Raw genomic sequence first — 82,382 nt, forward strand, 5'->3', positions numbered from 1 at the left:
GATCCGGCCGAGAACCGCCGGATCGCCGCAGAAAAGCTTGCCCCTGCCGGAACTTCGCTCGCAGCCGCGGGTTAGCCACGACCGCCCATCGTGGCAGGCCGCGCGGAAGAGCTTCATGAGTTACTACGACAATCCCCGGTCGACGGCGAGCCTCGTCGGCCATCCCATCCATCCCATGCTGGTGCCCTTCCCGATCGTCTGCTTCATCGGCGCGCTCGCGACCGATATCGCATACTGGCAGACGGCCGACATGATGTGGACCAACTTCTCCGCCTGGCTCCTGACCGTCGGCATCGGCTTCGGCGTCCTCGCCGCCATCGTCGGCCTGATCGACTTCATCGGCAGCCGCCGCGTGCGCGACCTCGGCGCGGCCTGGATGCATGCCGGCGGCAATGTCGTCGTCCTCGTGCTCGCGATCTTCAACGATTTCGTCCACAGCCGCGACGCCTGGACGTCGGTGGTCCCGACCGGGCTGATCCTGTCGGCCGTGACCGTCCTCGTCCTCCTGTTCACAGGCTGGATGGGCTGGGCGATGGTCTATCGCCACCGGGTGGGAGTGTCGAACAATGCGCTCTGATCCGACTGAAAAGGCAGCGAACTCCGTCAGGCGCCGCGTCGCGGCTCTCGCCGTCGCCGGCGTCGCCGCGGTCGTGCTCACCGGCGCCAGCGACGGCCAGTTCGACGTCTCCTCGCAGATCGGGCCGAACCCGAAGCTGCCCGAGCCGCACCAATACCTGCTCCCGCCGATGCATCTCGCGCCGGTGGTCGGCTGGAAGAAGGGCGAGACGCCGAGCGTGCCCGCCGGGCTGAAGATCTCGGCGCTCGCCACGGGGCTGCAGCATCCGCGCACGGTCTACGTGCTGCCGAACGGCGACGTGCTGATCGTCCAGTCGAAGGGTCCGAACGTCGAGCCGATCGAGCGGCCGAAGGACCTGATCATGGGCTGGGTGGAATCCTTCGTGACCTCCAGCGGCGGCAGCGGCGGATCGCAGGGCAAGAGCAACCGCATCACGCTGGTGCGCGAGGGCGCCGACGGGCAGCCGGCGCAGCAGAGCCTCTTCCTCGACAATCTCAACTCGCCCTTCGGCGTCGCGCTCGTCGGCAACGACCTCTACGTCGCCGATACCGACGCGATCATGCACTACACCTACCACACGGGCGACACCAAGATCACCGGACCGGGCACTGTGCTGACGCCGCTGCCGGGCGGGCCGATCGACCATCACTGGACGAAGAGCCTCGTCGCGAGCCCCGACGGCTCGAAGCTCTATGTCGGCGTCGGCTCGAACTCCAACATCACCGAGAACGGCATCGAGGCGGAAAAGAACCGCGCGGCGATCTGGGAGGTCGACCGGCAGACCGGCGCCCACCGGATCTTCGCCAGCGGCCTGCGCAATCCGAACGGCCTCTCGATCCAGCCGCAGACCAAGGCCCTCTGGGCCGTCGTCAACGAGCGCGACGAGCTCGGCCCCGACCTCGTCCCGGATTACCTGACCTCGGTGAAGGACGGCGCCTTCTACGGCTGGCCCTACAGCTATTACGGCCAGCACGTCGATCCGCGCGTGATGCCGCAGCGCCCGGACCTCGTCGCCAAAGCGATCCCGCCGGACTACGCGCTGTCCTCGCATGTCGCACCGCTCGGCCTCGCCTTCTCGACCGGCACGAGCCTGCCGCAGAAGTATCAGGGCGGCGCCTTCGTCGGCGAGCACGGCAGCTGGGACCGCGACCGGTTCAACGGCTATAAGGTGGTCTATGTGCCCTTCACCAACGGCCAGCCGAGCGGCAAGGCCGAGGATGTCGTGACCGGCTTCCTCGACGGCAAGGGCAATGCGCGTGGCCGTCCCGTCGGCGTCGCCATCGACAAGTCCGGCGCCCTCCTCATCGCCGACGACGTCGGCAATACGGTGTGGCGGGTCACGAGCGACGGCGGCCAGAGCGCGCCGAGCCAGTAGGGCCCGGCGCACGCTCCGGCCGCCGCATTCGCGTCAGTTGGCGGGTCGGGAACAGACCCCGGAGAATCAGAACTCCTCCCAGCTCTCCTCGGCCTGCGCCGGCCTCGGCGCAGCGCCGCCGCGTCCGGTCGCGCGCATCTGCGGAACCGCCTTCCTGGCCGCGGCTGCGGGACGGGCAGCCGGCACGGCAGCGGTCCTGGCGCCGCCGGCGGCCCGGGTGGTGAACCGCCCGACGGCTGCCGCCAGATCCTCGGTCTCGCTGTTGAGGTTCTGGGCGGCCGCCGTGGTCTCTTCCACCATGGCCGCGTTCTGCTGCGTCACCTGATCCATCTGATCGGCGGCAGCGGACACTTCCTTCAGGCTGAGCGCCTGTTCGCGCGCACTCTCCGCGATCTGCGAGACGATCTGGCTCATGCCGCCGACCTGCGCGACGATCTCGTCCAGCGACTTGCCGGAGGCGGTGACGAGTTCGACGCCGCGCTGCACCTGGGACGAAGAGGCCGAGATCAGGTCCTTGATCTCCTTGGCGGCCTCGGCCGAACGCTGGGCGAGCGCGCGCACCTCCTGCGCCACCACGGCGAAGCCCTTGCCGGCCTCGCCCGCGCGGGCGGCTTCCACGCCCGCGTTGAGGGCGAGGAGATTGGTCTGGAAGGCGATCTCGTCGATCACCGAGATGATCTGGGTGATCTGCTGCGAGGAAGCCTCGATCTGGCTCATCGCCGCGACCGCCCGGCTGACGATCTCGCCGCCCTTGGCCGCGTTCTTTCGGGCCATTTCGGCGGACTGGCGGGCGCTGCCGGCGCTTTCGGCCGTCCGGTTGACGCCGTTCGACACTTCGGTGAGAGCCGCCACGGTCTCCTCGATGCTCGCCGCCTGCTGCTGCGTGCGCTGGGCGAGATCGTGCGAGGCGATGCTGATCTCCTTCAGGCCGCCGCGGATCGACGAGGTGGAGGTCACCACCGAGCCGAGGGTCGCCTCCAGCGATTCGACCGAGGTGTTGAACTGGTCGCGGATCTCGGCATAGGCGGGATCGAGTTGGTCGACGCGAACCGTCAGATCGCCCTGCGACAGACGCTGCAGGGCCTTCGACAGCTGACGGAAGGCAGCCTCCAGCTTGCGCGCTTCCGCCGCCTTCTCGGCTTCCCGCGAGGTGCGATCCGCTTCCGCCGCGCGGCGCGAACGCTCGGCCTCGGCTTCCGCCGCGAGCTTGGCGCGGCCGTTCTCCTGGAAGATCCGGAGCGAACGGGCCATCGCGCCGAGTTCGTGCTTGTGCTCGACGCCTTCGACCGCCACGTCGTTGTTGCCGCTGGCGATCTGCTGCGTCACCTCGGCGAGCTGCTGGACGGCGCGCGAGATGAGGCGGCCGAGCGCATAGGCAAGGACAAGGCCGGCGAGGACGACGAGGCCGCAGATGACGAGCGTGCTGGTCGCGGTCGAGCTCGCCATAGCCTCCGCCTGCGGACCCAGCGCGCGCTGGCGCTCGACGATGCCGCTCTGGAGCTTGGCGAAGGTCGACTGCAGTTGTGGGCCGAGAACATCCAGCACGCTCTCGCGCAGATTGTTGCTCTTGGCGACGACGTCCTTCATGTCGGCGAGGCGGGCGCTGTAGTTCTTCATCAGCTGCAATGCCGACTTCGAGCGGCCGAGCTGGATGTCGGTCTTCAGCATCTTCGCCAGCGCTTCCTGGCCGGCGATCGCCTTGGCGAGTTCGGCCTGGGCCTGGGCATAGGCGTCGATATCGCCAGCCTGAACGAAGCGCTCCGAATAGTAGAGGCTCTTGCTGATCGCGGCATAAGTCTGCGCGCCCTGGTAAAGGGCGGCGATGTCGAAGCCGCGCCAGGACGAACGCATGATGTCGGCCAGCGCGATCTCGGTCCAGGGACCGAAATCGGTGACCTTGGAGATCAGGCTCTGGCGTTCCTTGTCGAGGTCGACGATCTGGTGGAAGGCGTCGGAGAAGGTCGAGACATCCTGACGGACGGTCTTGAGCTGATCCAGCACGGCCGTCTCACCGGCGAAAAGATCATCCACCCGCCCCTTGTCGGCCAGAATCTTGCTGACGCCCGCGTCGAACGCCGTCACGTCGGCCCCGCCCGGCGCGCTGCCGATGTGGTCGGCTGCCGCGCGGATGGTGTTCAGCGCTTCGCTGTAGTCCCCGATCGCAAGGCTCTGGTCCGCCGCGTGGCGATAGGACGCGAACAGGTTCGAGACGCCTTCCACGCCGCGCACGGCATTGACCGAAAGAAACACCATGAGCAGCAGCAGCGGCACGAAGCCGAGGCTGATCCTGCTGCGAATACCAAGCTTGTTCCACATGTCCTGCGTTCTCCGACCGAGGCCTCAAAGCCGCCTTTCCCGCGGCGAGGCCTGGTGATCCGTTGTCGAATGGGGGGCGTTTGCGGCTCAGTTCTTGCCGGCGTATTGCGCGACGTTCGCCGGGGTGACGAGCTCGAAGGGCACGTAGATCTTCGACGGGACGTCTTCGCCGCCGGCGAACTTCATGGCCGCGTCGACCGCCGCCGACGCCTGTCCCGCCGCATTCTGGAAGACGGTGACAGCCATGTCGCCGCGCTTCATCGCGGCCAGCGCGTCCTTGGTGGCGTCGACGCCCGCGACCTTGACGCGGCTCATGTCGATGCCGGCCTCCTTGAGGCTGCGGATCGCGCCGAGGGCCATCTCGTCATTGTTGGAGATGATCGCGTCCGGCCGCTCGCCGGCAGCAAGCCACTCCCGCATCAGCTCGGCGCCCTCGTCGCGCGACCAGTTCGCCGATTGCTGCTCGATGACCTGAATGCCCTTGCAGCCGTCGCTCTGCAGGGTTTTCAGCGTGTATTCCGTCCGGCGCCGCGCGGCGGGGTGCAAGAGCTCGCCCATCATCACCGCGACCTTGCCCTTGCCGCCGAGATCCTGGCAGACCTGCTTGGCCTCCAGCGTGCCGGCCTCGGCCTCCTTCGACGCGACGAACGCCTGCTTGGGCGGAAGCCGGTCGACATTGATCGGCTCGCTGTTGACGTAGATCAGCGGGATGCCGGCATCGGTGGCGATCTTGGAGATTTCCACGCCACGATCGCCATTGACCGGATTGACGATGATCGCGTCAACGCCCGACTTGACGAAGTCCTTCAGCGCCGCGATCTGGCGGTCGGAATCCTTGTCGGCGTTCTCGACGCGCACCGTCAGGCCGAGGGACTCGCCCCGGCTCTTGATGCCGTTCGCCAGCAAGGTCTTGTAGGCGTCGAGGCTCGCCATCGCGACGCCGATGGTCTTCGCGCTGGCCAGTGACGGCACAGCGACCGCCGCAATTGCCGCAATCCCAAGGATTCCGAGCTTGTTCATGACTTCCCCGCATGATCGTCCACAGCTCGGATCGATACCGGGCCTTTCATAAGGAATAGTTTAGGCGACAGGCACGGGGGGCGCCTTATGTTACGGAGATCAAATACAAATCCGGGCCACGCGACCAAACCATCAGTAAATTTGACTTACTTTCAGCCAGGTTTAATTTAACGCCGGTCGGAACACGCGTGCGCCAGCGCATGCGGGACCCGGGCGTCACTCTGCCGCCGCGACGGCAACGCCCGCAGCGGACGCTTTGCGAACCGCTGACGTCGCGCCAGTAGAGGCGACGTCGCCTGGCCCGCCTGTCGTCACCCGACCTGCCGGCGTTTCGGCCAAAGGCGAAGGCTTCACGGCCACCCCCACGCGGTGCGAGGGCCGCTGCCCTTCCCGTCCGGGCTCAGGCCGAGAGCTGGTTCTGCCCCGGATCGTTGTCGGCCGTCATGGCCGAGGCGGCGGACTGGGCAGCGTCGACCGGCTGCGGGCGCCCGAGGTGATAGCCCTGGAAGAAGTCGCATCCCGCGGCCTTGGCGAGCACCAACTGCTCCTCCGTTTCGATTCCCTCTGCGAGAACCGAGACTCCCATGGCGCGGGCGACGCTCGACAGGGCGGTCAGCATCACGTCGTCCGCCTCGGTCGTGCCGAGCTTGGCGACGAAGGCCCTGTCGATCTTGATCGAGTCGATGGGGAAGGACCGGAGATAGGCAAAGCCGCAGAAGCCGGCGCCGAAATCGTCCAGCGAGATCCGCACACCCATCGCCCGCAGGGCCTGCAGCCGACGGATGATGTCCTCGTGAAGGTTGAGCGCGACGCTCTCGGTCACCTCGATCACCAGGCGGGATGCGGGCATGCCGGTCTCGCCGAGCACCCGCTGGACCATGGCGACCACGTCGTCGCGCTTGAACTGGCTGGCGGAGAAGTTGACCCCCACCAGCCGCTCGGGAATGTCGCGGAAATCGAGGCAGGCCCGGCGCAGGACCCATTCGCCCAGCATGTCGATCAGCAGCGACTGCTCGGCGATCGGGATGAAGTCGTTCGGCGGGATGCGGCCGCGCACCGGGTGGCGCCAGCGCACCAGCGCTTCCCAGCCGCGGATCGCCGCGTCCCGCTCGAAGATCGGCTGGTAGTCAAGCTCCAGCTCGTTGAGCAGGATCGCGGCCCGCAGCTCGCGTTCCATGAACCGCAGATGCTTGTAGTCGACCATCATCTCGCGTCGGAACACTGTCGCCTGGGCGCGGCCGTTGCGCTTGCTCTCGTAGAGCGCGAGGTCCGCGCGCTTCATCGCCTCGTCGACATCGCCGTCGCCGGCCGCGACCTTAACCACGCCGATCGAGGCGGAAAGCTTCAGCTGGCGCCCCTTGTGCCAGACCGGCTGAGCGAGATCGCCGAACAGCTGCGCGGTGACCACGGCGCTGTCGGGAAGCGGATCGGCCTCCAGAAGGAGCGCGAACTCGTCGCCGCCGAGGCGGCCGAACAACGCGCCGGGGCAGCATCGCCGCACGACGAGGCCGAGCTGGCGCAGCGCCGCGTCGCCGGCATCGTGCCCCTGCCCGTCATTGATCTGCTTGAGGTAGTCGAGATCGATGTGGAGAAGCAGCGCATGGCGGAAGTCGGCCCGGCGCAGCCGCATCGCGCAGTCGGCGATGAAGGCGCTCCGGTTGAGCGCTCCGGTCAACTCGTCCCGGCGCAGGAGGAGCGCCTCGCGCTTGCGCAGCAATTCCCATTCGTCGAGCTTCGCCCGAACCCGCTCGCGCAGCCTGAGCAACAGCACGAGCGCCAGGAAGATCGCGACCGCGACCAGAATAGATGTCATTTCGATGACACTTCCGGCCCCCTGGGACAGCTGAACGTCCAGGAGCGACAGAATCGCGGCCGATGTCAGGAGGATGAGCCCAATCCGATAACTGAGCCGTTCTGCTTCCGGCTTTGCGCTATGCATGATTGTACTCGCGACGATCGGTGCGGGAAGGCCTGCGCGCGGCCTAGCCCGGAAAGTCATAAGATTTCGCGAACGCGAATGCGGCCTGACGGTCTTCGCGCCGGAAAATGTCGCCACGCGCCCGTCAAAGCCGCCGTCCGGACGGATTTATCGCTCCGGCGCGCCCCGCCGCCGGGGTCAGCGGTCTCCGGCGGGGACGGACTCCGCCCTCCCCGGCGGAGTGTCTCGCACTAACCCTTGTAGACGACCAGCAGGTCCTTGGCGTCGATCTGCGCGCCGGCGGCGACGTGCACCGATTCGATCGTCCCGTCGCGCTCGGCGTGGAGCGCGGTCTCCATCTTCATCGCCTCGATCGACAGCAGCACGTCCCCCGCCTTGACCTCCTGGCCGGCCGAAACCGCCAGCGTCGAGACGACGCCCGGCATCGGCGCGCCGACGTGGTTCGGATTGGTCGGGTCGGCCTTCGGCTTGACGCCGCCGCCCGCCGCACCGTGGGCGCGGTCCGGCACCTTGATGCGCCGCGGCTGGCCGTTCAGCTCGAAGAACACGGTGCGCATGCCCTTCTCGTCGGTCTCGCCGAAGCCGAGGCAGCGGATCACCAGCGTCTTGCCGCGCTCGATGTCCACCAGCACCTCGTCCTCCTGCTCAATGCCGTAGAAACAGGACGGCGTCGGCAGCATCGAGACCGGGCCGTAGGTCTCGGCGAGGATGGCGAAGTCGGTGAAGACCTTGGGGTACATGAGATAGGAGGCGAACTCCTGGTCGCTGACCTTGCGCTCAAGCTTTGCCTCGATCGTCTCGCGCTCCTTGGCGAGGTCGGCGTCGGCGATCAGCGAGCCCGGCCGCACCGTGATCGGCTGGCGGTCCTTCAGCACCTTCTTCTGCAGCTGGGCCGGCCACCCGCCCGGCGGCTGACCGAGGTCGCCGTGCAGCATCGAGACCACCGAATCCGGGAAGGAGACGTCCTTCTTCGGGTCCATGACGTCGGCGACGGTGAGGTCCTGGCTCACCATCATCAGCGCCATGTCGCCGACGACCTTGGAGGACGGCGTCACCTTGACGATGTCGCCGAACATCTTGTTGACGTCGGCATAGGTCTGCGCGACCTGGTGCCAGCGGGTCTCGAGGCCCAGCGAGCGGGCCTGTTCCTTCAGGTTGGTGAACTGGCCGCCCGGCATCTCGTGGAGATAGACCTCGGACGCCGGCCCCTTGAGGTCGCTCTCGAAGGCGGCGTACTGGTTGCGCACCGCCTCCCAGTAGAAGGAGATGCGCCGGATCGCATCGGCCGAGAGGCCGGGATCACGCTCGGTGCCCTTCAGCGCCTCGACGATCGAGCCGAGGCAGGGCTGCGAGGTGTTGCCGGAGAAGGCGTCCATCGCCGCGTCCACCGCGTCGACGCCGGCATCGATCGCCGCCAGCACCGTCGAGGCGGAGATGCCGGAGGTGTCGTGGGTGTGGAAGTGGATCGGCAGGCCCACCTCCTCGCGCAGCGTCTTGAACAGGACGCGGGCCGCGGCGGGCTTCAGGAGCCCCGCCATGTCCTTGACGCCGAGGATGTGGACGCCGGCCGCCTCCATCTCCTTGGCGAGCGTGACGTAGTATTTCAGGTCGTACTTGGCGCGGTCGGGATCGAAGAGGTCGCCGGTGTAGCAGATCGCGCCCTCGCAGAGCTTGCCCGACTCCAGCACCGCGTCCATCGACACGCGCATGTTCTCGACCCAGTTCAGGCAGTCGAAGACGCGGAAGAGGTCGACGCCGCCCTTGGCGGCTTCCCGCACGAAATACTTCACGACATTGTCGGGATAGTTGGTGTAGCCGACGCCGTTCGAGCCGCGCAGCAGCATCTGGAGAAGGATGTTCGGCGCCTTCTCGCGGATCAGCGCGAGGCGCTCCCAGGGATCCTCCATCAGGAAGCGCATGGCGACGTCGAAGGTCGCCCCGCCCCAGCATTCGAGCGAGAGGAGCTGCGGCAGCGCCCGGGCATAGGCATCGGCAACGGCGGCGATGTCGTGGGTGCGCATGCGCGTCGCGAGCAGCGACTGGTGTCCGTCGCGCATGGTCGTGTCGGTGAGGAGCACCGACTTCTGCTCGCGCATCCAGGCGGCAAAGCCGGCAGCGCCGAGCTGGTCGAGCTTCTGGCGCGTGCCGTCGGCCAGCGGCGCCTGGAACTGCGGCGGCACCGGCGGCGCATGGTCCGCGGACGGGCGCGGCCGGTTCTTGGTCTCCGGATGGCCGTTGATCGACACGTCGGCGAGATAGGTCAGGATCTTGGTCGCGCGGTCGCGGCGCTTGACCTGCTGGAAGAGCTCCGGCGTCTCGTCGATGAACTTGGTGGTGTAGGAATTGTCGCGGAATTTCGGGTGGCCGATGATGGCTTCGAGGAAGGTCAGATTGGTCGCGACGCCGCGGATGCGGAATTCGCGCAGGGCGCGGTCCATCCGCGCGATCGCCTCTTCGGGCGTCGGCGCCCAGGCGGTGACCTTTTCGAGCAGCGGATCGTAGTAGCGGGTGATGACCGCGCCGGAATAGGCCGTGCCGCCGTCGAGCCTGATGCCGAAGCCGGTGGCGCCGCGATAGGCGGTGATGCGGCCGTAGTCCGGGATGAAGTTGTGCTCGGGATCCTCGGTCGTGATCCGGCACTGCAGGGCGTGGCCGTTGAGCTTGATGTCCTCCTGCTTCGGCACGCCGGAGGCCGGCGTACCGATCGCCGCGCCGTCGAGGATGTGGATCTGCGCCTTGACGATGTCGATGCCGGTCACCTCCTCGGTGACGGTATGCTCGACCTGGATGCGCGGATTGACCTCGATGAAGTAGAAGGCGCCGGTATCGGCATCCATCAGGAATTCGACCGTGCCGGCGCCGACATAGTTCGTCGCGTCGGCGAGCTTGCGGGCGTAGCCGGCGAGTTCCCGGCGCTGCTCGTGGGAGAGATACGGCGCCGGCGCGCGCTCCACCACTTTCTGATTACGCCGCTGGATGGAGCAGTCGCGCTCGAACAGGTCGACGACGTTGCCATGGGTGTCGCCGAGGATCTGCACCTCGACGTGCCGGGCCCGCTCGACCAGCTTTTCGAGATAGACCTCGTCCTTGCCGAAGGCGGCCTTCGCCTCGCGCTTGGCCTCGGTCACCTCGCGCTCGAGGTCCTTTTCGGCGCGGATGACGCGCATGCCGCGCCCGCCGCCGCCCCAGGACGCCTTCAGCATCACCGGGAAGCCGACCTTCGCCGCCATCGCGCGGATGCGTCCCATGTCCTCGGGAAGCGGCTCGGTGGCCGGCACCACCGGCACCCCGACCTCGACCGCGAGGTTGCGGGCGGCGACCTTGTTGCCGAGCCGGCGCATGGTGTCGCCCGCGGGGCCGATGAAGGTGATGCCGGCGGCGTCGCAGGCGTCGACGAATTCCGGGCTCTCCGACAACAGGCCGTAGCCCGGATGGATGGCGTCGGCGCCGGAGAGCTTGGCGACGCGCAGGATCTCCTCGATCGACAGATAGCTCTCGATCGGCCCGAGATCGCGCTCCAGATGCGAGCCGCGGCCGACCTGATAGCTCTCGTCCGCCTTGAAGCGGTGCAGCGCCAGCTTGTCCTCTTCCGCCCAGATCGCGACCGTCTTCAGCCCGAGTTCGTTGGCCGCACGGAAGACGCGGATGGCGATCTCCGATCGGTTGGCGACGAGAATCTTGCGGATGGCCAAGGAACGCTCCCCCTTCGAACTAGGCGCACGACCGATGCCCTGTCGGCACGAAAATCGACTTTGCTGCGAGGGCGGCGATTGTGCAAGTGCGAAGGGCCGATCCGGCGGCCGGATACTTTCCGGCTGCCCCGTATTGCGGGACGTCAGCGCGGCGGCTCGGCCAGCGCCGCCGCCAGGCCCTGCGGATCGAAGGGCTTCTGCCAGCGCGGCGTGTCGCGGAAACGCTCCGGCAGCACCGCGGTGTCGTATCCCGTCGCGAAGACGAAGCGAATCCCCCGGTCGGAGAGATCGTCGGCGAAGGGATAGATCGCCTCGCCCTGCAGGTTGATGTCGAGCACGGCGAGGTCGATGCGATCGGCCCGCGCCAGCCTTTCGCGCGCTTCGGCAACCGTCGGCACCGGTCCGATCACGGTTGCGCCCAGCCGATTCAGCGCGACTGCGACGTCGTCCGCGAGGTAGTATTCGTCCTCGACCACGAGGACGACGTGTCCGATCAAGCTCATTGCGCGCCCACCCCCGGGGTCTCGTGCGTTCCGGCAGACACCCTGAAGATGTGCCGCCGATCGGTTCCGTCAAAAAAGATAGGATGAAACGTTTCCGCTTGGTCGGGCTTTACCAGAGATCCCCGCACGGAAGGCGCTCTTCATGGCCACCCGCCTCATTCGCAAGTTGGGCTATTTCACGTGCCTTTCGACCGGCGATGTCCAGGCCATCAGCCGACTGAGCGGCTCGCAGCTGCGGCTGTACCGTCCGCGCGAGTTGATCATGCGCGAGGGCGACCGGCCGGAATTCATCAACCTGTTTCTCGACGGCTGGGCCTGCCGCTTCAAGGATCTGGAGAACGGCAAGCGCCAGATCATGTCGCTGTTCGTCCCCGGCGACCTGTGCGACGTCAACGTCTTCATCCTCAAGGAGATGGACCACTCGATCGCCGCGCTGACCTCGGTCACGGTCGCGGAAGTCAGCCGTTCGGTGTTCGAAGAGCTGATCATCAACCATCCCCGCGTGACCCAGGCGCTGTGGTGGGAGACGCTCGTCAGCGCGTCGATCCAGCGCGAGTGGACGACCAGCCTCGGCCAGCGCGACGCGGCCGAGCGCATCAGCCACCTCTTCTGCGAGATCTTCACGCGGCTCGACTGCGTCGGTCTGACGGTCGGCAACACCTGCCCGCTGCCGATGTCGCAGGCGGAGATCGGCGAAGCGAGCGGCCTGACCACGGTCAGCGTCAACCGCGTTCTCCAGGACCTGCGCAAGGCGAACCTGATCGCGCTTCGCCAGCGCACCTTGACGATACTGGACTTCGACGGCCTGAAGCGGCGCGCGATGTTCAATCCGAACTACCTGCACCTCGATCGCGACGGCGATCATCTTGCGGCGAATTCTTAGCCGGTACGCGAAATTCCGGGCTGAGGCTTCGAAGGTTGGCGGCTCCCCGCTATTTCGGCCGGGATGACCATTCCGGGAGACAGGCAATTGAGCGACGCCGGCGCAAATCACCCGCAGCGGCGAGCGGGTGCCCTCGGCGAGATGAGCGAACGGGTCCGCGCCTTCGACTGGGGTCGCACGTCGCTCGGGCCGCGCGACCGCTGGCCGCAGAGCCTCAAGGCGGTCGTGGACCTCATTCTGGCCTCGCCGATGGCGATGATCGTGCGCTGGGGTCCGGACTTCGTGCAGATCTACAACGACGGCTACAGCGCGCTCGTCGGAAACGAGCATGCGGCGGATCTCGGGCGACCCACCCGCGAATGCTGGCCACGGGTTTGGGAGGCCCTCGAACCGACGTTCGCGGCCGCACTGCGCGGCGAGAGTCTGTCGCTGAGGGACCAGGAACTGGCCCGGGGCGACGGGCGGGGCACCGTCAGGCTCGACTACAATCTCAGCCCGCTGACCGATGACGCCGGCAAGCCTGCCGGCATCCTCGCGACGGTCGTCGATGCGACGGACCGGTTCGAGACGGGCGTGCGGCTGAGCGAGAGCGAACAGCGCTTCCGCCTGATCGTCGAGCAGGCCCGCGACTACGCCATCTTCACCACCGACACCGAGGGCACGGTCACCGACTGGCTGCCCGGCGCCGAGGCCGTCTTCGGCTATGATGCGGGCAGCATCGTCGGCCGCCACTCCGAAATTCTCTACACGCCGCAGGACCGGGCGGGCGGCGAGGTCGCGAAGGAACTGGCGATGGCGGCGGAGACCGGCCATGCGCCGAACATACGCTGGCACCAGCGCCGGGACGGCACGCTGGTCTTCATCGAGGGCAGCGTGACCGCCCTGCGGACGCCCGGAGGCGAGCTTCGCGGCTTCCTGAAGATCGGCCGGGACGTGACGGCGCGGCGGGCAGCGGAGTTGGAACTGCGGCAGAGTCGCCAGCAGCTGCGCAGCCTGATCGCCGGCATTCCGCAGCTCGTCTGGCGGGCCGACAGGAACGGGCACTGCATCTGGGCGAGCCAGCGGTGGGAGGCATTCACGGGACTTTCCCTCGAGGCGAGCCGCGGCACCGGCTGGCTGGATGCCGTCCACCCGGATGATCGGCCCGGCATCGAGGCCGCCTGGACGACGGCGGAGGATCGCGGCGAATTCTCCGCGGACTGCCGCTTCCGCGAAGCCGCCAGCGGCCGCTATCGCTGGTTCGAGATCCGGGCGCTGCCGTCCCCGGACGAGGCGGGCGACGCCCTGGAATGGTTCGGCACGTCGACGGACATCGACGACCGGCGGCGGCTGGAGGAGCATCAGCGCGTCCTCCTGGCGGAACTGCAGCACCGCGTGCGCAACTCGCTCGCGGTGGTCCGGTCGATCGTCCGGCGCACCGCCGAAACGGCGGACACCGTCGAGGACTACGCCATGCATCTGGAGGGGCGCATCGACGCCTTCGCCCGCGTCCAGTCCGCCGTCACCCGCGACCCCGGCGGACGGGTCTCGCTGCTCGACCTCGTCGCGGACGAGATGATCGCGGCGACGGCCCGCGAAGGCGAAACCGTCTTCATCGCCGGGCCGGACCTGCGGCTGCCGTCGCGGATCGCCGAGACCTTCGGGCTCGCCGTCCACGAACTCGCGACGAACGCGATCAAGTTCGGCGCTCTCGCCTCGGATGCCGGCCGGATCGACATCGCCTGGCATGTCGAGGAGACCGAGGAGCCCGGCAGGCTGGTCTTCGACTGGAAGGAGACGGGCGTCACTCTGGGCGAGGAACCGCAGCGCCTTGGCTTCGGACGCGAACTCCTCGAGCGGACCCTGCGCTACCAGATCCAGGCGGAGGCGAGCCTCGCCTACGAGCCGGACGGCTTGCGCTGCCGCATCGTGCTGCCACTGCCGGGATAGGCGCGAAAGCTGTTCCGCGCGTCCCGCGGCGGTTCGCCGCACCATTCCGGTCGGGGCTAAGCATCGGATCGGGAACAATAAATCCAGGGCCCAGCTTGATCTCCGCATCGCCGACGGACGCTGTCGACCGGCGGAAACCCACGGAGCCAACTTCATGACACCACGTCTTCTTCCGCTCGCAGCGGCCCTTTCCCTCTGCCTCACCGCGCCGGCGCTCGCCCAGTCGACGAGCAACGGCACCAACGGCACCGCGAAGGGCACCTCCGCCATGGCGGCGTCCAAGGCGCCGATGCCGGCCCCGCAGAACGTCAAGACCGCGCAGAACTTCGTCCCGATGGCGGCGGTCTCCAACACGTTCGAGATCGAAACCAGCAACCTCGCGCTCCGCAAATCGAAGGACAAGGCCGTCCACGACTTCGCGCAGAAGATGGTCCACGACCACTCGCAGGCCGCCACCAAGCTCGAAGCTGCGGTCAAGCAGTCGAAGATGAACGTCAGCGTGCCGACCGGCCTCGACCCGGAGCACAAGCAGATGCTGGACGATCTCGAGGCGGCGCCGAGCGAGGGCTTCGACGCCAAGTACATCCAGATGCAGTCGCAGGCCCACGACAACGCGATCGCGCTGTTCAAGTCCTACTCCAACAACGGCGAGAAGGGCCCGATCCGGCAGTTCGCTGCCAAGACCCTGCCGACGCTGAAGCATCACAAGCAGCTCGTCCAGAAGCTCCAGAAGAAGTCCTGACGGCGGCGCGCGGACGCGTCGGCGTCCGCTTCCGTCCCGACTGGGCCGGGGTGCTTGGCATCCCGGCCCATCGCAATCCAAGAGGCGCGTTCGACCGTGGCCGCGCGGCCTCAGGATCCTTCCGGCATGCCCGACGCCGGCGGCGCGCCGTGGAGATGGAGATAGAGCGGGTCGAACTGGCCGATCCGCTGCAGCTTGTCCCAGTCGTGGATCGCCAGGACCCGCTTCGACAGCGAGATCACCTTGTGGCCCCGCAAGTCCTGCAGGATCCGGTTGACGGAGACGATGCTGAGGCCGAGCGCGTCGCCGATCTCGTGCTGCGTCAGCGGCATGCGGAAGCGGCGCTCCTCGGCCAGCCCGACGACGTCGAGACGGGTCGCGAGCTCGCACAGGAGATGCGCCACGCGCGCCCGCGCGGAGGTCCGCCCGATGGTGGTGATCCAGGCCCGCGTCACCGCCGCGTCGATCAGCGTCTCGCGCCACAGCGCCTCGCCGATCAGCGGGTGCGCCCGGCACAGCGCGACGAGCGGCTCGTGCGGCAGGAAGACGAGGCGCGCCTCGGTGACGGTGACGACGTCGTGATCCAGTGTCTTCAGATGGATCGTCTGCAGGTCGGGGATGTCGCCGGGGACGTAGAAGGAGAGGATCTGGCGCTTGCCGTCGCTGGTCGTCTGGTCGCGGCGGATGAAGCCGTCGGCCAGCAGGCAGCACTGGCCGGGCCGCTCCCCGGACCGCCCGATCATGTAGCCCGACCCGACATCGCGCACGATGGCCGGCAGCGACAGCAGCGCCTCGGCCTCGGTCTCGTCCAGCCGGCTCGCCCGTTTCAATCGCCGGATCAGCACGTCCAGCGGTCCGCGCTCGTCTGCTGTCAATCGAGAAGTCTTTCCTGCTGCAGGGGATGCTGGGGGGCTGGCCGCCAGGGGACCCGTGCGGCGGATGCGAGTCGCTCCATAGGACAAAGCGTGGAAAGTCCGGAGCTAATTTTTCGGTCTCAGGAACCGACCAGCCGGCCTTATGGTTAGCCGGCTATGTTCGCTCCTGGCCCGGCAAAGCCCGACGCCCGCGGGCGCGTCCCCGCAGCGCAGACGCGTGCGAGCTCGCGAACGTCGAGCTCGTGGCGCTCGGCGCCGGGGCCGGCAGGCGCGTCGGATGCGGACGGCCCGCCGGGCGGTTCAGGGGTGCTTGTGGATCGGGTCCACCCAGTACACCTCTTCCGGCTTCTCGACCGGCTCGACGTCGGTGATGTTGACCACCACCGCCTCGTTGTCGGAGCGCATCAGGACGCATTCCAGCGTCTCGCCGGGATCGGCGTTGATCTCCTGATGCGGCACGAAAGGCGGCACGAAGATGAAGTCGCCCGGCCCCGCCTCGGCGACATATTCGAGCCGCTCGCCCCAGCGCATGCGGGCCCGGCCGCGCAGCACGTAGATGACGCTTTCGAGTTCGCCGTGGTGGTGGACGCCGGTCTTGGCGTCGGGCGCGATGCTCACGGTCCCGGCCCAGATCTTCTGCGCCCCGACCCGGGCATGGTTGATCGCCGCCTGGCGGTACATGCCCGGCGTCTGCGCCGTGCGGTCGTCGAGCTGGTCGCCCTTGATGACCCGGACGCCGTCGTGCTTCCAGCGCGGCTCGCCATGCTCGTGACCGTTGCTCATCGACTGTTCCTCCCCGCGCCGACCGACGACGCGCATCATCCTGCAGCGGCGGCAGGATGCCGGATCGTCGGCCCGAGGCCAAGTGCGGCCGTCCCGGCGGACGATCCTCCTTTCGGCCGACGCGGTGGCCGGAAAGAGGAAATCGGATCACCGGCCGAACCCGCTACGTCCAATCCGGCGGCGCAGTCTCCACAGGGGCGGGTCCGGGCGTGTCGAAACAGCGCCGATGGCAGCCGGAACGCGGAAGGCGACGGGGCCGCTCCTCTGGTATGGTCCGGGCCAGACTCGGATGCTAGAAGCCGCAGAAGATGAGGGAGCTTGGGCAATCATGGCGGTGACTGCCGGTCGGCGCGACGGCGTCGTCGAGAGAAAGACCAAGGAGACCGAGATCCGGGTGCGCGTCGACCTCGACGGCACCGGGCGGTCGACGATCGAGACCGGCGTCGGCTTCTTCGACCACATGCTCGAACAGCTCTCGCGCCATTCCTTGATCGATATGGAGATCAAGACGAACGGCGATCTCCACATCGACGACCACCACACGGTCGAGGACACCGGCATCGCGCTCGGCCAGGCGATCCGCCAGGCGCTGGGCGAGCGGCGCGGCATCCGCCGCTACGCTTCCCTCGACCTCGCCATGGACGAGTGCCTGACCCGCGCGGCGATCGACGTCTCGGGCCGGCCGTTCCTGGTCTTCCAGGTCGAGTTCGCCCGGCACAAGATCGGCAGCTTCGACACCGAACTGGTGCAGGAATTCTTCCAGGCGCTCGCCCAGAACGCGGGGCTGACGCTGCATGTGACGAATCTCTACGGCTCCAACTCGCACCATATCGCCGAGACCTGCTTCAAGGCGGTGGCGCGGGTTCTCGGGGACGCCGTGGCGATCGATCCGCGCCAGGCCGACCTCGTTCCCTCGACCAAGGGGATGCTGGCCTGATGAGCCTCGTCCGCCACGTCGTCCTGGAGCCTCCGGAAGAGCCGGGCCGGAGTTCGCGGGCGCTGTTCGTGCGCGACCGCTTCTCGATCTGGGCGTTTTTCTTCACCTTCCTCTGGCTGTTCCGCTACGGTCTGTGGAATGCCGGGCTGATCGTGCTGGCGCTGGCGCTCTGCATCGGCATCTTCGCCGAGATCGACGGCCTCGGCGTCACCGCCGCGATCCTGTCGCTGCTCCTCGGCATCTATGTTGCGCTGGAAGGGCCGATGCTGCGGGCCCGGCACCTGAGGCGGCGCGGCTGGCGCGTCGCCGCGGCGTTCCAGGCCTCGGGGCGCACCGAGGCCGAACTGCTCTACTACAACCGCCCGGCCGAGCCGCCGCGTCTGCCGCCGCAGCAGAAGCCGGCGCCGTGGTACTCGCCGAGCCGAACCGAACCGCGCGCGGGGAACGACCAGTTCCTCGGCATCAGCCCGGCCGAGTGACGATGCAGACCATTGCCATCATCGACTACGGGTCCGGCAATCTCCACTCGGCGCTGAAGGCGGTCGAGCGCGCGATCCGCGAGAGCGGCGCCGACGCTTCGGTGAGGCTGACCGGCGATCCGGAGACCGTGCGCCGCGCCGACCGGGTGATCCTCCCCGGCGTCGGCGCCTATGCCGACTGCCGCGCCGGCCTCGGCGCCGTGCCCGGTCTGGAAGAGGCATTGCGCGAGGCGGTGGAGACCGCCGGCCGGCCCTTCCTCGGCATCTGCGTCGGCATGCAGCTGATGTCCTCGCGCGGGCTGGAAAAGACGGTGACGCCGGGCTTCGGCTGGATCCCCGGCGACGTGACGAAGATCGTTCCCTCGGACCCGGCACTGAAGGTGCCGCAGATCGGCTGGAACACGATCGAGGTGCGGCGCGAGCACCCGCTGCTCGCCGGGATCCCGACCGGCGAGACCGGCCTGCACGCCTATTTCGTCCACTCCTACCACCTCGTCGCGACGAATCCGGAGGATGTCGTCGCGACCGTCGACTATGGTGGCAGCGTCACGGCGATCGTCGCGAACGGCAACAAGGCCGGCACGCAGTTCCACCCGGAAAAGAGCCAGACGCTGGGGCTCAAGCTGCTGGCGAACTTCCTGGGGTGGACCCCGTAGCCAAGCCTTGTCGGATGCCGCCGCCTCTGCGGTCATTCCACGCGCGGCGGCATCCGGTCCCGAGCCGGCCTTCCGATCGACCGGAGCCACGCCCGGTTTTGGCTGCCGGCTGCTCTCCCTATATGAACGGTTGTGGGCTGCGCGCCCCACGAGCCTGCAGGAGGAGCGGAACGAGCGATGAGCGTCGCATTCGTCAAGGAGCCGAACGAGGACCAGGTCGAGGCCCTGCCGGAACGCGATCTGGGAACCGATCCGAACTTCGTCACCCCAAGCGGCCTGGCCCGGCTCGACGCGGAGATTGCGGCCAACGAGGCGGCGCTCGAGACGGCGCGTTCCGCAAACGACAAGATCGCCGTCGCGATGATCAACCGCGACCTGCGCTACTGGCGGGCGCGCCGCTCGACGGCTCAGCTGACGGTGCCACAGGCCGGCACCGACGTCGTCCAGTTCGGCCATCGCGTGGCGGTCAGGCGACCCGACGGACAGGTGCAGAGCTATCGGATCGTCGGGATCGACGAAGCCGACCCGACCCGCGGCCTGATCTCCTACCTCTCGCCCCTGGCGCGGCAGCTCGTCGGCAAGGAAGAAGGCGATATCGTGCGCGCGGGTCCGAACGAGGCGGAGATCGTCTCGATCACAGCCGAGGAGGCAGGCTGAGACGCGACCGGGCTATCGTGCCCCTTCCGAGACGGGCACGCCAAGCGGAAAGCCCGAAGTGACGAGGCCCGAGCGGGCTCGGGTGCCGCTCGATCCATGTCCTCGCAGGGGGCATGTGGGAAAGCTGCAGGAGCCGCTGGCAGGGCTCGCCGGTTCAGGTCCGCCCGAAGCAGGACGCGCCGCCATTCGATCCGCTACGGCACCAGCGCACCATAGGCGCAGACGACGCGGGCGGCGAGCGCATGGCCCTTCGCCGCCGCCGCCTTCGGACTCTCGCCCGCCAGACGGGCGGCGAGATAGGCCGCGTTGAAGCTGTCGCCCGCGCCAGTGGAATCGACGACCGTTTCGACCGGGCTCGCGGCGACGGTGACCTCGCCGTCGACGTCCGAGACATGCGCCGGGCCCGCGGCGTCCTTGACCACCACCTCGCGCACGCCGAGCCCGTGGTAGCGCGCCGCCGTGCGATCGGCGGACGCATCGCCGAAAGCCGCCGCCTCGTCGGCAAAGCTCGGCAGGCAGATCGTCGCGACCGCCGCCGCCGCCTCGACCGCGGCGCACATGGCCGCGGTATCCGGCCACAGGCGCGGTCGCAGGTTCGGATCGAAGGCGACCGGCCGGCCGGCCGCCTTGGCGGCAGCCAGATGCCGCAGGAGCCGTGCCCGGTCGGCCTCGGGCAGGATGGCGAGCGTGATGCCGGAGAAGTAGAAGGCGTTGCCGGCGGCGAAGACGGCCGAGAGATGGTCCTCGTCCGCGGCGAGGCGCTTTGCCGCCGACGTGTCGCGCCAGTAGGAGAAGCTGCGCTCGCCATTGTCGAGATGGATCATGTAGAGGCCGGGCATCGCGCCGGGCAGGCGCCGCACCGGCTCCGTCCCGATGTTCGACCGCTCGAAGAAGGCCAGCATCTCGTCGGAGATCGGATCGGTGCCGAGCGCGGAGAGGTAGGCGACGCGCCAGTCGGCCGGCAGGGCCTTGGCGAGATACCAGGCGGTGTTGAACGTGTCGCCGGCGAAGCCGCGCCGGTAGAGCCCGTCGCCGACCGAGGACAATTCGACCATGCACTCGCCGATCGAGACGATCGCGCTTCTCTGGGCTTCGTTCATGCGGTCGGATCCTCGGCTGACGCAAACGGACGATTCGCCCGACCGTTAGCAGAGGCCGCCGCTTCTTAGCCAGTGATCAGCCGCGCCCGTGATCAGCGGCGGGCGCGGCAGCGCCGATAGGCGGCATCGCCCTGCGTCCGCGCGCGCTGCTCGGTGAAGACCTGGGCGCCGAAGCTGTCGCCGGGGTCGGACTGGCCGTCATAGTAGTTGGCGGCCGTCTGGCGGGCATATTGCTGGCAGAACGCTTCCGACCCCCGGGGATAGGGATTGGCGGAAATGGTCGCATCGTAGAAGGGCGAGCCGTTGGCATAGGGCGCGTCGCTCTGGCAGCCGGCAAGGCCGGCCAGAAGCAGCCCACAGGCGGCGAGAACCATGGAACGCATCGGGAAAGTCTCCATCGATCGGATGAACCGGGCTGACGCTGAGATAGACGGATGGACCAGGCGGCCATCGGCGATCACCGAGGCTTGTTCGAACCGCGTCCTTTCCGGTGGCGAAAGCGCAATCGTTCGAGGCCTATAACCATCCGCCTGGCACGGCCGTTCCCGCTGCGCGGGCGGCGATCGCATAGCCGGCGAAGGCGACTTCGACGGGTTTGACGGCGGGAGCGGTTTCTGCCCATCTGCCATCCATGCTCAGCGACGAGATTCCCTTCCTGGCGCCGGAGGTCGCGGCGGCGCGGCTGCGGCCGCTCGGCGGCCTCGCCCTCCTCGACAGCGCCATGCGCCACGAGACGCTCGGCCGCTACGCCTTCGTCGCGGCCGACCCGTTTGCCACCTTCACGGTGAACGCGGACGGCGCCCTGCTGGACGGCAACCGCCTGCCGGGCCCGCCGCTGACGGCGCTCGGCTCCGTCCTCGATCGCTTCCGCTGCGACACCCTCCCCGGCCTGCCGCCGTTCCAGGGCGGTGCGATCGGCGTCATCGGCTACGATTTCGCCCACCATCTGGAGCGGCTGGCATCGCCTGGGGATCTCGATCCGGCCGAGCCGAGCCTGCGGCTGAACCTCTACGACACGGTGCTGGCGCTCGACCTTCAGGAGCGTCGCGCCTTCCTGATCGCCTCCGGCCATCCGGCGGAGGGGCCGGATCGGCTCGCCCGGGCCCGCGAGCGGCTCGGCGCCTTCCGGCAGGCCTTGTCGCGACCGTCCCGTCACGAGGCGGATGCGGGTCTTCCCTCGCCCGGACTCGACTGGCGCTCCAACTTCCTCGCCGCCGACTATCGCGCCGCGATCGAGCGGGTGCGCGAATACATCCTCGACGGCGACATCTTCCAGGCGAACATCGCCCAGACCTTCTCGGCCGCGCTGCCGGAAGGCTTCGACCCGTTCGCGCTCTACCTGAAACTCCGGCGGACCAACGCCGCACCCTTCGGCGCCTATCTCGACTATCCCGGCCTGCAGATCGCCTCCTCCTCGCCGGAGCGCTTCCTGAAGCTCGCGGGCCGCGCCGTCGAGGCACGCCCGATCAAGGGCACCGCCAAACGTTCGGCCGACTCGGCGCAGGACCGGGCGCTCGCCGCGGCCCTCCTCGCCTCGGACAAGGACCGCGCCGAGAACGTGATGATCGTCGATCTCCTGCGGAACGACCTCTCGCGCGTCTGCGAGCCGGATTCCGTCGAGGTGCCGGTGCTCTGCGGCCTCGAAAGCTATGCCGCGGTCCACCACCTCACCTCCGTCGTCACCGGCCGGCTGCGCGGTGGCATGACGGCGACGGATCTCGTCGCGGCGAGCTTTCCCGGCGGCTCGATCACCGGCGCACCGAAAATCCGGGCGATGGACATCATCACCGAGATCGAGAGGACCGCGCGCGGAGCCTATTGCGGGTCGATCGGCTATTTCGGCTTCGACGGGTCGATGGACCTCAACATCGCCATCCGCACCGTCAGCTTTTCCAGGGGCCGGGCGCGGCTGTCCGCCGGCGGCGGCATCACCGTCCTCTCCGATCCGGCGGCGGAATACGAGGAGACCTTCACCAAGGCGATGCGGGTCTTCGCCGCCTTCGAGGGCGACCGGCCGTGACGATCCTCGTCCTCGACAACTACGACAGCTTCGTCTTCAACGTCGCGCGCTATCTCGAGCGGCTGGGAGCGGAGACGAAGGTCGCGCGCAACGACCGGATCACCCTGGCGGAGGTCGAGGCGCTGTCGCCGGAGGCGATCGTCGTCTCGCCGGGCCCCTGCGCGCCCAAGGATGCCGGCATCTCGCTGGACCTCGTGCAAACGCTGTCCGGCCGGGTGCCGATCCTCGGCGTCTGCCTCGGCCACCAGGTGATCGGCGCGGTCTTCGGCGGCACCGTCATGCGGGCGCTGAAGCCGATGCACGGGCGCGCCTCCCGGGTACGACACACCGGCACCGGCCTGTTCGAAGGACTGCGGGAAGAAACGGCCGTCGGGCGCTACCACTCGCTGATCGTCGAGGAGACGCCGCAGATGCTGCAGGCGCTGGCGGTCGATGCGCGCTCGGCCGAAGGCGAGATCATGGCGCTGTCGCACCGGGCGCACCCGACATTCGGCGTGCAGTTCCATCCCGAATCCGTGCTGACCGAGAACGGCGCCAGGATCTTCGAGAACTTCCTCACGCTCGCGCGGCGCTGGCATGACCGACGTCTGGCATAACGGCCGCTTCGTCGACGCGGCGGGCGCGATCGCGGCGAACGACCGCGGCCTGCTGCTCGCCGACGGCGTCTTCGACACGGCCCTGGTGCTCGGGGGCCGGGTCTTCCGCCTAGAGGCGCATGTCGACCGCCTCGTAGCGGCCTGCCGGACGCTCGAGATCCCGGTCGCGCGCGCGGACCTCGACGCTGCGGTGGCCGCGCTCGCCGGGCGCCATGGCAGCGGCTCGATCCGCCTCACCGTCACCCGCGGTCCGGGTCCGCGCGGCCTTTCCTGCCCGCCGCAGCCGCAGCCGACGATCCTCGGCTCGTCCGCGCCCCTTGCCCCGGCCGCGATGTTCGCCCCGCTGACGCTTTTCGAGACCGCGATCCGCCGCAACGAGACCTCGCCGCTGTCGCGGCTGAAATCACTTGCCTACCTCGACGCTGTTCTCGCCAATCGGGACGCGCGAAAGGCGGGAGCCGACGAAGCGCTCTTCGCCAATGGCGCCGGGCGGCCCGTCTGCACGGCGCTCGGCAACCTGTTCCTGCTCGACGGCGACGCCTTGATCACGCCGCCGCTCGAAGAGGGCGTGCTCGACGGGATCATCCGCGGCTGGATCCTCGGCCATGCCGGCCTGTTCGGATTGTCCGCGCGCGAGGAACCCGTCTCGCGCGAAAGGCTGGCGGCGGGACCGCTGTTCGTCACCAACAGCCTCAGGCTGATCGCGCCGGCATGCCTGGTCGGCCGACCCCGCCCCGCGGATGATCGCCGCGTCGCCGCGCTGATGCAGGGCCTCTGCGCCGCCCTCGCTGCGGAGTGCGGAACCGATCCACGCGAGCACGGCGCACGGCTTCCAGCGTAGCGGAGGGCGGACGCCGCCCTCCGCGCACCTCAGCCGCGGCGGAACGTTCCGCCGGCGAGAAGCCAGGCCGGATCGAACCACGTGTCCGCCTCGCCGTCATAGGGCAAGGTGTTGATGTCCCAGTGCCGGACATATTTGGCATAGACGTCCCACACGGCCGGGCCGCCGCCGATATAGACGACGCGATCGGGAAAGCGGCCGAGCACCTCCTCCGGATCGTCCGAGGAATGGATCTCGACGAGCGTGCGGTCGCTGCGGACGAAGTCGGGAAAGGAGGCGATCGTCTTCGGCCCGGCGATGAGGACGTGGCCGCGGGTGATCTCGAAGAAGCGCTCGACATCCTCGGTGAAGACCCGCTCCGGCCGTCCCTCCCAGGGCATGCCGCCATCGAGTCCGAGCTGTCCGCTCCGTCCGATCGCGCAGATCACCCGCACATCCGCCATGCCGATACTCCTTCATCCGATGTCGACCCGCCGCCGCGGCCGGCCCTGACGCTGGGGGCGTACATGCGCCGTACGGGGGCGGGTCGGCAAGGGACCGGCGGAGCGGACCGGCCGCTCAGGCCCCACGAAACCCCGCTTTCGCCGCGTCCTCGGCCGTCCCCTGCGGGTGCAGGAACCCGCCCGGGGCCGTTGCATTGATAAACTGCTTAAAAGATTCGTTCGCGGGAACAGTTCATAAGTCAGCCATGGATACGAACTCGATCGAACCCCTCAGCAGAACAAGCATCGTCGTGGAGTCGCCGCTGATCGTTCCGTCCCTGCTGTCGATCTCGAAATCCACCCGGGCTTTTCTGTCGCTGCTTCTTGCAGAGGCCGGCCTCCATCCAGGCCAGGACCAGCTGCTCGACCGGCTGGACATCCACAACCCCGTCAACGTCTCCACCCTCGCCGACCAGCTCGCGGTCCGGCCCTCCACCGTCTCCAAGATGCTCGACCGGCTGATCGACAAGGGACTGGTCAGGCGCACGGCGAGCAACAGCGATGCGCGCCGCACCATGGTCCAGCTGACCGCCGCCGGCGAGCAGGCGCAGGCGGAAGTCCGGTCGATCTGGCGCCGGCTCGAGACCGACCTGACCAGCACGCTGTCCGACGAAGAGGTCGAGGTGCTCGACCGCTCGCTCGTGCGGGCCGGTGACCTCCTGACCCAGCGGCTGCGCCGCCTTCGCTGACGCACGGCGCGCGGACGCCGAACGGGAGCATGACCGGGCACGTCCGGCCGGGACTTGCGGCGGAATCGATCGCCGGTCACCGCGAAGGAACGGCGATCCGGCGGGGCGGAAACGCGGCGGATATCGCGGATTAACCACGCCGATGCCGATCGACGCTTGCGGCAATTGACTCCGGTTTGCCGGCTTCATAGAGGTCCGTCGACTGACGTCCTTGCAGAGTCTTCGCGAAAGTCCCGCTTGAACAGAGGGATAGGGCGGGATGGCCGGGAAGGTCGCTCGCCCTCCGCGAGTTCCGCAGCCGCAGGCCGCCCCCGCCGCCACGAACTCCCTCGCCTCCTTGGAGTTTTCCGGCCATGACCGAGACCATCCTGATCGAAAGCGGCGGCATGTCGGCCGAGATCCTTCCGATGGGCGCGTCGATCCGCGCGCTGCGTCCGGTGGGAGTCGAGCATTCGGTCGTCCTCGGCCTCGAGGACCTCGGGCTCTACGGGCCGGGCAACAGCGACTACTTCGGCGCGACGGTCGGCCGCTTCGCCAACCGGATCGGCAAGGGCCATCTCGTGGTCGACGGCCAGACCTACGATCTCGCCGTCAACGACCCGCCCAACCATCTCCACGGCGGCCCCGGCGGCTTCTCGACCCGGCTCTGGAGCGTCGATGAGCGCCGGCCGGACGGCGTGACCCTGTCCTATACCTCCGCCGACGGCGAGGAGCACTATCCCGGCACCCTGCGCGTCACCGCCGATTTCCAGCTGTCGGGCGACGCCAACGAGCTGGCGATCAGCTATCAGGCGGAGAGCGACCGGGAGACGGTGGTGAACCTCTCCTCGCATCTCTACTTCAACCTCGCCGGCGCCGGCCCGGTGACGTCGCACCAGCTCGGTCTCGCCGCGAACCATTACCTGCCGATCGACGATGGCACGCTGCCGGACGGGCGCATCCTGTCGGTCGACGACACGCTGTTCGACTACCGCGCCGGACGCTCGCTCGACGAGCGCCCGCAGCCGCTCGACCACAATTTCTGCCTGGCGGATACCAAGGCGGGAGAGCCGCGGCTGGCCGCCCGGCTCGCCAGCGGGCAAAGCCGCATCGCCATGGAACTGCTGACGACGGAGCCGGGGTTGCAGGTCTATGACGGCGCCAAGCTCGACGGGACGTTCCGCGACCTCGCCGGCCGGCCGATCGAGGCCTTCTGGGGTCTCGCGCTGGAGCCCCAGGGCTGGCCGGACGCGCCCAACCGGGCGAACTTCCCCTCAGCGGTGCTGAGGCCCGGGGAGACCTACCGGCATCGCAGCCTCTATCGCTTCTCGCGCCTCTGAACCGGATTATTGCACTGCAACAGCCGCTCGCCCGGGCGGCATGATGCAGTCACGGCGGAGCGCGGGCCGGCATGAGCTAAATTTCACCTAAAAGCCCACGGGCCGCTATTTAAATGTCGGAATCCTGCATAAAATAAGGGCCGGCTCTTTCTCGAACCCGACTGTATCTCCCCGTGACCGACAAGCGTTCCGCGTCTCGCCGCACTGCACTGAAGCTTGGACTGGCGACCGCTCTCGCCACAGTCCTGTCCGACAGGGGATTCGGCGTTTCGCCGGCCGCCGCGCAGGATTCCAAGCCGCCGCAACAGACACCGACGGTCGGCTCGCCCGACAAGAAGTTCGACTTCGAGGCGCTGTCGGCCCTGATGAAGGATCGGGCCGGCAAGCCCTACCAGGCGCCGGGCACCACGCTGCCCGACGCGGTCCTCAACCTCTCCTACGACGAGCACCGGGCCATCCGCTTCCGCCCGGAGCATGCGCTGTGGCGTGCCGAGCCCGTCGAGTTCCATCTGCAGGCGTTCTATCCCGGCTGGATCTTCAAGGACACGACGACGATCTACATCGGGCAGAACGGCGTCTACAGCCGGCACGATTTCGACCCGTCCGACTTCGAGTACCGCCCGCCGCTCGATCCGAGCAAGTTCCAGAGCCTGAAGCTGCCGGGCGTGGCGGGATTCCGCATCCACGCGCCGATGAACCGGCCGGACTATTTCGACGAGCTGGTGACCTTCCTCGGCGCGAGCTACTTCCGCGCGCTCGGCGCCGGCACGCGCTATGGTCTGTCGGCGCGCGGCCTGGCGATCAACACGGCCACCTCCGACACGGAAGAATTCCCGCGTTTCAGCGCGTTCTACATCCAGCAGCCGGATCCGGGCGACGAGACGATCAGGATCATGGCCGAGCTCGACAGCCAGAGCCTGACCGGCGCCTATCTCTTCACCATCACGCCCGGCCACGAGACCGTGATGGAGGTGAAGACCCGGCTGTTCTTCCGCAGCGAGGTCACCCGGCTCGGCATCGCGCCTCTGACGAGCATGTATTTCTTCGGCGAGAACGACCGCCCCGCCCATGACGACTTCCGCCCGGAAGTCCATGACAGCGACGGCCTGTGCGTCTATCGCGACAACGGCGAGCGGCTCTGGCGCCCCTTGCGCAATCCGAAGACGCTGGCGCTGTCCTACTTCGAGGAGGTCAATCCCCGCGCCTTCGGCCTCTTGCAGCGCGACCGGATGTTCTCGCACTACGAGGACACCGAGGCGCGCTACGACCTGCGCCCGTCGCTGCTGATCGAGCCGATCGGCGACTGGGGCAAGGGCGTCGTGGAGCTGGTCGAGATCCCGTCGGATTCCGAGGCGAACGACAACATCGTCGCCTTCTGGGTGCCCGACGCGAAGCCGGCCGCCGGCAGTTCGCTGGAGCACAGCTACCGCATGCGCTGGGGCCTGGACGCGAGCCTGCCCGACCTTCTCGCGGAGGTCTCCGGCACTTATATCGGGGTCGGCGGGAACGCCGCGGACGCGACGGCCGCCACCAAGACCCGGCGCTTCGCGATCGATTTCGAAGGCGGCACGATCAGTAATTTGCCGGACGATGCAACCATCGAGCCCCTGATCGACGTTCCCAAGAATGCAAGGCTCGTCAACAGCGCGGTCTCGCGCCTGCCGAACAAAGGCTGGCGGCTGTCGCTGGAACTTGAGCGTGAGGATTCCCAGGCCGTTGAACTGCGCGTGAAACTTTCCATGCTGCAGCGCATTGTCAGCGAGACTTGGCTTTATCAGTGGACAGGCACGAAGTGATGAACACGGCTAACACGATGTCGCATGACGGCGACCAGATCAACGCCGGTGCCCTGATCGGGCGACCGGATCTTTCCGACGACGTGCTGCTCGACGCGCTGCGTCAGCGGCTGCGGGCGCGCCAGCGTCCCGAGACGGAGGCCGAAGGCATTCTCGCCGCGGCGACCATGCGGGACGAGGCGGCTTTGGCGCTGATGCAGACCCTGTCGGTTCCGGCACCGGTCGCGCATCTTTCCATGCCGACCCAGCGCCTGACCGGCCGCTCGCAGCGCCGCTGGCTGACGCTGCCCGCGATCAACGTGTCGTGGAGCCGCGGCTGATCCCGCAGAGCACTTGCTGTGCGGAGCGATGAACGTGAGGTGTGACAAAGAGTGATCGCGGTCAAACGACTGGTCTTCGCTTTGGCGTCAATCGTACTGGCGGTGATCGCGGCGGCGCTGTTCTTCGTCGTCGTGACGGTCAACGGCGTCACCTATCTTCACATCCTGCAGATCTCGCTGCTGCTGTTGTGCTGCTTCTGGCTTGCGTGGGGCTTTAACACCGCGCTGGCCGGGATCGTGCTGCGGAGCCGGGCGCCCCGCAGCATGCCGACCTCCTGGCGGGGCGACAGCCGTACCGCCGTCCTCGTCCCGGTCTATAACGAGGACGCGCACGCCGTCATCGCGCGGGTCGGGGCCATGATCGAGGGGCTGCGCAAGACCGGCCGCCTCGCCCCGTTCGATTTCCACGTCCTCAGCGACTCGACCAATCCGGCCAATGTCGAGCAGGAACGGCGGGCCTTCGACATCCTGTTGTCGGAACTCGGCGTCGCCGGCCATCTCTACTATCGCCACCGCGAAAAGAACGTCGGCCGCAAGGCCGGCAACATCGCCGACTTCGTCACCACGAGCGGCGGCGCCTACGACTACATGCTGATCCTCGACGCCGACAGCCTGATGCGGCCGGAGACGATGTCCGAGATGGTCGCCCGGATGGACGCCGACCCGGAACTCGCCCTGCTCCAGACGCAGCCGCTGATCATCGGGCGCCGCACGCTGTTCGGCCGTGCGCTGCAGTTTTCGGCCGCTTTGTTCTCGCCGATCTTCTCGCGCGGCATCGCCGCGCTGCAGGGCCGCGAGGGACCGTTCTGGGGCCATAACGCGATCATCCGCGTGCGCGCCTTCGCCGCCTGCTGCGGACTGCCGAACCTCAAGGGAAAGCCGCCCTTCGGCGGCCACATTCTCAGCCACGACTCCGTCGAGGCGGCGCTTCTGTCGCGGGCCGGCTACAAGGTGCGCGTCGACCCGGATCTCGGCGGCTCCTACGAGGAAGCGCCCTCCAATCTCATCGAATATGCCAAGCGCGATCGGCGCTGGTGCCAGGGGAACCTGCAGCACAGCCGCCTGGTGGTCGCGCCCGGCCTGAAGCTGTGGAGCCGGATCTCGCTGCTCGCCGGCATCATGGCCTATGTCGCCTCGCCGATCTGGCTGATGTTCCTGATCGTCAGCCTGCTCGACCCGGTACTCGCGCCGGAACCGAACTACTTCCCCGCCGGGTCGCTATTCCCGGTGTTTCCGCGGCCGGAGACCAACAAGGCGCTGCTGCTCCTGTTCGGCATCTTCGTGCTGCTTCTCCTGCCGAAGACGCTGATCACGCTCGGCAGCGCACTGACGCGGCGCAGCGGCAAGTTCGGCGGCTCCGGCCGCGTGATCGCCGGAGCGCTGGCCGAACTCGTGATGACGAGCATCCTCGCCCCGGTGATGATGATGTTCCAGTCGAAGGCGGTGGGCGAGATCCTGATCGGCGCCGATGCCGGCTGGCCGGCGACCGACCGCGAGGACGGCAGCCTGCCGCTCGGGACGGCCTGGCGCGCCAGCTGGTGGATGGTGCTCGCCGGCGCGATCGTCCTGTTCGCCACGGAAGAATACGCCCCGGACCTCATCGCCTGGACGCTGCCGATCGCGATCCCGCTGGTGGCGGCGCCGCTGCTGATCACCATGAGCGGCAGTCCTGCGCTCGGCGACTGGTTCCGCCGGATCGGCCTGTTCGCGACGCCGTTCGAGACTGACCCGGAGCTTGTAATCCGGGACGCCGCGGTCTGGCGCCAGCGTCTTGCAGCCCTGGATCGCACGCCCGGTCCTCAGAATGCCACGATTTCGGATGCAAGCGTCGTGCCGGATCCTGCTTAAGGCCGCGAGTCGCTCATGTCCTCCGTCGCACATTCTCCCGTGGCCACAGGCCGCGATCACCGCGTCGATTTCTGGCGCGGCGTCGCCCTGTCGATGATCTTCATCAACCACATCCCCGGGAATCTCTGGGAGAACTTCACCTCGCGCAATTTCGGGTTCTCCGACGCGGCGGAGCTGTTCGTCTTTCTCGCCGGATTCGCCTCGGCCTATGCCTACGGCCGGCAGTTCGTCGCCGGGCAGCGGCTCGTTGCCAGCCTGAAGGCCTGGCGGCGCGCCGGCTCGCTCTATCTCGTCCAGATGATGCTGACGCTGGTGGCGCTCGGGATCTTCTGCTGGGGCGTGCTCGCCTTCGGCCGCGGCGACCTCCTGCACACCATCGGCCTCGACGCCTTCGTCGACACGCCCGTCCAGATGATGGTCGGCCTCGCGACGCTCGGGCACCAGCTCGGCTATGTGAACATCCTGCCGATGTACACGATGATGCTGCTGATGCTGCCGGCGCTCCTGTTCCTCGCGCGCATCGACCTCAGGCTGATGCTCGGCGCTTCGGTGACGCTGTGGCTTCTCGCCGCAGGCTTCGACATCGACATGCCGGCCTATCCGCTGCCGGGTGGCTGGTTCTTCAATCCCTTCTCTTGGCAGCTGGTGTTCGCGATCGGCCTCACCTGCGGCTTCCGCCGCATCAAACTCGGCCGGGCGGTGCCCTATCGTCCCTGGCTGATGGCGCTCGCGATCGGCTATGCCTTCCTCGCGTTCCTGACGATCCGCTGCAATCTGTGGTCCTGGTGGGGTAGCCTCGACCTGCCCGTCATGATCGCCGGCTTCGACAAGACCTATGTCAGCCTGCCGCGCCTCCTGCATCTCTTGGCGGTCGTCTACATCTTCGCCAATGCCGCGCCGACCTCGGTCTTCTCCAACATCTCGAAGGACAATCTCTTCGCCATGCTCGGCCGCCATTCGCTGCCGGTCTTCGCGATGGGCACGATCCTGGCGCTGTTCGGCCAGGTGCTGAAGTTCGGCAAGCCGCAGAACTTCCTCGAGGACACGCTGCTGATCGGCTCGGGCCTCGTGCTGCAGTTCGCCCTCGCGCGCTATCTCGAATGGTGGAACAAGGCCAAGCAGGCGAAGATCCAGCCGACAGCCGGACGCACGAGCCCGGTTCCCGCGACCTATGGCGCGCACGCGCCGGCATTCGCCGGGCGGACGATCCGGCGCCTTTGACGAGAGACGGGACGCGAGGCGCGGCGATTTGCAGCACTTCGCAGTCTCGGGAAGTGTAGCCGAAGACCTCAGGCGCTGCGGCGGCAGAAGACAGTGTTCTATTGCGCCGCAGCACGAACACAGGCGGCGCTGCCACGCTCCTGACGCATTTCCCTCTTGCGCAGACCTCCGATTCACCTTCTAAATTTGGTGAGTCACTCGCCAAGGCGAGTCGAATGGGGGGGAAGCCATGACGACTGCGACATTATCAGGCTCTGGCTCGGGGGGCGGCTGGCTGTCGCGCAGCCAGACCGTGGCCAAGCCGAGCTTCAACCGCTGGATGGTGCCACCGGCGGCGCTGTGCATCCATCTGTGCATCGGTATGGCCTACGGCTTCTCGGTTTTCTGGCTGCCGATGAGCCACATGGTGGCCAATGCGGACCCGGCAGCGTGCCAGAACATCGGCTTTCTCGCCGAGCTGACGACGACGAGCTGCAACTGGAGCGTCCCGGCCGAGACGCATGTCTTCGAGACCTTCATCGCGGTGCTGGGCATCGCGGCGGCGATCTGGGGCGGCTGGCTGGAACATGCCGGCCCGCGCAAGGCCGGCTTCATCGCCGCGCTCTGCTGGGGCGGCGGCCTCGTCATCGGCGGCATCGGCGTGTCGATCCACCAGCTCTGGCTGTTCTATCTCGGCTGCGGCCTCATCGGCGGCGTCGGCCAGGGCCTCGGCTACATCACGCCGGTCTCGACGCTGATCAAGTGGTTCCCGGACCGGCGCGGCCTCGCCACCGGCTTCGCCATCATGGGCTATGGCGGCGGTGCGATGATCGGCGCGCCGCTCGCCGTTTGGCTGATGAGCCGTTTCGGCAGCGCCGGACAGCCGAATGCCGCCGCCGCGCTCATCATCCTCGGCATCATCTACTTCGTCGTCATGTCGATCGGCGCCTTCAGCTTCCGCGTTCCGCCGGTGGGCTGGTATCCGGAGGGCTACACGCCGCCCCGGCAAACCGGCAAGGCGATGATCACCCACCGCCACGTCCATCTGAACGAAGCGACGAAGACGCCGCAGTTCTGGCTGATCTGGCTGGTCCTCTGCCTCAACGTGACCGCCGGCATCGGCGTCATCTCGATGGCCAGCCCGATGCTGCAGGACGTGTTCGGCACGCATCTGATCCGGGGTGACGGCGCCGGGCTCTCACCCGAGGCGCAGAAGGCGGCGATCGTCGCGGCCGCCGCGGGCCTGGTCGGCCTGATCAGCCTGTTCAACAGCCTCGGCCGTATCTTCTGGGCCTCGCTGTCGGACAAGATCGGGCGCAAGAACACCTATTTCTGCTTCTTCATCCTCGGCATCATCCTCTACGTGCTGCTGCCGACCTGGGGCCACCTCCTGATCCCGGCGCTGTTCGTCCTGTCGATCTGCATCATCCTGTCGATGTATGGCGGCGGCTTCTCGACGGTGCCGGCCTATCTCGCCGACATCTTCGGCACCCAGATGGTCGGCGCGATCCACGGCCGCCTGCTCACCGCCTGGTCGGTCGCCGGCGTCCTCGGCCCGGTGATCATCGCCAGCATCCGGCAGTACCAGCTGGACAGCGGCGTTCCGCACGCGCTGGTCTACGACCGCACGCTCTACATCATGGCCGGCCTTCTCTTCCTCGGCCTGATCTGCAACGCGCTGGTGCGGCCGGTCGCCGAGAAGCACTACATGACCGACGAGGAGCTGGCGCGCGAACGGGCTCTGCAGAAGGAAGACACGCCGGAGGCCGGGGCCCAGGCCGCGGCCCGGGGCAAGTTCGGCATCGTCGGGATCATCTTCTGGATCGCGATCGGCGTGCCCTTCCTGATCGGCGTCTGGATCGCCCTTGCCAAGGGTGCGGCCCTGCTGTGACGCTGGGCCTGAGCAATCGCCAGCGGAGAGGGACGCCGAGCGGCGCCCCTTTCCTTCTTCGGCCGCATCCGGCAGCGGCGGGAGGATCGGCTTCCCGCTCCGGTTGACGCTGGGGATGAAGCCTCTTGCCGGAATTCAGGCGCGATCCATGTGACGTGCCGTTGGGGGATGTGCGGCGCCGAAATGGGCCGCGAGGAACCTCAGAGACCGACTGCCGCTTCGCCGGCAGCCAGCCGCCGAGGCTCGACTGACTGGGAGACATCCCCCCAACATCGTTAGGGAGGAATGCTCAATGAACCGGTACATGACCAGCCCGATCAGCCGTCGGTCGGTTTTGAAGACAGGCGCGGCCGTCGGCTTGTCGACCATCATCATGCCCGAGATCAGCTGGGGCGCGGACGAGACGCCGGTGAAGATCGGCGCGATCGACCCGCAGACCGGCACCTATGCCGCGCTCGGCGGCAACCAGCTGCGCGGCGCCAGCATGGCCGTCGACGAGATCAACAAGAAGGGTGGCATCCTCGGCCGTCCCGTCCAGCTGATCGCGGAGGACAGCCAGGGCCTGCCCGGCCCCGCCGTCAGCAAGGCGCAGAAGCTCGTCGACCAGCAGAAGGTCGACTTCCTGATCGGCTCGGTCAGTTCGGCGGTGTCGGAATCGCTCAGCCAGTTCGCCGAGCAGAACAACAAGCTGTTCATCGATTCCGGCGGACATGCCGACGACGTCACCGGTTCCAAGTGCCGCTGGCCGACCTTCCGCACCTGTTCGACGACCTGGATGCTGACCGCCGGCGACTTCCAGACGCTGTTCGACAAGTTCGGCAAGAAGTGGTTCTTCATCACGCCGGACTACTCCTTCGGCCACGCGCTGCAGACCGACTACGAGGCGCAGCTGAAGAAGGCGGGCGGGCAGTCCGTGGGCAACGCGCTGGCGCCGCTCGGCACGACCGACTTCTCGTCCTACCTGATCCGCGCCCAGGCCGCCAATCCGGACGTGCTGATCTGCCTGCAGGCGGGCAACGACCTGGTGAACCTCCTCAAGCAGGCGGTCCAGTTCGGTCTCGACAAGAAGATGACGGTCGGCGGCGCGATGCAGGAGCTGGAGGTGCTCGAGGCGCTGCCGCCGTCGGCGCTGATGGGCTGGTGGACCTTCGAGTGGTACTGGGACCAGCCGAACGTCCCGCACGTGAAGGAGTTCGTCGAGGCCTACAAGCAGCGCGCCGGCGGCAAGGTGCCGACCGCCCGCTCCTGGTTCGGCTATGCCTCGGCCCATGCCATCGCCCTCGCGGCGAACGAGGCGAAGTCCCTCGACGCGATGAAGGTGTCGAAGGCGCTCGCCGGACTCGAACTGCCGCCCGAGGTGGCGCTGCAGCCGGGCAAGGCGACCTACCGGGCCGACGATCATCAGATGATCGCCAACATGTTCCCCGGCTACGTCAAGAAGGACGCCAAATACCCCGACATGTTCCAGGTCGCCGACGTGGTGCCGGGCGAGAAGATCGCCCTGTCGCCTGCCGAAGCCGGCTGCAAGATGAGCTATCCCAGCTGAGCAGACGCTGGAACGGCGCGTGCAAGGAACCGGCCGACCCGCCGGTTCCCTGTCGCGCGCCGTTCCCCTCCCCCTGGCGCTTCGGCGAACGACGTGACGTGACACCGTGGAACTCCTGCTTTTCTACAGCCTCTTCAACGGGGTAATCATCGGCATCTTCTACGCGATGATGGCGCTCGGCCTCTCGCTCATCCTGGGCCTCAACGGGGTGATCAACTTCGCCCACGGCACTTTCATGGCGCTGGGCGGCTATCTCGCCTTCACCATCGAGCCCTATGTCGGCTTCTGGGGCAGCCTGTTTCTCGCGCCGCTCCTCGCCGTCGTCTTCGGCATCGCGACCGAGCGCCTGCTCATCCGGCCTCTCTACGGGCGCGATCCCCTGTTCTCGCTGCTCCTGACCTTCGGTTTGGCGATGATCATGGAGGATCTGATCCGCACGATCTGGGGCGCGGTGGGCGTGCCCTTCGCGATCCCCGGCTATCTGAACGCGCCGCTCAGCAACTCGATGTTCTTCCTCACCGGCTACCGCATCGCGCTGATCCTGATCACCGTGCTGGTCGCCGGCGCGCTGTTCGCGGCGCTGCGCTACAGCCGGATCGGCATCCGCATCCGCGCCGGCAACGCCGATCTCGAGACGATCTCCTCGCTCGGCGTCAACATCCTGTTCCTGCGCGCGGCGAACTTCGGCATCGGCATCTACCTCGCCGGCATCGCCGGGATCCTCGCCGCCGGCCAGCTCGGTCTCTCGCCCTCGATCGGCGCCTCGCTGATCATGCCGGCCTTCGTCGCGATCATCGTCGGCGGGGTCGGGAGCCTGGCAGGATCGGTGCTGGGTGGCCTCATCATCGGCATCGCCTCCGGCGTCACCGCCGCCTTCTTCCCCGCCGCGCAGGAGGTGGTGATCTACGTCATCATGGCCATCGTGCTGATCGTCCGGCCGCGCGGGCTGCTCGGCCAGGAGGGGCTCTTCGAATGAACACCGCAACCGACACGACCGCCGTCTCGATGCCCGCACGCCGCACGATCGGCGGGCGCGAGATCGCCGCGGTGCTGATCTGGCTGGGGCTGCTGCTCGCGCCGCTCTGGCTGCCGGCGCTCGGCGGCTACATGAACCTCGCCTCGCGGGTGCTGATCTATGCCATGGTCGCGACCGGGCTGAACCTCCTCCTCGGCTATACCGGCGGATTGTCCTTCGGGCACGCGGCCTATTTCGGCCTCGGCGCCTACGGCACCGGCCTGTTCCTGATCCATGTCAGCAACTCGCTGCCGCTGGCGATCCTCGCCGGCACGCTCCTCGGCGGCCTCGCCGGAATCCTCGTCGGACCGATGGTGATGCGCCGCAAGGGCATCTACTTCTCGATGATCACCATCGCCTTCGGCCAGATGTTCTACTTCATCGCGGTGCGCTGGAATTCGCTGACCGGCGGCGAGGACGGGCTGACCGGCTTTTCGCGCGTGCCGCTGCATTTCGGCTCGACCACGGTCGACCTCGGCGCGACCAACTTCTACTACCTCGTCCTCGGCCTCTTCGCGCTGGTGATGCTCATCGTATGGCAGATCCTGCGCTCGCCGATGGGCCATACCTTCGTCGCGACGCGCGAGAACCCCATGCGGCTGCGCTTCCTGGGCGTCGCGGTGGACCGGCAGATCTGGGCCGCCTTCGCGATCTCCACCTTCATCGCGGCGCTGGCGGGCAGCCTCAACGCGCTGCTGACCAGCTTCGCCTCGCCGGACAATCTCGGCTGGCAGCTCTCCGGCTCCTTCGTGGTGATCTGCGTGCTCGGGGGCATGCGCAGCTTCTGGGGGCCGTTCCTCGGCGCCATCATCTATGTCGCCGCGCAGGACTACCTGTCCTCGGCCACGCAGAACTGGATGACCTTCATCGGCCTCATCTTCGTGCTCGCCGTCCTGTTCTTCCCCGACGGCCTGCTCGGCTTCCTGAAGGGGAGGACGCGGTCATGAGCCTCTTGGAACTGACCAAGGTCGGACGCAGATTCGGCGCGATCCAGGCGCTCGACGACATCTCGCTGACGGTCGAGGAAGGCGAGCTGCGCGCCATCATCGGCCCGAACGGTGCGGGCAAGACGACGCTCTTCAACCTGATCAGCGGCTCCTTCCCTCCGAGCGAGGGCCAGATCCGCTTCGACGGCCAGCCGATCACCGCGGTCAATCCCGACACGCTGGTGCGGCGAGGCATCATCCGCACCTTCCAGATCACCCAGGTGTTCCTCTCCCTCAGCGTCTATCAGAACCTGCGCGTGGCGGTGGAAACCGCTATGGGGCTGCAGCTGCGCCCCTGGATCTCGCGCCGCACGCGCGCCGAGGTGGAGGCGAAGGTCGAGGAGCTCGTCGCGGTGACGCGGCTCGGCAACAAGCTCGACCGGATCGTCGGCGAGATGTCCCATGGCGACCAGCGCGTCGTCGAGATCGGCATCGCGCTGTCGCGCCATCCGCGGCTCCTGCTCCTCGACGAGCCGACCGCCGGCATGGGCGAGGAGGAGACCCACCACATGACGGACCTGATCCGCCGGCTGAACGGGGACCAGGGCATCACCATCGTGTTCGTCGAACACGACATGGCGATCGTCTTCGGCATCGCCGACCGGATCACGGTGCTCGACAACGGCACGATGCTGGCCGAGGGCACTGCGGACGAGATCGCCGCCAATCCTCGGGTCCAGGCGGCCTATCTCGGCTCCGAGCTGGAGGAGACCGCGGCATGAGCCTCGTCCTCGAAGCCGAGAACCTGCAGACCTATTACGGCAAGAGCCACATCCTGCACGGGGTGTCGCTGAAGGTGGGCGAGGGAGAACTCGTCGCGCTGCTCGGCCGCAACGGCGCCGGCAAGACGACGACCATGCGCTCGATCATGGGGCTGACCCGTCCGCGCGAGGGCTCGATCCGGCTCTTCGGCAAGGAGATGGTCCGTGCGCCCTCCTTCCGCATCGCCGGAGCGGGGGTGGGCTACGTGCCGGAGGGGCGCAAGATCTTCGGGCATATGAGCGTCCACGAGAACCTGCTCGTCCCGAGCGAGACGAGCGGGCCCTGGACGGTCCAGAGCATCTACGGCCTGTTCCCCCGCCTGGCGGAACGGCGCAACAGCAAGGGCGGCCGGCTGTCCGGCGGCGAGCAGGAGATGCTGGCGATCGCCCGCGCCCTGCTCCTCAACCCCAAGCTCCTGATCCTCGACGAGCCGTCGCAGGGCCTCGCGCCGGTGATCGTGCAGGAGGTGATGCGCACGATCGGCCGGATGAAGGCCGAGGGCATGTCGATCCTGCTCGTGGAGCAGAACGCCAAGCTGGCGCTGCGGCTGGCCGACAGGGCCTATGCCCTGTCGGATGGCGAAGTGGTCTATGACGGCTCCGCCGCGGCGCTCGCCGCCGATACCTCACGCATGGAGCAGCTGGCCGGGGCGGGGCACGTCGCCTGAGCCGGCCTACTTCATCGTCGGGATCGAGAACTCCGCCCCGTCCTTGATGCCCGAGGGCCAGCGGCTGGTGACGGTCTTCGTGCGCGTATAGAAGCGGAAGCCGTCGGCGCCGTGCTGGTTGAGGTCGCCGAAGCCCGACGCCTTCCAGCCGCCGAAGGTGTAGTAGCTGAGCGGCACCGGGATCGGCACGTTGACGCCGACCATGCCGATGTTGATGCGGGACGCGAAGTCGCGCGCGGCGTCGCCGTCTCTCGTGAAGATCGCGACGCCGTTGCCGTATTCGTGGCTCATCGGCAGGTCGAGCGCCGTCTCGTAATCCTTCGCCCGCGCGACCGAGAGGACCGGTCCGAAGATCTCGGTCTTGTAGATGTCCATCTCCTTGGTCACGTGGTCGAACAGGCAGGCGCCGACAAAGAAGCCGTCCTCATAGCCCTGCATCTTGAAGCCGCGCCCGTCGACGACGAGCTTCGCACCCTCCTCGATGCCGCGGTCGACGAGGCTGAGGACGCGCTTCTGCGCCTCGCGGGTGACCAGCGGGCCGAAGTCGACATCGTCGCCGGCCGTATAGGGGCCGATCTTCAGCGCCTCGACCTTGGGGATCAGCTTCTCGACCAGCCGGTCCGCCGTCTCCTCGCCGACGGGAACCGCCACCGAGACCGCCATGCAGCGCTCGCCCGCCGCGCCGTAGCCGGCGCCGATCAGCGCGTCGACCGCCTTGTCCATATCGGCGTCCGGCATGATGATCATGTGGTTCTTGGCGCCGCCGAAGCACTGGACGCGCTTGCCGTTGGAACAGCCGCGGCCGTAGATGTACTTCGCGATCGCCGTCGAGCCGACGAAGCCGATGGCCTGGATGTCCGGATCGTCGAGGATCGCGTCCACTGCGCCCTTGTCGCCGTTGACGACGTTGAGGATGCCGGCCGGCGCGCCCGCCTCCAGCATCAGCTCGGCGAGCATCAGCGGCACGGTCGGGTCGCGCTCGGACGGCTTGAGGATGAAGGCGTTGCCGGCGGCGATTGCCGGGCAGAACTTCCACATCGGGATCATCGCCGGGAAGTTGAACGGCGTGATGCCCGCGACGACGCCGAGGGGCTGGCGGATCGAATAGATGTCGATGCCGGGGCCGGCCCCTTCCGAGAATTCGCCCTTCATCATCTGCGGCGCGCCGATGCAGAACTCGGCGACCTCGAGGCCGCGCTGCACGTCGCCCTTGGCGTCGGGGAAGGTCTTGCCGTGCTCCTTCGACAGGGCTTCGGCGAGCTTGTCCATGTCGCGGTTGAGAAGCTCGACGAACTTCATCATCACGCGGGCGCGGCGCTGCGGATTGGTCGCGGCCCAGGCCGGCTGCGCGTCCCTGGCGTTCTCGACCGCCGCGCGCAGCTCCTCGCCCGAGGCCAGCGCGACGCGCGCCTGCACCTCGCCGGTCGCCGGATTGAAGACGTCGGCGAAGCGCCCGCTGGTGCCGGCAACGCGCTTGCCGCCGATAAAATGACCGATGTCCTGCATGATCGCTCCTCCGCGAATGATCCGACGGTCCGTTGTGCTACGCAGAAATAAAGATGCCAATGGCTTGCGACGCGCATCCGTTGTGCGAAAATCGACGTTCCTACGCTCGATTGGCCGTATCTGATGAACTGGGACGACATCCGGATTTTTCTCGCCGTCGCCCGGGCCGGCCAGATTCTTGCGGCGGCACGGCGGCTGGAACTGAACCATGCGACGGTCGGGCGGCGGCTGACGGCGCTCGAGACGGCGCTCGGCGCGCATCTCCTGCACCGCCGGCCGAACGGCTGCGAGCTGACCGAGACCGGCCGCAGCTTCCTGGAACATGCCGAGCGGATGGAGGCGGCGCAGCTTGCCGCGCGCGCCGCGATCGGCGGCGCGGACGTCGCGCTCTCGGGGACGGTGCGGATCGGCGCGCCGGACGGATTCGGCACCGCCTTCCTCGCACCGCGGCTCTGGCGCCTGCAGGAGCGCCATCCGCAGCTGACGGTGCAGCTGGTGCCGGTGCCGCGCGCATTCTCGATCTCGCGGCGCGAGGCCGATATCGCGATCACCGTGGAGCGGCCGGAGGCCGGCCGGCTCGTCGCCGCCAAGCTCGTCGACTACGCCCTCGGCCTCTACGCCTCACGCGGCTATGTGGCCGAGCGCGGCGCCCCGGAAAGCCTCGGAGACCTCGCGCGCCATCGCCTCGTCGGCGCGGTGGACGACCTTCTCTACAGCCCGCGCCTCGCCTATTACGTCGACCTCGTCCCCGACTGGCCCTCGGGGACCGAGATCTCCAGCGCCACCGGCCAGACCGAGGCTGTCGCCGCCGGCGCCGGCATCGGCATCCTGCATTCCTTCATGGCGAGCCGCCGCCCGGACCTCGTCCGCCTGCTGCCCGAGGCGACGATCCGCCGGACCTACTGGCTGGTCTACCACGAGAGCGCCCGCGACGTGCGCCGCATCGCGGTCGCCGCGGACTTTATCCGGGAACTGGTGGAGGCGGAGCGGGGGTTGTTCGGGTGACGCCGAGGGACGGCGCGGCTGGTGGCGGCGCCGGGTCGGCGGGACGGTGCGCCCGCGTCAGCCGTTGAAGTCGGGCAGCTTCTCGACCTGTTCCTTGGTGAGGTTCGTGCGCAGCTTGCCCATGTCGAGCTTCACGTCCGGCAGCATCAGGATGATGTTCTTCTGGCCCATGCCGAGGAAGCCGCCGACGTCGATGGTGATCGCCTTCGGCTGGCCGTTCTGGTCCCCGAGCACGCTGTGGACCTCGCCGAGGTCGGACCCGTCGGCGCCGATCACCTGCAGCTTGTCGACCTGCCCGACCATCAGGTTGAGGCTCTGCACCGGAACGTCGTCCTTGCCGATCGGCACCAGCACGTCGGCCCGGGGAGCCGCCGAGGAGGCCGACCCGCCGGCGCCGCTTCCCGCTTGGCCGGACTGGCCGGCCGTGCCGGACTGATCGGCCGAGGACGAGGTGGCATTGCCGGTGGCAATCCCCGGCTGCGTGCCCTGCGCGAGCGCCGGGCCGGCGAGGAGGACAAGGGCTGCGGCTGCGAGGATCGGCTTCACGGCGGGTCTCCTTCGTGGGGAACAGGCGAGGCAGGTCGGCTGGCATTCGGATGCGTCGAACGGCCACCCGAAGCGGGCGCTCCGGCGCCTTGGCGCCGCGGGATCGGAACCACGGCTTCGGCGGAAAGTTCCGGCCGAGACGGTTTCCGGTCCCGCGCGGGACGATCCTGCAGCCAGAGCCGGCTCCGTGGATGGTTGATGCGGATCAATGACCAGAGGCGCCGGCCGCGATCATCTTACGGATGGTCAGCGAAACGGGGATGACGATGTACAGGAAGATCATGGTGCCGGTCGATCTCGCCCATACCGACACGCTCGGCAAGGCGCTGAAGACCGCCGCCGATCTCGCCCGCCTCTACGGCGCGTCCGTCACCTATGTCGGCGTGACGATGTCGACGCCGGGCCCCGTGGCGAAGACGCCGGAGGAGTTCGATCGCCAGCTGCGGCATTTCGCGGGCGAAGAGGCGAGCCGGCACGGGATCGAGGCGGCGGCGAAGTCCATCGTCGTCCACGATGCCGCGGTCGACCTCAACCATGCCCTGCTCCACGCGGTCGAGGACATCGAAGCCGACCTCGTCGTCATGGCCTCGCACCGGCTGGGCTTTCCCGACCACTTCTTCGCCTCGCATGCGAGCACGGTCGCCCAGCACGCGGATGTCAGCGTCCTCGTCGTGCGCTGACCGGTGAGATCAGCCGCGCCACTCCCCAGAGCGATCGAGGGCGGCGAGCAGCGCATGGATCGCGCGGTTGAGCGGCACGTCGACCCCGCCGCGCGCGGCCGCGCGCAGCACCGCCCCGGTCAGATGGTCGTATTCCAGCGAACGCCCCGAGAGCCGGTCGTAGAGCATGGAGGAGCCGCTCTGCGAATTGACGCCGCCATAGGAGGAAAGGACCGCCTCGGCCTCGCCGTCGGCCAGCCGCGCCCCCGCCGCCCGCGCCGCCGCGACGCCCTCCCGCATCAGGCCGAGCGCGAGATCGCGGATCGCGGGTTCGGAGAAGACCTCCATCCGGCGCAGGGTCAGCGCCGTGATCGGGTTGGCGCAGATGTTCGACAGGAGCTTGCGCCATGCGGTGGTGAGGAAATCCTCCGCCAGATCGACCTGAAGCGCGCTGCCGGCAAAGCGCGCCTTCGCGCCCCGCCCCGTCGGATCGTCCGGCAGCACCATGCGGCTGTTCGAATGATGCACGACACGGCCGGGCCGCGTGCGCTCGGCCGCGACATAGACGATCGCCGGCACGATGGTGGCGCCGGGCGCCAGCGGCTGCACGCGCTGGGCATGCTCGACGCCGTTCTGCGCGACGAGGACGCTGGTATTCTGGCCGGCGAGCCGCTCGAACCACGGCGCGGCGCTCCCGGTGTCCTGCGCCTTCGTCGCCAGCACGACGAAATCGGTTTCGGCGACCTCTGCCGGATCCGTCGCGATCGTGACGGGGATGTCGCGCGTCGTGCCGCCGTCTTCGAGCACCAGCCTCTCGAAGGGCGTGCGCACGCACAGCGTCACGTCATGGCTGGCATCGGCCAGCATGGCCGCGAAGTAGCCGCCGATCGCCCCTGATCCGATCACCGCCACCATGAATCGCCCCTTCCTTCTTCAAGGCGGCTCCGCCGCCAGATGTTGTGCTGGACTCCGGCCAAACCAGGCGCCGCGGCGGCCGCGGGCAGTGCGGACATCAGCTGCGGTTCGACACCGCCGCCTGTTCGAAGGTCGCCATGCCGGCGTGGCATTCGGCCGCCGCCTTGACGATGCCGGCGGCGAGCGCCGCGCCGGTGCCCTCGCCGAGCCGCATGCCGAGCGCCAGCAGCGGCACCTTGCCCATCGTCTCCAGCGCCCGGATATGCGCCGGCTCGGCCGAGACATGACCGAACAGGCAATGGTCCAGCGCAGTCTTGTCCATCGCGTAGAGGACCGCGGCCGCCGCGGTCGTCACGAAGCCGTCGACGATCACCGGGACCTGCCGCATGCGCGCGGCGAGGATGGCACCGGCCATCGCCGCGATCTCGCGGCCGCCGAGCCGGCGCAGGGCCTCCAGCGGGTCGGACAGCTGCCCCTCGTTCAGCTTGAGCGCCGCATCGACGACCTCCGCCTTGTGCTCCACACCGGCCGCATCGGCCCCGGCGCCAGGGCCCACCCAGTCGGCGCCCGTGCCGCCGAAGAGGCCGGCGAAGACCGCCGCGGCGACCGTCGTGTTGCCGATGCCCATCTCGCCAATGCACAGAAGATCCGGCTCGCCGGCCAGAACCTCCATGCCGAAGGCCATGGTCGCCGCGCAGGTGCGCTCGTCCATCGCCGGCTCCTCGGTGATATCCCCGGTCGGCAGTTCCAGCGCGAGGTCGAACACCTTCAGGCCGAGATCATAGACCGCGCAGATCTGGTTGATCGCCGCGCCGCCGGCGGCGAAGTTCGCCACCATCTGCGCCGTCACCTCGGCGGGATAGGGCGAGATGCCCTGCCTGGTGACGCCGTGATTGCCGGCAAAGACCGCGACCAGCGGCCGGCGCACGGCGGGTGCCCGCCCCTGCCAGGCCGCCAGCCATTCGGAGATCTCCTCCAGCCGGCCGAGCGCGCCCGGGGGCTTCGTCAGCTGCGCCTCGCGCTCGCGCTTGGCCATCATCGCGGCCCGGTCCGGCCCCGGCATGGTGCGAACGAGCTCGCGGATGTCGTCGAAGGGCAGGCCGGTGATGGACATGGAGGAGGCTCCGGGGCTTTTAGTCGTTCTGGCGCGCGCTTGTAGCGCTGCAGCGACGTCATGCGCCGGCCGGACGAGTCGGGCAAGGGTTGAGGAGGAGAGGACATGCCGACCATCGCCGGGGCGACGCTGCGATCCCTCGCCTTCCTGACGCGGCTTCCGGCGCCCGACCGCACCTTCGCCGGCCGGCCGGCGCTCGGCAAGGACGCCTTCGCCTTTCCCCTCGCGGGCCTTGTCGCCGCGCTCCCGGCCGCGCTCGTGCTCATCGCCGCCGACGGCGCGGGCCTGTCGCCGGTCGTCGCCGCGCTCCTGTCGCTCGCCGCGCTGATCGCCACCACCGGCGCACTGCACGAGGACGGGCTTGCCGACGTCGCGGACGGTCTCGGCGGGCATCATGCGGCGGAGCGGGCGCTCACCATCATGAAGGACAGCCGCATCGGCGCCTATGGCACGCTGGCGCTGGTCCTGTCGGTGGGCCTGAGGGTCGGGCTCCTCGCGGAGTTACTCGAGACCGGCGGCCGGGGCGCAGCCGCGCTCGGCCTGATCGCGGCGGCAAGCGTCAGCCGCGGCGCGATGGCCTGGCTCTGGGCCTCGCTCGCTTCGGCCAATCCGGACGGCGTCGCCGGGCGGTCCGGCCGGCCGTCGCGCCGGGCCGGGCTCGTCGCCCTCCTCCTCGGCGACGCGCTTCATCTCGGCCTCGGCACCGCATCCTTCGGCCTCTGGCGCAGCCTCGCAGGCCTTGCGCTCGGCGGCCTCGCCCTCCTCTGGTTCCGCGCCTTCATCCGCCGGCGTCTCGGCGGCCAGACCGGCGACTGCCTCGGCGCGGCGCAGCAGCTCACCGAGATCGCCGCGCTGATCGGCCTGGCACTGGGGATGTGACCGTTCAGGGCAGCGACAGGACGATCGCCAGCGCCGTCAGCGCCGTGGCGAGGAGCGACGCCCGGTCGAAGATGGCGATGGCATGCCGGATGTCGTCGGGCGTCGCCTCGTAGCGGCCTTCGGGGTGGATACGCGGCGCGTCGACGACGAGCGTGCCGTAGCGCCGCGGGCCGCCGAGCGCGACGCCGATCGCCGCCGCCATCGCCGCTTCCGGCCAGCCGGCATTCGGCGACCGGTGGCTCGGCGCGTCGCGACGGGTGACGGCGAGAATGCGGGGGAGCGCGCCGGGATCGAGCCGGCCGATGGCGCCCGCGACTGCGATCAGCAGCGCCGAGAGGCGCGCCGCCGGCCAGTTGACGAAATCGTCGAGCCGCGCCGCCGCAAAGCCGAAGGCGCGGTGGCGCTCGCTCATGTGGCCGATCATCGAATCCGCCGTGTTGACGACCTTGTAGGCGAAAAGGCCCGGCAGGCCGAGGAGGAGATACCAGAGGAAGGGCGCGACGAAGCCGTCCGAGGCATTCTCGGCAAGGCTCTCGATCGCTGCCCGGCAGACGCCGGCCGTATCGAGCTGGTCCGGATCGCGCCCGACGATCATCGAGACCGCACGTCGGCCGCCAGCGAGACCGTCCGTCTCCAGCGCCGTCTCGACCGCCCGGACATGGTCGATCAGGCCCTTCTGCGCGAGGAAGACCCCGACGATCCCGGCCTCCACGCACCAGCCGAGGGGGCCGAGCGCGCGCAGCAGCGCCGAGAGGATCACGCCGCCGACGAGCGCCGCGCCGACGAGAACAGAAATAGCGACGAAGCCGTTGCGACGCCGCGCCGGCTCGGACAGGCTCTCGCGGTTGAGCACGGCGTCGAGGACGGCGATCGCGCGGCCGATCAGCACGATCGGATGCGGCATGCGGCGCCACAGCCAGTCGGGATCGCCGACGAGCCGGTCGAGCACCGTGCCGGCGAGAAGGATCGCGAGGCGCAGCGTCATGTGCCGTCCGCCGCGCTCGGAGGGATGATCGGGGCAACGGGCTTCATGCCGCCTCCCGGTCGATCACGTGCAGGAAGGAGCCGCAGATCCGGCCGGCGACCAGGCCGAACGCGCCGAGGTCGTCGCCGCGGGCGTCGCACGCCCGAAACAGCGGCTCGCCCGGCCCTTCCGAGACGATCGACGCATAATGGAACTCGTGCGCCCGCAGCCGCTGCGGCCAGGGCAGACCCGCGAGCGGCTCAAGCCGACGATAGCCGAGATGCAGCCGCCGGCGGGCGAAGCTGGTCCGCAGCGGGAGGAGGCCGAGCATGCCGTGCGTCGCGCCTTCCGCATCCTCCAGCGCCTCGCCGAGCACCATATAGCCGCCGCACTCGCCATAGATGGCCGCGCCCCGCACCGCGGCGTTCCGCATGCCGGCCTTGAAACGGGTTGCGGCGGCGAGCCGGGCGCCGTGAAGCTCGGGGTAACCGCCGGGCAGGTACACCGCGTTGGCCTCGGTCGAAGGCGCCTCGTCGGCGAGCGGCGAGAAGAAGGAGAGCTCGGCACCGAGCCGCCGCCAGCCGTCGAGAAGATGCGGATAGGCGAAGGCGAAGGCGCCGTCGCTCGCGACCGCGATGCGCTGGCCGAGCGGGGCAAGGGCAATGCCGGTCGGCGTCGGGGCCGCCGAAGCGCCCGCCGACGATCGAGGCGCAGCACGCGGTGCCTGCGCCCCGCACCCGTCGCCTTCGCTTAGCTCGCGTCTTTCGCCGGTTACTTCCGGCCCGCGCGAGCCTTTCGCCAGATCTGCAAGCGCAGAAAGATCGGCCCCAGCGGCCATCCAATCCGCCGCCCGGTCGAGGAAGCCTTCGAGCTCCGCATGCTCGCCCGCCTGGACGAGGCCGAGATGGCGCTCCGGCAGGACGAGATCCGCCCGGCGCGGCAGGACGGCGAGGACGGGGATGCCGAGCGGCGCCAGCGCATCCTCGAGGAGAGCCGCATGCCGGTCCGAGCCGACGCGGTTGAGGATCAGGCCGGCGAGGGAGACGTCCGGCCGATGCGTCGCAAAGCCCCTGACCAGCGCCGCGACCGAATGCGACTGCTTCGCGCAGTCGACGACGAGCACGACGGCGAGGCCGAGCTGTGCCGCGAGATCGGCCGCCGAGCCGCTGCCGTCCGCCGCACCGTCGAACAACCCCATCATCGCCTCGACGACGAAGGCCTCACCGGCCGCTCGCGCCTCGCCGGCCAGCTCCGCGACGAGTGCCGGCCGCATGGCCCAGGGGTCGAGATTGACACACGGCGCGCCCGAGGCCGCGGCGTGGAAGGCCGGGTCGATATAGTCCGGGCCGGCCTTGGCCGAGCGGACGGCGACGCCGGCGCGGCTGAGCGCGCGGAGCAGCGCCAGCGTTACCGTGGTCTTGCCGGCGCCCGACGACGGCGCGGCGACGAGGAGACCTGTCATGGCGAGAGGCTCCAGGGGGCAGAGCGGTTCCCCTGCGTTCTTCTCCCCCACGGGGAGAAGTGGCCGGCAGGGCGATGAGGGGGGCTCGGCGCGCAGATATGCGGCTGGCCGCTCCGCGGCACCCCCTCATCCGGTTCGCTGCGCTCGCCACCTTCTCCCCTTCGGGGCGAAGAAGGGCGCCCCATTCCGCAACGGACCAGCATGCGGAGCGAGCCAATCGTTTCCTCCGTCCCCATCTCGGCTATAAGCCGACCATGGGCTTCAACCGCAGCGACGACGGGACCGACGGGCCGACGGATCGCCGGCCGCTCAGGCGCGGCTGGACGACCGGCGCCTGCGCGACGGCCGCGACCAAGGCGGCGCTGACGGCGCTCCTGACAGGCGAATTTCCCGACCCGGTCGAAATCGTCCTGCCGAAGGGCGAAACGCCGCGCTTCGCTCTCAACCGGCACGAACTCCAGGACGGCCAGGCGATGGCCGCCATCGTCAAGGACGCCGGCGACGATCCGGACGTGACGCATCTCGCCGAGATCGTCGCAAAGGTGCGCTTCGAAGCGCCGGGCAGCGGCATCGTCTTCGCGGCGGGCGACGGCGTCGGCACGGTGACGCGCGCCGGCCTGCCGATCCCGCCGGGCGAGCCGGCGATCAACCCGGTGCCGCGGCAGATGATGCGCGGCGTCGTCGAAGCGCTCTGCGCCGAACACGGCCGGCCGGCCGACGTGACGGTGACGATCGGCGTCACCGGGGGCGCGGAACTCGCCGAGAAGACGTGGAACCCGCGGCTCGGCATCGTCGGCGGCCTGTCGATCCTCGGCACAACCGGTGTCGTCCATCCCTTCTCCTGCTCGGCCTGGATCCATTCCATCCATCGCGGCATCGACGTCGCCCGGGCCGCAGGCCTCGCCCATGTCGTCGGCGCCACCGGCTCGGCGAGCGAATCCGCCGCCCGCGCTCTCTACCCCGAACTGCCCGAGATCGCCTATCTCGACATGGGCGATTTCGCCGGCGGGCTGCTCAAATATCTGCGCGCCCGTCCGGTCGAGCGCCTGACCATCGCGGGCGGCTTCGCCAAGCTCACCAAGCTGGCGCAGGGGGCAATGGACCTCCATTCCGGCCGCAGCCAGGTGGACTTCGCCTTCCTCGCCGGCCTCGTGCGGGCGGTCGCGCCGGAGAGGGCCGTGGCACTGGAGCCCGCCATCCTTAGCGCCAACACGGCGAAGCAGGTGCTCGACCTCTGCTGCGCCGAGGGCATCGACATCGCCGCGGCCGTCGGCGGCCGTGCGCGGGTGGCGGCCCAGACGATCCTGCGGGATGCGCCGGTCGCGGTGGAGATCGTCGTCACCGACCGGGAGGGCACCGTCCTTGCCCGCGCCGGCTGAGACGATCCTGATCCTCGGCGGCACGGCCGAGGCGAACCTGTTGACCGAGCGGCTGCGGCAGGCGCGGCCGGAGGCGCGCATCGTCCTGTCGCTGGCAGGACGCACGCATGCGCCGGCGCTGCCGGCGGGCGTCGAGGTGCGGATCGGCGGCTTCGGCGGCGCGGCGGGGCTGGCCGAATACCTCGGGGCAGAGCATGTCGTCTGGCTCGTCGACGCCACGCACCCGTTCGCCGCCGGCATCAGCCGCAATGCGGCGGAAGCGGCGGAGATTGCAGACGTCCAGCGCATCGCGCTCGTGCGGCCGCCCTGGGAGCCGGTGGAGGGCGACCGCTGGACGGCAGCAGACTGCCTCGGCACCGCGCGCGATGCCTTGCCGGCTGGCGCAAAGGCGTTCCTGGCGCTCGGCCGCCAGCATCTGGCACCGTTCCGCCTCCGGCCGGACATCGCCTTCGTCGTGCGGATGATCGAGCCGCCGGACCCGCCCCTGCCCTTTCCGGCCGAGGTCGTGCTCGGCCGGCCGGAGGTCGACGCGGCGGCCGAAGCGACGCTGTTCGCCCGCCTCGCCATCACCCATCTCGTCTGCCGCAACTCGGGCGGCACTGCCTCCTACGCCAAGATCGCGGCGGCGCGGCACCTGTCGCTGCCGGTCGTCATGATCGCGCGCGCGCCGGAGCCGCCGGGGCCGGTGGTGCGGACCCTCGACGAAGCGCTGGCCGTGCTCGGCGCCGCAAGCGCCGCCTGACCCGGCTCAGGACGCCGCAGCCTTCCGCTTCGGCCGCAGCACATGGACGTGGGCGGCGTCGTAGAGCTTGGAGTCGATGAACCCCGTCGCCCCCAGCCCGCGGCCGACGAAGATCAGCGCCGTGCGCGTCAGCTTGGCGGCGCGGATCTTCTGGTGGATGTCCGACAACGTACCCTTGATGAAGGCCTCATCGGGCCAGCCGACGCGGTAGGCGACGATCGCCGGGCAGTCCGGCCCGTAGGCTTCGAGCGGCGTCAGTTCGCGCTGGATGTGGGCGATATTGCGCACGGAGAGGTGGATCGCCAGCGTCGCGCCGCTTTTCCCGAGCGTCGCGAGTTCCTCGCCGTCCGGCATCTTCGAGGACTTCATCGCCGTCCGCGTCAGGATCACCGTCTGGCAGACCTCGGGCACCGTCAGCTCGGTCTTCAGCGCCGCCGCGGCCGCCGCGAAGGCCGGCACGCCCGGGGTGATCTCGTAGGGGATGCCGAGCGCGTCCAGCCGGCGCATCTGCTCGGCGATCGCGCCGTAGAGCGAGGGATCGCCGGAGTGCACGCGGGCGACATCCTGCCCTGCCGCATGCGCGGCCTCCATCTCCGCGACGATCTCGTCGAGGGTCATCGGCGCAGTGTCGAGAACACGAGCGCCTTCGGGCGCCGCCTTGACGATCTCCTCCGGCACCAGCGAGCCGGCATAGAGGCAGACGGGACAGCGCTCGATCAGCTTCAGGCCGCGCACGGTGATGAGGTCGGGCGCGCCCGGCCCGGCGCCGATGAAATGGACGGTCATGCTACTCCGAAGGGTCTGGCGTCAGGCGGCGTTGGCGATCGAGACTTCGGCGGTGATCTTCGACCAGGGGACGAAGACGCGGCCCGCCTCGTCCGCCTCGATCAGGCCGAGATAGGTGAGCTTCTCGACGTCCGCCGCAACAGCATCCCGGTCGCGGCCGAGAAGATCGGACAGCGCCTCCGGCTTCGTGGCACCCCGATGCTGCAGGGCTCCGAGCAGGGCCCAGCGCTCCGGCGTCATGGTGCGCCACAGGTCGTCGATGGTCTCAAAGGAAAGCCGCGGCGTGTTGGGGGTGAAATCGCCTGCGTCGATGCGTCTTGCGGCGGCGCGCAGGTCGTCGAAGAAGGCCTCATGGGTCGCGACGGAGAGAATGATTTCATTCATGGCCGATCTCCCGTTCCACATCCGCGGCGAAGTCTGAAATCAGGCGGTCGAGCGACACGAACCGGTACGGTTCCTCCCGATCGCGATAATGCCTGTGGTCGCCTTTCCCGGTCTCGTTATCATAGCCGATAATCCGCTCGCCGGGGCGGCCGAAGAACAATGAATATTTGAGGCCGTGCGGCCGTTCCGGCGTCGGGAAGGGCAAACGCCAGATCCTGGCCTCGCTGATGAAGCCGCCCGGCCGCACCTCCTTCCACGAAACCAGAAGCACGGCCCGCGTCACATATCCTCCGAAGCCTCGTCCGTTCTGTTGGCCCCAACCATACCCGTCCCCGCCTTCCCGGCATATCCCCGCGGCGTGTAGGCCCAGCGCCGGCCGTCGCCCGTCTCGACGACGCGCGTCTCGGATGAGCCGACGATCACCACCGTCAGCATGTCGCCGTCGTCGACCTGAAGCTCCGCGAGCGGCACGATCCGCACCGCCTCCCCCTCCCGCCCGAGATTGGTCGCGAGGATCACCGGCGTCGTTGCCGGCCGGTGCTTCAGGAGTTCGTCGCGGGCAAAGGCGAGCTGGGTGCGCCGCCGCTGCGAGACCGGGTTGTAGAAGGCGATGACGAAGTCTCCCTCCGCCGCCGCCCGCACGCGGCGCTGGATGTCCCCCCAGGGGGTCAGGAGATCGGAGAGCGAGATGGTGCAGAAGTCGTGGCCGAGCGGGGCGCCGGCCCGCGAGCCGGCGGCCTGCAGGGCGGAGATGCCCGGAGCGCATTCGATCGCGATGCGCCGCGCGGCATCCGAGACGCCGGCCTTGTCGATCAGCTCGAAGACCAGCGTCGCCATGGCGTAGATGCCGGCATCGCCCGAGCAGACGAGCGCCACGGTCTTGCCCTCGCCGGCAAGCTCCATCGCATGGCGCACCCGCGCCTCTTCCTTGCCGAGCGCAAAGTCGTGCCGCGTCTTGCCGTCGGCGAGCGGGCCGAGGAGGTCGAGGTAAAGGGAATAGCCGACGAGGTCGCTCGCCGCGGCGACCATCCGGCTGGCCTCGGGCGAACGCCAGGCCTCGGAGCCGGGGCCGATGCCGACGACGAAGAGCGTTCCGCGCGCCCGGCCGATGCTTTCCGGATCGAGCGGCGCGGGCGCCTCGCCGAGCGCGGCGGTGACGCGCCGCCCCTTGCGCTTGGCGACCGCCAGTCGACCGTCTGCTCCGACCGCCGCCAGCGCCGCGCCCTCGGCGACGCCGTGACAGCCGATCTCGGCGAAGACGACGTCGGAAGGCGTTTGCAGCCGCGGCGTCTCCGCCTCCAGCCGCTCCACCGGGAAGACCCGCGCCGGCACGCCGAAATGCGCCGCGACCGCCTGCACCGCCGCCTCGTCGGCTTTCAGATCGACCGAGACGACGGCAGCGAGCGACAACGCGCTGACCTTCGCCTCCGTCAGCACCGCTTCGGCGAGTTCGATCGCCGCCTCCGACGGCGCATGGCGCTCGGCGCCGATCCCGAGCACCAGCGTCTTCGGCCGGTAGAGGAGTTCTGCCTCCTGCGGCGGGCGCGCCTCTGTCGAGACGGTGAGGCGCACCGAGCCGTCGGCGGAAAAGGGGATGCGGCCGGCCTGCAGCCAGGGCGCCGGGCCGGCGGAGCGGGCGCTTGCGCCGGCGAGGAGATCGGCCATCGCCTGCTTGGCATCCTCGGGATTCTCCAGCACGAAGCCGAGCGGCGGAGCATCCAGCGCGACACCCAGTGCCAGGTCGCCCGCCGTCGTCACCGCGGCGAAGCCGTCGACGATCCCGGCGATCCTTCGCGCGAGGTCGTTGGCGCCGTGATGGCCGCCGAGGAGCGGCACCACGGCCGAGCCGTCCTCGGCGACGGCGACCACCGGCGGTTCGCGGCGCTTGTCGGACAGGAGCGGCGCGAGGATGCGGATCAGCGCGCCCGTCGCCATGACCGCGACGACCGGCCGACGGGCGGCAAAGAGGCCGCGCAGGTGGTCGGCGGCGCTGTCGAAGGTGATCGCGGCACCGGCGACCCGCCTTGCTGCGCCGTGCACGTCGCCGCGGATGCCTTGCGCGATGCCGCGCGCCATCGGCAGGGCGGACTCGCTGAGGATGACGACCGCCGGCCGGGGTGCGGCGGTGCGCGGATCGGCGGCGCCCATCAGACGCCCTCCCCGGCGGCGGCGCGATCGGCGGTACCGATCCTCCGGTTCGCGATCGCCGGCTCGTCGCCGCGATAGCCGAGGATCATCGAGAAATACGGCGCGTCGCCGGAGACCGCCGCAAGCGGCAACACCCGCTCCTCCGGCAGCGAGACGCGCTCGCAATAGGCGCAGGCGTCGGACAAGCCCAGCCGTTCCAGCAGCGCCTTCACCCGGCCGAAATGCCGGCCGAGCTTCATGATGGCAAAGCTCTGCGCCGCCGTGATCCGCTCGGCGAGTTCGTTGTCATCCAGCGGCCCGGGGATCACGGTCAAAACGTCGTTGCGGGCCGTCAGCGGGCGCTTTGCCGCCGCGGCCGCGGCCGTCACCGAGGCGACCCCGGGGACGATCTCCGCGGGATAGCGGTCCGCCAGACGATCGAAGAGATACATGAAGGAGCCGTAGAAGAAGGGGTCACCCTCGCAGAGCACCGCGACGTCCCGGCCGGCGTCGAGCCGCGCCGCGATCTTCGCCGCTGCCGCGTCGTACACCTCGGCGGCGGGGAAGCGCTCGACCCGCATCGGCATTTCGATCGCGATCTCCTCCTGCTCCGGCGAGAGGAAGTCGGCGACGATCGCCCGCGCGAAGCTGTCGCCGCCCTCGGGCGCCGGATAGGCGACGACCGGCGCCGCCTTCAAGAGGCGCAGCGCCTTCAGCGTCAGGAGCTCGGGGTCGCCGGGGCCGACGCCGAGCCCGGTGAGCGTGCCGGTCTTGCCCACGCGTCAGCCCCGCTTGGTGAGGTGCCAGTGGAGGACGGGCATCGCCGGCCTGAAGCCGCGATAGGGTCCGACCTTCTCGGCCTTTTCGACGCCGATCCGCATCAGTTCGCCGCCGAGCCGCGCCTGGAGGTCGAGGAGGATCGCCTCGGATTCCAGCGTCACGGCATGGGCGACGATGCGCCCGCCGGGCTTCAGCGCCGCAAAGGCCGCGTCGAAGACGCCGTCGGTGAGGCCGCCGCCGATGAAGATCGCATCCGGCGCCGGCAGCTCCGCGAACGCCTCCGGCGCCCGCCCCTCGACGATGACGAGGTCCGGCACGCCGAGCGTAGTGGCGTTCTCGGCGATCATGTCGAGCCGCTCCGCCTGATGCTCGATCGCGATCGCGCGGGTGCGCGGGGCGGCGCGCAGCCATTCCACGGCGATCGAGCCGGAGCCCGCGCCGACGTCCCAGAGCATTGCGCCCGGCAGCGGCTCCAGCGCGGCGACGGCGAGCGCGCGCAGCACGCGCTTGGTCATCTTGCCGTCGTGAACGAAGGCGTCGTCCGGCAGGCCCGGCACGGTCGGGCGCGGCGTCGCGGCCCGGCCGGCGACGCATTCGACCGCGACCGTGTTCAGCGCCGCGCCATGGTCGAGATCGAAGCCGGCGGCCGTCGTCTCGCGGATAGCCTCGCGGGCGCCGCCGAGATGCTCGCAGACGGTGAGCCGGCTCGGCCCGAAGCCGCGGGCGGTCAAGACGCGCGCGATCTCGCGCGGCGAGGCCGCGTCCTCCGAGAGGATCAAGAGGCGGGCGCCGGGCGCCAGATGCCGGGCGACGGCCTCGACCGGCCGTCCGTGCACCGTCAGGCAGGCACAGTCGGCGAGACCCCAGCCGAGCCGTGCGGCCGCCAGCGAAAAGGCGGAAGGCGTCGGGATCACCGTCATCTCGTCCGGCGTCAGATGCCGGGCGAGCGTCGCGCCGACGCCGAACCACATGGGATCGCCGGTGGCGAGCACCACGGTCGGCGTGCCCGCATGCGACAGGAGCTTTTCAAGTCCGTCCGCGAAGGGCTTGTCCCAGAGAACCGTCTCGGCCTCGGTCTCGCCGAGCATGGCGAGGTGCCGTTCCCCGCCGAAGACGAGGGTCGCCCGGTCGAGCGCCGCCAGCGCCTCGGCGGTGAGGCTCGAAAGGCCGCTGTCGCCGATGCCGATCACCGTCAGCCAGGGCGCGTCGGCCGCCGGGCACGGCGCCGCGTCATCGTCCGGTTCGGATCGGCCGGCGAGCCAGGGGCGGACGGGATCGGTCATCCCAGGCCCTTCGCCAGCGCGTTGACCGCCGCCGCCGCGAGCGCGCTGCCGCCGCGCCGGCCGGACAGGGTGACGAAGGGGATGCCGCGGGAATCGGCTGCCAGCGCCGCCTTGGCTTCCGCCGCACCGACGAAGCCGACCGGCAGGCCGATGATCAGCGCCGGCTTCGGCGCCCCCTCGTCGAGCCGTTCCAGGAGGCGGAACAGCGCCGTCGGCGCATTGCCGATCGCGACCACCGCCCCTTCCATCAGATCGGTCCAGAGATCCACCTGCGCCGCCGAACGGGTCGTCTCCTCGCGCTCGGCAAGGCGCCGGGTGCGCGGATCGGTGAGCCGGCAGACGATCTTGTTCTGCTGCGGCAGGTTGGCGGAGATGATGCCGTGCGAGACCATTTCGGCATCGCACAGGATCGGCGCACCGGCGGCGAGCGCCGCCCGCCCCGCTTCCACCGCGCCTTCCGAGACGACGAGGTCGCCGACGATGTCGGTCATGCCGCAGGCGTGGATCATGCGGATCGCGAGATCGTGCGCCTCCTCCGGCACGCCGGAGAGATCGGCTTCCTCGCGGATGATCCGGAAGCTCTCCTCGTAGATCGCCGCGGGGTCGCGCAGATACCCTCGCGTGGGCGCCACGGCGACGGCCGGCTCGTCCAGGCTGTCGTCCACCACCAGCTGGCCGAGGCCGGCGATCCAGCCTTCCTCCAGAAGCACGGCGCGGCGCTCGTCCTCGGACAGGTCGTGCGGCGCTTCGAGCAGCATGGCGAGGCGGCCGTCGGCATCGACCCTCGCGAAGAGTTCGGCGAAGAACTCGACCTGTGCCTCGTCGAGGCAGGACTTGTCGCCCTTCTCGATCGGCAACAGGCCGGGATAGATCTCGGCGAGCACGATCGGCGCGTCGAGGTTGTCGGCGAAATTCGTCTCGAACGGCCAGATCGCGACCTTGCCGGCGAATTCCGGATCGCGGCGCAGATGCTCCAGCCGCGCGATGCCGGTGATCGCCTGGCTGCCGACCGAGCCCGCGAAGTTCAGCTTCCAGACCGGCTGTGCCTTCGCCGTGCGCTGCTCCGCCAGCCGGAACTCCGGCATGGCGTCGGGATAGGGATCGGGCTTGGCCACCGACAGGCCCGGGATCTCCTGGTGCATCGGCCGGCCCCAGTACATCGGCGCAAAGGCGAGCTTCTCGCGGTTGAGGCGGCCCGTGACCTCGAAGCGGTTGGAGAAGTTGTCGTCGCGGTCCTGCATCGCCTCGGCGAAATAGGCCCAGAGCGCCTGCCAGTTCGCTTCTCCGGTGATCGCCGCGGCGGCGCCGCCGGGATAGCCCATCGGGAAGTCGAAGCCGGCGATGACGCGCTTGTCCTCGGCGAGGGCGTCGCGGAAGAGCTGCCGCAGCTTTGCCATCGCCGCCGCGCGCGTCGGCGGGTTGACCGTCTCCACCAGCGTCAGGTCGCGGCCGTTCCGCTCGACCAGGGAGATCCAGATCGAGTCCTTGCCGGTGGTCGGCGTGTTGGAAGCCGACCAATCAACGATCGCGTAACGGTCGAACAGGGCTGTCATCAGCGGCTCATCGAACGAGGGCCGAGCGGGTGCGCGGCATGGGGATAGGGGTGATGGTGATGACCGTGCGCGCCGTGACCATGCCCGTGACCATGCTCGTGATCGTGGCCGTGCTCATGGGTGTGGGCATGATCGTGCGCGTGATCATGGCTGTGGTCGTGGTCGTGCGCGTTGTGGAGATGGTCGTGCGCGTGGGCACCGGCGCCATGCGAATGGGCGTGACCGTCGCCGTGCGCGTGCGAATGCTGGTGCCCCTCGCGGGCGGCGACGTCGGCCGCCCGGCAGGCTCCGGTGCACACGTCGTCGCAGAGCGCGCAGTCGGCGGCCGAGCCGATGCCCTCGACGTGGTGGTGGTGGCTCTCCTGCGCGAGCCCGACCTCCGCCTCGAAGCCCAGCACCTGCTCACGGTACTTGCACATCTGGCAGTTCATGTTGCCGGTGCCCTCGATGATCTCGGCGAGCCGGTCGACGAAGGTCTCGACGACGAGGTCGTGCGCGCCGAGATAGGAGGCCTTGAGGAATGTGATCTCAGGATGGCGCGCCGCGACGATGTCGGTGTGCTCGTAGATCCGCCGCACGAGAACGCCGGTGAAGAGGAAATAGGGAAAGACGACGATGCGTCTGTAGCCGAGGCGGCTCGCATGTTCGAGGCCCGGCTCGACCAGCGGGAAGGTGACGCCGGAATAGGCCGTCTCGCCCCAGCCGAAGCCGAGGCCCTCCCAGAGCATGCGCATCACCTTGGCGACGTTGGAATTGGCGTCGGGATCGGAAGCGCCGCGGCCGACGACCACGAGCATCGTGTCGTGCAGCGGCTCGCCGTCGCGCCAGCCGTTCGCCCTGAGGCACTCGCGGATGCGCTCGCCGGCGGCGCGGACCATCTTCGGGTCGATGCCGAGCTCGCGGCCGTATTCGATGGTGACGCCGGTCTGCGCGGCATAGGTGTTCAGCACCGAGGGAATGTCGTTCTTGGCGTGGCCGGCGGCGAACAGCATGCCGGGCAGCGCCTGGATCCGGGTCGCGCCCTGCTCGCGCAGCCGGTCCAGCCCGTCGCGGATGATCGGCTTGGCGAATTCCAGGTAGCCATAGTCGGTCGTCCAGTCCGGCAGCCGGGCCTTCAGCTTCTCCGCCAGACCGGCGAACTCGGTCACAGCTCCCTTGTCGCGGCTGCCATGGCCGCACAGCATCAATGCCTTCATGAGATCGCCTCCGTCTCTTTCCTTCGACGCCGGAGGAGCCGCCGCCGATGGGAAGACCGGCCGGCGAGTCTGTCCGACAGCTTCCGTCTTGGCCCCCTGTTTGGGTCGGCCGCACCGGAATGGCTCGCAGCCCGTCGCGCGGGCACCGTCAGTGAGAGGCAAGGCCTAGATGGGATTTCGCGCCGGGTCAAACGACAGGTGCGGCGAGCGCTGGATCGTGGTGCCGGTCGAGGCGGCAAGACGTTTCGGGTCCGGTCACAAAGCCGCTGCGCTGCGCTATGAAGAAGCGCACGGAGCGCCTCGCCCCGGACGAGGGAGTGCGCCGGCCGCCCGGAGAGAGGATGCGACGATGGACGAGGCAAAACTCGACGCGCTGCGCCGGCGCTTTGCCGGCGACAACGAGCGGCGGATCTACGACGAGGGCTTCGCCGCGGTCGCCGGCCGCCTCTTCGATCCGAAGGGGACGCGCGTCGCGCCCTATGCGGGCCTGCCGACGCTGCTCGACGTGCCCTACCGCGCGATCGACTGGGCGGCGCCCGATTTCGCCGGCCTCGACGTCGCGATGATCGGCGTGCCGATGGATCTCGGCGTCACCAACCGCAACGGCTCGCGCTTCGGGCCGCGGGCGCTGCGGGCGATGGAGCGGATCGGGCCCTACAACCACGTCCTGAAGACCATGCCGACGCACGAGATCGCCGTCGCCGACATCGGCGACGTGCCCTTCCGCTCGCGCTTCGACCTTTCGACGTCGCATCAGGACATCGAGGCAACCGCGGCGAAGATCGCGGGCGTCGGCGTCCTGCCGCTCTTCGTCGGCGGCGACCACTCCATCTCGCTGCCGATCCTCAGGGCGCTCGGCGCGCAGCGGCCGGTCGGCATGATCCACATCGACGCCCATTGCGACACGTCCGGCCCGTTCGACGGGTGCAAGTTCCACCATGGCGGTCCGTTCCGCCAGGCGGTGCTCGACGGCGTCCTCGACCCCGACCGCACGATCCAGATCGGCATCCGCGGCTCGTCCGAATATCTCTGGGAGTTCTCCTTCGAGAGCGGCATGAGCGTCATCCACGCCGAAGAGATCGCCGGCCTCGGCATCCCCGCGATCGTGGAGCGCGCCCGCACAGTCGCGGGTGACGGCCCGGTCTACGTCTCCTTCGACATCGACAGCCTCGACCCGGCCTTCGCCCCCGGCACCGGCACGCCGGAAATCGGCGGTCTGACGACGCGGGAGGCGCAGGCCCTCCTGCGGGGCCTTGCCGGCATCAACATGATCGGCGGCGATGTCGTGGAGGTCGCCCCGCAATACGACGCGACCACCAACACCGCCCATGCCGGCGCGCAGATGCTGTTCGAACTCCTCAGCCTCGCCCGCCTGTCACCGGCGCTGCGCGGGCGAAGCTGACGCCGTCCTCTGCCCTCAGCGCTTGAGCTCGGAGATGCCGCCGTGGGCGGCGGACCATGCGAGCGGAGCCTTCAGGAAGGCTTCGACTTCCTGGAGGACGGTCTCGGGGAACCGGCCCTCGGCGCGGCAGACAGCGAGGATGTCCCACCAGGTCGCGAGATAGTGCAGCCGCATGCCGGCCGCCTTCAGCCGGTCGGGCGTATCGGGGAAGATGTCGTAGTAGAAGATCGCGAAGGTGTCGGTGACGCGCGATCCCGCCTTCTCGATCGCCTCGGCGAACTTGATCTTGCTGCCGCCGTCGGTCGTCAGGTCCTCGACGAGGAGGACGCGGGCGCCCTCCTTCAGCAGGCCCTCGATCTGCGCGTCGCGGCCGAAGCCCTTCGGCTTCTTGCGGACGTACTGCATCGGCAGGCCGAGCTTGTCGGACAGCCAGGCGGCGAAGGGGATGCCCGCCGTCTCGCCGCCGACGACGCTGTCGAACTGCTCGAAGCCGCAGTCGCGCACGACCACCGAGGCGGCGAAATCCATCACCGCCGAGCGCACGCGCGGATAGGAGATCAGCTTGCGGCAGTCGATGTAGACCGGGCTCGCGAGCCCCGAGGTGAACGTGTACGGCTCCTCGGGGCGGAAATGCACCGCCTCGATCTCGAGCAGCATCTTCGCGACGATCTCGGCGATCACCGCCCGGTCCGGAAAGGTATTCGAGAACATCGGCTGGCCTCACGGGTTGGGATGGCGTCCCGCTAGCAAGATCGCGCCGGACTGGCTAGCGCGCCGGCACACATTCCCAGTGGATGGGGAAGATCGGGTCGAAGACGGTGATCGCGCCGCCGTCGAAGGGGACCGTCGCGGGATAGGCCACCGGCTCCGGCCGGCGCACCAGCGTCACCTCTGCCGTGTTCGGCTCCATCCGGTAGAAGGCCGGGCCGTTGAGCGACGTAAAGCCCTCCAACCTGTCCATCGCGCCCGCCGCCTCGAAGACCTCGGCGAGGCAGGCCATCGCGTTGATCGACGAGAACACGCCGGCGCAGCCGCAGGCCGCCTCCTTCAGATGCGTCGGATGCGGCGCCGAATCGGTGCCGAGGAAGAAGCGGGCGTCGCCGGACGTCGCCGCCTCGACCAGCGCCAGGCGATGGCTCTCGCGCTTGGCGACCGGCAGGCAGTAGTAATGCGGCCGGATGCCGCCGGCGAGGATGGCGTTGCGGTTGATGATCAGGTGGTGGACGGTGATCGTCGCGGCGGTGTTCTCGGCCTGCGACCGGACGTAGTCGACGCCGTCCTTGGTCGTCACATGCTCCATGACGATCCGCAAGGCGGGGAAGCGCTGCCGGACCGGCGCGAGCACCCGCTCGATGAACACGGCCTCGCGGTCGAAGATGTCGATGTCGGGATCCGTCACCTCGCCGTGGACGCAGAGCGGCAGGCCGATCTCCGCCATCCGCTCCAGCACCGGATAGACGCGGGCGACGTCGCGCACGCCGCTCTGCGAGTTGGTCGTCGCGCCGGCGGGATAGAGCTTCACCGCGGAGATCAGCCCGTCGCGGAACCCCTTCTCCACGTCGTCCGCATCGGTCGTCTCGGTGAGGTACAGCGTCATCAGGGGCCGGAAGTCGTGGCCGTCCGGCAGCGCCGAGAGGATGCGCCGGCGATAGGCCTCGGCGTCGGCCGTGGTGACGACCGGGGGCACGAGATTGGGCATTACGATCGCCCGGCCGAAATCCTTCGATGTGTGGGGAAGGACGGCCTCGAGCACCGCGCCGTCGCGAAAATGCACATGCCAGTCGTCCGGGCGTCTGATCGTCAGGGTGGTCAAGAAGCGGGGCTCCAAAGGAAATACGTCGAACCTGCCTGCGCGCGCGGCACCACCCGACCCCATCGGGGATCGAGGCGGCCCGGCGACGATGGCTGCCTGCCGGCAGCGTCGTCCGCGGCGCGTGGCGGCGGCGTGACCGTCGCACGCCGTGCCGGCCGGGCGCAACTCCTCGGCCAACCGATCCGCGCCGGGCGCGGTGTCCTTCGCCATCGCCCGCAGCGGCGCCGGCCGGTTCGGGGCGGCAGGCCGCCCTCGTGCCTGCAGGGCTTTCCCGACCGCCAGCCGCGCCGCTGTCAATCGGCGACCGAGCCGCGCATCCGCTTGATCTGCGAGCGGCCCTTCTTCGCCTTCAGCCGGCGCTCCACCGCGCCCTTGGACGGCTTGGTCTTCTTGCGCGGCGGCGGTGGCGGCTTCAGCGCTTCGCGCACCAGCTCGGCGAGGCGCTCGCGCGCATCCTCGCGGTTGCGCTCCTGCGTGCGGAAGCGCGAGGCCTCGATGAGGATCTCGCCCTCCTTGGTGGCCCTGCGGCCGGCGAGCCGCAGCAGCCGGTGGCGGGCCTCCGGCGACAGCGCCTCGCAGGTCGCCGCCCGGAAGCGCAGTTGCACGGCCGAGGAGACCTTGTTGACGTTCTGGCCGCCTGGCCCGCCGGCCCGAATGAACTGCTCCTCCAGATCGCCGGCCGGGATGGCGATGCGATTGGAGATCCTCAGGTCGTTGTCGTCGGCCATGTCCCGCATCCCCTGCCGCGTCGCGCCCGCGCATCCTTGTGGAGGCACGCGCCCCGCCATCATCCACGCCGCGGCGCCGGATCGCAACGCCGGCCACAACGCGAAAGGCCCGCGGCGGGAGCCGCGGGCCTTCCGAAAACCAGTCGCCGAAAAAATGACTACTCTGCTGCCATCGGCAAGGCAGGCGCCGCCTGCATCACCTCGGCATCCACCGCATCGGCGAACTTCTCGAAGTTCTTGCTGAACATCTCGACCAGCTTGCGCGCCTGGCGGTCGTAGGCGGCCGGATCCGCCCAGGTAGACCGCGGATCGAGGATGCCGCTGTCGACGCCCTCCACCGCCACCGGCACCTGGAAGCCGAAGTTCGGATCGGTGCGGAACTCGGCGTCCTTCAGCGACCCGTCGAGCGCGGCGGCGAGCAGCGTGCGCGTCACCTTGATCGGCATGCGCTTGCCGGTGCCGTAGGCGCCGCCGGTCCAGCCGGTGTTGACCAGCCAGCAGTCGGTGCCGTGCTGGGCGATGAGGTCGCGCAGAAGGTTGCCGTAGGCCGTCGGGTGGCGCGGCATGAAGGGCGCGCCGAAGCAGGTGGAGAAGGTCGCCTCGGGCTCGGTGACGCCCTTCTCGGTGCCGGCCACCTTGGCGGTATAGCCGGACAGGAAGTGGTACATCGCCTCGGCCGGGGTCAGCTTGGCGATCGGCGGCATCACGCCGAACGCATCCGCCGTCAGCATGATGATGTTGCGAGGATGGCCGGTGCGCCCGTTCTCGCTGGCGTTCGGGATGAAGTGCAGCGGATAGGCGGCGCGGGTGTTCTCGGTCAGCGAGCCGTCGTCGAGATCGGGGGTCCGCGCCTTGTCCAGCGGAACGTTCTCCAGCACCGTGCCGAAGCGGCGCGTGGTGGCGTAGATCTCAGGCTCGGCCTCGGCCGACAGGCGGATCGTCTTGGCGTAGCAGCCGCCCTCGAAGTTGAAGATGCCGTCCTCGCCCCAGCCATGCTCGTCGTCGCCGATCAGCGTGCGTTTGGGATCGGCCGACAGCGTCGTCTTGCCGGTGCCGGACAGGCCGAAGAAGATCGCGGCATCGCCGCCCGGCCCGACATTCGCCGAGCAGTGCATCGGCATGACGCCCGCCTCCGGCAGCGCCCAGTTGAGCGCGGTGAAGACGGATTTCTTCATCTCGCCGGCATAGGTCGTGCCGCCGATCAGCACGATCTTGCGGGTCAGGTCGACGCCGATCACGGTCTCCGAACGGCAATGGTAGCGCTCCGGATCGGCCCGGAACGTCGCAAGGTCGATGATCGTCATGTCCGGCACGAAGGACGCGAGTTCCGCCTCGCTCGGCCGGATGAGGAGGTTGCGGATGAACAGCGCGTGCCAGGCATATTCGGTGACGACGCGCACCCTGATGGCGTTCTTCGGGTCGGCGCCGCCGATCAGATCCTGCACGAAGAGATCGCGGCCGCGGGCGTGCGCCTTGAAGTCGTCGTAGAGGCGCTCGAAGTCTTCCGGCGCCATGGCGTTGTTGTTGTCCCACCAGACGGCGTCCTCGGTGGCCTCGTCCCGGACGATATACTTGTCCTTCGGCGAGCGGCCGGTGTGCTTGCCGGTCGTCACCGTCAGCGCGCCGTGCGCGGTCAGCTGCCCCTCGCCGCGGCGCACCGCGGTTTCGACCAGCTCCGCTTCCGAAAGGTTCCAGCGCAGCGAGGCGAGGTCCGAGAGCCCCGTCGTCTCGATGCCGCTCTGCGGATTTCTCGTCCCGATCTCGTCCACCTGTCCGTCTCCCTGAAGCAAGGCCGCGGCGCCCGCCACTGTCTCATCGCCGTCTTAGATATTGAGAAGCGGCGGTGCAGACAAGTGCATCAGACGAATAATCTTAACGAAAACAGGGTATTAATCGATTTAGGCGAGTTGATGGATGATCTAATCGTTTCGATGCTTGGTTTGCACTGCGGCAGAATTGTCGGGCTTCTAGGATACCAGCCTGCGACGGACCGGCGACGACCGGCCGAAGTGCCACGAATGGATCGGAACGACAATCGGCGGGCCTGGGCCGCGCCCCTTCCAGGTCGAGGTAGCGGCTCTCAGTGCTTCGGGTTCGCCGGACCGGGTGGCCCACCCGCGCGCATCGCCGCGCACCACCGGCAGAGGTCGGCGAGGAAGCAGGTCTCGCATCGCGGCCGCCGCGAGACGCACACCGCCTTGCCGAACTGGATCAGCCAGAAATGCCCGTCGCGCTTCGCCCAGTCCGGCGCCCGCTCCTCCAGCTGGCGCGCGGTCTCGTCGGCGGTCCGGGCTTCGGTCAGGCCGAGCCGGTTGCAGACGCGATGGACATGCGTGTCGACGGCGATGACGGCCTCGTCGAAGGTGAAGCTGAGGACGATGTCGGCGCATTTGCGGCCGATGCCCGGCAGCTGCATCAGCCCCGCGCGCGTTCGCGGCACGACGCCCTCATGCTCGTCGAGCAGAACCCGGCAGAGCCGCACGATGCTCTTCGCCTTCATGTTGTAGAGGCCGCAGGGCTTGATCGCCTGGGCGATCGTCTCCTCGGAAAGCGCGGCCATCGCCTCCGGCGTCGTCGCCAGAGAAAACAGCGCCCTCGTCGCGGCGGCGGTGTTGACGTCGCGGCTCTGCGCCGAGAGCAGGCAGGAGACGACCGAGCGGAACGGGTCCGGCTGGTCCTTCGGCCCCTTCGCCGTCGCGGTGCGGCCGGGCATGTGGTCGCGAAGACGGCGGAAGGTCTCTTCGGTCTCGGCGGGGGTCACGAGCATTCTCCATTCCACGGATGGCTGGAGATGGTTCGGTCGTGCGGATAGCCAACCAACAGCGCCGGCGCGAATTGACCCGCCCCTGCCGATCCCACATAGTCGCGAGCACCAGTCGTTCCTGAGGCGTCGCCCCATGCAGCACTCGACCATCATCGTGCGAGCGGAGTGGGATGACGAGGCAAAGGTCTGGGTTGCGAGCAGCGACGATGTTCCGGGGCTCGCCCTCGAGAGCGAAAGTCTCGAAGCGCTGCAGAATCGCGTTCTGGGCGCGCTGGAAGACCTGATCGAATTCAACGGTCTGCAATTTGAAACGCCGGAAATCCCGGTGCATTTCATCGCGGAGCAGATCGCCCGGGTGCCGAACCCGGCCTATTAGAGATGGTGGACTTCACGAAGCCGTTGAAGGAACTGCTTCTTGCGGCCGGCTGTCGCTTCCATCGGCAGGGAAAGGGCGACCACGAGATCTGGTACAGCCCGATCACCGACCGCTACTTCACCGTAGACGGCAAGATCAAGTCGCGTCACACCGCGAATCAGTCGCTGAAAGACGCAGGCCTGCCGAAGTCCTTCTGAGAAGACGGGACGATACGCCCCTCACTCCCGCGCGAGCAGGCCGCATTCCCAGCCGAGCATCGCGCGCTTGCGGGTGATGCCCCAGTGATAGCCGGTGAGCGCGCCGGACTTGCCGAGGACGCGGTGGCAGGGGACGACGAAGGAGACCGGGTTTCGCCCGACCGCCGCCCCCACCGCCCGCGCCGCCTTCGGCGCGCCGATCCGGCCGGCGATGTCGGAATAGGTCGTTGCCTGCCCGACCGGAATCGACAGCAGCGCCTCCCAGACCCGGATCTCGAAGTCGGTGCCGATGAGGACGACGCGCAGCGGACGCTCGGAACGCCAGTTGACGGGGTCGAAGATGCGCCCGGCATAGTCGCGCGTGCGGTCGGGGTCGGGCGTGAAGGTCGCCTTCGGCCAGCGCCGGCGCATGTCGGAAAGCGCCGCCCGCTCGCCGCCCTCCCCGGGCTCGGCAAAGCCGATGCCGGCGAGCCCGCGATCGGTCGCGACGACCAGCGTCAGGCCGAAGGGCGTCGGGTGGAAGCCGTAGGCGAGGTCGATCCCCTCGCCCTTCGCCTTGTAGCTGCCGGGCGAGACCGCCTCGTGCTTGACGAAGAGGTCGTGCAGGCGCGACGGGCCGGAGAGGCCGACCTCGAAGGCGGCGTCGAGCAGCGAGGCGCCGTCCGACAGGAGCCTTCGGGCATGGTCGATGGTGACCGCCTGCAGGAAGGCCTTCGGCGTCAGGCCGGACCAGCGGCGGAACACCGCCGTCAGCGCCTCCTCGGACCGGCCGAGCGCGTGGGCGATCTCGCTGAGGCTCGGCTGGCGATGGTACTCCGTCGAGATGAACTCGATCGTCCGGCGCACCGTCTCGTAGTCGGAGAGCGCGTCGTGCGAGCCGACGACCTCGGGCAGCGGGCGGGCGGTTTCGAAGCTTTGCGGCATGAAGGACAACATGGCGGATCTCCCTTGTTGCCGAAGAATGCGCCCGGCCCGCGGTCGCCGCCACCCGTTTTCTGGCTGAGATCACGCCAGAGCCAGAAGCCCGTCCCGATGCCGGCCTATGGCCGCCAGAAGCCGCATGTCTGCCGCAAGAGCACGGCCGAGCCCGTCCGCCCTCAGCCGGCGAGGAAGTCCTCGCGGGCCGGCGTGAACACGTCGATCAGCACGCCGCCGGTCTCGGTCGTCGTCGAATGACGCGCGTTCGACGGCACGATGACCGCATCACCCGCCCGGATCGTGCGCGTTTCGCCCGCGATCGTGTAGGCGAAGGTGCCGGACATCACGTAGGACGACTGGAGATGCGGGTGCGCATGCTCGGCGCCCGCTCCGCCCGGCTCGAACGCCACTTCCACCACCATCATCTCAGGCGTGTGCGAGAGAATGCGGCGGCGGGTCAGCGCGTCGACCTGGACCCACCCGCCGGGCGCCGTCGATGCCGTCCCGGTCATGTCAGCTGGTCTCCTGTCCGTCGGCATAGGCCTTCGCCGTCGCGGCGGCGCCGCGCTCGAGGAGCATGGCGAGCGCCCGGGTGACCGGACGGGCGAACGCCGGATCGTCCCTGAGGTCGCGGCCGAACACCGCCTCGACGCCGAGATAGGCCGCGGCCAGCCGCTCCGCATCGCGCCCCGTCTCGTCGGCGATCGCCTTCAGCCGTGCGGCGAGCGGGTCCTTCACCTCGATCGGCGCGCCGGTCTCGTCCACCGCCGTCACGTAGCGCATCCAGGCGGCGACGCCGAGCGCCAGGCGGTCGAGGGAGGCGCCCGCCGCCAGCCGGTCGCGGACCGTGCCGAGGAAGCGCTGCGGCAGCTTCTGCGAGCCGTCCATGGCGATCTGCCAGGTCCGGTGCTTCAGCGCCGGATTGTGGAAGCGCTGGACGAGGGCGTCGCGATAGCCGCCGAGATCGGTGCCTGGCATATCGAGCGTCGGCATCACCTCCTCGGTCATCAGCTGGCGCACCAGGCGCTCGATCGCCGGATCGGCCATCGCCTGCGACACCGTCTCGTAGCCCGCGAGATAGCCGAGATAGGCGAGCGTCGAATGCGAGCCGTTGAGCATGCGCAGCTTCATGCGCTCGTAGGGCTCGACATCGGCGACCATCTCGGCGCCGACGGCGGAAAAGTCGGGCCGGCCGGTGGGGAAGCGGTCCTCGATCACCCATTGGGTGAACGGCTCGGTGACGACCGGCCAGGCGTCCTGAAGCCCGAGCGCCGCGCAGATCTCCGCCGTCTCGGCCTCGGTCGTCGCCGGCACGATCCGGTCGACCATGGTGCCGGCGACCGCGACGTCGGTCTCGACGAAGCGGGCGAGACCGTCATCCAGCAGCGCCGCATACTGGGACATGATGCGGTGGACCGTCGGACCGTTGGCCGGCAGGTTGTCGCAGGGCATCACGGTGAACGGGACGATGTTCGCCGCGCGCCGGCGCCGCAGCGCCTCGACGAGCAGGCCGGGGGCGGAGGTCGGCGCCCGGGGATTGGCGAGGTCCGCCTTCACGTCCGGATGCTCCGGATTGAGATCGCCGGTCGCCGGATCGTGGCAGTAACCCTTCTCCGTCACGGTCAGCGAGACGATGCGGATCGCCGGGTCGCACATCGCCTCGAGCAGCGCCTCCGGGTCCTCCGGCGCGACGTGGATTTTCTGGATCGAGCCGACGACGCGCAAGGCGGTGCCTTCGCCGGAACGGACTGCGACCGTGTAGAGATCGTCCTGCGGCTTCAGCGCGTCGCGCATGTCGGCGCGCCGGAGCGATGCCCCGACGATGCCCCACTGCGGATCCGATGCCAGCAGGTCGTCGACATAGACCGCCTGATGCGCCCGGTGGAAGGCGCCGACGCCGAGATGGACGATGCCCGCCGTCACGGCGCGCGGATCGTAGGCCGGCCGCTGCACCGCGTCCGGCAGACGGGAGAGGGTCTGAAGCGACAGTCGCTCGGATGCACTCATCGGAACACGCTCGGCAGCCAGAGGGAGATCGCCGGGACGTAGGTCACCAGCATGAGCACGGCGAAGGCCGCGAAGTAGAACGGCCAGATCATCTTCATCGCCCGGCCCAGCGAGATCTTGCCGACCGCGCAGCCGACGAAGAGCACCGTGCCGACCGGCGGCGTGCAGAGGCCGATGCCAAGGTTGAGGATCAGGATGACGCCGAAATGGACCGGGTCCATGCCGTAGGACTGCACCACCGGCAGGAAGATCGGCGTCGTGATGATGATCAGCGGCGCCATGTCCATGAAGGTGCCGAGGAACAGCATCAGGATGTTCAGGAGCAGGAAGATCAGCACCGGCGAGTGCGTCAGCGACTGCATGTAGTCGATCAGCTGCGCCGGGATGCGCAGATAGGCGAGCAGCCATCCGAAGGCGGCGGCCGAGCCGATGATCAGGAGCACCATCGCGGTGGTGCGCACCGCGCCGAGCGTCGCCTCGACGAACTCGCGCCAGCCCATCGAGCGGTAGACGAATACCGTCACCAGGACGGCGTAGACGATGGCGATGCAGGAGCTCTCGGTGGCGGTGAAGACGCCCGAGCGCACGCCGCCGAAGATGATGCCGATCAGCATGATGCCGGGAATGGCGTTGAGCGCCGTGCGGCCGATATTGCCCCAGCCGGCGAAGGGGAAGGTCGGATAGTTCCGCTTCTTGGCGACGTACCAGGCGACGGTGATCAGCGCGACGGCGAGCAGCAGGCCGGGAAGGATGCCGGCGGTGAAGAGGTCGGCGATCGAGATCTTGCCGCCGCCCGAGATCGAATAGATGATCATGTTCTGCGACGGCGGGATCATCAGCGCGATCAGCGCCGAGAGGCAGGTGACGTCGACGGCGTATTCGATGTCGTAGCCCTTCTCCTTCATCTGCGGGATCATCAGGCCGCCGATCGCCGAGGCGTCGGCGACGGCCGATCCGGAGATGCCGCCGAAGAGCACGGATGCGGCGATGTTCACCTGGCCGAGGCCGCCGCGGAAATGCCCGACGAGGCTCGCCGCGAGCCCGACGAGGCGGCTGGCGATCTCGCCGCGCACCATCAGGTCGCCGGCATAGATGAAGAACGGGATCGCCATCAGCACGAAGACCGAGACGCCGGCGCTCATGCTCTGGAAGACGATCAGCGGCGGAATGCCGATGTAGAGAACGGTCAGCAGCGAGGCGATGCCGAGGCAGAAGGCGATCGGCGTGCCGATGATCAGGAGGAAGACGAAGCTTCCGAACAGGATGAAGCTGGTCATCTCAGGACGCCGTGTCCATGTGCTGGAAATCGGGATATTCGTCGCCGGCGCCCTCGAGCCCGGCAAAACGGCGGGCGATGCGCTCCAGCGAGAAGACGGCGATCAGGATGCCGCCGACCATCAGCGGCAGGTAGGTGATACCGGTCGGAATGTTCAACGCGGGCAGCTGGTCCGCCCAGGTCCCCACGACGAGCGCGTCGCCGTACCAGGCCATGGCGCAGCCGAAGAACACGGTCGCCAGGTCGCTGATCGTCATGAAGACCTTCTGGACCGACGTCGGAAGCACCACCAGAAGCACGTCGAAGCCGAGGTGGTAGCCTTCGCGCACGCCGATCGCCGCACCGAGGAAGATGAACCAGCCCATCAGGATGACCGACAGGGGCTCGGTCCAGGACGGCGAGGCGTCGAGCACGTAGCGCGCCCAGACCTGCCATGCCGTGAAGACGGTCATCAGGACGAGACCGATACCGGACAGCCACAGCGCGGCCGTCGATACGACACCGAGAAACTTCGCTAGCGCTCGCAAGGCGTCTGCCCTTTCGGCGGAAAAGTCGGCGGCTCCGCGGGTGTGCGGAGCCGCTGGATCGTGGCGTGAGCCTTACTTCTGCGTATCGCGGATCCGGCTGACCAGATCCTTCAGGGCCTGCGTCGTGATGAACTTGTCATAGACCGGCTGCACCGCCTTGATGAACGGCTTGACGTCGACCTCGTTGACCTTGACGTTTGCGGCCTTGATGACCTTCTTCGACTGCTCTTCCCGGGCGTCCCAGAGTTCGGACATCTTCTTCTGGGAATCCTGCGCTGCCTGGCGGACCGCCTTCTGGTCGTCCGGCGACAGCTTGTCCCAGGAGACCTTCGACATCATCACGACCTCGGGGCACATCGAGTGCTGGTCGAGCGAGTAGTAGGGCGCGACCTTGTAGTGCTGCGAGGACTCGTAGCTCGGCCAGTTGTTCTCGGCGCCGTCGATCAGGCCGGTCTGCAGGCCGGAATAGACCTCGCCATAGGCCATCGGCGTCGGGTTGGCGCCGAGCGCCTTGACCATGTCGAGGAACAGGTCCGACTGCTGCACGCGGATCTTCAGGCCCTTCATGTCGTCGAGCGTCTTGATCGGGTGCTTGGTGTCGTAGAAGGAGCGCGCGCCGGAATCGTAGACGGCGAGGCCGATGAAGCCGTGCGACTTGAAGGAGTCGAGGATGTCCTGGCCGATCTTGCCCCACATCACGTCGTGCATGTTCTGCTTCGAGGTGAAGATGTAGGGCATGCACGGCACCAGCGTCTCGGGCACGATGCCGTTCAGCGGCGCGAAGTTGACGCGGTCGATGTCGATGACGCCGAACTTGGTCTGCTCGATCGTCTCCTTCTCCTCGCCGAGCTGGTGCGAGTCGAAGACCTGCATGTTGATGCGGCCGTTGGTCCGCTCCTTCAGGAGCTGGCCCATGTATTTCAGTGCCTGGACCGTCGGATAGTCGGCCGGCTGGGTGTCGGCCGCGCGCAGCGTGATCGACTGCGCGTGCGCGGCGGCGAGGCTGCCGGCGAGCGTCGTGGCGACGGCGAGCGCCGCACCGAAGGTCTTCATCATGCCCATGTCTTTCCTCCCGGATGTGAGCGGCAGCGCCGCGGTCAGAGCCTGTAGGCCTGTTTGGCCAGGCGGTAGGTGAGATCGCCGGCGACCTCGAAGGCCTCGTCCTCCGCGAGACGCCCCGAGGTCACGAGGCCGGCGAGATAGGCGCAGTCCACCCGCCGGGCGACATCATGCCGGGCGGGGATCGAGGTGAAGGCGCGCGTATCGTCGTTGAAGCCGACGGTGTTGTAGAAGCCGGCGGTCTCGGTCACCGCCTCGCGGAACCGCATCATCCCTTCCGCGGAGTCGAAGAACCACCAGGGCGGCCCGAGCCGCAGGCAGGGATAGACGCCGGCCAGCGGCGCGAGCTCGCGCGAATAGACCGTCTCGTCCAGCGTGAAGAGGATCAGGGTGAAGTCCTTCTCCATGCCGCAGACGTCGAGCAGCGGCTTCAGCGCGGCGACGTAGTTCGTCGGCTGCGGGATGTCGAAGCCCTTGTCGCGGCCGAAACCCTTGAACACCTTGTCCGAATGGTTGCGGAAGGAGCCGGCGTGGATCTGCATGACCATGCCGTCCTCGACCGAGAGCTTCGCCATCTCGGTCAGCATCTGCGCGCGGAACAGTTCCCGATCCTCGGCCGAGCCGGTGCCGCCCTTGATCCGGTCGTAGAGCGCCGAGGCCTCGGCGGACGACAGGTTCGCCGTGCGCGCGGTCGGATGGCCGTGGTCGGTCGCCGTCGCGCCGTGGTCGCGGAAGAAGGCCCGCCGGTTGCGGTGCGCCTCGATATAGCCGGCGAAGGTGCCGGTGTCGCAGCCGGAGATTTCCCCGAGCGTCTTGAGGTTGTCGGCAAAGCCGGCGAAATCCGGATCGACCACCGCGTCCGGCCTGTAGGTGGTGACGACCTTGCCCGTCCAGCCGCTCTCGCGGATCTGGCGGTGATAGCGAAGATCGTCGAGCGCGCTTTCGGTGGTGGCGATCGCCTCGACGCCGAAGCGTTCGTAGAGCGCGCGCGGCCGGAAGGCGTCGGTCTTCAGCTTTTCGGCGATGTGGTCGTAGTAGCGGTCCGCCGTCTCGGCCGAGAGCCGGACGTCGAGGCCGAAGAGGTTCTGGAAGGTGTCGTCCAGCCAGAGCCGGGTCGGCGTGCCACGGAACAGATAGGAGTTCTCGGCGAAGCGCCGCCAGATCTTGCGCCCGTCGGTCTCGACCGGTGATCCGTCGGCCGAGGGCACGCCGAGTTCGGCAAGGCCGACGCCCTGCGAGACCAGCATGCGGAATATGTAGTGGTCGGGCACGACGATGAGATGCGCCGGATCCGGGAAGGGCTCGTTCTCGGCGAACCAGCGCGGCTCGGTATGTCCGTGCGGCGAGATGATCGGCAGCGACCTAATGCTGTCGTAGAGCGCGCGCGCCATCCTGCGGGTGCTCGTCTCGGCGGGAAACAGCCGGTCGTCGTCCAGAAGCGCCATGGAAATCCTCCCCGTCCGGCGGCATCCGGCGGTCTTGCGACGGCCGCCTCCGACGTCATTGCGAAAATTCTGGTATGGTAGTATCCGAAAGCTGTCAAGAGGACTTGGAATGACCGTCGAGCTGGCCCTTTCACCGCCCCCTGCCCCGCTTCGCTCCACCATGGCGGATGCCGTGTACCAGGATCTGCGCCGGGCGATCCTGGAACTTCGCCTGAAGCCGGGCATGCGGATTTCGGAGGCGGAGATTGCCCGGCAGATGGGCGTCTCGCGCCAGCCGGTGCGCGAAGCCTTCATCCGCCTCGCCCGCATCGGCTATCTGAACGTCCAGCCGCAGCGGCGCACCGAGATCGTCAAGATCTCGGTCCAGGAGGTGCTGAACGCCCGCTTCATTCGCGAGGCGCTGGAAGTCGCGGTGGTGCGGCGCGCCTGCGAGGGCGACGGGACCGATCTCATCGAGCGGCTGACGGAGAACCTCGCGCGACAGCACGAGTCGCAGGATTTCGACGACCGGCGCGAATTCCACCGGCTGGACGACATGTTCCACCGGCTGATCGCGGAGGGCGCCGGCTGCGGCTTCGCCTGGGCGCTGATCGACGAGCAGAAGGCGCAGCTCGACCGCATGCGCTTCCTGACGCTCTCGTTCGGGCAGCCGGCGGTCTACGACGACCACCACGCGATCTTCGAGGCACTGAAGGCGCGCGACGCGGACGCCGCGGAGGCGGCGATGCGGGTCCACCTGACCCGCATCATCGCGCATCTCGAACGGGTGAAGGTGGAGTATGCGGAGTATTTCGAGGATGACGGGAAGCGGGCCGGCCAGGCTGCGGGATGAGGCGTCGCGGCGGCGTGTCGCCGGCCGATGGCCGCCGCCGCGCGGCCATGCCGCGATGACGGGAAGCCTCTGACGACCGAAAGCGGGCCAAGACGCAAAAACCCCGCCGGTCGGGCGGGGTTGGGCAAAACGGACATTGGTTGCGGGGAGAGGATTTGAACCTCTGACCTTCAGGTTATGAGCCTGACGAGCTACCGGGCTGCTCCACCCCGCGCCAAGTCCGAGGCGCTTCGTCAGCGCCTGCGGTGACAGCGATATATGCGACAGTTCGGTGAATGTGAAGGGGGGTCAGGCGGAAAATCGACAAGCACGAAACCGCCGCCCCATCACACATGCGACGGACCGTCCTTCATGGCTGCCGCGCAGCCTAACAGCCGCTTGGAGCCGTGGAAAGCCGAATCCGAATCAGCTGCCGCCGACCGCGCGGCGGCCCTGTCGACGCAGGGATGCGGCGGTCCGCGCCGGGATGAGCCGAGGAGCCAGGCCGGCCGATCTCTGTGCTCCCGATCCGGACATGCGCCGGCCCCCGCGGGCGCACGGCGGCGTGTCGCCGGCGGCCCAGCCGCTTCAACGCGAAGGCCGCGCGCCGCCTCGCCGCTCTATTCCCGCAGCTTGCGCCGCAGCACCTTGCCGACGCCGCTCTTCGGCAGCTCGTCGCAGAAGGCGATCTCCTTCGGCCGCTTGTAGCCGGTGAGGTTGTCGCGGCAGAAGCTCTGCACCGCCTCGGCGCTCACCGTCTCGTCCTTGCGGACCAGGAACAGCTTCACCACCTCGCCCGAGCTTTCGTTCGGCACGCCGATCGCGGCCGCCTCGACGATGCCCGGCATGCGCAGGACGACGTCCTCGACCTCGCTCGGATAGACGTTGAAGCCGGAGACGTTGATCATGTCCTTCTTGCGGTCGACGATCCGGAAGAAGCCGGTCTCCTCCATCAGGCCGATGTCGCCGGTGCGGAAGAAGCCGTCGGCGGTCATCGCCTCGGCCGTCTCCTGCGGCCGGTTCCAGTAGCCGGCCATCACCTGCGGCCCGCGGATCGCGATCTCGCCGGTCTCGCCGGCCGCAAGCGGCTTGCCGTCCGGATCGAGGGCGGCCATGTCGGTGGAGGGCAGAGGCAGGCCGATCGTGCCGGTATAGTCGCTGCGGTCGGTGCGGTTGCAGCTCGCGACCGGCGAGGTTTCCGACAGGCCGTAGCCCTCGCAAATGCCGCAGCCGGTGACCTTCTTCCACAGTTCGGCGGTGCCCTTCTGCACCGCCATGCCGCCGCCGACCGAGAGCTTGAGGCTCGACCAGTCGAGACTCTTGGCGTCGGGGTGGCGGGCGATCGCCGCAAACAGCGTATTGACGGCGGGAAAGCACTGGAAGCGGAAGCGCCGGATCGCCTTCAGGAGCGCCGGGATGTCGCGCGGATTGGGGATCAGGATGTTGGCGCCGCCGGTGCGCATCGACAGCATCATGTTCACCGTGAAACCGAAGATGTGGTAGAGCGGCAGCGCCGCGACCGTCAGCATCTGCGTGCCCTCCGGCACACCCTTCAGGGCCGGCTGCCACCACAGTTCCGACTGCAGCGCATTGGCGACGATGTTCCCGTGGGTGAGCGTCGCGCCCTTGGAGATGCCGGTCGTCCCGCCGGTATATTGCAGCACCGCGACGTCGGAAAGATCCAGCGCCGCCTCGGAGAAGCGCGCGCGGCGCCCGGTGGCCATCGCCTGGCGGAACGGGATCGCGTCCGGCAGGTCGTAGGCGGGCACCGCCTTCTTCACCCGCCGCAGGACGAAGTCGACGATCCAGCCCTTCGGCCGCGGCAGGAGATCGCCGACCGAGGTCGTGACGATCGTTGTCAGCCCCGCCTCCCCGGCGCAGGCGGCGACCGTCGCGGCCATGTTCTCGAGCACGAGGATCGCGGTGGCGCCCGCGTCCGTCAGCTGATGCGACAGCTCGCGGGGCGTATAGAGCGGATTGACGTTGACGACGACGCAGCCGGCCCGCAGCACCCCGGCCACCGCCACCGGATACTGCAGCACGTTCGGCATCATCAGCGCGACGCGGTCGCCCTTCTTCAGCCCGCGCGCCTGCAGGAAGGCGGCGAAATCGCGCGAGCGGCGATCGAGCTCGGCGAAGGTCATCGCCCGGCCCATGAAGTGATAGGCGATGCGTTCGCCGTAGAGACGGAACGCCTCCGCCATCAGGTCGGACAGCGAGCGATAGTCATAGTCCGGAAGTTCCGGCGGAACTCCCTCCGGATATTGGGCGAGCCAGGGTCGTTCCATGCGTTGTCGTCCTCCCGTTCGCCATCATCGATAGCGCGTCTTCCAGCCGAGGCAAATCGCCGCCCGGCAGGCCCGCCCCCTCGGTTCCTCCGGAAACATCGCGATGGACGCCGTCCGGCGCGGCTGCTACGGAGCGGCGATTACATGTTCGTAAGGGAGTCCGTCTTCCGCCGGATGACGAACCGGAGGCGATGGCTCCGCCGCACCATCTGACGCGCCGCCGCCCGCGCCGCGCCGCCTGCCGCCGGTTCCGGCTTTCCCGCCGACCGGCGCGCATTCCGCAAGGCCAGGTACTTCCCCCGTGACAGACGAGATCGACGCCGAGACTGGAGCCAAGCCCGGCCCGGAGACGAGCGACATTCCCGCCGACGACCGCTTCGCCGCCTTCCGCAACCGCCGCTTCCTGCTCTACTGGCTGGCGCGCTTCTTCTCCTCCTTCGCCATCCAGATCGTCGTCGTCTCGGTCGGCTGGCAGATCTATGCGATCACCGGCGATCCGCTGGATCTCGGCTTCGTCGGCCTCTGCCAGTTCCTGCCGGCGCTGCTGCTGGTGCTCGTCACCGGCGCCGCGGCGGACCGCTACCCCCGGCGGATGATCATGGGCATCGCCAATCTCGTCGAGGGTGCCGGTGCGGTGACGCTCTTCGCCCTCACCTTCCACGGCCTCGCCTCGCCGCTGCCGATCTTCGTGGTGATGACCGCCTTCGGCATCACCCGGGCCTTTTTCGGCCCGGCGCAGCAGTCGCTGGTCGTCAACCTCGTCACCCGTCAGGAACTCGCCAACGCCATCGCCTGGAACTCCTCCTCCTGGCAGATCGCGGCGATCGCCGGCCCGGTCGGCGGCGGCCTGCTCTACGGCGTCAGCCCGCTCGCCTCCTATGCCTGCGGCGCCGTGCTGCTGGTGACGAGCTCCGTCCTCGTCTTTTCGATCAAGCAGCCGGCGCAGCGCAAGCGCGCCCACGAGCCGGCCAGCCTGGAGACGATCGTCGCCGGCTTCCGCTTCATCTGGTCGGAAAAGGTGGTGCTGGGCGCGATCTCGCTCGACCTCTTCGCCGTGCTTCTCGGCGGCGCCGTCGCGCTGATGCCGGTCTATGCCCGCGACATCCTGTCGGTCGGGCCCTGGGGCCTCGGCCTCCTGCGCGCCGCGCCGGCCTTCGGGGCGATCCCGATGGCGCTGTTTCTCGCCGCCCACCCGATCCGCAACCATGCCGGGCTGATCATGTTCGGCTTCGTCGCCTCTTTCGGTGCCTTCACCGTCGTCTTCGGCCTCTCGACGGTGCCCTGGCTGTCGATCCTGGCGCTGGCGGCGATGGGCGCCTCGGACATGATCAGCGTCTATGTCCGCGAGACGCTGATGCAGCTGTGGACGCCCGACGACGTGCGCGGGCGGGTGAACGCGGTGAACCAGGTGTTCATCGGCGCGTCGAACGAGCTCGGCGAGTTCCGCGCCGGCGGCATGGCGGCGCTGATCGGCGCGGTGCCGGCCGTCGTCGTCGGCGGCGTCGCGACGATGGGCGTCGCCGGCCTCTGGTCGGTGCTGTTCCCCGACCTGCGCAAGGCCAAGCACCTCGCCGGCCGGGACTGACGGCGGAAGCGATGGCCGGTGCGACCGCCGCCGCCGCCGGCGACCAGCCTCGTCTGCGACCCTCAGCGGGCGGCGTGCGCCTTGAACTTCTCCGCCCAGTCCTTGTGCCAGCGCGACAGCGGCGGGCGGTTCTCGACGATGTCGCCGGCGGCCCAGGCGATGCGCTTCTCGTCCATCTCGCGCGTCACCTCGCCGTCCGGGCAGAGGATGTAGAAGTCGTCGGTGCCGAGCTTCTCCAGCATGAAGTCGACCGTCTGGTCGGGTGTCCAGGCGCCGTCCGGCTTCTCGGTGCGGCCCTTCTGGGTGAGGGGGGTGAAGACGAAGCCCGGGATCATCAGCCGCGCCTCGACGCGGCAGCCCTCGCGGTTCCTCAGATCGTGCTGCAGCGCCTCGGCAAACGCCTTCACGCCGGCCTTCGCGACATTGTAGGCGGGGTCGCCCGGCGGCGTCGTGATGCCCTGTTTCGAGCCGGTGACGATGATCAGCCCCGGCTCGCCCGACTGCACCATGCGCTCGCCGAACAGCTGGGCGACATGGATGATGCCGTGCAGGTTGACCTTCAGCACCGCGTCCCAGTTGGCGACAGGGCCGAAGATCTCGCTGCCCGGCTGGATGCCGGCATTGTCGAACAGGAGATGCACCGAGCCGAAGCGGCCGAAGAGGTTCTTCGCCAGCGCCTCGACGGCGGCGCGGTCGGAGACGTCGGTCTTCGAGGTGATCACGGTGCCGTCGGGGCTGATCCGGGCGACCTCCTCCTTCGCCGCCGCGAGCCGGTCCTCGACCCGGTCGACGAGCACGACGGTCATGCCGGCGCTGGCGAAGCGCTTGGCGGCGGCGAGCCCGATGCCGGACGCGCCGCCGGTGACGACGGCGACATGGCCGTCTGCGATGACGGGATGGGTCATGGCAAAATCCCTTCTGCCGGATGGTTCAGCCTGGTGTCCGCGCGGCCCGCGCCGCCGCGAGCGCCTTACATTGGCACGGCGGCCGATCCGGCAAGGGAAGTTCCTCCCGGCCGGACCGCCGGCAGGCTCCGCTCCTACTCCGGCACCCGCCGCCCGGCAGCCGCGACGTCGTTCGCGGGCGCGTTGACGCGCAGAGGGTGCCCGGCCGCCGGCCGGTCCCGCCGCGGCTCGACGCGGGCGGCCAGCCGGTGGCGCGGCCGGAGCGTCACCCGGTGCTGCAGCTGCGGTTCGGCCGCGCCCGGCACCGTGAGGAAGCGGACGCGCTGCAGAAGCGTCGCCAGACCCGCCGTCATCTCCAGCATGGCGAGCGTTCCGCCGACGCAGATGCGCGGTCCCGCCCCGAACGGCAGGTAGACCGTGCGCCGGATCGCCGCCTCACGGCCCTCGGTGAAACGGTCGAGATCGAAGACCTGCGGCCGCTCCCAATAATGCGGATGGCGATGCACGGCATAGACCGGGATCATCACCGCCGCGCCCGCCGGCAGGTCGATGCCGCCGAGCGTTTCGGGGCGCAGCGTGCGCCGCGACAGGCCGGGGGCCGGCGGGAACAGCCGCATCGTCTCCAGGAGGAAGGCGCGCACGGCGACGAGCCGCGAGACCGCCGGCTGATCGATCGGGTCCGAACCAACCTCGCGGTCGATCTCGGCGATCAGCCGCTCCTGCGTCTGCGGCATTTCGGCGAGGCAGTAGACCGCCCAGGTCAGGGCGTTCGCCGACGTCTCGTGGCCAGCCGAGATCAGCGTCAGCAGCATGTCGACCATGTCGGCATCGGTGAGCGTGCGGCCGCTCTGCGGGTCGGCCGCCGCCAGCAGCCGGTTGCAGACGTCGTCGACATCGGCAGGGCCGGCCCGGCGGCGGCGCACGAAATCGGCGAGCAGGGCACGCACCGCGTCACGCGCCCGCAGCAGCTTGCCGCGCCCCGGGAAGGGCGTCCAGTCCGGCAGCCGCAGCATCGCATAGGCGACGACCCAGGTGACCGGATCGAGATAGTCGTCGACATGCCGCTTGATCCGCTCGGGATCGATGTCGCTGCGCCCGGCAAACAGCAGCCGGTCGATGACGGCGAGCGTCGCCGTCTTCATCGCGTCGGAGATGTCGGCGGTGACGGTCGCGCCGCTCGGCGTCCAGCGGCCGGTGAGCGCCGCGAACGGTGCGACGATCTCCGGCAGGAAGCCGCGCATGGCCGCCGGCGAGAACACCGGCGCCGCCAGCCGGCGCTTCCAGCGCCAGTCCTCGCCCTCGGCGAGAAGCAGCCCGTCGCGGAAGATCGGCCGCAGGATGCGCTCGTCGATGGTGGCCTTCGGAAAGTCGCCCGGCCGCTCCACCAGCACGGTCTCCAGAACGTCCGCATCGGCGACGTAAGCGAAGGCGCCCTTGGCGAAGGACGGCGCGTAGACGCGGCTTTCGGCGATCTCGCTCGGAACCGCGGAGGCGGGATTGCGCAGGATGCGGCGCACGAAGGCGAGCCGCCCGGCACCGGCCGGCAGGGCATCGAGGCTGACGGGGACGAAGGCGGTCATCGCGCGGCAATCCTCGCTCTTCCACCGATCGACCGGACCGGCGGCATCGGGGCCCCCGGCCGCGGATCATAATCGTCCGGAGAGCGACGCGCCAGCAGCGGCAGCACCCTCCGGGACGGGCCTCACCCGTGCAGCTTCAGCGCCGGGCCGCCGGTCGGCGAGATCATGTCGGCGGCGATCGCGACCGAGCCCCGCAGCGGCCCCAGCACCGCCCATTGATGCTGGCGCTGCAGGGCGTTGTAGGCCGCCGCCGCAAACCGGCCCTTGACCAGGATGTCGCTCTGGCGGAACAGGCCGACGAGGCCGACCGAGCCGCCGCTGGCGAGCGAGAGGAGCCGCCCGCGGTCGTCGTAGACGAACGGCTCCGGCTCATCGCCGGCGATCACCTGCGGCAGCGCGTCTCCGAGATAGTCGGCCTGCTGGCTGGCACATTGCGCCGTAGGCGGCAGCGGCTGGTCGGCCCCCGCCGGGGTGAACGACGCTGCGTCGCCCATGACGAACACCTCCGGATCGACGGTAGAGCGCAGCCGGTCGTCGACGACGATGCGGCCTTTCCGGTCCATCTCGAAATCGGCGAGGTCCTTCAGGACCGGATTGCCGACGAGCCCGGCCGCCCAGACCGCGATGTCGGCCGGCCAGCTGCCGCCGTCGGCGGAGCGGACCTCGGTTCCGGTCACCGCATCGATCTTGGCGCCGGTCGCGACCTGGATGTCGAGTGCGTCCAGCCGCTCCCGGACGGTCTTGCGAAGGCTCTCCGACGCGCCCGGCATCAGCACCGGCCCCGCCTCCAGGATCGTCAGGTCGAGCAGCCGCTTCTGCCCTTCCGCATGGCTCTTCTCGAAGAAGGCGCGCTCCGCCTGGCGCAGATGCGCGGCGAGTTCCGTGCCGGTGGCGCCCGAGCCGACGATGACGATGCCGGCCGGACGGTCGGTCTCGCGCGCGGCGATCATCGCGTCGATAAACAGGTCGCGGAAACGATCGGCGTCGCGCCGCTCGTCGAGCCGGATGGCGTGCCCGGCGACACCCGGCGTGCCGAAGTCGGGCGTCACGCCGCCGAGCGCGACGACGAGGATGTCGTAAGGGATCGTCCGGTGCGAGCGCTCGGGCCGCCCGGCACCCTTCTCGAACGCGGGAGGGGCGGCGAGCGTGACGGACTTCTGCGTCCGGTCGACCGCCACCACGGCCCCCTGCTCGAAGTGGAAGCCGCGCATCTCCGCGAGCATGTAGAAGCTCATCTCCGACAGCGTCGAGTTCACCGTGCCGGCGGCGAACTCGTGCAGCCGCGGCTTCCACAGATGGGTGGAGACCTTGTCGACGAGCTTGACGGCGCAGTCCTCGCGCCCGGCGAGCCGGCAGACGAGTTCGAGCCCGCCCGCCCCGCCGCCGAGGACCACGATCCGCGTCGGCGCGATCATCCCTCAGCCTCCCGCGGCGATGCGGTCGAACAGATGCGGGAACAGGCCCATCAGGCCGATGACGATCAGGTAGAGCGCGATGATCACCCGCAGCAGGCCCGGAACGACCAGGATCAGGATTCCGGCAACGAGTGCGACGATCGGCTGAATGGTCACGAAATGCATCGGGAAGCCCGCTCTCCGGTCTTGCTGTTCTGTCGGACGAGATAGCGCCCGGCAACGGTCAGGCCATGTACCAGCCGTGGCTCGGCACGATCGACTGGCCGGTCAGCGCGTTGGTCTGGAAGCTCGCGAGGAACAGCGCGACGTCGGCGACGTCCTGCATGGTGGTGAACTCGGTGTCGACGGTCTCGCCGAGCATCACCTTGTTGACGACGTCCTCCTCGGAGATGCCGAGGCTCTGCGCCTGCTCGGGGATCTGCTTGTCGACCAGCGGCGTCCTGACGAAGCCCGGGCAGATCGTGTTCGACCGCACGCCGTGCTTGGCGCCCTCCTTCGCCATGACGCGGGCAAGGCCGAGAATGCCGTGCTTGGCCGCGACATAGGCCGACTTCAGCGCCGAGGCCTCGTGGCTGTGCACCGAGCCCATGTAGATCAGCGAGCCCGACTTCTGCGGATACATGTATTTCACGCAGGCCTTGGTGAGCAGGAACGAGCCGTCGAGATGGATCGTCACCAGCTTGCGGAACGCCTCATAGGGAAATTCCTCGATCGGATGGACGGTCTGGATGCCGGCATTGGAGACCATGGTGTCGATCCGGCCGAACTTCGCCGCGACCGCGTCGACGCCGGCGTTGACCGCGGCCTCGCTGGTGACGTCCATCTCGACGGCCATCGCCTCGGCGCCGGCCGCCTTGAGTTCGGAGACGACGGCCTGCGCCCCGTCCATGTTGATGTCGCAGATCGCGACCCTGGCGCCTTCGCGCGCGAAGGTCTGTGCGATGGTCTTGCCGATGCCGGAACTCGCGCCGGTGACGACGGCGNCCCGTCCATGTTGATGTCGCAGATCGCGACCCTGGCGCCTTCGCGCGCGAAGGTCTGTGCGATGGTCTTGCCGATGCCGGAACTCGCGCCGGTGACGACGGCGACATTGCCTTCAAGCTTCATGGTTCCGACCCCTGTCGTTAGCTGACGCAGCAAATGGACGCCGCTGCGCGAACAGCAAGGCGGGTGCGGACGGATGGAGGAAGTTTCATTCGGATGTCGTCGAAGCCGTTGCCTCGCTCCCGCCCACGCGAACGAAAGCGGCCGCCGAACGGGTCGGCGGCCGGACGTCTGCTACGGGTTCCGCGATCGGGAAGCGGCTTCCGGCGGACGGCGCGTTTCGCCGGCCGGACGGTCACCTCTGGAGAAGGCTCAGAACTCTTCCCAGCTCTCCTCGGCGGCTGCGGCGGCGGGCTTGCGGGCGGCGCCGCCGGCGCCGGTGGCGCGCAGCTGCTGGACCGGACGCGGAGCGGCGGGGCGATGCGCCGGGGCCGGCGCGGGCTCGGTCGCGTGGGCGGCCTTCGCGGCGCTGCTGCCGGCCTTCACCTTGAACCGGCCCATCGCCGCTGCCAGCTCGTCGG

General features: G+C 68.9%; 76 protein-coding genes, 1 tRNA gene and 2 pseudogenes. 34 read left to right on the forward strand and 45 right to left on the reverse strand.

Features of this window, described 5'->3' with window-relative positions:
* Positions 1 to 115: 115 nt before the first annotated feature.
* Positions 116 to 577 (forward strand): DUF2231 domain-containing protein, encoded by a 462-nt coding sequence (locus tag AB5S17_RS13470; protein WP_369240148.1) that lies wholly within the window; start codon positions 116 to 118, stop codon positions 575 to 577.
* A complete protein-coding gene (locus tag AB5S17_RS13475) occupies positions 567 to 1,952 on the forward strand; it encodes a sorbosone dehydrogenase family protein (RefSeq protein WP_369240150.1) in 1,386 nt (461 codons plus the stop codon). The genes AB5S17_RS13470 and AB5S17_RS13475 overlap by 11 nt, the downstream gene beginning before the upstream one ends.
* Before the next feature lie 66 nt (positions 1,953 to 2,018).
* Here the strand turns inward: AB5S17_RS13475 and AB5S17_RS13480 are convergent, their stop codons facing one another.
* The 5 genes from AB5S17_RS13480 to AB5S17_RS13500 all read right to left on the reverse strand — a co-directional run bounded on the left by AB5S17_RS13480 (position 2,019) and on the right by AB5S17_RS13500 (position 11,422).
* Entirely contained in the window at positions 2,019 to 4,268 is a 2,250-nt protein-coding gene (locus tag AB5S17_RS13480) for a methyl-accepting chemotaxis protein (RefSeq protein ID WP_369240152.1), read from the reverse strand.
* An 87-nt stretch (positions 4,269 to 4,355) separates the two neighbouring features.
* Positions 4,356 to 5,288: a substrate-binding domain-containing protein gene (locus tag AB5S17_RS13485; RefSeq protein ID WP_369240154.1), complete on the reverse strand. Its 933-nt coding sequence runs from the start codon at positions 5,286 to 5,288 to the stop codon at positions 4,356 to 4,358.
* A gap of 400 nt (positions 5,289 to 5,688) precedes the next feature.
* Positions 5,689 to 7,101 (reverse strand): putative bifunctional diguanylate cyclase/phosphodiesterase, encoded by a 1,413-nt coding sequence (locus AB5S17_RS13490; RefSeq protein ID WP_369240156.1) that lies wholly within the window; start codon positions 7,099 to 7,101, stop codon positions 5,689 to 5,691.
* 356 nt (positions 7,102 to 7,457) lie between these two features.
* The gene (gene pyc / locus AB5S17_RS13495; RefSeq protein ID WP_369240158.1) at positions 7,458 to 10,919 is read right to left on the reverse strand and encodes a pyruvate carboxylase; all 3,462 of its coding nucleotides are present in this window, start codon (positions 10,917 to 10,919) and stop codon (positions 7,458 to 7,460) included.
* Between the two features lie 143 nt (positions 10,920 to 11,062).
* Entirely contained in the window at positions 11,063 to 11,422 is a 360-nt protein-coding gene (locus AB5S17_RS13500) for a response regulator (RefSeq protein WP_369240160.1), read from the reverse strand.
* A 142-nt stretch (positions 11,423 to 11,564) separates the two neighbouring features.
* On the opposite strand from AB5S17_RS13500, the gene AB5S17_RS13505 reads away from it, so the two are divergent.
* The 3 genes from AB5S17_RS13505 to AB5S17_RS13515 all read left to right on the forward strand — a co-directional run bounded on the left by AB5S17_RS13505 (position 11,565) and on the right by AB5S17_RS13515 (position 14,976).
* The gene (locus tag AB5S17_RS13505; protein ID WP_369240162.1) at positions 11,565 to 12,305 is read left to right on the forward strand and encodes a Crp/Fnr family transcriptional regulator; all 741 of its coding nucleotides are present in this window, start codon (positions 11,565 to 11,567) and stop codon (positions 12,303 to 12,305) included.
* 87 nt (positions 12,306 to 12,392) lie between these two features.
* Positions 12,393 to 14,234 (forward strand): PAS domain S-box protein, encoded by a 1,842-nt coding sequence (locus AB5S17_RS13510; protein ID WP_369240164.1) that lies wholly within the window; start codon positions 12,393 to 12,395, stop codon positions 14,232 to 14,234.
* Positions 14,235 to 14,388: 154 nt separating this feature from the next.
* Positions 14,389 to 14,976, forward strand: a complete 588-nt coding sequence (locus AB5S17_RS13515; protein WP_369240166.1) for a DUF4142 domain-containing protein — start codon at positions 14,389 to 14,391, stop codon at positions 14,974 to 14,976.
* Positions 14,977 to 15,086: 110 nt separating this feature from the next.
* Here the strand turns inward: AB5S17_RS13515 and AB5S17_RS13520 are convergent, their stop codons facing one another.
* Positions 15,087 to 15,851 carry a Crp/Fnr family transcriptional regulator gene (locus tag AB5S17_RS13520; RefSeq protein ID WP_369240168.1) on the reverse strand — a complete coding sequence of 255 codons (765 nt, stop codon included), beginning with the start codon at positions 15,849 to 15,851 and terminating at the stop codon, positions 15,087 to 15,089.
* Between the two features lie 300 nt (positions 15,852 to 16,151).
* Positions 16,152 to 16,634, reverse strand: coding sequence for a cupin domain-containing protein (locus AB5S17_RS13525; RefSeq protein ID WP_369240170.1), 483 nt, complete (start codon positions 16,632 to 16,634; stop codon positions 16,152 to 16,154).
* A 328-nt stretch (positions 16,635 to 16,962) separates the two neighbouring features.
* Between AB5S17_RS13525 and hisB the strand changes: the two genes are divergently transcribed.
* The 4 genes from hisB to greA all read left to right on the forward strand — a co-directional run bounded on the left by hisB (position 16,963) and on the right by greA (position 19,363).
* Positions 16,963 to 17,571: an imidazoleglycerol-phosphate dehydratase HisB gene (gene hisB / locus AB5S17_RS13530; RefSeq protein WP_369240172.1), complete on the forward strand. Its 609-nt coding sequence runs from the start codon at positions 16,963 to 16,965 to the stop codon at positions 17,569 to 17,571.
* Positions 17,571 to 18,050 (forward strand): DUF2628 domain-containing protein, encoded by a 480-nt coding sequence (locus tag AB5S17_RS13535; protein ID WP_369240174.1) that lies wholly within the window; start codon positions 17,571 to 17,573, stop codon positions 18,048 to 18,050. Before hisB ends, AB5S17_RS13535 begins: the two co-directional genes overlap by 1 nt.
* Positions 18,051 to 18,052: 2 nt before the next feature.
* On the forward strand, positions 18,053 to 18,706 hold the full coding sequence (gene hisH, locus AB5S17_RS13540; protein ID WP_369240176.1) for an imidazole glycerol phosphate synthase subunit HisH: 654 nt from the start codon (positions 18,053 to 18,055) through the stop codon (positions 18,704 to 18,706).
* A 177-nt stretch (positions 18,707 to 18,883) separates the two neighbouring features.
* Positions 18,884 to 19,363, forward strand: coding sequence for a transcription elongation factor GreA (greA, locus tag AB5S17_RS13545; RefSeq protein ID WP_369240178.1), 480 nt, complete (start codon positions 18,884 to 18,886; stop codon positions 19,361 to 19,363).
* A 194-nt stretch (positions 19,364 to 19,557) separates the two neighbouring features.
* Here greA and AB5S17_RS13550 read toward each other — a convergent pair whose 3' ends face one another.
* Both AB5S17_RS13550 and AB5S17_RS13555 read right to left on the reverse strand, forming a co-directional pair.
* Positions 19,558 to 20,463, reverse strand: a complete 906-nt coding sequence (locus AB5S17_RS13550; RefSeq protein WP_369240180.1) for a sugar kinase — start codon at positions 20,461 to 20,463, stop codon at positions 19,558 to 19,560.
* A 92-nt stretch (positions 20,464 to 20,555) separates the two neighbouring features.
* Complete coding sequence (locus AB5S17_RS13555; RefSeq protein ID WP_369240182.1) at positions 20,556 to 20,846, reverse strand: hypothetical protein; 291 nt, start codon at positions 20,844 to 20,846, stop codon at positions 20,556 to 20,558.
* 248 nt (positions 20,847 to 21,094) lie between these two features.
* Between AB5S17_RS13555 and pabB the strand changes: the two genes are divergently transcribed.
* From pabB to AB5S17_RS13570, 3 genes are read left to right on the forward strand one after another with little or no spacing between them, the layout of a single operon-like run.
* Complete coding sequence (gene pabB / locus AB5S17_RS13560) at positions 21,095 to 22,483, forward strand: aminodeoxychorismate synthase component I (RefSeq protein ID WP_369240184.1); 1,389 nt, start codon at positions 21,095 to 21,097, stop codon at positions 22,481 to 22,483.
* Positions 22,480 to 23,079 carry an aminodeoxychorismate/anthranilate synthase component II gene (locus AB5S17_RS13565; protein WP_369240186.1) on the forward strand — a complete coding sequence of 200 codons (600 nt, stop codon included), beginning with the start codon at positions 22,480 to 22,482 and terminating at the stop codon, positions 23,077 to 23,079. Before pabB ends, AB5S17_RS13565 begins: the two co-directional genes overlap by 4 nt.
* Positions 23,060 to 23,920: an aminotransferase class IV gene (locus AB5S17_RS13570; protein WP_369240188.1), complete on the forward strand. Its 861-nt coding sequence runs from the start codon at positions 23,060 to 23,062 to the stop codon at positions 23,918 to 23,920. Before AB5S17_RS13565 ends, AB5S17_RS13570 begins: the two co-directional genes overlap by 20 nt.
* A 29-nt stretch (positions 23,921 to 23,949) precedes the next feature.
* Here AB5S17_RS13570 and AB5S17_RS13575 read toward each other — a convergent pair whose 3' ends face one another.
* The gene (locus AB5S17_RS13575; RefSeq protein WP_369240190.1) at positions 23,950 to 24,363 is read right to left on the reverse strand and encodes a dihydrofolate reductase; all 414 of its coding nucleotides are present in this window, start codon (positions 24,361 to 24,363) and stop codon (positions 23,950 to 23,952) included.
* 245 nt (positions 24,364 to 24,608) lie between these two features.
* Between AB5S17_RS13575 and AB5S17_RS13580 the strand changes: the two genes are divergently transcribed.
* From AB5S17_RS13580 to AB5S17_RS13635, 12 genes are all read left to right on the forward strand, one after another.
* Positions 24,609 to 25,091, forward strand: a complete 483-nt coding sequence (locus AB5S17_RS13580) for a MarR family winged helix-turn-helix transcriptional regulator (protein WP_369240192.1) — start codon at positions 24,609 to 24,611, stop codon at positions 25,089 to 25,091.
* Between the two features lie 353 nt (positions 25,092 to 25,444).
* Positions 25,445 to 26,410, forward strand: coding sequence for an aldose epimerase family protein (locus AB5S17_RS13585; RefSeq protein WP_369240194.1), 966 nt, complete (start codon positions 25,445 to 25,447; stop codon positions 26,408 to 26,410).
* 173 nt (positions 26,411 to 26,583) lie between these two features.
* A complete protein-coding gene (locus AB5S17_RS13590; protein ID WP_369240196.1) occupies positions 26,584 to 28,206 on the forward strand; it encodes a glucan biosynthesis protein in 1,623 nt (540 codons plus the stop codon).
* Positions 28,206 to 28,526, forward strand: a complete 321-nt coding sequence (locus AB5S17_RS13595) for a hypothetical protein (protein WP_369240198.1) — start codon at positions 28,206 to 28,208, stop codon at positions 28,524 to 28,526. Before AB5S17_RS13590 ends, AB5S17_RS13595 begins: the two co-directional genes overlap by 1 nt.
* A 51-nt stretch (positions 28,527 to 28,577) precedes the next feature.
* The gene (gene mdoH, locus AB5S17_RS13600; RefSeq protein WP_369240200.1) at positions 28,578 to 30,374 is read left to right on the forward strand and encodes a glucans biosynthesis glucosyltransferase MdoH; all 1,797 of its coding nucleotides are present in this window, start codon (positions 28,578 to 28,580) and stop codon (positions 30,372 to 30,374) included.
* A gap of 39 nt (positions 30,375 to 30,413) precedes the next feature.
* Positions 30,414 to 31,595, forward strand: a complete 1,182-nt coding sequence (locus AB5S17_RS13605; RefSeq protein WP_369240202.1) for an OpgC family protein — start codon at positions 30,414 to 30,416, stop codon at positions 31,593 to 31,595.
* A gap of 229 nt (positions 31,596 to 31,824) precedes the next feature.
* The gene (locus tag AB5S17_RS13610) at positions 31,825 to 33,465 is read left to right on the forward strand and encodes an OFA family MFS transporter (RefSeq protein ID WP_369240204.1); all 1,641 of its coding nucleotides are present in this window, start codon (positions 31,825 to 31,827) and stop codon (positions 33,463 to 33,465) included.
* 292 nt (positions 33,466 to 33,757) lie between these two features.
* Positions 33,758 to 35,011 carry an ABC transporter substrate-binding protein gene (locus tag AB5S17_RS13615; RefSeq protein WP_369240206.1) on the forward strand — a complete coding sequence of 418 codons (1,254 nt, stop codon included), beginning with the start codon at positions 33,758 to 33,760 and terminating at the stop codon, positions 35,009 to 35,011.
* Between the two features lie 106 nt (positions 35,012 to 35,117).
* The gene (locus AB5S17_RS13620) at positions 35,118 to 35,987 is read left to right on the forward strand and encodes a branched-chain amino acid ABC transporter permease (protein WP_369240208.1); all 870 of its coding nucleotides are present in this window, start codon (positions 35,118 to 35,120) and stop codon (positions 35,985 to 35,987) included.
* Positions 35,984 to 36,973 carry a branched-chain amino acid ABC transporter permease gene (locus AB5S17_RS13625; protein WP_369240210.1) on the forward strand — a complete coding sequence of 330 codons (990 nt, stop codon included), beginning with the start codon at positions 35,984 to 35,986 and terminating at the stop codon, positions 36,971 to 36,973. The genes AB5S17_RS13620 and AB5S17_RS13625 overlap by 4 nt, the downstream gene beginning before the upstream one ends.
* Entirely contained in the window at positions 36,970 to 37,734 is a 765-nt protein-coding gene (locus tag AB5S17_RS13630; RefSeq protein WP_369240212.1) for an ABC transporter ATP-binding protein, read from the forward strand. Before AB5S17_RS13625 ends, AB5S17_RS13630 begins: the two co-directional genes overlap by 4 nt.
* On the forward strand, positions 37,731 to 38,441 hold the full coding sequence (locus AB5S17_RS13635; protein WP_369240214.1) for an ABC transporter ATP-binding protein: 711 nt from the start codon (positions 37,731 to 37,733) through the stop codon (positions 38,439 to 38,441). Before AB5S17_RS13630 ends, AB5S17_RS13635 begins: the two co-directional genes overlap by 4 nt.
* A gap of 6 nt (positions 38,442 to 38,447) precedes the next feature.
* Here AB5S17_RS13635 and AB5S17_RS13640 read toward each other — a convergent pair whose 3' ends face one another.
* Positions 38,448 to 39,947 (reverse strand): CoA-acylating methylmalonate-semialdehyde dehydrogenase, encoded by a 1,500-nt coding sequence (locus AB5S17_RS13640; protein WP_369240216.1) that lies wholly within the window; start codon positions 39,945 to 39,947, stop codon positions 38,448 to 38,450.
* Between the two features lie 123 nt (positions 39,948 to 40,070).
* Here AB5S17_RS13640 and AB5S17_RS13645 point away from each other — a divergent pair, with 123 nt between their 5' ends.
* Positions 40,071 to 40,952, forward strand: coding sequence for a LysR family transcriptional regulator (locus AB5S17_RS13645; RefSeq protein WP_369240218.1), 882 nt, complete (start codon positions 40,071 to 40,073; stop codon positions 40,950 to 40,952).
* A gap of 57 nt (positions 40,953 to 41,009) precedes the next feature.
* Here AB5S17_RS13645 and AB5S17_RS13650 read toward each other — a convergent pair whose 3' ends face one another.
* Entirely contained in the window at positions 41,010 to 41,498 is a 489-nt protein-coding gene (locus AB5S17_RS13650) for a PRC-barrel domain-containing protein (protein WP_369240220.1), read from the reverse strand.
* Between the two features lie 260 nt (positions 41,499 to 41,758).
* Here AB5S17_RS13650 and AB5S17_RS13655 point away from each other — a divergent pair, with 260 nt between their 5' ends.
* Positions 41,759 to 42,178, forward strand: a complete 420-nt coding sequence (locus AB5S17_RS13655; protein ID WP_369240222.1) for a universal stress protein — start codon at positions 41,759 to 41,761, stop codon at positions 42,176 to 42,178.
* 9 nt (positions 42,179 to 42,187) lie between these two features.
* On the opposite strand, the gene AB5S17_RS13660 is transcribed toward AB5S17_RS13655, so the two are convergent.
* On the reverse strand, positions 42,188 to 43,072 hold the full coding sequence (locus tag AB5S17_RS13660; RefSeq protein ID WP_369240224.1) for a 2-dehydropantoate 2-reductase: 885 nt from the start codon (positions 43,070 to 43,072) through the stop codon (positions 42,188 to 42,190).
* 97 nt (positions 43,073 to 43,169) lie between these two features.
* Positions 43,170 to 44,186 carry a nicotinate-nucleotide--dimethylbenzimidazole phosphoribosyltransferase gene (gene cobT, locus AB5S17_RS13665; RefSeq protein ID WP_369240226.1) on the reverse strand — a complete coding sequence of 339 codons (1,017 nt, stop codon included), beginning with the start codon at positions 44,184 to 44,186 and terminating at the stop codon, positions 43,170 to 43,172.
* A gap of 105 nt (positions 44,187 to 44,291) precedes the next feature.
* Between cobT and AB5S17_RS13670 the strand changes: the two genes are divergently transcribed.
* Positions 44,292 to 45,065, forward strand: coding sequence for an adenosylcobinamide-GDP ribazoletransferase (locus tag AB5S17_RS13670; RefSeq protein ID WP_369240228.1), 774 nt, complete (start codon positions 44,292 to 44,294; stop codon positions 45,063 to 45,065).
* A gap of 4 nt (positions 45,066 to 45,069) precedes the next feature.
* Here AB5S17_RS13670 and cbiB read toward each other — a convergent pair whose 3' ends face one another.
* Both cbiB and AB5S17_RS13680 read right to left on the reverse strand, forming a co-directional pair.
* Positions 45,070 to 46,050, reverse strand: coding sequence for an adenosylcobinamide-phosphate synthase CbiB (gene cbiB / locus AB5S17_RS13675; RefSeq protein ID WP_369240230.1), 981 nt, complete (start codon positions 46,048 to 46,050; stop codon positions 45,070 to 45,072).
* A 43-nt stretch (positions 46,051 to 46,093) separates the two neighbouring features.
* Complete coding sequence (locus tag AB5S17_RS13680) at positions 46,094 to 47,491, reverse strand: cobyrinate a,c-diamide synthase (protein ID WP_369240232.1); 1,398 nt, start codon at positions 47,489 to 47,491, stop codon at positions 46,094 to 46,096.
* A gap of 254 nt (positions 47,492 to 47,745) precedes the next feature.
* On the opposite strand from AB5S17_RS13680, the gene AB5S17_RS13685 reads away from it, so the two are divergent.
* Positions 47,746 to 48,870, forward strand: a complete 1,125-nt coding sequence (locus AB5S17_RS13685) for a cobalt-precorrin-5B (C(1))-methyltransferase (RefSeq protein ID WP_369240234.1) — start codon at positions 47,746 to 47,748, stop codon at positions 48,868 to 48,870.
* Positions 48,854 to 49,612, forward strand: a complete 759-nt coding sequence (locus tag AB5S17_RS13690) for a cobalt-precorrin-6A reductase (RefSeq protein ID WP_369240236.1) — start codon at positions 48,854 to 48,856, stop codon at positions 49,610 to 49,612. The genes AB5S17_RS13685 and AB5S17_RS13690 overlap by 17 nt, the downstream gene beginning before the upstream one ends.
* A 6-nt stretch (positions 49,613 to 49,618) precedes the next feature.
* On the opposite strand, the gene cobM is transcribed toward AB5S17_RS13690, so the two are convergent.
* From cobM to AB5S17_RS13730, 8 genes are all read right to left on the reverse strand, one after another.
* The gene (gene cobM, locus AB5S17_RS13695; protein ID WP_369240238.1) at positions 49,619 to 50,398 is read right to left on the reverse strand and encodes a precorrin-4 C(11)-methyltransferase; all 780 of its coding nucleotides are present in this window, start codon (positions 50,396 to 50,398) and stop codon (positions 49,619 to 49,621) included.
* Positions 50,399 to 50,419: 21 nt separating this feature from the next.
* Positions 50,420 to 50,782, reverse strand: a complete 363-nt coding sequence (locus tag AB5S17_RS13700; RefSeq protein ID WP_369240240.1) for a hypothetical protein — start codon at positions 50,780 to 50,782, stop codon at positions 50,420 to 50,422.
* Complete coding sequence (locus AB5S17_RS13705) at positions 50,775 to 51,065, reverse strand: DUF6516 family protein (protein WP_369240242.1); 291 nt, start codon at positions 51,063 to 51,065, stop codon at positions 50,775 to 50,777. Before AB5S17_RS13705 ends, AB5S17_RS13700 begins: the two co-directional genes overlap by 8 nt.
* Positions 51,062 to 52,930, reverse strand: coding sequence for a precorrin-3B C(17)-methyltransferase (cobJ, locus tag AB5S17_RS13710; protein ID WP_369240244.1), 1,869 nt, complete (start codon positions 52,928 to 52,930; stop codon positions 51,062 to 51,064). Before cobJ ends, AB5S17_RS13705 begins: the two co-directional genes overlap by 4 nt.
* On the reverse strand, positions 52,930 to 53,688 hold the full coding sequence (gene cobI, locus AB5S17_RS13715; RefSeq protein WP_369240246.1) for a precorrin-2 C(20)-methyltransferase: 759 nt from the start codon (positions 53,686 to 53,688) through the stop codon (positions 52,930 to 52,932). Before cobI ends, cobJ begins: the two co-directional genes overlap by 1 nt.
* A 3-nt stretch (positions 53,689 to 53,691) precedes the next feature.
* Positions 53,692 to 54,972, reverse strand: coding sequence for a precorrin-6y C5,15-methyltransferase (decarboxylating) subunit CbiE (cbiE, locus tag AB5S17_RS13720; RefSeq protein ID WP_369240248.1), 1,281 nt, complete (start codon positions 54,970 to 54,972; stop codon positions 53,692 to 53,694).
* Positions 54,969 to 55,604: a precorrin-8X methylmutase gene (locus AB5S17_RS13725; protein ID WP_369240305.1), complete on the reverse strand. Its 636-nt coding sequence runs from the start codon at positions 55,602 to 55,604 to the stop codon at positions 54,969 to 54,971. Before AB5S17_RS13725 ends, cbiE begins: the two co-directional genes overlap by 4 nt.
* Before the next feature lie 920 nt (positions 55,605 to 56,524).
* Positions 56,525 to 57,721 carry a sirohydrochlorin chelatase gene (locus AB5S17_RS13730; RefSeq protein WP_369240249.1) on the reverse strand — a complete coding sequence of 399 codons (1,197 nt, stop codon included), beginning with the start codon at positions 57,719 to 57,721 and terminating at the stop codon, positions 56,525 to 56,527.
* Positions 57,722 to 58,070: 349 nt separating this feature from the next.
* On the opposite strand from AB5S17_RS13730, the gene speB reads away from it, so the two are divergent.
* Positions 58,071 to 59,123 carry an agmatinase gene (speB, locus tag AB5S17_RS13735; protein WP_369240251.1) on the forward strand — a complete coding sequence of 351 codons (1,053 nt, stop codon included), beginning with the start codon at positions 58,071 to 58,073 and terminating at the stop codon, positions 59,121 to 59,123.
* A gap of 15 nt (positions 59,124 to 59,138) precedes the next feature.
* Here speB and AB5S17_RS13740 read toward each other — a convergent pair whose 3' ends face one another.
* From AB5S17_RS13740 to nth, 5 genes are all read right to left on the reverse strand, one after another.
* Positions 59,139 to 59,834 carry an orotate phosphoribosyltransferase gene (locus AB5S17_RS13740; protein WP_369240253.1) on the reverse strand — a complete coding sequence of 232 codons (696 nt, stop codon included), beginning with the start codon at positions 59,832 to 59,834 and terminating at the stop codon, positions 59,139 to 59,141.
* Positions 59,835 to 59,889: 55 nt separating this feature from the next.
* Entirely contained in the window at positions 59,890 to 60,936 is a 1,047-nt protein-coding gene (pyrC, locus tag AB5S17_RS13745; RefSeq protein ID WP_369240255.1) for a dihydroorotase, read from the reverse strand.
* A 293-nt stretch (positions 60,937 to 61,229) separates the two neighbouring features.
* Complete coding sequence (gene arfB / locus AB5S17_RS13750; RefSeq protein ID WP_369240257.1) at positions 61,230 to 61,664, reverse strand: alternative ribosome rescue aminoacyl-tRNA hydrolase ArfB; 435 nt, start codon at positions 61,662 to 61,664, stop codon at positions 61,230 to 61,232.
* 158 nt (positions 61,665 to 61,822) lie between these two features.
* Entirely contained in the window at positions 61,823 to 63,433 is a 1,611-nt protein-coding gene (locus AB5S17_RS13755) for a phosphoenolpyruvate carboxykinase (RefSeq protein ID WP_369240259.1), read from the reverse strand.
* Between the two features lie 311 nt (positions 63,434 to 63,744).
* The gene (gene nth / locus AB5S17_RS13760; protein ID WP_369240261.1) at positions 63,745 to 64,431 is read right to left on the reverse strand and encodes an endonuclease III; all 687 of its coding nucleotides are present in this window, start codon (positions 64,429 to 64,431) and stop codon (positions 63,745 to 63,747) included.
* A gap of 130 nt (positions 64,432 to 64,561) precedes the next feature.
* Between nth and AB5S17_RS13765 the strand changes: the two genes are divergently transcribed.
* Entirely contained in the window at positions 64,562 to 64,804 is a 243-nt protein-coding gene (locus tag AB5S17_RS13765; RefSeq protein WP_369240263.1) for a DUF1902 domain-containing protein, read from the forward strand.
* A 2-nt stretch (positions 64,805 to 64,806) separates the two neighbouring features.
* Entirely contained in the window at positions 64,807 to 65,001 is a 195-nt protein-coding gene (locus AB5S17_RS13770) for a type II toxin-antitoxin system HicA family toxin (protein ID WP_369240265.1), read from the forward strand.
* 21 nt (positions 65,002 to 65,022) lie between these two features.
* Here the strand turns inward: AB5S17_RS13770 and AB5S17_RS13775 are convergent, their stop codons facing one another.
* From AB5S17_RS13775 to uxaC, 7 genes are all read right to left on the reverse strand, one after another.
* On the reverse strand, positions 65,023 to 65,937 hold the full coding sequence (locus AB5S17_RS13775) for a methylated-DNA--[protein]-cysteine S-methyltransferase (protein ID WP_369240267.1): 915 nt from the start codon (positions 65,935 to 65,937) through the stop codon (positions 65,023 to 65,025).
* 161 nt (positions 65,938 to 66,098) lie between these two features.
* A complete protein-coding gene (locus tag AB5S17_RS13780; protein WP_369240269.1) occupies positions 66,099 to 66,431 on the reverse strand; it encodes a cupin domain-containing protein in 333 nt (110 codons plus the stop codon).
* Position 66,432: 1 nt separating this feature from the next.
* The gene (locus tag AB5S17_RS13785) at positions 66,433 to 67,926 is read right to left on the reverse strand and encodes a mannitol dehydrogenase family protein (RefSeq protein WP_369240271.1); all 1,494 of its coding nucleotides are present in this window, start codon (positions 67,924 to 67,926) and stop codon (positions 66,433 to 66,435) included.
* Positions 67,923 to 69,203: a TRAP transporter large permease gene (locus tag AB5S17_RS13790; RefSeq protein WP_369240273.1), complete on the reverse strand. Its 1,281-nt coding sequence runs from the start codon at positions 69,201 to 69,203 to the stop codon at positions 67,923 to 67,925. Before AB5S17_RS13790 ends, AB5S17_RS13785 begins: the two co-directional genes overlap by 4 nt.
* A gap of 1 nt (position 69,204) precedes the next feature.
* Positions 69,205 to 69,729 carry a TRAP transporter small permease gene (locus AB5S17_RS13795; protein ID WP_369240275.1) on the reverse strand — a complete coding sequence of 175 codons (525 nt, stop codon included), beginning with the start codon at positions 69,727 to 69,729 and terminating at the stop codon, positions 69,205 to 69,207.
* 72 nt (positions 69,730 to 69,801) lie between these two features.
* A complete protein-coding gene (locus tag AB5S17_RS13800) occupies positions 69,802 to 70,782 on the reverse strand; it encodes a TRAP transporter substrate-binding protein (RefSeq protein ID WP_369240307.1) in 981 nt (326 codons plus the stop codon).
* Positions 70,783 to 70,826: 44 nt separating this feature from the next.
* A complete protein-coding gene (gene uxaC, locus AB5S17_RS13805) occupies positions 70,827 to 72,233 on the reverse strand; it encodes a glucuronate isomerase (protein ID WP_369240277.1) in 1,407 nt (468 codons plus the stop codon).
* A 109-nt stretch (positions 72,234 to 72,342) separates the two neighbouring features.
* Between uxaC and AB5S17_RS13810 the strand changes: the two genes are divergently transcribed.
* Positions 72,343 to 73,065, forward strand: a complete 723-nt coding sequence (locus AB5S17_RS13810; RefSeq protein WP_369240279.1) for a GntR family transcriptional regulator — start codon at positions 72,343 to 72,345, stop codon at positions 73,063 to 73,065.
* Between the two features lie 137 nt (positions 73,066 to 73,202).
* On the opposite strand, the gene AB5S17_RS13815 is transcribed toward AB5S17_RS13810, so the two are convergent.
* Positions 73,203 to 73,279: transfer RNA gene (locus AB5S17_RS13815), tRNA-Met, on the reverse strand.
* A gap of 385 nt (positions 73,280 to 73,664) precedes the next feature.
* A complete protein-coding gene (locus tag AB5S17_RS13820) occupies positions 73,665 to 75,332 on the reverse strand; it encodes an AMP-binding protein (RefSeq protein WP_369240281.1) in 1,668 nt (555 codons plus the stop codon).
* A gap of 358 nt (positions 75,333 to 75,690) precedes the next feature.
* On the opposite strand from AB5S17_RS13820, the gene AB5S17_RS13825 reads away from it, so the two are divergent.
* Positions 75,691 to 76,917: an MFS transporter gene (locus AB5S17_RS13825; protein ID WP_369240309.1), complete on the forward strand. Its 1,227-nt coding sequence runs from the start codon at positions 75,691 to 75,693 to the stop codon at positions 76,915 to 76,917.
* Between the two features lie 62 nt (positions 76,918 to 76,979).
* On the opposite strand, the gene AB5S17_RS13830 is transcribed toward AB5S17_RS13825, so the two are convergent.
* From AB5S17_RS13830 to AB5S17_RS13860, 7 genes and pseudogenes are all read right to left on the reverse strand, one after another.
* Positions 76,980 to 77,822: an SDR family NAD(P)-dependent oxidoreductase gene (locus tag AB5S17_RS13830; RefSeq protein ID WP_369240283.1), complete on the reverse strand. Its 843-nt coding sequence runs from the start codon at positions 77,820 to 77,822 to the stop codon at positions 76,980 to 76,982.
* A gap of 134 nt (positions 77,823 to 77,956) precedes the next feature.
* Positions 77,957 to 79,402, reverse strand: a complete 1,446-nt coding sequence (locus tag AB5S17_RS13835; RefSeq protein ID WP_369240285.1) for a cytochrome P450 — start codon at positions 79,400 to 79,402, stop codon at positions 77,957 to 77,959.
* Between the two features lie 122 nt (positions 79,403 to 79,524).
* A complete protein-coding gene (locus AB5S17_RS13840) occupies positions 79,525 to 80,817 on the reverse strand; it encodes an NAD(P)/FAD-dependent oxidoreductase (protein WP_369240287.1) in 1,293 nt (430 codons plus the stop codon).
* A gap of 3 nt (positions 80,818 to 80,820) precedes the next feature.
* On the reverse strand, positions 80,821 to 80,982 hold the full coding sequence (locus AB5S17_RS13845; protein ID WP_369240289.1) for a DUF3096 domain-containing protein: 162 nt from the start codon (positions 80,980 to 80,982) through the stop codon (positions 80,821 to 80,823).
* Between the two features lie 58 nt (positions 80,983 to 81,040).
* Positions 81,041 to 81,823, reverse strand: coding sequence for a 3-hydroxybutyrate dehydrogenase (locus AB5S17_RS13850; protein WP_369240311.1), 783 nt, complete (start codon positions 81,821 to 81,823; stop codon positions 81,041 to 81,043).
* Positions 81,824 to 81,852: 29 nt separating this feature from the next.
* Positions 81,853 to 81,924: pseudogene (locus tag AB5S17_RS13855) on the reverse strand (hypothetical protein); the annotation flags it as partial.
* Positions 81,925 to 82,173: 249 nt separating this feature from the next.
* Positions 82,174 to 82,382 (reverse strand): annotated as a pseudogene (locus AB5S17_RS13860) (methyl-accepting chemotaxis protein); the annotation flags it as partial.

Origin of the sequence: Jiella sp. M17.18, assembly GCF_041027365.1 — a bacterium.
In the GTDB taxonomy this organism is placed as follows: Bacteria; Pseudomonadota; Alphaproteobacteria; order Rhizobiales; family Rhizobiaceae; genus VKMB-3413.

What these genes read in the sequence shown, in the direction of transcription:
- AB5S17_RS13615 (WP_369240206.1), top strand. Translation starts at nt 33,758, where the DNA reads ATGAACCGGTACATGACCAGCCCGATCAGCCGTCGGTCGGTTTTGAAG.
- AB5S17_RS13640 (WP_369240216.1), bottom strand. Translation starts at nt 39,947, where the DNA reads ATGCAGGACATCGGTCATTTTATCGGCGGCAAGCGCGTTGCCGGCACC.
- arfB (WP_369240257.1), bottom strand. Translation starts at nt 61,664, where the DNA reads ATGGCCGACGACAACGACCTGAGGATCTCCAATCGCATCGCCATCCCG.
- AB5S17_RS13490 (WP_369240156.1), bottom strand. Translation starts at nt 7,101, where the DNA reads ATGACATCTATTCTGGTCGCGGTCGCGATCTTCCTGGCGCTCGTGCTG.
- AB5S17_RS13830 (WP_369240283.1), bottom strand. Translation starts at nt 77,822, where the DNA reads ATGACCCATCCCGTCATCGCAGACGGCCATGTCGCCGTCGTCACCGGC.
- AB5S17_RS13700 (WP_369240240.1), bottom strand. Translation starts at nt 50,782, where the DNA reads ATGAATGAAATCATTCTCTCCGTCGCGACCCATGAGGCCTTCTTCGAC.
- AB5S17_RS13775 (WP_369240267.1), bottom strand. Translation starts at nt 65,937, where the DNA reads ATGTTGTCCTTCATGCCGCAAAGCTTCGAAACCGCCCGCCCGCTGCCC.
- AB5S17_RS13500 (WP_369240160.1), bottom strand. Translation starts at nt 11,422, where the DNA reads ATGAGCTTGATCGGACACGTCGTCCTCGTGGTCGAGGACGAATACTAC.
- AB5S17_RS13645 (WP_369240218.1), top strand. Translation starts at nt 40,071, where the DNA reads ATGAACTGGGACGACATCCGGATTTTTCTCGCCGTCGCCCGGGCCGGC.
- AB5S17_RS13680 (WP_369240232.1), bottom strand. Translation starts at nt 47,491, where the DNA reads ATGACAGGTCTCCTCGTCGCCGCGCCGTCGTCGGGCGCCGGCAAGACC.
- speB (WP_369240251.1), top strand. Translation starts at nt 58,071, where the DNA reads ATGGACGAGGCAAAACTCGACGCGCTGCGCCGGCGCTTTGCCGGCGAC.
- AB5S17_RS13485 (WP_369240154.1), bottom strand. Translation starts at nt 5,288, where the DNA reads ATGAACAAGCTCGGAATCCTTGGGATTGCGGCAATTGCGGCGGTCGCT.
- AB5S17_RS13580 (WP_369240192.1), top strand. Translation starts at nt 24,609, where the DNA reads ATGGATACGAACTCGATCGAACCCCTCAGCAGAACAAGCATCGTCGTG.
- AB5S17_RS13610 (WP_369240204.1), top strand. Translation starts at nt 31,825, where the DNA reads ATGACGACTGCGACATTATCAGGCTCTGGCTCGGGGGGCGGCTGGCTG.
- AB5S17_RS13475 (WP_369240150.1), top strand. Translation starts at nt 567, where the DNA reads ATGCGCTCTGATCCGACTGAAAAGGCAGCGAACTCCGTCAGGCGCCGC.
- cbiB (WP_369240230.1), bottom strand. Translation starts at nt 46,050, where the DNA reads ATGACGCTGCGCCTCGCGATCCTTCTCGCCGGCACGGTGCTCGACCGG.
- AB5S17_RS13535 (WP_369240174.1), top strand. Translation starts at nt 17,571, where the DNA reads ATGAGCCTCGTCCGCCACGTCGTCCTGGAGCCTCCGGAAGAGCCGGGC.
- cobT (WP_369240226.1), bottom strand. Translation starts at nt 44,186, where the DNA reads ATGTCCATCACCGGCCTGCCCTTCGACGACATCCGCGAGCTCGTTCGC.
- cbiE (WP_369240248.1), bottom strand. Translation starts at nt 54,972, where the DNA reads ATGACCGATCCCGTCCGCCCCTGGCTCGCCGGCCGATCCGAACCGGAC.
- AB5S17_RS13800 (WP_369240307.1), bottom strand. Translation starts at nt 70,782, where the DNA reads ATGAAGACCTTCGGTGCGGCGCTCGCCGTCGCCACGACGCTCGCCGGC.
- AB5S17_RS13765 (WP_369240263.1), top strand. Translation starts at nt 64,562, where the DNA reads ATGCAGCACTCGACCATCATCGTGCGAGCGGAGTGGGATGACGAGGCA.
- AB5S17_RS13740 (WP_369240253.1), bottom strand. Translation starts at nt 59,834, where the DNA reads ATGTTCTCGAATACCTTTCCGGACCGGGCGGTGATCGCCGAGATCGTC.
- AB5S17_RS13470 (WP_369240148.1), top strand. Translation starts at nt 116, where the DNA reads ATGAGTTACTACGACAATCCCCGGTCGACGGCGAGCCTCGTCGGCCAT.
- uxaC (WP_369240277.1), bottom strand. Translation starts at nt 72,233, where the DNA reads ATGGCGCTTCTGGACGACGACCGGCTGTTTCCCGCCGAGACGAGCACC.
- AB5S17_RS13845 (WP_369240289.1), bottom strand. Translation starts at nt 80,982, where the DNA reads ATGCATTTCGTGACCATTCAGCCGATCGTCGCACTCGTTGCCGGAATC.
- AB5S17_RS13685 (WP_369240234.1), top strand. Translation starts at nt 47,746, where the DNA reads ATGGGCTTCAACCGCAGCGACGACGGGACCGACGGGCCGACGGATCGC.
- AB5S17_RS13655 (WP_369240222.1), top strand. Translation starts at nt 41,759, where the DNA reads ATGACGATGTACAGGAAGATCATGGTGCCGGTCGATCTCGCCCATACC.
- cobM (WP_369240238.1), bottom strand. Translation starts at nt 50,398, where the DNA reads ATGACCGTCCATTTCATCGGCGCCGGGCCGGGCGCGCCCGACCTCATC.
- AB5S17_RS13835 (WP_369240285.1), bottom strand. Translation starts at nt 79,402, where the DNA reads ATGACCGCCTTCGTCCCCGTCAGCCTCGATGCCCTGCCGGCCGGTGCC.
- AB5S17_RS13670 (WP_369240228.1), top strand. Translation starts at nt 44,292, where the DNA reads ATGCCGACCATCGCCGGGGCGACGCTGCGATCCCTCGCCTTCCTGACG.
- hisH (WP_369240176.1), top strand. Translation starts at nt 18,053, where the DNA reads ATGCAGACCATTGCCATCATCGACTACGGGTCCGGCAATCTCCACTCG.
- AB5S17_RS13635 (WP_369240214.1), top strand. Translation starts at nt 37,731, where the DNA reads ATGAGCCTCGTCCTCGAAGCCGAGAACCTGCAGACCTATTACGGCAAG.
- AB5S17_RS13505 (WP_369240162.1), top strand. Translation starts at nt 11,565, where the DNA reads ATGGCCACCCGCCTCATTCGCAAGTTGGGCTATTTCACGTGCCTTTCG.
- AB5S17_RS13515 (WP_369240166.1), top strand. Translation starts at nt 14,389, where the DNA reads ATGACACCACGTCTTCTTCCGCTCGCAGCGGCCCTTTCCCTCTGCCTC.
- AB5S17_RS13810 (WP_369240279.1), top strand. Translation starts at nt 72,343, where the DNA reads ATGACCGTCGAGCTGGCCCTTTCACCGCCCCCTGCCCCGCTTCGCTCC.
- AB5S17_RS13730 (WP_369240249.1), bottom strand. Translation starts at nt 57,721, where the DNA reads ATGAAGGCATTGATGCTGTGCGGCCATGGCAGCCGCGACAAGGGAGCT.
- AB5S17_RS13480 (WP_369240152.1), bottom strand. Translation starts at nt 4,268, where the DNA reads ATGTGGAACAAGCTTGGTATTCGCAGCAGGATCAGCCTCGGCTTCGTG.
- AB5S17_RS13570 (WP_369240188.1), top strand. Translation starts at nt 23,060, where the DNA reads ATGACCGACGTCTGGCATAACGGCCGCTTCGTCGACGCGGCGGGCGCG.
- AB5S17_RS13625 (WP_369240210.1), top strand. Translation starts at nt 35,984, where the DNA reads ATGAACACCGCAACCGACACGACCGCCGTCTCGATGCCCGCACGCCGC.
- AB5S17_RS13660 (WP_369240224.1), bottom strand. Translation starts at nt 43,072, where the DNA reads ATGGTGGCGGTGATCGGATCAGGGGCGATCGGCGGCTACTTCGCGGCC.
- cobJ (WP_369240244.1), bottom strand. Translation starts at nt 52,930, where the DNA reads ATGGGCGCCGCCGATCCGCGCACCGCCGCACCCCGGCCGGCGGTCGTC.
- AB5S17_RS13820 (WP_369240281.1), bottom strand. Translation starts at nt 75,332, where the DNA reads ATGGAACGACCCTGGCTCGCCCAATATCCGGAGGGAGTTCCGCCGGAA.
- AB5S17_RS13575 (WP_369240190.1), bottom strand. Translation starts at nt 24,363, where the DNA reads ATGGCGGATGTGCGGGTGATCTGCGCGATCGGACGGAGCGGACAGCTC.
- AB5S17_RS13785 (WP_369240271.1), bottom strand. Translation starts at nt 67,926, where the DNA reads ATGAGTGCATCCGAGCGACTGTCGCTTCAGACCCTCTCCCGTCTGCCG.
- AB5S17_RS13550 (WP_369240180.1), bottom strand. Translation starts at nt 20,463, where the DNA reads ATGAACGAAGCCCAGAGAAGCGCGATCGTCTCGATCGGCGAGTGCATG.
- AB5S17_RS13770 (WP_369240265.1), top strand. Translation starts at nt 64,807, where the DNA reads ATGGTGGACTTCACGAAGCCGTTGAAGGAACTGCTTCTTGCGGCCGGC.
- AB5S17_RS13585 (WP_369240194.1), top strand. Translation starts at nt 25,445, where the DNA reads ATGACCGAGACCATCCTGATCGAAAGCGGCGGCATGTCGGCCGAGATC.
- AB5S17_RS13780 (WP_369240269.1), bottom strand. Translation starts at nt 66,431, where the DNA reads ATGACCGGGACGGCATCGACGGCGCCCGGCGGGTGGGTCCAGGTCGAC.
- pabB (WP_369240184.1), top strand. Translation starts at nt 21,095, where the DNA reads ATGCTCAGCGACGAGATTCCCTTCCTGGCGCCGGAGGTCGCGGCGGCG.
- AB5S17_RS13595 (WP_369240198.1), top strand. Translation starts at nt 28,206, where the DNA reads ATGAACACGGCTAACACGATGTCGCATGACGGCGACCAGATCAACGCC.
- nth (WP_369240261.1), bottom strand. Translation starts at nt 64,431, where the DNA reads ATGCTCGTGACCCCCGCCGAGACCGAAGAGACCTTCCGCCGTCTTCGC.
- AB5S17_RS13630 (WP_369240212.1), top strand. Translation starts at nt 36,970, where the DNA reads ATGAGCCTCTTGGAACTGACCAAGGTCGGACGCAGATTCGGCGCGATC.
- AB5S17_RS13525 (WP_369240170.1), bottom strand. Translation starts at nt 16,634, where the DNA reads ATGAGCAACGGTCACGAGCATGGCGAGCCGCGCTGGAAGCACGACGGC.
- AB5S17_RS13555 (WP_369240182.1), bottom strand. Translation starts at nt 20,846, where the DNA reads ATGCGTTCCATGGTTCTCGCCGCCTGTGGGCTGCTTCTGGCCGGCCTT.
- greA (WP_369240178.1), top strand. Translation starts at nt 18,884, where the DNA reads ATGAGCGTCGCATTCGTCAAGGAGCCGAACGAGGACCAGGTCGAGGCC.
- AB5S17_RS13840 (WP_369240287.1), bottom strand. Translation starts at nt 80,817, where the DNA reads ATGATCGCGCCGACGCGGATCGTGGTCCTCGGCGGCGGGGCGGGCGGG.
- AB5S17_RS13790 (WP_369240273.1), bottom strand. Translation starts at nt 69,203, where the DNA reads ATGACCAGCTTCATCCTGTTCGGAAGCTTCGTCTTCCTCCTGATCATC.
- hisB (WP_369240172.1), top strand. Translation starts at nt 16,963, where the DNA reads ATGGCGGTGACTGCCGGTCGGCGCGACGGCGTCGTCGAGAGAAAGACC.